We start from the raw sequence: 115,343 nt of genomic DNA, 5'->3' as shown, positions 1-115,343 counted from the left end.
ACAATATGTGTTAATAAGGGTGAATGTTCTGATACCTTAGTTGTTGAGAAATTTTTATTGAATGGTGAAGAAATTATTAAAAATGCTGAATCTTTTCGTTATATCATTCAAAAATAAAATATCGAATTATTCGAATTTGAAACTTGAAACTATAAACTTAAAATATGAATTCCCAACTCACGAATATATTAAAGATGTAAAATGCCCGGTAATCATATTTCACGGGAAGAAGGACAAGGTGGTCAACTACGAAAATAGCGTGAAACTGAATGAGATCCTTCCAAAAGAACAAGTCAATTTTGTAACGGTGCCTATGGGTGGGCATAATCTTGAAAATACACCAATTTACAAGAGAGAGATGATAAAATTACTCAAATAAAAAAGAGTCTGTTTCAGATTATTGAAACAGACTCTTTAAAAAATTAGCTAATACAGATTAATCCCTGTTTGAGCTAAGTTTAGACATTCCTTCAGGTCTTCTTTCAAGCATTGCCCTTTTTTCTTCCATTTGCCTTTGTAGTTCGGCCTTTTTCTCAGCGCGAATTCTTTCAGCCTCCATTTCATTTTTTTCTTTTTGGGCTTTTATGGCCATTTCAAGTTCGGCTTGTTGTCTCTGCTTAATAGCCATTAGCTTTTCTTCATTGGCAGCATTGATATTTACATCGTCCACGACAACATCTTGATTTTGACCCTTTACTGTAGCTTCGCGAAATTCTTGATTTGTTTCATTATTACCTTCTACAATTACGGCACCGGCTTCAGTATTAGTGTCTTTTATTTCTTTAACTTTCACTTCACTACCTTCTTTGGTAACAACCCTCTTTACGGTAGATTCCTGTTTAACGGTTTTGTTTACTTGTGCTTGCACTCCAGCAACAGTACATGTTGCTACTGCAAGACTCATCAATATTTTTTTCATAACTATTGGTTATTAATGTTTTGTGAAGTAAAACTACTAGGATAATAGTTAAGTTCTTGCAAAATTTTATCTAAATAAAACCTAAACTTTTTAAAGAAAGGATGGCGGGAGTTCAGCAAAAGTTTAGTTTGAAGATGTATATTTGCACCCTCAAAAATTAATGTAATGAAAGCAGGAATTGTAGGATTGCCAAATGTTGGAAAGTCAACATTGTTTAATTGTCTCTCAAATGCGAAAGCACAAAGTGCCAATTTCCCATTTTGTACCATAGAACCAAATGTTGGGGTTGTCAACGTTCCGGATAAACGTTTATTGAAATTGGAAGAACTGGTAAAACCCGAACGCGTTATGCCAGCTACTGTTGAGATTGTTGATATCGCTGGATTGGTAAAAGGCGCGAGCAAAGGGGAAGGTTTAGGCAATCAATTTTTGAGTAATATTCGTGAAACCGATGCAATTCTACATGTGTTACGGTGTTTTGACAATGATAATATCGTGCACGTGGATGGTAGTGTTAATCCCATTCGAGATAAAGAGACTATAGATATTGAACTTCAATTGAAGGACTTGGAAACGGTGGACAAAAAACTTGAAAAAGTGAAACGCGCTGCTAGAACTGGCAATAAAGAAGCTCAAAAAGAAGAGGCCGCGCTACTCAAAGTGAAAGCTGGCCTTGAAGCAGGAATTTCAGTTCGAGCTATTGAATTATCTGAAGCCGAACGCGAGGAGTTTATTATCAACTCTCAATTTATTACCGATAAACCCGTTCTCTATGTTTGCAATGTTGATGAGGGTTCTGCCGCAAGCGGAAATGAATATGTTGAAAAAGTGAAGGAAGCGGTAAAAAATGAAAATGCCGAAGTTTTAGTTTTAGCCGTGGGAACTGAAGCTGATATTACAGAATTGGAAACTTTTGAAGAAAGACAAATGTTTCTTGAGGATTTAGGTTTGGACGAGGCAGGTTCTGCCAAATTGATCCGAAGCGCATACAGGCTTCTGGATCTACAAACTTACTTCACTGCAGGCGTTAAGGAAGTCAGGGCGTGGACCATTCCCATTGGTGCAACGGCTCCGCAAGCGGCTGGTGTAATCCACACAGATTTTGAAAAAGGATTTATACGGGCAGAAGTAATAAAATATGATGACTATGTAAATTACGGTAGTGAAAATAAAGTCAAGGAAGCCGGAAAAATGGGCGTGGAAGGAAAAGAATATGTTGTTAACGATGGAGACATAATGCATTTCAGATTTAATGTGTAAAAAAAATCCCGCCATCTGCGGGATTTTTTTTATTCTAAAATCGATAGCTCAACGCCATTCCTCTATAGGGGTCGCCCAAAAATGTGGTTCCGCTACTAGGGTAAATATCAATATTATCGTTTTTCTTTTTGTGCATCTCAGGTATCAAAATTCCAGTAACGCCTCCCAAAGCATAACCTAAAAGTACATCGGTTAAAAAGTGTTGACCAGCTTCCATTCTAAAGACCCCAACAGCCGCCGGTAAAGCAGCAGCCCCTGCCCATACAAATACTTTCCCATTCGCATCCGGATTATAATCACTGTAAACCTTTGCCGCGAAAAAAGTTGCTGTAGCAGTAGCAGCAACGTGACCAGAGTAAAATGAACGTTGGCCATTGTTTTTAAATCTTCTATCTTCTGAAGTATCTCCACTATTGTCATATACGTATGGGCGACTTCGGTTTACCAAACCTGCTGTTATGGTGTAAATGGAAGCCGTGGTTGCCAAACTTTGAATATACATACCAATATATTGTCCCGTATGGTCATTTATTTCATCGTCAAAGAGCAATGCGAAAGGAGCAGCAAAGGAAATTGCAAAAGGGATATCGCTGATGCTGTTCGCATTTTCAGAGTGTTTTCCGGCTACCCACCTATCAAGAAAATTGATGTTGTCAATTTTTTCTTGGAGACTTGCTTCATTTAAAAATGCAGCTCTTTCACTTTCTGGTAGATCGTCTTTATCCTGAATTAGTGTCAAACCAAAATAACTCGCACCCAGTGCCGCACCAGTCCAAATTCCATCACGTACCCATTTCCATTCATACGGAGAATTGCTGCCTTCAATTGTATACGCATCATTTTCATTTTTGAAATTCGCATTTAATGAATTAATTGTTGCTGCATTCACAGAAGTATTTGCGGATGTATTAACCAAAGAAGTCTGATTTGAAAGCGAAGGCGATAGGCCTTTCGATTTTAGTATAGTATCCTTTAAAGTGGGATTTGCGGTGTTGAAATAGTATTGGGATCTAATTGAATCCTGTTGTGCGAATGTAATGGCCGAAACGGCAAACGCCAATATTGTAAAGAGTTTTTTCATAGGGGTTAAAGATATAGAGAAGGCAAATACAGAAATTATGGTTTAACTTTTATTTAAAATATAAGCACCACATTTTGATTTGATTTTATTCATAAAAGTCAAGTTTTTGCTGAAGAAGTTTCATCTTTTTTTCCATCTGTCGAAGCCTTTTCTGCATGCTATCGATAACGTCCAATCCTTCAAAATTGATGGATAAATCCTTATGAAGCCTAAGCATCCTTTCAATTTTTGAAATATCATTCTCATTGATATAACTTTCAGAATCTTTTTTCTCCATTAAAACCAATCCATATTCGTGCAGATTTTCAAGAAAAGCTATCTCCACGTTTGCGTGCTGGCAATACTGTGTTACCAAAATATATTTTTTTGTAGCCATTATCTCAATTTTGAAAGTTCAGTAAACAATTCCTTTTCCTTTTCCGATAGATTCTTGGGAATATTTATGTTATATGTAATATATAAATCTCCGTGTTGTCCATCCTTTTTATATTTGGGCAATCCCTTGCCTTTCAATTTGACCTTCGTCCCGTTTTGGGTCTCCGGTTTCACATTCAATTTAACCTTACCCGTCAATGTTTCGACCGTAATTTCGCCACCCAAAAGCGCGGTATATAAGTTTATTTCTTCGGAAGAATATAAATCGTCGCCAACTCTGGTGAAGCGTGTATTGTTGAAAATTTCAAAGGTTATCAGCAAATCGCCTTTTGGTCCGCCATTCATTCCATCACCGCCATACCCCTTAATTTTTATGGTTTGTCCGTCTTCAACTCCTGCGGGAATTGTGAGTCGAATTTTCTTTTCGCCGATATTTATCGTTTGCTTTTGGTTTTCCAAAATATCGGTCAAATTCAAACGCAACGTGGCACTTAAATCTTGACCCTTAAATTGCGAGGTCTGCCGCCTACTTCCACCACCGCGACTGAAACCGCCGCCGCCGAACATACTTTCAAAAAAATCTGAAAACTGACTTTCATCAAATTGCTGTCCGCCACCAGAATAAGTACGCTGTCCTCCAAAACCGCCGCCAAATCCTTGCGAACCTTGATTTTTACGAGCTTCTTCAAAAGCATCGGCGTGTTGCCAGTCCTTGCCGTATTGATCGTATTTTTTTCGTTTTTCAGGATCGCTCAGCACTTCATTTGCCTCATTAAGCTGTTGGAACTTTTGCTGAGCTTCTTTATCATTTGGGTTTAAATCTGGGTGAAGCTTGCGAGCCAATTTCCTGTAAGCTTTCTTGATATCCGCTTGGGTGGCTTTTTTATCAAGCCCCAGTACTTTGTAATAATCTATAAATTCCATTGGTTTTTTGTTCGTGGTATGAAATTATAAAAAGTATTGGTATTCATTTTTTTAAATGAAAATTCTTCACAAAAATTTAGCAGTCCAGTTTTTATACCTACAGGGTTTTTCAAAACCTTGCGAGTGGTTTTGCCATTCCAGAAACTAACAACTCGCTAAAAGTAAATGGCTTCAAAGGTTGCCAACTTTTTTCCGGAGGCATCTTGTAGCGTGAGCATATCTTTATCAGCCTCGTATGTTTTTGCCTGTCCCAACATTTTGAAAAAATCAGATTCATTGAACATAGGGTTCTCGCAATACATTTTGGTACTGATTATTTCAGAAAAAGAAATAGAATTTCCATCCGCTAACGTATATTTTCCCGAAAATTCATTGCATCCGCCGAAACCGGAGATTCTATTTTCAGCATTCTTCAGCGTGAAATTTACTTCCTTCAGTTGATTTTCACCCATAACAACATCCTTCCCATTGAGGGTTTTCAGTTTCCAATATTTTTCGGTTATCGTGTTTTGCTCCATTGTTTTTTCGGTTTGCTGTGCTGCCCTTTCAGTACTTCCGCTTCCGCAGGATAATAGTGAAAGTGTAAAAATGGATACCGCAATTAATGTAAGTTTCATAATAATTTATTTAAAGGTTTATATTTCTATTAAAATTCAGTTTCAATATTTTTTCTTCTGAAGTCATGCTACTTTTCTAAAAATAAAATGAACTATGAGAATCAACACCGAAAGTATCAAGCCAAGCCCAGAAACACCCAGCCATTTATAATGTTCCCAAGCAAAGGCACCCAACATTGTGCCCAGCGCGCCACCGATAAAAAAAGAAACCATGTAAACGGTGTTCACCCGATTTCTCGCCTCAGGATTTTTGGAAAATATAATGTTTTGATTGGTAATATGTAGTGCCTGCTGTCCCAAATCTACCAGAATTACTCCGGCAACCAGGCCTAAAAGCGAATGTGCGGAAACCATAAAAATGGCGTACGAAAGTATTAACAATCCAATGGAAACCACAATTATTTTATGTTTGCTGTATCTATCGTTCATCTTGCCAACCGCAGCTGCGGCAAGTGCTCCCACAATTCCCAATAATCCAAATAAACCAGCAACTCCGCTTCCATAATTAAAGGAATCTTCCATTAAAAAAACCAATGTAGTCCAAAAAGCACTGAGACCCGCAAAGGAAAGCGCCGCCCGCAGCGATGCTAGACGCAAGGCGGGTTCAGTTTTAAAATAATGGAGAATGGATTTCATAAGGCTTCCGTAACTACCTGAATAGCGGGGATATATTTTGGGGAGCTTATATTTCAGCAGAACAAATAAAAGAACCATCATTACCGCCGCAATGTAATACATAGATCGCCAACCAAACTGTTCGCCCACCAAACCACTTACTACCCGGCTTCCCAAGATGCCTATTAACAGTCCACTCATTACAATACCAATGGCCCGTCCCCTGCCGGCATCATCACTCAATAGTGCTGCCATAGGAACAAAAAGCTGCGGAATGGCAGAGGAAAATCCAATCAAAAAACTGCTAATTATCAAATAAATCAGCGAGGGAGATATGGCCGCAGCCAAAAGCGAAAGAATCATAACCACAAAATCCAACTGCAAAATTTTATGATTGCTAACCTTATCACCAAGTGGAATAATGAAAAGCAAACCGAATGCATAACCCAATTGCGTGGTGAGCGCAACGCTGCTTACTTCACTTTCACTCACTCCATACGCTATTGCAATTTCATGAAGCAATGGCTGATTATAATAGAGATTTGCCACCACAAGTCCAGCAGAAATACTCATTAAATACAATATGGAGTTGGTGAGTTTAGGGGTCATTTTTACAGTGGCTAAAATACTATTTAGCAATTACAACTTTCTAAAAAAGAAATTAAAAAAAGGTTTCGCAAAAGGTTTTGGTCATCAATTTTTAAAGAAATAATGATGTAACAAACATTTCCCAAACACGTCTATAAAAAATACAACTACTCACATTCCTATGAAAAAAATATGCTTCGCCTTCTGCCTACTTTTAGTCGAGTTGGGCTTTTCACAAGATATTTCTGGAAAAATTGTTGATGCCAAAACCTCAGAACCCATTCCTTTTGTTACAATTCAGTATGGAAAAAATGAGGGCGTGGTGAGCAATACGGAAGGAAATTTCAGTTTTTATGCAGCGCAAAGTCAAGGGGATGTGGAGCTGACCACTTCGGCGATGGGTTATTTGAGCCAAACAGTAACATTGAAAAAACTGCGTGAAAAGAATCATATTATTCGCCTCTCTGAAGCCCTGAACCAGCTGAGCACGGTCTACGTGAGCAACCAGCGCCCCAATGCCGATAGTATCATGCAACGCGTTAGGAAAAATTTGCCCAGTAATTATATTAGCGGGAATACAAAGTATAAACTGTTCAAAAGACAGAGTTCGTTTTTTAAACCTTCTTCCGTGGAAATAGAAATTGAAAAATCCACGGGTTTCAATAAATCACAACTGCAACAAAGCAACCAGCAATTGCAGAAATTATCCAATGATGTAACAAACAGGCCGCCCGCACAGCGATATATTGATATGTTGTGCAATCTTTATAATCAAGATTCAGAAAATCAAAAAATTGAAATTATAAAGGCCACCAAACTTCTTGATATCAATAACAAGGTTTCTTTTGAAAATATTCAAAAAAAAGCGTCAACCATAATTCTGCGGCACCTTGATACTACCAAAACGTATAAGTTAAAATCGGGTCTTTTTACTTTGGAAGAAAAAATGTCCCTGACGGAAACCAACCAGATTAAAGAGGAAATTGAAGAAGATCAAAAAATTATTCCAGCAGATGTGAGAAAAAAAATGGCGCAAACCATCCAAGAGTTTATGTTTGATTCCCCTGAAAAAATGGATTTTATCACAGAACCTAAGTATTATGAATACGAACTTGATGAGATTTCAGACTTTAATGGGAATTTAGTGTATGTAGTATCATTTATCCCAGATCGCAGAAAGGCGAAATACGAGGGCAAAATATATATTTCAAATGAGGATTATGCCATTCTGAAAATTGAATATTCCTTTGCCGAAGGAAAGAGCGGCGAAAAATTAAATCTGAAGTTTTTACTGGGGATTAAATATGCTGAAGACATCCAATCTGGAACAATAATCTATACCAAAAATGAAAAGTTGAACAGCTATTTTCCAAAATACATCAACCAAGAATCCGGCTCATACATTTATGTGCACAGGCCCTTAAAATTTATTGAGAATAATGCTTCGGAAAAAAATAAAGTAGCATTTGATTTTATGATCGAAGGACATGTGATGGAGAAGAACGAGTTGTTGCTTTTAGAAACAACTGCACTAGATACTTCAGAATTTCAGGTTTTCTCGGAAGCCCCAACAGATGAATATCAATTATTAAACGCATACGATGCGTCCATCTGGACAAACATCAACACGCTGGAACCGCTAAAAGAAATGCGTGAATTTAAAGTGGAATAAATTTGATAATAAAAGGCAGCTAATTTAAATTTTTACAAAATTTATCTTCAATAGATAAACGTTAAATGCTAATTGCTAATTGTCAACAGTGATTTCCTCCGCAACTTTTTCATTATAAAGGCTTTTTATAATTCCGTCACTTAAACCAATTTTTGGAACATATACATTCTTGGCTTTGCTCCACTTCATTGCCGACAGATAAATTCGTGTTGCTGGAACTACTACATCTGCCCTATCTGGATTCATATCAAGCTCAAAAATACGTTCTTCGTAGGAGAATGATTTTAGGTATTCGTAATAACTGGATAGGTAAAAGTAGCTCAATGGTTTTCCTATTTTCTTGCCACTGCTTTTGTAAATACTATTAATGTTACCGCCGCTCCCTATCATAGAAACCTTGGGGTAGCTTTTGGTCTCCTTTTTTATCCAATCTTCAACATCCTGCCACATACTGTCCTCTACTTGCCCTTCGAGAAGACGGACGGTTCCTAATTTGAAACTTCGGGAAGCCACGGTTTTTCCATTTGCGAAAACTGTAAATTCGGTGCTTCCGCCACCCACATCAACATATAAAAAAACCTTATCATCTTGAATTAAGCTCTTTAAATCTGTAGAAGCTATTATATTGGCTTCATCATTACCATCTATAATATTAATGGTCAGTCCGGTTTCCTTTTTAATCAATTTAGCTATTTCGGCTCCATTTTGCGCTTCCCTCATAGCAGATGTTGCACAAGCCCTAAACCTTTTTATTCCGTGGGTTTTCATTAAAAGGGTAAATGCTTTCATGGCATCAACCATTCTTTTAGCGTTGGCTTCAGAAATTTTTCCTTCAAGGAAAACATCTGCACCCAAACGGATGGGTACGCGCACCAACGAAGTTTTTTTAAAGTGCGTATCCTTTCCCTCCTGTTCAATAACGGTGGCAATAAGCAGCCTAATTGCGTTACTGCCAATATCTACCGCTCCATATTTTTCAATATTCAACAACCTATTTTACTTCTAATTTGTTTAAATAATAATCATACATTTTAAACTGGGAACGGACGGGAGGTTTGTCATTCTTCAAATAGGCATTGTCATTTTTAATGCTTATTACACGTGCTTTCACATTATCGCTCCAGCCTATTTCAAAATTCTCCAAAATCTCCTTTTTTATATCCGCGTTGTAAATAGGGCACGTAATTTCTACCCGGTTATCCAGATTTCTTCCCATAAAATCTGCGGAAGAAATATAAACCTTAATATCGCCCGCGTTTTCAAAGATAAACAATCGCGGATGTTCCAAAAATTTTCCCACAATGCTAATTGCCTCAATATTTTCACTCATTCCCTCCACGCCGGGAATAAGGCAACAAATTCCGCGCACGATCATTTTTATTTTTACCCCAGCCCTGCTCGCTTCGTACAATTTGTCAATCATTTTAAAATCTGAAAGGCTGTTCAATTTTAATTTGATTCCACTGGGCAAGCCTGCTTTTTTGTTTTTTATTTCATTTTCGATTAAATGATAGAGCGCATTGCGCGTGTAGTGTGGCGAAACTATTAAATGCCTATATTTTTTTACTTGATAATTTACTTCGAAGAATTCAAAAACCTTATATATTTCCTTACAAATTCTCTGGTCTGCAGTAAACAGTGTATAATCCGTGTAAATTCGTGCCGTGGATTCATTAAAATTTCCTGTGCTTATTATTCCGTAGCGCATCAATTTATCGTTCTCCAATCTTTCAATCAAACAAACCTTGCTGTGCACCTTTAAACCCTTTACGCCAAATATCAACCGGATGTCCTCGCTCTGTAAAAGTTCGGCGTAGCCAATATTCGCTTCCTCATCAAAACGCGCCCGCAGCTCAATCTGTACGGTTACGTCCTTTCCATTTTTCTTTGCATTTATCAGCGAACTCGCAATGTGCGAAACTTCCGCTAGGCGATAAATGGTAATTCTTATCGATTTCACTTTAGGGTCCAGCGCCGCCTCGCGCAAAAATTTTACCACGTATGAAAATGTTTGATACGGCGTGTGCAGCAAATAATCCTTTTCTGCAATTTTATCAAAAAGGCTACCTTGCAGGCTTAGCCCGGGAATGGGCAACGGCTCCTTTGGCTCATACTGTAAATCTGGCCGTCCCAATCTTGGAAAGCCCATATAATCCCTTCGGTTGTGATAACGGCCTCCGGGAATAATGCTGTCCGTTTTATCAATTCCCATCTTTTTCAGAAGAAATTGAAGCGTAGTTTTATCAATATTTTTATCGTAAACAAAGCGCACGGGATCTCCCACACTTCTATTTTTTACGCTTTTTGAAATTTTATCGATGAAACTTCGGCTTAAGTCGCTATCAATGTCTAATTCCGCATCGCGCGTAATTTTGATCATATGTGCAGAGATACTTTCGTATTTAAAAATACTGAAAATATTGTGCAGGCAATGCCGGATAAGATCGTCAAGGATTATTACATACTGCTTTTCCCCTTCCTGCGGCAGCACAACAAACCTGTTTATGGTACGTGGGATTTCAATAAGGGCGTAATTATGCTTGGCTTCAAAGGTTTCGTCTTCCTTGCTCATTACCATTTTTACCGCAAGATAGGCGGCACTGTCCCGCAAACTTGGGAATTCATCCAGTTCACCAATCATAATGGTCATCATCGCCGGGCTCACGTTCCGCACAAAATATTCTGAAATAAACTTGCTCTGCTCCGGTGAAACTTCCGTTTCATCAATAATGAATATATTCTCCTTTTTAAGTTCTTCCTGAATATCGCTTAGAATGTTCAAACTATGCGCTTGCTGGTCTATCACAGTTTGGGTAATTTCCTCCAAAAGATCTTTTGCCGAAATACCGCCCAAAAAATTTCTGCCCATTTTTCCCGCTTCCACAATGCGTTTTATTGTGGCATAACGCACTTTGAAGAATTCATCAAGATTATTTGAAAAAATCCCCAAAAACCGAAGCCTTTCAATAAGCGGAATTTTTTTGTCATTTGCTTCCTGTAATACGCGCGCATTAAACTGGAGCCAACTTAACTCCCTGTTATTGTATATGTTGCGCTTGCTGGTGTGGGTTTCTATTTTCTCGGTCATTATTTAAGATCCCTGGGGAATACGGTTTTTACGGTTTTTCCCGTAGTTATACTGCTCCATTTTTCCTCTTCAAATTGTAGCATCACAAAGCCACATGTTGGCACATTTTCAATGTATTTGTTCCCCAGCATATTTACTACGGAAGTAAATGCGTGGTTGTGCCCAACGATCATTACTGTGTCAAGATTATCTGGAAGGGATTTTATAATCCGCATTACGTTCTGGCCACTAAAATCGTATAGGTCGTGATTCGTCTCAAAATTTGCATCGTCCACTTTTAACGCTTTTTTGAAAAAATGCGCCGTGGTCAATGCCCGTGTGGCATCACTACTGATTATCTTTTCGGGCTGCTCAATACTTAGGCTCACTTCTTTTGAAACCAATTTTCCATCGCGCTCTCCGCGGCCTTTCAATGGACGTTTATGATCATCAACATCGTATTTCCAAGAAGATTTTGCGTGCCTAACAAAATATAGTGTTTTCATAAGTTTTAAGTTTAATGGATGGCGCAGGATTTCTTTCTTTTTAACGGATTAGGGTGCCAACCTTTCAATTTTCCAAGTACCGCCTTTTTCCAAGGTGTAAAGAATGCGGTCGTGCAACCTATTGCGGCGCCCTTGCCAAAACTCCATAAAGAGCGGTGTAATTTTGTAACCTCCCCATTCCAAGGGTTTGGGAACTTCAACATTCTCATATTTCTTTTCCAGTTCTTTCAATTTTTCTTCTAAAATATCCCTGGATTCCACCACAGAACTTTGCTGGGAGACCGCAGCTCCCAGCTGACTGCCTTTAGGCCTGGAATGGAAATATTCTGAAGAATCCTCTTCTGAAGTTTTTTCGGCTATACCTTTAACGATTACCTGCCGTTCCAGATTTGGCCAAAAAAAAGAGAGTGAGACCTTTGGATTTTCGGCAATGGCCTTGCCTTTTTCACTCCCGTAATTGGTATAAAAATAAAAACCTTCCGCATCAAATTTTTTCAGAAGAACTACGCGTCCTTTTGGAAACCCGTCGATACCCATTGTTGTGAGGGTCATTGCATTTAATTCGTGGATTTCGTCGAGCTCGTTGGTTTTCTTCAATTCTGAAAACCAATGGCTGAACTGATCCATCGGTTTTTCCGCAATTGATTTTTTTGAGAGCTCATCCTTTTCATAAGATTTCCGCACGGAATGAAGGTTTTCAGCCATAATCGATGTTTTCACGCAAGTTACTAGTTTTGCCGAAGCTTTAAAATAGCGGGCTATTAAATATGTATTAAAATTTTAGCGCAATGGATGCGAAACATAAATATGTAAGAAAATCAAATACTTCAACGCTCATTTTTTTGAAAAATCAAAACGCTTTCCATCTTCTGCCAATTCAATTTTGCCCAAAAAAACTTCCTGAGCTTCATTCCTGAAAAATTCCAAATTGCCATACCTCCCTGAATAATGCCCTAAAATGAGTGTTTTTATTTTCGCCTTTTTGGCAATTGCAGCTGCTTCCTTTGCGGTGCTATGCTTAGTTTTTTCAGCCAAATGGTGGTGTTCCTCCAGAAAAGTGGATTCATGATACATAACATCCACCTCTGTAACCTGGTCAACCATTTGTGGATGATATGCGGTATCACTGCAGTAAGCATACGATTTTGGAGCTGGTGGATCAAAGGTGATTTCCTTATTCGGAATTATTTTTCCTTCCTTGTTTTCAACATCAAAACCTTGCTTTATTTTATTGTAATAGCTTAAATCAACATTTGCAGCCCTTGCAGCATCAACGTTGAGCGTGCGATCCGCAGGTTTTTCCCGAAACAAAAATCCGTTGGTATAAACCCTGTGCTCCAAAGGAATAGTCTCCACCGAAACCTTGTCGTCCTCAAAAATGAGCTCGGGAATAGTGGTGTCGAGTTCGTGAAAATATAAGGGATAATTGGTATATGATTTCCCCAATTTTAGAAAAAGCAAAATGGCCTCTTTAATCCCTTTGGGACCGTAAACGTGAAGCTCAGCATTTCTTCCCATAAGCCGAAACGTGGAAATCAATCCCACGAGTCCAAAAAAATGATCGCCGTGTAAATGGGAGATAAAAATACGCCTGATGCGCGAAAATTTAATTTTATACTTTCGTAACTGAACCTGTGTTCCCTCGCCACAATCTATCAAAAATAGATGTCCCTTTATTTCCAAGACCTGTGCGGTTGGGTGGGCAGAAACGGTAGGGGTGGCACTATGGCAGCCTAAAATTGTCAGTTTCAAGTTTCAAGTTTAAGGTTTAGGGTTTAGGGTTTAGGGTTTAAAAATTTAGAATTTTGCAGTTGTGTTCAATATTCATTATTAAACCGCGACTGAAAACTACTTTAAAATCCCAAATCGCGTTCTATTTCTTCCATTTCAATAATGTCCTCAGCTTCTTTGAGGGTTGGCACCGCTATAATTTCGTAGGGAATTTCATCTGGATTAATCGCGTCGTTCACAATTACGAAGGATTGTTTTGTTTTTCGGTGAAGGTTGGAAGTATTCAAAAATAAAAGAAGTTCAGGCAGCACTAACGAATCATATTTTAAAAGGTTGAGCACCACGTTCTGCCCTTTGTATTTTGAAGGAACTTGGGCTTCGATGAAGTTCGCAAAATCTGCGATATCATCTTTTTCATCTTCCAAAACAACAAAATTGTTATGATTTTTAATTTTCATCGTGTTTTATTTTTGAAGCCAATAAATAGATTACCGCCATACGTACCGCAACCCCGTTTTGAACTTGTTCCAATATAATCGATTGCTTACTGTCTGCCACATCACTTGTAATTTCTACCCCGCGATTGATAGGACCCGGATGCATAATAAGAATTTCTTTCCCAAGCGAATCCAGCAATTTTTTATTCAGCCCAAATTGCTGTGTGTATTCGCGTGTAGTTGGAAAATAGCTTATATCCATCCGTTCGTTTTGCACACGCAACATATTTGCAACATCACACCATTCCAGGGCTTTTTTTAGATTTGGTTCAAAACCTACACCAAATTCTTCTATATATTTGGGAATCAATGTTTTTGGACCGCACACTTTTACGGAAGCTCCAAGTTTTTGAAGCGCAAATATATTGGAAAGAGCAACTCTTGAATGTAGAATATCTCCCACAATCACTATTTTTTTGCCAGCTACATCGCCCAATTTTTCCCGAATGGAATAGCAATCCAATAAAGCCTGCGTGGGATGCTCGTGCGCACCATCACCGGCATTTACGATACTTGCATTGATATGTTTTGAAAGAAATACGCCTGCACCGGGATTGGGATGGCGCATCACGACCATATCTACTTTCATCGAGAGAATGTTATTTACGGTATCGATTAAGGTTTCACCTTTGGTCACAGAGGAACTCGATGAAGCAAAATTGATAACATCTGCCGAAAGCCTTTTCTCGGCGAGCTCAAAGGAAAGTTTTGTACGGGTACTATTTTCAAAGAAAAGATTGGCAATGGTTATATCTCGCAGTGAAGGCACTTTTTTTATGGGCCTATTGATAACTTCCTTGAAATGGTCTGCCGTTTCGAAGATGAGTTGGATATCGGCTTCGGTTATATATTTTATTCCCAATAAGTGTTTTACACTTAGTTCCATTTTTTAGTATTCAGTTGTCGGTTATCGGTTGTCTGTTATTGGTTATCGGTTGTTGGCTGTTGGCTGTTGGCTGTTGGCAAAAAATAATTCTTGATTCATAAATCTTAACTCTTAACCAAATAAACAGCATCTTCGCCGTCATTTTCTTTCCAGCAAACCTTTACCTTTTCTCCGTTTATGGCATCCACTTGCCTTCCACGATAATCGGGCTGTATAGGCAAATGCCGACTGAAACGGCGGTCTATTAAGGTCAAGAGTTCAATTTCCAGCGGTCTCCCAAAAGATTGAATGGCAGTCAATGCCGAGCGGATGCTTCTTCCGGTAAATAGCACATCATCTATAAAGACTACTTTTTTATTCTCTACAATAAAATCGATTCTGGTTTTGTTTGCCTCAAGCGGTTTTTCACTTCGCCTAAAATCATCCCTAAAAAACGTGATGTCCAAATACCCAAGTTTTATATCCTTGATTTTATATTCGGTTTCAAGCAGCGATTTTAATCTTTCTGCCAAAAAAACACCCCGCGGTTGAATGCCCACAAGTACGGTCTCCGAAAAATTATGGTGATTTTCTATTAATTGGCAGGCCAAACGGTTAAGCGCAATGTTTATTTCGGTTGCGTTCAATAACACTTTTTGGCTCATAGGAAGTCTGAATATTTATCAGATTTCAAAAATACGGTTTTTTTATTCTTTAGAAATGAAGAAATGCATTTTGATTGAAAATATGATTGTTTCAATTCAAACTAAAAGACTTTCTAAAACGAAGCTGCCAAACGACTGCTTTATTTAGAAAGTCTTAGTTTTTGTTCAGAGATAATTCTGAAAATTATTTCGCGTACGGATTCAAAATAATATTTATACGCTCCCGAAGATCCAACAAATGGATTTTGCTCATTTTATCACTGATTCTTCCAATTGCGTTGCGAATGTCGTTGTCCAAAGTTTTAAGTTCCGCACGCGCCACAGAGCGAATGTCACTCTGGTTTACATCCACTTTTGTGCGGTTTCTCCCCTCCTGTTCTTTTGTCATTAAATATTCCAATCTATCAACATAGGCACGTTGTAGATTTCTTCTGTATGTATCAATTGCCTTTCCATTTTTTAATTCACTGAAAATGCCACTTCTTAAATCATCCATCATTTCCAAAAGCGAATAGCTGTCTTTCCCATTAATGGATTCATTTTCAATGATACGTGCCATTCTACCAAAGTCCAAGACATTTTCCAAGGTTCTTGCTTGCATCTGTCGTACATTTTCAATGCTCCCATCAAATTGAATTTTATTGAAAATTTCCTCGTCGATCAACCATTCTGGTGTCGCAAAAAGTTGGTCCTGTAAAAATTCCATACTTTCCTCTTGCTTGGCTTTTGGTACGTGGGTATATACTGCGCCATTTTGATCATACGTTTTGTAATATTCATAAACCCCGCCAATGTTAGCCGCCACGTGGCCCATATATCTGTTGAATTGCGCCACCACTTGATCATACATTTTTGAAAGATCTTCGTAATCCTTGCCATCCTCGCGTGTATATTCAATTAACTTGGGCATAATCAATTTTAAATTCGAAATCCCATACAAACTCGCTTTCACCGCATCATCACCCAAGTCTTCCGTTTGGCTGCTGGGATCAATTACTCCCCTTTGCTGGCTCCCAAAACGATACATTGGGTCACCGGCGTGTTCCAAAATCCAAGAGTCCAATGTTTTCTTTTCGGCTTCGGCTGAAAGATTTGGAAGTGGCTTGTATCCCCATTTAATTGCGTATTTATCATATACGCCTATATTCGGCATTAAAGCCACATCTCCATCGCCAGGCTGTGCAATGTAGTTGAAACGAGCATAATCCATAATGGATGGTGCGGTTCCGTATTTTTTTGTGAAATCCACTGAACGAAGCGAATCTACGGGATACGCAACACTACTCCCCATATTATGTGGCAGGCCCAGCGTGTGGCCCACCTCGTGGGAAGATACAAAGCGAATCAATCTGCCCATAATTTCATCTTTGAATGCCACACCGCGAGCCTCGGGATTAACCGCCGCAGTCTGTACAAAATACCAGTTGCGCAGAAGCGTCATTACATTATGGTACCAATTGATGTCACTCTCCAAAATTTCGCCGCTTCTAGGATCGCTCACGTGGGGACCATTGGCATTGGGGATAGGTGATGCTAAATAACGCACTACCGAATACCGTACATCTTCCGGTGACCATTCTGGGTCCTCAGCTACCGTAGGAGGATCTTTGGCGATAATGGCTTCCTTAAAACCGGCAGCTTCAAAGGCAACTTGCCAATCCTCAATTCCTTCTTTTATGTATTTTCTCCATTTTACTGGTGTTGCCCTATCAATATAATAAACAATCTGTTTTTTGGGAACTACAAGCTCGCCTCTTTCAAAAGCAGCCATATCTTCATCTCTAACTTCCAATCGCCATCTGTCCAAATATTTCACAGTTTTGCTTTCCTGCCTATCCAGTCCATAATCCGTCTGGCCTCGTGCAAACCAACCCACGCGCTCATCAAAATAGCGACGCTTCATGGGAACCTTTGGGAGCAACACCATGCTGTTATTCATTTCCACCGAAATTGAACCCAAATCTGAATTACTGGGAGGTTCTTTGGCCACATAGGTTTTTACGTGGCGCGATTCAATATTTAGTGGATATGATTTTATACTTTCAATATAGGAACGCTCTTTTTCAAGGCTCGTTATTTTATATTCTTCCCTGTAATCATTTGGCATCCCGAGCGGGCGAACGTCTGTTTCAAAAAGTTTATTTACTTCAATTACAGTTGCCGTAGTATCTTTATTAAATGCGCGGATGTCAAATGAAAATAGAACGGGTTCGAAATTTGAGTTGACCACCGCCTCGTGAATGGGAAGCGAATCAGCTGCAAAAATTTGATGTGAAACCACCCGAAGCAATACCTTGTTGGGCTTTTTTTCCCACCGAAGCACTTGGGTATTTGTTTTTCCGCCACCAAATCCTATGTTGGTAGCCGTTTTGGCGATGCGGGTTACCATCAACATTTCCCTATTGAAAAGGGAATCTGGAATTTCGTAGAAAAAATCGTCCTTGACCGTGTGCACTTTAAAGAGTCCGTCATCCGTTTTGGCATCTTTGGTTATAACCTTATCGTAGGGCTTTATTGCAACTTTGTCTTTGTCTGCACCTTTTTCGGTGGTTTCGGATTTTCCTTTCGATGCTTTTTTTGGGGTTGCGCAGGATAGCGTAATTAAAAGCAGAAGTGGTATGATAAATTTTAGCTTCATAATAAATTTTAAAAAGATTTTGAATTTAATCATTTTTATTTTTATCGAAAGTGATTTTCATTAATTTGATGGTTTTTTATTTTTCAACGATGAAGATTTAAAACAAAAAAAAAGCCCTCCATTAACCGGAAGGCTTTTCATTAATTATAAATGGAGCGATTATTTTTTACCGTCCATTCTATCTTTAAGCTCTTGTAATTTTGCATTGGCATCACCAAGTGTTGGTTTTGCCTCCTCAGCTTCCTGAGCTTGCTTTTTAGCCGCAGCTTTTACAATTTTAGCTTCTTCTTCTTTGTGGATACTCATGTGCGAAGCTACCACTTTCTTGAATTCCTTATTGAATTCAATAATTTGGAATTCTGCCTCATCACCTTTTTTCAACATAGAACCATCTTCTTTTTCAAGGTGACGGCTTGGTACAAATGCTACAATATCATCATTGAATTTGATTGTTGCACCTTTGTCCACTACTTCATCGATAGTTGCAGTGTGCTTAGTGCCTACGGCAAATTCGTTTTCATATTTATCCCAAGGATTTTCCTCGGTCTGTTTGTGGCCCAAGCTTAACTTGCGTCCTTCAACATCTAATTCCAATACAACCACTTCAAGCTCATCACCAATGTTTGTGAATTCACTTGGGTGCTTGATTTTCTTGGTCCAAGAAAGATCACTGATGTAAATAAGACCGTCAATACCTTCTTCAAGTTCAACAAAAACACCAAAGTTGGTGAAGTTACGAACAATACCTTTGTGGCGTGAACCTACAGGGTATTTTTTAGTGATATCTGTCCATGGGTCTGGAGTCATTTGTTTGATACCAAGGCTCATCTTACGTTCTTCCTTATCCATTGTAAGGATTACCGCTTCAACCTCGTCACCAACGTTTACGAAATCCTGTGCGCTGCGCAAGTGCGTGCTCCAAGACATTTCGCTTACGTGGATAAGACCTTCAACACCTTCGGCAACTTCAATGAAGGCACCGTAATCTGCAATTACAACTACCTTACCTTTTACTTTGTCACCAACTTTCAACTCATCACCCAAAGCTTCCCATGGATGTGGGTTTAATTGCTTAAGACCTAACTGGATACGTGTTTTATCTTCATCAAAATCAAGAATAACTACGTTCAATTTTTGATCTAGCTCAACAATCTCGTTCGGGTGGTTGATGCGTGACCAAGAAAGGTCTGTAATGTGAACAAGTCCATCAACGCCACCAAGATCAACAAATACTCCGTATGAAGTAATGTTTTTAACAACACCTTCAAGTACCTGTCCTTTTTCAAGCTGCCCGATGATTTCTTTTTTCTGCTCTTCAATATCTGCTTCAATAAGCGCTTTATGCGAAACAACAACGTTTTTGAACTCGTGATTGATTTTCACCACTTTAAATTCCATTGTCTTACCAACGTAAACATCATAATCACGGATTGGCTTCACATCAATTTGTGAACCTGGCAAGAACGCCTCGATACCAAAAACGTCTACAATCATACCACCTTTTGTGCGGCATTTTACGTAACCGTTTACTATTGTTCCTTTATCGTGGGCAGCATTTACGCGATCCCACGCTTTAATAGTACGGGCTTTACGGTGGCTAAGAATTAATTGACCAGTGCTGTCCTCACGAACATCTATCAAAACTTCTACTTTGTCACCTACTTTTAAATCTGGATTGTAGCGGAATTCGTTCAAGGATACTACACCTTCACTCTTCGCATTGATGTCAATTATAGCATCGCGGTCTGTAATGAAAACTACTTTACCCTCAACAACCTCATCGTCAAGTGTATCAACAAAATTTTCAGCTACCAATTTCTCAAATTCTTCCAACTTGCCATCATCGATAGGGTCAATGCCCTCTTCGTAATTGTGCCAGTTAAATTCCTTTAAGAATTTTTCAGGATCTTTTTCCTTAAGCGAAACCTCAGCTTTAGGCTTGCTGTTTTCTTTTATCTCAAGCTCTTTTGTGTTGGTTTCTTCAGTTGTCATTTCTGCAACCGCTGTTTTTTCTTCTTGTTTTGCAGCTTTTTCTTCAGCTACTTCTTTGTTTGCTTTATCAGCCATTTGTTTGTAAAATTGATTTCTTCAGAATTAATCCTTAAAAACCAATACTTTGTATCCTGTGCTGTTACAAGAATTTTATGCGACCATCCCACAGAAGGGTTTGTTTTAGTTTGTTCTATTTCTCTTATTCTTGACTCGTCGCTAAGAGGGGCGCAAAAATAGGTTTTTTCTTTTGAAAATCAAAAGGTTTGGATATTGAAATTAAAACAGCCTCCCCTGCCCGTCTTCATCTGCAATAGAATCATTCCCGGTATTTTCAGCATTCGTGTTTTCCGAAGCAATATCCTCTTCATCCACAACATCAATTTCCTCTGTTTCAATGGGCGCTGGCGGCTCGTAAGGCAAAGGTTCCATAGTATTTATTTCTAACACTTTTTCCTTGGTAAGCTGGTTGCCCATTGCGGTTATTCCCTTTATTGCAATGAAATCCTCTAGATTCAATTCTAAATTCTCCTCACGCTCCTGCCCTCTTTTTTTGGCAAAAACCACTTCGGCCATCGGGCGATAATCCGTAAAAATCTTTTCGAGATAGGAATTTGAATGCTCCGTAATTATCAAATCTTCTTTGTCCGGATGCTCAATGAGGAAACGTTTTACATAGAAAAGTTCCTTTTCGCCTTCCCAATAAATGGCACTTAATGGCTTTTTTGGATCCCATTTTTCCAATACAATTATGTCATCCTCAAAACGAAGCTGTAAATCTGGGATTACGGTTTTCACAATTCCGGTTTGCTTCACAATAAGCAAGCGATCTTCCTTCCTGAACTCACCCAAAAGCTCTCCACGCTCGTCCACGTTTAACCGCTGAACTGAATCATCAAACCATATTTTTCGGGGTTTTAGCGTTGAAAGACCCTTTTCCTTCAATTCAATTTTTTTGATTGTGTATTTGGTCACAATATTCCCTTTGGAATTTCGACCCTTCACTAATTGATCTGCAAAATCTAGGTCAAATTTTAATTTTTTGATGCTTCCGCTTTGGCGTAAATACACAGTTACCACCTCTGCTTCGCCATTGGGATTCGCCGTAAAATACAAGACTTTGGAACTTTTGGTGCTATTTGTCAAATCATATTCCTTATCGCGGGTAACTGAGGTTACTGCAAAACGCTTTACATAATTTGCACCGCGCGCACCATCTTTATAAATCAAATTGTATATAGTTCGCTTGTCCTTCTTTTTAAAAACGGCGACGTGGATTATCCCTTTGCCCACAAAGGTTTTTGCATCCACTTTGGTCACCATCATCGTTCCATCTTCCGTGAAAACGATAATGTCATCAATATCGCTGCAATCGGTAACGTATTCGTCACGTTTAAGGCTCGTTCCCACAAAGCCTTCCTCGCGGTTTACGTAGAGTTTCGTATTTCGAATTACCACTTTGGTTGCCTCAATATCATCAAAAGTCCTGATTTCGGTTTTTCGCTGTTTACCGCTGCCATAATCCTTCTTCAATCTTTTGAAATAATCAATAGCATATTCAATTAAATGGGTTAAGTGATGCTTTATTTGAGCTATGCTATCTTCCAAAGCATCAATCTTTTGCTGGGCTTTGTCAATATCGAATTTTGAAATCCGTTTGATTCGAATTTCTGTCAACCGAACAATATCTTCCTCGGTCACCGCACGCTTCAAATGTTGAATATGCGGTTGCAAACCTTTGTCGATAGCCGAGATCACGCCTTCCCAGGTTTCTTCTTCCTCAATGTCCCGGTAGATTCTGTTTTCAATAAAAATCCGTTCAAGAGAAGCAAAATGCCACTGTTCTTCCAATTCATTTAATTGAATTTCAAGCTCGCTTTTCAGCAACTCCACGGTGCGGTCCGTGCTTCTACGAAGCATTTCCGAAACTCCAATAAACAACGGTCTGTTATCTTCAATTACGCACCCCAACGGCGAGATGGAACTTTCGCAGGCGGTAAAAGCGTACAGCGCATCAATAGTTTTATCGGGCGAAATGCCGCTGGGCAAATGAATCTGGATTTCCACTTCGGCAGCGGTATTGTCCTCAATTTTTTTGATTTTTATTTTGCCTTTGTCATTTGCCTTTAATATGGAATCGATTAAAGATGAAGTATTTGTTCCGAAGGGAATTTCAGTAATTACCAACGTATTTTTGTCCAATTGGTTAATGCGCGCCCGACTGCGAATTTTACCGGCGCGAAGCCCATCGTTGTAATCGGCAACATCAATCAATCCGCCCGTTGGAAAATCGGGATAGATTTGGAATTTCTTTCCCTGCAAATGTTTGATGGAAGCATCAATGAGTTCCAAAAAGTTATGCGGAAGTATTTTTGTGGAAAGCCCAACCGCAATTCCTTCCCCACCTTGATTTAAAAGCAACGGAAACTTTACCGGAAGATTGATCGGCTCTTTTTTTCTACCATCATAGGAAGCCTGCCACGTGGTAACTTTCGGGTTATAAACCACATCCAATGCAAACTTGGAAAGGCGCGCCTCAATGTATCTCGGAGCCGCTGCGCCGTCGCCCGTCAAAATATTTCCCCAGTTTCCTTGGGTATCGATTAGTAAATCCTTTTGGCCAATTTGTACCATCGCATCGCCGATACTTGCATCGCCGTGCGGATGGTACTGCATCGTGTGCCCAACGATATTCGCAACCTTGTTGTAACGCCCATCGTCCAAATCCTTCATGCTTTGCATAATGCGACGCTGTACGGGCTTAAAACCATCCTCAATGGCGGGCACAGCGCGTTCCAGGATTACGTAGCTGGCATAATCCAAAAACCAATCGCGGTACATACCCGTGACTTTGGTGATGGTTTCCTCGGAAGAAGTTGGTTCTTCGTTTGGGATTAATTCGTCTTCGTTATTGTTGAGTTGGTCACTCATTTATTTTGAAAAGTAAAGAAGTTATTTTATTTAAATAAATTAAAATTTCTTGTTTAGGTTTTAGATTTTAAAAAGCAGATTATATTTAGAAAATTTCATTCTAAAAGATTGATAGGTATTTTTCAATTTGATGTAAATTTTATTATCATTGGACTTTCAAAACTCTATATCAAGTTTAAAATTTAAAATTAGAAAAATTCCAGCTAAATTATCCTCATTTTGTAAAATGAATGAAAACAATCCTACTCCATCCCTCCTATTTTCCTACAATTGAACAGATGGCCTACGTTGCGCAGGCTGACAGCGTAGTTTTTGAAGTTGAGGATAATTACCAAAAACAAACCTACCGTAACCGTACTTTTATTGCGCACAGCAATGGCAAATTGCTTTTGAATATTCCCATAAAACACAGCAAAAGCGGAAAACGGCGAAAAACGAAGGATGTTATTGTAGAAAACGATTTCCCTTGGCAGGAACAACACTGGAAGAGTATTCAAAATGCGTACAGGACCTCTCCCTTTTTTGAATATTACGAGGATGATTTGGAACACCTTTTTACAAAACCTGTGGAGAGTTTACTGGAACACAATCTTACGATTTTCGAAGTACTTTGTGAACTTTTGGGAATGGAAGTGAATGTGAGCAAAACGGTGGCCTATAAAATTGAGCCCGAGGAAATGGATTTTCGGTATCTGGTTGATGCCAAAAAAAGCAGTGACTTCAAGCCCGAAGCCTACACTCAGGTTTTGGAAGAGAATCACGAATTTCTGCCAAATCTCTCGGTTTTGGACTTGCTATTTAACGAAGGGCCCAGCGCACTTATTTATTTAGAAAATCAATTATTGAAAATTTAGAGAGATAATAAATTATTGCTAATTGATCAATGTAAATTGTTTACCACCCCAGCGTCGCACGGATTGCATAGTGGTCTGAAAATGTGTTATTTAACGTTTCAAAGGAAAGTACCTCAAAATCTTCGGAAGCAAAAATATAATCTATCCGCATGGGATATTTTTCAAATTTAAAAGTCGTTCCCAGTCCATTGCCCCTTTCGCGAAAGGCATCCTGCATTCCCTCTTTCAGTTTTCGGTAGCTGTACGAAAATGGCGTATTATTAAAATCGCCACAAACCAGCGTTCTATATTTCACTTTGGATTTGTGCTCCAGGATTTTAAAAACTTGGTTTTGCTGTTTTTCAAAAGCAGTGGAAACGCGCTTTCTCAGTTTTTCATTATCGCTTTCCTGTAAAAAACTAACTCTTGGAATTATACCAAGCGACTGTAAATGAACGCTATAAACACGGATTGTGTCCTTGTTTTTTAAAACATCTGCATACAGGGTGTTGTTATAGGTTTCAGCAAAATCAAACGCTCCAGTTTTAATTAGTGGATATTTTGAAAATATGGCGTGGCCCAGTTTTGCCTTTTCGCTTTTAAAATGAATGTATTTATAGGGATACCCAGTAAATTGAATGGAATTTGGCTTATAGAATTCCTGAATACAGATAACGTCCGGGGCTTGCTCTTTCAATATTTCTGAAATTACCTTTTGGGCATCTTCCTTTGGGTTTTCTTCGTATGCATTGAAAAGCCGGACGTTATAGCTTAAGACCGAAAGCGTGTTTTCATATTCTGAAGCATCACCTTCCGAAGAAATTTCAAAAAAAACATTGAAATAAAAATATGAGACTGCCAAGAGCAGAAATGAAACAAAAAACCTTCTGCGAAACTGGACCGCCCAATATATAGCGAAAATAATATTCACAATTATCAATAGCGAAACTACCAAACTGAGCAGCGAAAGTGTAGGAAAGGTTTTCGGCGGGAGGTACGGCAACACAAAGGAAATCAACAACAAAAGCGCAACAAACAGGTTGCACCAGTACAGCAGATTATTGAATGCCCGTCTTTTTCGCATCAGTCTTCTTTTCCGGCCTTGAACAGGAAATCTTTTTCTTCTTTGGTAAGGCTTTCATAACCGCTTTTTCCAATTTTATCCAGAATGGCATCTACCTTTTTCTGATTGTCAGATTTCGTTTCCTTGTCAAAAGAACGACGTGGAGCCGTGTGTGCTTTTCTGTGAACTGTTTTCAGCGGTTTTTTTGTTCGAGGCTTAAAAATGTTTGCTATCCAGTCCATAAAATTTTCAAACCAGAGACCAATATCTTTGCCTTTGGAAAGCTGCACGGCATAAAAATAACCAAAGATACCTCCGCCCACGTGCGTTATCAAACCTCCCGCATTCCCCGACGTGGGAATCCGCACCAAATCAAGTACAAATAAAAAAGCTGCAATATGCCAAAGTTTTATTCTGAAAGTAAATATTCTGACTTCGGTATTTGGCGTATAAGTGGCGATAAAAACCATAATGGCAGTGACCGCACCGGAAGCGCCAATTAAATAACCTCTACTTTCAGCAAAAACAGGAAATAAATTATATGCCAGCACAAAAAGCAATCCGCCAAAAAGCGCACCCAGCAAATACACGGTAAGCAATCTTTTACCCGTGAAAAGATTTAAAATGAACTGTCCAAACCAATACAGCCAAAGCATATTGAACAATACGTGGAAAAACCCAAAATGCAGAAAACTGTAGGTTATAAGGGACCACGGATGGATTAAAATAGTCGTAAAATTATCGCTGAGTACAAACCAGCGCGTTAAATATTGCGGGCTTACACTGAAAAGAAAAGATGCCAAGCTAACAACTAAGTAGATTGCCGCATTGATGATAATGAGCTTTACCACCACGCTCGACATTTTGTATTGGTATGAAAGATTGGTTGCCATTAATTCCAGCGATGATTGTCAAAACTATTTTTTTTCCAGTACCAAGCCATTATAAACCCAAAAAGTGCGCCGCCCAAATGGGCAAAATGCGCGATTCCCGTAGGCGTTCCGGTGATCCCAAATATTAAATCCATTAAAATAAGCCCTGGGATAAAATATTTTGCTTTAATGGGGATGGGAAGAAAAATAAGCATCAATTCTATATTTGGGAACATAATCCCAAACGCCACCAATACACCATAAACTGCCCCTGAAGCACCCACCGCCGGCGTATTGAACGCATCATACGTTCGCTGTACCACGTCTTGAGATACTGAATCCAATATTCGTGTGTCATACCTACCCGATGTCAAAATCTCCATAATTTGAGATTCTCCCAGTCCAGCATTCATCAAAGCTTCCATCCCGCTGTGAACTTGATAGTAATTAAAAAGTGTATGTATTAGGGCGGCGCCAAGTCCGGCGGAAAAATAGAAGAAAAGAAACTTTTTTTGCCCCCAGCGCATTTCCAAAGGCGACCCAAATGCCCACAACGCATACATATTAAACAAAATATGGAAAAAATTGCCGTGCATAAACATATGCGTAATCGGCTGCCAATATTGAAAGTTCGGATTCTCAAAATAAAATAGCGAAAAGAGCTTATACGCAATTTCGCCAGTAAACTGTGTACCTATAAAAAAAAGTACATTTATTATTAAAAGAAATTTTACTGTATCGGTTATTCTTCCCATAAAGTTTTCCCTTGAAATCAGGGATTATTTTACTCCTTTCAGAGTTATTTTTAAATGAATTTTTTATCAAAATCGGTTACGTCCATCGTTGTGAAAACTGGTCTGTTTGATGGACTTACCGAGGGTTCCTTGCACGCAAATAACTGGTTGATTAAATGTTCCCGTTCTTCTTTGTTCAAAGAAACACCCGTTTTAATGGCCATACTTGCCGCCAATGATTTTGCGAGCATATCATTCTGGCTAAATCCGGAATCTGGCACTTCTTCTTTTATGTCATTTACCACGTGCTGCAACAAATTTACAACATGACTTTCCATAATCAGTACGGGAATGCCGTTTATCTCTACATTTTCCTCCCCAAAACCGGAAAATACAAAACCTGTATTTTCCAGCTGTTCGCGTACTTTTTCAAGAATTTCAATATCCGGTTTTGAAAAATGCAGCTGCAACGGGAATAGCAATTGTTGGCTCACGGCTTCCTTGACCGTAATATTTTTTAAGAATTCTTCATAGAGAATACGCTGGTGGGCAAGGTTTTGGTGCACGACCATAATCCCACTTTTCAGCGGACTAATAATATATTTATTTTGAAGTTGAAACGTAATCTGGCTACTTTCCGCCTCTTTGTTTTCAAAAAGGCTTCCGGTAACTTCATCGCTTTCAAATTCCATTTCCACACTTTCCAATGAAGAACCGGGAGATGCAGGCGAAGTATTAAAGCTACCTTCCAAACCTACGTAAAGCGATTCCCAGGATTGCTTTTGTTCTCTTTTAAAAGGAAATGAAATATTGGCCTGCTTCGGTTTTTCCTTGAACGGATTAAAATCGCGATCTACTTCCACCGAGGGTGCGGTGGGTTGTTTTTTGCTGAATTCATACGGGGTATCAAAACCTTTATCCCTTTCAAAATCAAGTACCGGAGCAATACTGAATTGCCCAAGGCTATGCTTTACCGTGGCACGGAGCATCGCATAAATGGAATGCTCGTCATCAAATTTTATCTCGGTTTTGGTTGGGTGTATGTTGATATCAATGGAATGTGGATCAACTTCCAAAAAAAGAAAATACCCGGGATGGATGCCATCTTTCACCAAACCATCAAAGGCGGATGCTACTGCGTGGTGCAGATACGGGCTTTTTATAAAGCGGTCATTTACAAAAAAGAATTGGTCTCCCCTACTTTTTTTCCCGAATTCAGGTTTCAGCACAAAACCTTCTACTTTCAGAATTTCGGTTTCTTCATTTACGGGAACCAATTTTTCGTTTGTTTTACTTCCGAAGATATTTACGATACGCTGCCGCGAATTGGAAGCAGGTAAATTGAAAACATCGCTGCCATTGTGAAGCATTTGAAAAGCAATTGCGGGATGCGCCAAGGCCACGCGATGGAATTCATCAATAATGTGACGGGTTTCCACAGGATTGCTCTTTAAAAAATTGCGCCGGGCTGGAATATTGTAAAAAAGATTTTTAACTGAAATTGTGGCACCCTTCGGCACAACCGCAGGTTCTTGTGAAATCACCTTGCTCCCTTCAATGGTAAGGTGCGTCCCTATTTCAGAATTATCCGTTTTTGTTTTTAATTCTACATGGGCAATTGCGGCGATGGATGCTAAAGCTTCACCTCGAAAACCTTTGGTGTGCAGATTGAAAAGATCTTCCGCAGCTTTTATTTTTGACGTGGCATGGCGTTCAAAACTCAATCGGGCATCCGTTACGCTCATCCCCATCCCATTATCCGTAACCTGGACAAGCGTTTTTCCCGCATCCTTGATAATAAGCGTAATTGATGTTGCTTTTGCGTCAATGGCATTTTCCAGTAATTCCTTTACAACGGAAGCTGGCCGCTGTACAACTTCTCCAGCCGCAATTTGGTTAGCTACGTGATCCGGTAATAACTGAATGATATCCGCCATTGAATTTATGCGTGGAAAATGGAAAGATCAAACCCTATGATATATAGGAAAAATAAAACAAGCAACCCAATAATGATGAGCAATCTAATATTTGCATTTTTATCTGAAGTCCTTCGCAGGTCTTCCCAAGCCGATTTAAATTTTCCTTTGAGGCCTTTATTATCGCCTACTGTCGTGCGAAACTTGTCAAATTTGTGTTCAATTGCAAAAGGGCTGCTTTCGCCATCGTGCTCAAAATGCCGTGGCTTGTAACTGAATTTTTTGTTTTTACGTTTGCTTATTATTCCCATAATTATTCAGCTTCAAAGTTACTTAAAATACAATCCTTTTTAAAGGATTTTCAAAGCTGTTTTTACAATTACCGTACCGTTGTAAAGAGGTTTAAATGAATGGTGAATATTGAATTATGAATAAATTCAGAAAAGAGATGATCGCATATCTATACGATGACTATAAAAGTAAATCAATTATCGGAAATCGGTTTTCTAAAATTTCGAATCTTTGCGAAGCTGTGCCATTTTTATAGCAGCAATGGCAGCTTCGGTGCCTTTATTTCCGTGCTTTCCACCGCTTCTGTCAATGGATTGTTGCATCGTATTATCTGTAAGCACGCAAAACATAACGGGGATATTTCCTTGAACATTCAAATCTTTTATACCTTGGGAAACCGCCTCGCATACATAATCAAAATGTTTTGTTTCGCCTTGAATTACGCATCCTATTGCAATTATGGCATCGAGCATATCAAAACTTTGTGCCATCCGTTTACAACCGTAAATAAGTTCAAAACTTCCGGGAACGTCCCACCGCACAATATTTTCATTGATGGCACCGCAATCCTTCAAGGCATCAAAAGCGCCCTGAAACATTCCGTTTGTAATATTTGCGTTCCACTCTGAAACAACAATCCCAAACCGAAAGTCCTTCGCGTTTGGGATTGTGTTTTTATCGTAAGCCGATAAATTTGTATTCTTTGTAGCCATTTATTGGTTCATTGCTTCCGCGCGACCTGTGTAAACTTCCGCTTTCGTAGCTTCCGAAGATTTTGGATAGTCGTCAGAAATGGTCTTGAAATGCTTCAAAGCTTTATCGTTATTATTAACCGCAAGTGCTGCAATTCCAGCCTTCAAAAGAAATCGTGGCGTGGTAAAATCATTTGTGCGCATAGTCGCTGCTTCCTCATAATATTTCAAAGCCTCATCGTTTTGGCCCAATTGTGCAAAGGCATCTCCAATGGCGCCTTTGGCCAACGGTGCCAAAATATCATCATCACTGCTGAATTTATCCAGCTGGTCAATAGCTTCTTGGTATTTATTGGTGTTCAAATAAGCCATTCCAGCATAATAATGGGCTAGGTTTGCAGCATTGGTACCGCCGTAATTTTCAATGATTTCAATAAACCCGTATTTTCCTTCGCCCCCTTTGAGCGAAAGGTTATAAAGTGAATCCTTTGCTTCCGCGGTCAATGCTTGTTCCCAATAATTCTGTGCTTGAAACATTTCGTTCATTGCTTCTGCTTCCTTTGGTTTTTGGACATACTCTTGATAAGCAAAAAATCCCAACACACAAACGGCCACGGCACCAATTACCCCAAGGATAACTTTTTGGTTCTTTTCAACCCAAGCCTCCGTTTTTGAAGCGCCTTCGTCCAGCGTGTTAAAAACTTCTGCAGTTGTACTATTTTCTTCAACTACAGTTTCCTTTTCAACTTTCGTTTTCGGTTTGCCTCCGCGTTTATTGTATGTTGCCATAATTTTAGTTTATTGTGGCGCAAAAATAAAATTTTTAATGGAATTTAAAAGGATAAATATTTCTTATTTTTCAATAATTTGCAGCGTTGTATTCTTTCCTGTTTGGGATTTATTCTGAAATACAATTACCTCATTTATATGATTTTACAAAAATTATCGCTCATAAATTATAAAAACTTTGAAGCCGAAACTTTCCAATTTGACCCAAAAATCAATTGCTTTGTTGGGAATAATGGCGTTGGAAAAACCAATATCCTGGACGCCATTTACCATCTATCCTTCGGAAAAAGTTACTTCAATCCCATAACATTACAGAATATAAAGCACGGCGAAGAATTTTTTGTAGTTGAAGGTTTCTACGAAAAGCAAAATTCTTCAGAAAAAATAGTGGTGAGCGCAAAAAAGGGTCAGAAAAAAATCATTAAAAGAAATGGAAAAGCGTACGATAAATTCAGTGAACATATTGGTTTTCTGCCACTTGTAATTATTTCGCCGGCAGATAGGGATTTGATTATTGAGGGTAGTGACACCCGTAGAAAATTTATTGATGGCGTTATTTCGCAACGTGATACGGATTATTTGAACACACTCATAAAATATAATAAAGTGCTCGCCCAGCGTAATTCACTTTTAAAATATTTTGCCGCAAATAACACCTTCAGTCAGGATACCATTGACATTTACAACGAGCAGCTCCATACTTTTGGTACGTCAATTTTCGGCAAGCGCACCGCATTTTTAGCCGAATTTTTACCCATTTTTCTGAAGAGGTACAAATCTATTAGCAGTGGCGAGGAGCAAATCAATCTTACGTATGAGAGTCAATTACAGGAAAATGATCTATTGACGCTACTTGAAAAAAATATCACCAAAGATAAATTCTCACAATACACCAATTTTGGAATACACAAAGACGATCTTATTTTTGAAATTCACGGCCACCCCATCAAGAAATTTGGTTCGCAGGGACAACAAAAATCGTATTTGATTGCACTGAAATTGGCGCAGTTCGATTTTATTAAAAATCATTCGAAGACCAATCCTATTCTGCTACTTGATGATATTTTTGACAAACTGGATGAAACCCGCGTGGAGCATTTAATTTCCTTGGTGGATAATGAAAATTTTGGGCAGCTTTTTATTAGCGATACCCACGCCGAACGTACGGAAGAGGTTATAAAAAAAGTGCACCAAACGTATAAAATGTTTCCGCTTTAATTAAAATTATGAACTATTTCGTCACCATTTTCGCTATTACAATTTTAGCAACAAGCTGTTCAAAACCGAATCCCGAAGTGCAAAAAAACAAGCTCAATGGATACTGGGAGATAAAAACGGTACAAATGCCGGATGGAAAAAAGAAGGAATTTAAAATTAATACCGTCATTGATTTTATGGAAATGAAAGGCGATAGTGGCACGCGCACCAAGGTTTCGCCAAAAATTGATGGCAGTTTTGTGACCAATGGCGCTTCAGAAAAATTTATCCTGAAAATCGAGGATGACAGCCTTCGGCTTTATTACAAAACTCCTTTTGATAGTTGGAAAGAAACGGTTATTGAAGCAAAAGATAGCTTACTTAAAGTAAAAAACAGGGATAATAAAATTTACACCTATTCAAAATTTAGGAAATTTGATTTTTAGATTATTGGATTTTTGGATAGTTGAAAATCGGATTTTTTTGTGTGAGAAATATATTGTAATGCCAAAAATTATACTTGAGACAATAATAAATGCAGACGTAAAAAATGTTTTTGATCTTTCACGAAACATAGATTTGCACAAAATTTCCGCAAAACAAACCAATGAAACTGCAATTGCCGGAAAAACCAAGGGATTAATTGAACTTGGAGAAACTGTAACCTGGAGAGCAAAACATTTGGGATTTTACCAAACTCTTACTTCAAAAATCACTGAATTTGAAGAACCAAATTATTTTGTGGATGAAATGGTGGAGGGAATTTTCGAGAGCTTTAAACATGAGCACCATTTCAAAAATATCGATTGCGGAACTTTAATGGTAGATATTTTTGAATACAAATCGCCTTTCGGAATTTTCGGAAAAATGGCAGATATTTTATTTCTAAAAAATTATTTGACGAAATTTCTAAAAACCCGAAATAAGATTTTAAAACAGATTGCTGAAGCCTAAAATAATTTTTACGAATTTAAAATAGACCCTAATGTTTCCGCACGTTTCACTTTTCCCGTTTCAGTATAGACGAAGTTTTTTATTGTGTAGATTTTCTTTGGTTTTTCGTACGCGGAAAGTATTTTGAACACTTCGGAATAATCCGTATCCTCATTTTCAGATTCCACGACTAAAATTATTCGCTCTCCCAGTGCTACATCTTTTTCTGAAGCAATAAAAAAAGGAAAAATTATATAATCTGATAGCTTCTCCTCCACCGCTTCAGGGAAAATCTTAATGCCACCAGAGTTTATCACATTGTCAATTCTTCCCAAAAATTTAAAAGAAGTGTCCGAAATAAGTTCTACTACATCGTTGGTCACAACGGTTTGTTCATTAATTTCTGGAGCTATAATTTGAAGGCAATCGCGTGAATCCAAACTGAATTTAACTTTGGGCAAGGCGGCATACACCATTGATTTTTCAGGACCATTAATTGGTCTGATGGCGATATGGCTGATAGTTTCGGTCATTCCATACGTGGCGAAAATACGGGTCGGGACTTTTTGAAAACTTGCTTCAAGACTTTTTGGGACCGCGCCACCCCCTACAATCATTTTTTTTATTTTTTTCAAATGGGAGAGCGAATGGAAAGCTTGATAGGGAACCATCGCTGCGAAGTCAAAATGAATATTTAGATTTTTTAATGGTTCTCTTCCCGGTTCAACCGAATATAAATCCCAGCCGGCCAGCATGGCGCGTACCAGCATCATTTTGCCCGCAATAAATTCGGCGGGGAGGCACAACAGTGCGGTTGTATTTTCATATAGATTGAAATAGCCAATTGTGGCGCGGGCACTGTTGGCTACGTTTTTCTTCGGAAGTTCTATCTGCTTCGGAATGCCCGTGGAACCAGAGGTTTTCACAAGAATATATGATTCTTCAGAAAGCCATTCCGCAATAAATTTTCCTATGGCAATTTCAAATTCTTGTTTGGAGAATTGTAGTTTTTCAGCAAAACCGATTAATTCTTCCGCGGATGCGAATGCATTTCCGTTTAATCTAAAATTTTTATGGCGAAGATGTTGCAAAGTTTTGAATTTACAAATGCTCGCCTTTCAGCGCAAGTGGTTCTTCTACCTTTCCAAAAAGTTTTTGGCCCCAATTTTTCCATTTGTAGCGCCAAGCCATTATTGCCAAAAAGATAGGATATAGAATCAATACCGGGGCCAGCACGTCAAATCCCGCCGAGGGTTCAGAAATATCCTTCAAAATGGACGGTGTTTTGAAAACGGTCCAGTCTGCGGTAACGAGCACGGCAGTAATTAAATTATTGCCCGCGTGAAAGCCAAGTGCCAGTTCCATCCCTTCATCCATAAGCGTCATAATGCCCAAGAAAAAACCGGTACCAATGTAATATACCATAATAATATTGCCCAATTTTTCCACCTCAGGGTTCGCAAGATGCAATCCTCCGAAGATCACGGAAGTTATCAACAAAGGCAACCAACGGTTTTTAGCCAATACCCCAATTCCCTGCATAAGATAACCACGGAAAAGATATTCCTCAAAACTGGTCTGCAACGGAATCATCAATAACGAGATTACAGCCAAAATTATAAATGGAACCGCTTGAAATTGAAACACATAATCTTCTGGATTGCTCATATAATCCAAAACTGTGAGTACAACCGTGGTAATGGTTATAAGTCCAAATGCAAAAAACACGCGACCCCAGTCGGTTTTATTTCTGCTTGTTGTGAGCGTTTCAAAAGGTTGTCTGTGCAAATATTTAACTACCAAATAGAGCGCAAATAATCCTATGGCAAAACTCAAAAGCATCAAAAACAAGGTGAGGTTGGCGTCCAAAGCCGTCATTAAAACATTTGGATCATCAATGCCCATAATATCGCCACCATCGTTATATATTTTCATAAAAACGCCTATTAGCAAAGGTATGGAGCCAACTTGGGTAGCCACAAAAATTATGATTAATCCTACCAAATACCGCCACCATTCGTGCAGAAATTTAAATGCCTGTTCTATAAACATATCTGTAAAATAAAATTTTAATAACTAAATCCCAACGCGTCGAGGATCCATTTTTTATTGGGATTATATTTTAATTTTCCATTGGAAACTTCCAGCGGACTTTCAAGGTTATTTGTGTACAAACTCCCTGTTCCCAAACCTTGGGGCAAGGTAGTGTTTTTTGTAAATGAATACTGCGAAATGGCATTTAAGCCAATGTTGCTTTCCAGGGCTGAAGTAATCCACCAGCCTGCTTTGTTCTTATCAACCAACGAAATCCAACTATCGCTTCCGCGAAGACCGCCAATTAATGAAGGTTTTAAAATGATATATTGAGGGTGTATGGTGCTGCATAATTTTTCTCTTTCAACTTCTGAAAAAATTCCAATCAATTCCTCGTCCAATGCGATTGGTAATGGCGAATCTTCACAAAGAAGGGCCATTTCCTGCCATTGGCCCGGTTTTATGGGTTGCTCAATGGAATGCAACTTTAAATCTGAAAGAATTTTCAATTTTTCCAATGCCTCATTTTTTGAAAATGCACCGTTTGCATCTACACGCAATTCAATTTCTGAAGCTGAAAATTCCTTTCGAATGGATTTCAGCAATTCTATTTCAGTTTTAAAATCTATGGCGCCAATTTTCATTTTTATGCAGCTGAAACCTTCTTTCAATTTTTCTGAAATCTGTTGCTTCATAAAAACTTTGTCTCCCATCCAGACCAATCCGTTTATGGAAATGGGGATTTTGCCTCGCGTAAATTCCGAAGGAAATAATTCAAACGGGTTTTTTGATTGCAAAGATTTTAATGCGGTTTCAATTCCAAATTGGATGGATGGAAATTCAACTAAGCTTTCATATAACTTTTCTTCGCCTAAAGAAATATTCTCGCAGGTCCATTTCAGTTTTTCTTCATAATCTGGACGATCGTCAATGCTTAGTCCGCGTAAAATTCCGCATTCGCCAATACCAAATTTTTCCTCATTGCGAAGAATAATAAAATAAGTTTCCTTACTATTCATTATTCCCCGCGAAGTACCGCTGGGACGTTTGAAGTTGAGGATGTATTTTTGGAAAGTTGCAGTCAATTTTGGTGGTTGGATTTTTGGATTTTTGGATTATTTTAAGGTTGATTTAAATTTTGAGGTCATTTTGATTATGGCTTCTAATTTTAAAAGTACTGGATTCAAACTTTCTCCCTTTATAAATCCCAAATCATTTGCTATGAGTAACTGTGTCTCAATTTCGTAACAAGAACCTATCGCTATTTCTAAAAATCTTCCAAAATCCTTATTGGAATTTTGCGACGCACCTTCGGCAATATTCGATGGAACCGAAACACTGGCTCTTCTTAATTGGGAAATCAACCCAAACTTTTCAGCTTCCAGAAATACTGAAGTGATTTCATAAATATCTTTACAAAATGCCCTACTCTGTTTCCAAATTTCTAAATCCTTAAACCTGTGCATTTCAAATTATCCAAAAATCCAACAACCTAGCAATCTAGCAATCCAATAATCTATAATTCTATACTTTCCCCAATTTCCAGCAACATCAAATCTTTGCCGGCATCGTAGAATTTTCGCTTTGCTTCTTCATGGTCTATTTCAATATAACCAAAGGTGTCATAATGCACGCCCAATACTTTATCGCATTCCACGAAATCGCTGGCGGTAATGGCATCATCAATACCCATTGTAAAATTGTCGCCAATCGGCAAAATTGCCAAATCCAACTTTGTTTGCATCGGGATCAATTTCATATCCATCGTCAGCGCTGTGTCCCCAGCAATGTAAATATTCTTGCGCTCCCCTTCCAAAACAAAACCGCCAGGTTGCCCGCCGTAGCTTCCATCCGGAAAAGAACTGGTGTGGATTGCGTTCACGTACTTTAACTTTCCGAAGTCAAATTTCTTGCTTCCACCGTGGTTCATAGGGTGTACGGTAAAACCTTTGTCCTCGTAATGATTGGAAATTTCATAATTGCTGATGATGGTAGCGCCCGTATTCTTGGCAATTTCCTCCGCATCCAGCGTATGGTCCTGGTGCGCGTGCGTGAGTAAGATGTAATCTGCCTTTAAATCCTTTATGTTTATTTTATCCTTTGCGAGATCGTTCCCAGTGATGAATGGGTCCACCAATAGATTGATTCCTTTCAATTCAATACCCAGGCAATTCTGGCCGTAAAATGTAATTTTCATAAATTTTCTTTTTTTATTTCATAAATATACTAAACAAGATTGCAAACAAAAAAGTGGAGAGCGCAATCTTCTTTAATTCTGAATCCAATAACATCGGGACTTTATTTTTGAACACGGTTTTTATATTTAGTAGAAATGGAATAAAAGCGATGATGTAGATGAACTGAAGCGGTTGAACATAATTCAAAAGCGAAAAAACGATGGCGCAGACCATTCCGAAAAGCAGCAAAAATGCGTGGTATCGCTTCGCGCGCCTCGACCCAATTTTCACAACCAGCGTGTTTTTCCCCGCAAGGGTGTCGCTTTCAATATCGCGCATGTTGTTAAGATTAAGAACCGCGGTGCTGAAGCAGCCAATTGCCGTTGCGGGAAGCGACAATTGCCAATGAAGGCTATGCACGTACAGGAAATAACTTCCCAAAACGCTCAAGATTCCGAAGAAAAGAAATACAAAAACATCGCCCAAGCCGGAATATCCGTACGCTTTTTTACCAACCGTATATTTTACGGCGGCGATAATAGAAAGAATTGCGAGGTTGAAAAATATGAAGGAAATGAAAAAGTTAGTATTTCCGAAGGCCAAAAAAATAAGAATGGTCGCTAAAAAGAAAGTGATTATTCCGGTAATGATCATTCCGGTTTTCATCTGTTTTGGTGAAATTATTCCGGAAGCTACCATCCTCTTTTCGCCCGTACGCTTGGCATCGGTCCCACGAATTCCATCGCCGTAATCATTGGCAAAGTTTGAAAGAACTTGAAAGCCAATTGTGACTAGTATTGCGAGCCAGAAAAAAGAACTTTTCCAGAAGGGTATTACACCGCCGCCTACAAAGATATGAAGCGTTGATGGATAAAGTGCAGCATTTCCAAATGAAGCCCCAACAATAATCCCCGAAACTGAAAGTGGTAGCGTTCGTAATCTCGCAGCAGCAATCCAAGCCTTAATTTTTGTCATCCATTTTTTACTTTGGAACAAAAATACGTTTAAATAAAAAAACCCGTCCACAAAATAGGGACGGGTTTTACAGTAAAACAAAAATGAAAATAAACTACTTAACAATAAGTTTTTTAGAAATACCCTCTGTATTTTTTACAATGTAGGTTCCCGTTTTGAGACCATTTATTTTAATTGAGGAACTATTGATTTCAGATTTAACCAATATGCCCAACATATCATACACATTGTAATTGCTTGGTTTGCTAAAGAAAACAACGTCCTGTGCCGGATTTGGGTACATCGCAAATGTATTGTCCGCAAGGTCAAAATCATTTGTGGAGAGCGTTACATTATCAAGCGAGAAAATGCTCAATGTCGCACTTACCTCGTTTGAAAGAATAACTAGCGCGTTGCCGGTTGGGCTATCTGCTGGCTCCACATAAACAATTCCTTCTGGACCCAAATCTCCACTTTCGGGATCACCTGGCACGGTTCCTCTGCTATTCAAATATTGCAGAAAAACAGGATTTGTTGGGTCCGTAACATTGTAGACCATCATTCCACCTATTCTTTCCAAAAGAATAAAAGCGTAAAACTCATTATTGATTTCCTTTACCAAAACGCCTTCCGGTTCTGGTCCTTTGTTATCGCTTCGGTTTTTGAAGTTGTTATTGTCATTGCTCGCGTTGAAAATTCCGCCCAAAGTTGGGTCTGCAGCAGTAATTACTTCAAAATCATTTCCGCTATCATAAACCAAGTTTCCTGTTGCGGCTTCAAAAATGCTGAAGGAGCGACCACCAAAAACGTGCAATTCCTCGTAAAGTCCATCGCCATTGGCATCACCGGAAGCAGCTGTAAAGTTGATATCGCCCAGATTTGTTTCCAAATTAAGAATATCCAGATTTGTAAAAATAGCGGGGTCTGGAAGGAAATCCGCATCACCCAATTTTCTTTCCTCGGCATATCCATCATAATCCCGCGCATCGCCTTCATTTGCTGTTACTATGTAATCCATTCCATTAACTGAATAAAATGAAACTGCATCCGGCATGTACACGCCTTTAACTGGCCAAGAAGCGTTAAAAATAAAATCAGTTTCATCTGAAGTATCCAAAGAATTTTCTGCCAAACTATGGTCTTTTAAACCGAAGGAAATAACATCGGTGATTTCCATAGTTGAAAGATCAACAATTGCATAAGCATTGTTCTCTTGAAGCGTAACGTATGCCATTTGCGAGTCGTTTGAAACGGCAATATATTCTGGTTCCAAATCCTGTGAAACCGAAGCGCCCGGACCAAAAATACGAACTCCCGCAGCAACCAAAGCAGCCTGCTGTGCATCAAAAGCGTTGAAATTTAATGTTGTAACGTTTGCTTGTGTAATTCCGCTCAAACCGCCAGTAACATCAATTACCGAAATTGATCCTTCCGGATCTATTGTATAGTCGTTGCTTGGTTGACCTTCATTTGCAACCAGAAGTTTAGTACCATCTGGCGTAAACGTAAGCATATCTGGAAGCGAGCCAACTTCAACTGAAACCGCGTTATTTCCATCCGTATCCATAAAAACCACCGAACCATTGTCCGTAGGATCATTTGCGGCAATAGCAGCGGCAAGGATTCCGTTACTCACAGCAACGCTCTGCACGCTGTTTCCAAAAGATGTGATATCTAAAGTTTCAATAGAAGAAATATTTTCAGGATCTGAAAAATCCAAAATTTCAACAGCACCAACCGTTGTTACAAATAATCGCTGGGTTGCGGGATCATACGCCGTAATTTCGGCAGTGCCTCCGGCATCTACCAAATAGCTGGTGAGATAATTGGCATCCAATTCTGAAGTATTTGCAACGGGCACTTCAGTATCATCATCCAAAATATAAACCGAAAAAAGATCTTCGCTACCCAATTGAATATTAGTTGCATTTGAAAGACCAAGCACAAAAAAGATGTCGCTACCATCAACTGTATTATCAATAATAGGAATTGTAATAGTCTGCGGTGCAGTGCTACCGGCCACAAAAGTTAGTGTCTGTGTGTTTGCAAATGTGAAATCTGTACCTTCAACAGCAGTTCCTCCAGCTACTAAATTTACATCCACAGTTCCCGCAAGAGCAGGTGCCTGGGTAACTTCTACAGATACAGTAACTGAACCGCCATCTTCAGAAACTGAAGCGTAGGGTGCGCCGTATTGAACAAAAGCTGCAGTAACAGCCGGTCCATTCCCGGGAGAACCAACATTTGGAACATCTGAATTTGTACCGCCCAAAGCGATTGTCTCAACCGCACCATTGGAATTGCCCACGATACTGAATGCAGAAAGTTCTACATCATAAGTTTGTCCGTCATTGGCCGCGGTATCCGGATACGAACCCGAAGCAATGGGCGAAGTAGTTAAAGGATCATTCAACCAAAGCGTAACGGCATCACCGCCTGCACCAAGTCCTGCACCATCGGTAAATCCTATGGCCACACCTGTTAAGTTGATAACTGGGCTCCAAACATTCGTAAAAGTTGTAACATCAGCCGCGTTACCTATTACTAAGATTGCAAATTCGCCTGGCTGTATGGTATTTATTCCATTAATTATGTCCGCTTCAGCACCAGCTGCAGAATCATCATCATAAAACAGGGCTCCATTTACGGCAACATCGTATGCAACCGTTCCTGTATTTTCAATTTCGAACCAATCTGCAGTCAAATCTGCACCTTCCTGGCCTGAGAAAATTTCAGTAATACTCAGTTGTGGAGCTACAACAACACTGCCGTGCTGATAGCTCCCCAAAGCCACAATAGTACTCAATGCCGCGGCACCATAGCACAAACCTTGATTATCCAAAATCTGCAAAGCTCCAAAAGTCCAATTGCTGGCAACAAAATTTCCGGCGTTTGGCGTGGAGAAATTATTTCTCAAATAATAGGAATCTTCGTGTTCCCAAGCGGTCCCTGTTCCGTCCACACCATTTTCACCAAAACGATCAATAACGGCAGCGGTATTATCTATTATCTGGAAGGCGTCATCACCATTGGAACTAATTCCACCATTCACAAGAACATTGGTGGAAATCCCAAATTCGTTGAGAAGAACGGTATCATCATTGGTTAAATAAATAAAGGAATCAGTAATGGTTCCAAATGTTGACAAATCGATATTGGATCCAAATGTACCTCCATTGGATTGACGTTGAACTGCCCAACCCGTTAAGTCTACCGTCCCATCAACATAAATTTCAAGCACCCTTCCGGCAGCGCCACTACAAGGTGAATCTACGTATCCTGTAATCAATGTTTCCTGCGCAAATGCTGCAAGACCAGCAAAAAAGGCTACAATAAATGTAATTTTTTTCATTTTAAAATATCTGTTTTAAAGTTTGCGCTAAAGTATAGCCCCTTAATTTGAATGTCTTTACCTGTAGTTTAAGATTTTCTCGAAAATGAAATGGTTTTATAGCTGAATTTTAAAAAATTGTAAATTGAATGTTACCAAATATTTTAAGCGAAATAATTGTTTATTTTAGAAGAAAATCAATCATTTCATTTATATGAATACTACAAATTACAGTTTAGGCCTCCTGCTTTTAAGAATAGGTTTCGGAATTATGATGTTAACCCACGGCATCCCTAAGCTAATGCAGCTTATTTCAGGAAATTTTGAATTCGGTGATCCCATCGGTCTTGGTGGACCTATTTCATTAATCTTGGCGGTGATTGGTGAAGTTGTTTGCCCAATTTTAGTAATAATTGGATTTAAAGCCCGTTGGGCATCCGTGCCCATAATTATCACGATGGCTGTGGCCGCATTTGTTGTCCACGCAAGCGATCCATTGGGAACAAAGGAATTGGCCATACTTTACTTAGTAGCATTCATTGCGATTGCCCTTTTGGGAAGCGGAAAATATTCCATCGATAGAAAATAATAAAATTTCTGCCGAAATATTTCCGAAAAAATTTAATTGAAAATCTTGACCAGTAACTCCTTCAACAAATCTGCTTGTGAGAGATTGGCCGCACCCACGCCCTTGCTTTTCATATCTATTTCGCGAATATTTCCAATAATGGCGCTCACTTTTTTCATAGGGTAATTGCGCGCCGCGGTTTGATAATCTTTAAGAAAATAAGGATTGACACCCAGTGCCCGGGCGGCTTCAGCTTTATTTGATAACCCGTGGTATTTCAGCAATTTTGAGAAAAAACTGTAAAGCAACGCAACGGTCATTACCAATGGATTGTTCTTGGGATTCTGTGAAAAATATTGAATGATGGCAAACGCTTTTTTTACATTCCTTTCGCCAATTGCATTTTGAAGCTCAAAATTGTTGAAATCCTTGCTTATACCAATATTTTCTTCTATCAATTGTGGGGTAATCTGTTCGCCGGGTTTAATTATAAGCTGTAATTTTTCAAGTTCGTTGTTCACTTTGCTCAAATCATTCCCAAGAAATTCAACCAACATTTGCGCGGCTTTTGGCGTAATGGTGTATCCTTTTCCGGCAAGCACACGCTTTATCCAATCCGGCACTTGGTTTTCGTACAATTTTTTACTTTCAAAAACTACTCCTGTTTTCGCCACCGCTTTGGATAGTTTTTTGCGTTTGTCCAGCGTTTTATATTTATAGCAAAGAACCAAAACCGTTGTGGGCTGTGGGTTTTCAGCATAACCCAGCAAATTTTCAATAGTACGGGAAAGATCTTGAGCCTCTTTCACAATAAGCACCTGTTTTTCAGCCATCATTGGGTAGCGCTTCGCATTGCTCACAATATCCTCTATGGTAATATCACGACCGTAGAGCACCATTTGGTTGAAGCCCTTTTCAGCTTCGGTCAATACGTTTTCCTCAATATATTTTGAAATTCCATCAATATAATAGGGCTCCTCCCCCATCAAAAAATAAATGGGTTTCGTATTTCCGTTTTTAATATCAGCTATAATGGATTTTACTTTGTCTAAAGGCATTTAGAATTTTATGTCTGTTCGAGCGCAGTCGAGAACTACTTAATGACCTATCGACTGCGCTCGAGGGGACATTCAATTTAAATTTTTGGAGATATTCTTTTGAAATTTGTTTCTTTGTTCAATGCAAAAACTCAACTTCCCGGAGTATTCCTTTCGCTTCAAAAGTAGCGAAAATAAAACGTTGGTTTTTGATGAAATCAGAAAAAAATTCGTTGTCCTCACGCCAGAAGAATGGGTGCGATTGCACGTGGTACAATTTCTTCTTAAGGAAAAAAGATTCCCAAAAAGCCTTATCAACGTTGAAAAACAATTGAAACTGAACGGCATTATTAAACGATACGATGTTGTACTTTTTAAAAACGATGGCAGCATATTCTTGATCATTGAATGCAAAGCGCCCTCCGTGCCCATTACCCAACATACGTTTGACCAGATTGCACGCTATAATTTGGCTTTGGAAGCGCAATATTTAATGGTTTCAAACGGATTGCAACACTATTATTGCCAAATGGATTTTGAAAAAGAATGCTATCATTTTTTGAAAGAAATTCCCTCCTATAATAAAGTTTCAAAAAATTAGCAAAAATCTATCTTTGCCATTGTGAATGTAGCCGTAGTTATTTTGAATTGGAATGGAAAGGATTTGCTGGAGCGGTTTCTGCCTTCAGTGATGCTCCATTCCCGGGAAGCTACAGTTTATCTGGCAGATAATGCTTCGACGGATAATTCCGTAGCGTTTGTTGCTGAAAAATTTCCCTCCGTTAAAATCATTCAAAATAAAGTCAATGGCGGGTACGCAAAAGGGTACAATGATGCCCTTGAAAACCTGAAGGAGGATATCTTTGTTTTGCTGAATAGCGATGTGGAAGTTACCGAAAATTGGCTGAAACCCATTATTTCAGAATTTGAAAAAGATGAAGCAGTTGTAGCCGCACAGCCAAAAATTCTGGATTATAAAAACAAGGAGTTTTTTGAATATGCAGGTGCTGCGGGTGGATTTATTGATAAATATGGGTATCCATATTGTAGAGGGCGCATTTTTGACACTTTGGAAAAGGATACTGGCCAATATGATGATATTTCCGAAATATTTTGGGCCTCCGGTGCCTGTCTCTTTGTGCGCAGGGAAGCATTTGTAAAGGCTGGAAAACTTGACGAGGATTATTTTGCGCACCAAGAAGAAATTGATCTTTGTTGGCGTCTAAAGTCCAACGGCGGGCGCGTGCTTTATGTGGGAAGTTCCCGAATTTACCACGTTGGCGGTGCAACTTTGGCCACTTTGAATCCCAAAAAGACATTTTATAATTTCAGAAATTCGTTATTGAATATTTTGAAAAACAGTTCGGGCAACAAAACTTTTGTTGTTATATTTTTCAGAATGGTGCTGGATGGTTTGGCCGCGTTTCAATTTTTGTTTCAAGGAAAACCTAAGCATTTTATAGCAGTGGGCCGAGCACACGCAAGTTTTTATGGCCTGTTTTTTAGGTTTTTTTCAAAAAGAAAAAAATACGCTTCAAAAGAAAGGTATTATTCAGTTAAATCCATTGTATATCAATACTTTATAAAGAAAATAAAAAACTTTTATGAGCTTTAGATTTATTTACTTAAAGTATTGTTAATCGTTTTTTGCCTGTAGCTCATTTTAATAATTTTGGTTTTTAATTTTTAAAGCAGACCTAATCATATTAACATTCAAATAACTCAAAAAATTATGAAAAAACTATTGATTTTAGCGGTGTGTTCAAGCGTGGCTTTCACATCTTGTGTTTCTAAAAAGAAATATGCTGAATTGGAAGCCCAACAAAAGGAAACACAGGATTTATTGAATACGGCAACTGTAAAACTTAATGACTGTTTAGCTGAAAGAGCGGCTTCCACAGCTCGTGCAAAAGAGCTTGAGGAACGTCTTGCGGACATGAAAAAGACGAATGCAGATTTGATTCAAAGTTCAAAAGAGCTTACCATGTTAACTTCAAAAGGAGCTACAAATCTTGAAAAATCCTTGGAAAGCCTTAAAGAAAAAGATCTTAAAATTTCACGTTTGCAGGATGCTTTGACCAAAAAGGATAGTGTTACCCTTGCATTGGTTACCAGCCTAAAAAGAGAAGTGGGCGTAAATGATCCAGACATCGAAGTAAACGTTGAAAAAGGTGTGGTTTACATTTCACTTTCAGACAAAGTAATCTTCAAGAGCGGAAGCTATCAAATTTCTTCCAGAGCGACCGAAATTCTTGGAAAAGTTGCTAAAGTAATCAACGGCAAGCCAGATTTTGAAGCAATGGTTGAAGGACATACAGATAATGTTCCATTCGGTAAAAGAGGCGAACTTCTTGACAACTGGGATCTTAGTGTGAAAAGAGCGACTGCCATTGTAAGAGAATTGCAAGACCTTGGCGTGGCTCCATCAAGATTGGTTGCCGCTGGACGCTCAGAATATGTGCCTTTAGTACCAAACACTACTGCTGAAAATAGAGCTATAAACAGACGTACTCGTATTTTGGTTCTTCCAAAAATTGATCAGTTCTATGACATGATCGAGAAGGAAATGAAAAACCTTGAGACGCAAGGATAGTAACCAATTATAAATTTGAAAGAACCCGGCCCAGTGTCGGGTTTTTTATTTTTGAATTCTAATTTTACTTTAAAAATCATTTTTAAACAACTCAAAATGAAATCCATTTTATACAGTTTATTCATTGCCATTTTTTTCCTTGCTAGTTGTGGTACAACGAAAGAAAAGGCGAACTCCAGTTTACATTCCCACGAAAATCTAAATGCCACGCTCTGGATGCAGACTTCCGTTGAATATAAAATGCTTTGCGAACAGATATACAAACTCGCCACGACACAAATGCTTGAAAACCTGAATGATAAATCAATTTCCGCTGCGTTGGAGCAGTCAGAAAATTTTATAAATCTTCCTCCAGCGGTAATCGTGGACGTAGATGAAACCATTCTGGACAACTCCCCTTTTGAGGCGCGCTCCATAAAAAATGGTGCCGGTTATACTGATACTGCTTGGAAAAGTTGGGTAAACGAAAAAAAGGCGAAACCCATCTCCGGTGCAAAAGATTTTGTGGAAACGGCTAAAGAGAATGGTATTACCGTATTTTATGTTTCAAACAGGGAACTTAAAGATCCAACTTTGGAAAATCTACAAAAAGAAATTGATCCAAATATCTTAGCTGAAAATATTCTTTTAAAAAATGAAAAACCTGAATGGACTTCAGACAAGACATCACGAAGAAAATTAATTTCAGAAAAATACAGAATCATACTTTTAGTGGGCGATGATTATAATGATTTTGTGTTTTTGGGAAAGGAAAATCCCGTACAACGGAAGCAACTCGCAGAAGAACAAATGAAAAACTGGGGAAAAAACTGGATAATTTTGCCAAACCCAACGTATGGAAGTTTTGAGAATGCCCTTTTGGATTACAGACACGATAGAAATGAAGCCGAACAATTCTTTAAAAAATTGGAATATTTGAATACTTCGGAATAATTTCAAAAAATAGAGGCAAAATCATATCTAGATTTCATTTATAATCACAGATTTGACGCCTATTTTTAAGCTATAATTCTAAAATCCTTTTGTATATTAGTTAGCAATTAATTTCACAAAAAAAATGGAAGAATTCACTACCAACTGGTCCCGCGAAGAATTGAAGGCCTACATACTTTTATACTGTGCATACGCAAATTTTACCGAAACGAAAGCGGAAAAGGACTTTATAAAGCAAAAAGTGGGCGATGAAAAATATAAATCGGTCCATAGGGAATTTGACCGTGATAACGATTACCAAAGAATTCAAAAAATACAAGCTGGCATAGAACGCTTTGATTATTCCAAAGATGAAATTGATAGATTGTTCCAAAATATTAAAAAGCTGTTTTTGCAGGATGGAGAAATTGATATTTTGGAAGAAAACATTTACCGCGGTTTGCAGCATTTACTAAAACAGGAATAAACGTGGCACCCCAGATATTTTCAGAAGATAACATTATTGAAAAATTTTATCACGCCTTTGAAAATCTGGATGCCGAACGAATGCTGGAATGGTACCACGACGATGTTACTTTTGAGGATCCGGTTTTTGGCGTACTTCGGGGCGAGGAAGCCAAAAACATGTGGCGGATGCTGTGCCAAACCCAGCAAGGAAAGGACTTCAAGATTGAAACTTCAAATATAGAATACACTCCTGAAGCCGGAAAAGCACGATGGGAGGCATATTATACTTTTTCAAAAACAGGTAAAAAAGTTCACAATATTATCAATGCAACTTTCAAATTTAAGGACGGGAAAATAATAAACCACGTTGATAAATTTAGCCTGTATCGCTGGTCAAGACAGGCATTTGGGGCGAAAGGCTTTTTGGTGGGATGGACTGTATTTTTCAGAAATAAAATGAACAAAACCGCGAGATTGCTCCTCTCAGATTTTCAGAAAAAAAATTCAAAATAGAAATTTCAAATCTCCAAACTTCCCTTCCCTTCCCTTACTACCAAAGGTTCAGGGCCAGTTAAATCAATTACCGTTGATGGAATATTTCCCCCATAACCACCGTCAATTACGAGGTCTACCAAATTATCCCATTTTTCTAAAATAAGCTCGGGGTCTGTGGTATATTCAATAACCTCATCCTCATCTTTTATTGACGTTGACACAATTGGATTTCCAAGTTCATGCACAATAGCTTTGGTAATACTATTGTCCGGAACGCGTATACCTACTTCTTTCTTCTTTTTAAAAACAGTGGGAAGATTGTTGTTGCCCGGAAGAATAAAAGTATAAGGACCCGGCAGCGCCCGCTTTAAGATTTTAAAAGTAGGCGAATCAATCTGCTTAACATAATCGCTTAAATTGCTAAGGTCTTCACACACGAATGAAAAATTCGCTTTTTCAAGCTTAACTCCCCGCAATTGCGCCACTCGTTCCAAAGCCCTATTGTTATTGATGTCGCAGCCCAATGCATAAACCGTATCACTGGGATATATTATAACGCCTCCATCCCGTAGAATTTCCACCACTTTTTTTATTTCTTTTGGATTTGGGTTTTCTTCGTATATCCTAATAAATTCGGCCATGATGTACTATTTTTTAATATGTTTTACTTCATCTTCAAGCTTCAGAACCTTATCGCCATCTTCCTGTTCAATATACAGCGCGCGATTTCCTTTCTCGCCCTTTCGGGTAACTTTATTGCCTTTTATTGTTTTTGAAACTTCTTCGGTATAGGTTTTGATAACTTTGCCCTGGGCGGTTCCATCGCCCCATTTCCAACTTACTTTTGAACCTTTGCGTATCATTAAAAACTATTTTAGTGTAATTAAAATTAAATGAATTTTCCAAAAACTTCTATTCAATAACTAATCCTTAACATAAAACCGAATTATTTCCGTTAATCCCTATCTAAAACCTTCTTATGAAACATATGCTTTTATTCTATATTTTCTTCGGAATATTTTTTCTGAATACTTCCTGTTCCTCAGATTCATCAGAAAATAACGATGGCCCTGAATTACCGCTGGCCGCTGAAACCTTTATGGATGTGCCTTACGGCGATAACGATCAACAGCGGTATGACCTGTACTTACCAGCAAACCGAAGTACAGAATATACTAAGGTAATTATTTTGGTACACGGTGGTGGCTGGACTGAAGGCGATAAGGCAGATATGGACTATATTATTCCATTTTTGAAGAGTAGTCACCCCAACCATGCCATTGTGAATATGAATTATATTTTGGCCAATCTTCAAACGCCCGCTTTTCCAAATCAATTTGAAGATATACAAGCAGTTATTTCAAAACTTTTTAATGAAAGGGTCGAACTTCAAATAAATCCTGAATTTGCTTTGATTGGTGCGAGTGCAGGCGCTCATCTTTCGTTGATGTACGACTCTGTTTACGATGAAGATGACAAAGTGAAAATGGTAGTAGATATTGTGGGCCCAACTGATTTTACCGATCCCTATTATTCGGAAAATCCGAATTTTGGTTTTCTGTTGAGCGCGCTCGTGGATGAAAGCGCTTATCCTACTAATACAGACTATGCGGTGGCAGTAAGTCCAGCGCTACAAATTTCAAATACAACAAGCCCTACCCTTTTATTTTATGGAAATGCAGACCCATTGGTGCCATTGACAAATGGAGAAAGATTGAATACGGCTTTGACAAATGCCAATATTGAACATAATTTTTCAGTATATGAGGGTGGCCATGGAGATAATTGGAGCCAAGCAGATTATCTGGATGTTCAAAACCAGATTAGCTCATATATAAATTCTTATTTAGAAGTCAATACGGAATTATGAAAGCACCTTCAATTTTGCGAAGCGAAGCAATAGTTTTTTGATTCCGCCATTTTCAAAGTCAATTTCAGCTTTTGTATCGGCTCCCACGCCTTCAATCATTAAAATCTTTCCCTTCCCAAAGCGCACGTGCTCTACCATCGTACCTACATCGAGGTTTGCATCCTTTGCACTGAAATTTTTATCGGCTTCACTGGTAACCGGCTTTAACCTTCTTAGTTTTCGCAATTGCTCTTCTGTGGGGCCTTTTGGCGCAGTTCCCGCAACAGGTTTGCGCAAACGTAATTTACTGTGGTCCACTTCATCAAAAATATCAGCATTCAATAGCGGTTTGTATCTATTCTCCGTGATTGGTGTGAGGTATTCCAAAAAACTTTCGTCTATTTCCCCAATAAATCTACTGGGTTCAGCATCAATCAATTTTCCCCAACGGTAACGGGACTGTGTGTAGGTTAAATACGCTTGTTTCTCTGCGCGGGTCAAGGCAACATAAAACAAGCGGCGCTCCTCTTCCAGTTCGCTGCGCGTATTCATACTCATTCCGCTGGGGAAAAGGTCTTCCTCCATCCCAACAATATACACGTACGGAAATTCAAGACCTTTTGCCAAATGAACCGTCATCAGCGCCACGCGATCGCCATCGCCTTTGTCGTTATCCAAATCCGTGGCGAGCGCTACATCTTCCATAAATTCAGAAAGTGAACCGGTGGCATCGGCAATTTCTTTTTGTTCTTCCACAAAATCGCGCATCCCGTTCAGCAATTCCTCAATATTTTCAATTCGGGCAATGCCTTCGGGAGTACCGTCTTTTTTGAGTTCTTGTAGCAAACCTGTCTTTTTGGTAACATGTTCTGAAATTTGAAACGCATCGTAACCATTATTCAACACCTGAAAACTTTCGATCATCGTCACAAAATCCTGCAGTTTTGCCTTCGTTCCGGAATTGATTTTCAAATCAATTTTTTCGATGTTTTTCATCACCTCAAAAATGGATCGGTTATAATGATTAGCGGCAACAATCAAACGTTCAATAGTTGTTTCACCAATACCTCTTGAGGGATAATTAATTACGCGTTTTAATGCTTCTTCATCTTTAGGATTTAAGACCAAGCGTAAATACGCCAACACATCCTTTATTTCCTTTCGCTGATAAAAACTGAGCCCACCGTAGATTCTGTAAGGAATATCCTTTTTCCGAAGGGCATCCTCTATCGCGCGACTTTGCGCATTGGTTCGGTATAAAATCGCAAAATCACCATCGCTCAATTGATGGTTCATTTTATTTTCAAAAATGGAACTTGCAACAAATCGACCTTCATCACCATCGGTCATAGTTCTGTTTACAAGAATTTTTTTGCCTTCATCATTTGCGGTCCACACCACTTTTTCCAGCCTTGTTTTATTCTTTTCGATGATGTTGTTGGCGGCATTCACTATGTTTTTTGTGGAACGATAATTCTGCTCAAGCCGAAAGACTTTTACTTCATCATAATCCTTTTGAAAATTCAGGATATTATTGATATTCGCTCCGCGGAAAGCATAAATACTCTGCGCATCATCGCCCACAACGCATATATTCTGAAATTTATCTGAAAGTGCGCGAACAATCAAATACTGGCTATGGTTGGTATCTTGGTACTCATCCACCAAAATATAGCGAAACCGATTTTGATATTTCGCCAAAACATCCGGAAACCTCGTTAGCAGCTCATTTGTTTTCAGCAAAAGATCGTCAAAATCCATCGCGCCTGCTTTAAAGCATTTATCTACATAGGCTTTGTAAATATCGCCCAAACGTGGCATTTTCGCCATGGCATCGGCTTCCATTAATTCGGGATTGTTGAAATATGCTTTTACGGTAATAAGGCTATTTTTGTACGAAGAAATTCGGGAGTAGACCTGCTTGTATTTATATACATCTTTATCGAGGTTCATTTCCTTGATAACGGCACGAATTACGCTTTGCGAATCCTGCGTGTCATAAATAGTGAAGTTGGAAGGATAGCCCAGTTTATCTGCCTCAAACCGAAGTATTTTCGCGAAAATACTGTGGAAGGTTCCCATCCAAAGATTTTTGGCCTCACTGGCACCGACAATTTTTGAAATTCGGTTTTTCATCTCGCGCGCAGCTTTGTTGGTAAACGTTAGCGCCAAAATATTGAACGCATCCACGCCCTGGCTCATCAAATACGCAATGCGAAAAGTAAGCACCCGTGTTTTCCCCGAACCGGCTCCCGCAATAACAATCATAGCACCGTTCTTTTGCAGCACTGGCGCTCGCTGTGCGTCATTAAGTTGTTCTAAATATTCTTCCAAAACTTCATTTTCTTCAAGCTGTGAAAATAACCAATATGAAACTTTTTTGGGAAGGGTTTTCGGGGAAATTATAAACAAAAGATTGTTCCAAATTTGAAACTTAAATATTTATTTTGAAATTGTAAATTAGAATTCTGTTGAATATATAAAGAAAAAAAATGAAAAATTCAATATTATATTTTTTAGGTGCCTTAATGATTATTTGTTGTAATAATATTCCAAAAAATGATTTTGAAAATAAAGAAGAGAGTACTCAAAATCAAAATAATTTTAAAAATTATAATGGAGCTAAAATTTTGATTGGATATCCAAAAGATTGGAAACTTCAACCATTGAAAGAAAAAGAACTTTTTTTTGCAAAAAATGAATTGGATGAATTTTTTGTTGTATTAAATCATTCAAAGTCAGGAAAAATAAACAATCTAAAATCTTTCATGAAATTAATTTATGCCAGATTAAGGGAAAATTTAAGAAGCTATAAAGGTTATGATTTGTACAAATTAGAGTTAAGTTCAAAGGAAGTATATTTCCTGAAATTATATGAAGAAATTAATGATAAAGAAATAATATATTACATAATTTTCACTGAAAAATCTGATAAAATTTATGATATCACATTTAAAACGATAAATTATAATAGTGTAGAGAAATTTAATACATTTTTAAAAATAGTTACATCCATACGAATTGATAATCAATATTTAATTAACAGCAAGGAAATGGTTCTTGATAAATACCCAATAAAATTTGAAGATATATTTTAAAAATTAATATCCCTAATTATTGTTATTCCATCTAAATGGAAAAATAAACTTAAATGAAAACTATAAATTTTTAAATACCTTTATAAAAAACATTCTATGGATTCATTTCTTGATTTCCTGTCCCAAATCCCTTGGTGGGCGTGGATTCTTTTCGTTCTTCTTTTAATTGCCATTCGAGACGTATTTTTCAACAAACATCACACCATCAGCCATAATTTCCCCGTCATAGGGCATATTCGGTATATGCTTGAGAGCATTGGGCCGGAGTTACGGCAATATATTGTTGCCAACAATCGCGAAGAGCTTCCTTTCAACAGAATTGAGCGTGGATGGATTTATGCTTCCGCCAAAAATGCCAATAATTATGAAGGTTTCGGCACAGACCGGGATATTTATGAACCCAATTATATTTTCATAAATAATTCCCTTCTTCCTTTTAAGGTTGAAAAAGATAATCCAAATTATAAAAATCCATATTTTGTCCCCTGTGCAAAGCTTATGGGCGGTTACCACAAAAGGCGCAGGCCCTATCGTCCCGCTTCGGTAATCAATATCTCGGCGATGAGTTTTGGATCCCTTTCCGCGCGAGCAGTTGAATCATTGAACCGAGGTGCGGAGCTTGCGTACTGTTACCACAATACGGGCGAGGGCGGACTTTCTCCATATCATAAAACGGGAGCTGATGTCATGTTTCATTTTGGGACAGGTTATTTTGGCGTCCGTGATGACAATGGTGAGTTTTCTTTGGAAAAATTGGTAAAACTTGTAAATGATTATCCTCAAATACGCGCGATTGAAGTTAAAATCTCACAAGGTGCAAAACCAGGGAAAGGTGGTGTGCTTCCGGGAGCAAAAATAACAAAGGAAATTTCAGAAATACGCCACGTACCTATGGGCAAAGATGTGCTTTCGCCCCCAAGCCATTCGGCTTTTGAAGGCGTGGATGGTCTAGTGCAATTTGTTGAAAAAATAGCGCAAGCTACAGGTTTGCCCGTGGGAATAAAATCTGCAGTTGGCCGCTTGGGAGAATGGGAGCAGCTCGCCAAAATCATGAAAGAGACCGGTAAGGGACCAGACTTTATCACCATTGACGGTGGCGAAGGAGGCACCGGCGCATCGCCACCTAGTTTTGCGGATCACGTTTCGTTACCGTGGATTTTTGGTTTTGCTGAAATCTATAAAATCTTCAAAAAACATGATTTGTGCGAACATATTGTATTCATTGGTAGTGGAAAATTGGGCTTTCCCGCGAAGACGGTGATGGCTTTTGCCATGGGCGCAGATCTTGTAAATGTTGCGCGTGAGGCTATGTTGTCCATTGGCTGTATTCAAGCGCAAGAGTGCCATACCAATCGCTGTCCCAGTGGCGTGGCTACACAAAATAAATGGCTTCAGCGCGGAATTGATATTCAGGATAAATCTGTGCGGGCGCATTTTTATTTCAAAAATTTCAGAAAGGAATTGTTGGAAATGACCCACGCCTGTGGCTATGAACACCCCTGCCAATTTACGATGGACGATGTGGATATGACGGTAGGCGACAAAAATCTCATCAAAAAAATGTCTGAATCTTTTATGTATAATAAATCCCCGGTTCCTTTTGAAAGTGTAAAAGCGCTATCAAAATGTCCACATTTGGGCGGAAATTATCACGAAAAGGAAGCCAAAAAAGAAGTAAAGGCAATGAAAAGGGAAAATATGGTTCGCTATTGAGCGTTTATGAACTTGGCGTTTCAGAAAAAATTTTGTCGCCATTAAAAAAACAGTTTAAGTTTGTGAACTTTATATCTTAATTAAAATGGAAGAAGCAACCCAAGTTCTAAGTTATTTTGCCTATTTATTGCCAGCGATTGTAGTAGGAGTCGTTGCCTATTATTTTTTCAGCAGCCACACAAAAAATGAAGAGGGACGTAGAAGGTATCTAATCCAAAAAGAAGCACAGAAGCAGATTTTGCCTTTGCGCTTACAGGCTTATGAAAGAATTACCCTTTTTCTGGAACGTATAGACCTCAACAGTCTCTTGGTTCGCGTAAAACCTTTCAGCGATAAAATTGAGGTTTACGAAAATCTTTTGGTAAAAAATATTGAGCAGGAATACGAACACAATCTTACCCAGCAAATTTATCTTACGCCGGAATGCTGGAACCTTGTAAATGCTGCCAAAAATGCTACCATTCACGTAATTAGGCAAGGGGTTATGCACGAGAAAGATGGAAATGTGGACAAAATGCGCCAATATTTATTGCAAAGTTTTATGGAGGAAATTTCTCCTTCACAAAAGGCATTGACCTACGTGAAAAAGGAAGTAAGTGAACTTTTTTAAGATTCCTGCGCTTTTATTTCGTTTACCTCGTTGTTTTTCAATTGGGCGTACTGAAACCCACGCTCCCACCACTGGCTCATTTCGTCTTTATCAAAAATTAGGGAATTGGTAGTCAAAACCGTGGGAGTGTAGTACAGATTTATGATAGCATCCTTATTTGTGGCTACAAATTTTCCAATCCTAATATTCTGTTTTTCAATTCTATCTGCCATATAGGTGTGCATATTTGTGAGCAGCGAAAAAACATTTTTTGAAGGAAGACGGTTGTAATACGTAACTTCCGTTTCCAAGACAATTACATCTACCGTAGTAGCTCCACGGTTAATAGCTTCCTCAATTGGCACCATGCTACCAAAACCGCCATCGGCATACTCGCAACCCTCTTTTTGAACCAAACTCATAAAGGGTGTAAAATTTGAGGAAATCCAGATCCAATCACAAAAATCTTTATATTCAAAATCTTTAATAGACTTGTATTCCACTTGATTGAGCGATAGATTGGAAACAGTAACCACAACGTCCTTTCCCGATGCTTTTAAATTGTTGAATTCAATTTCGGTCAAGGTTTCAGCAATCAATTTTTTCAGATTTAAACTTTCGCCGAATGTTTTTTTTCCCCTAATAAAATTTTTTAGCACCGTAAGATGGTCAATGCCAATTTGCTTTCCGCCAAACTTATCTTTTTTAATGGTGAACGGCCTACTGCTAAAAATGCTGTCTTGGTTCACGGAAGTAAAAACGCCTTTAATTTTTTCGACTTTGTTTAGCGCCAGATGCGATATGAGCAAACTGCCCGTAGAAGTACCCACAAGGAGATTGTAGTCGTGGTGCAGCTCCTCCATTAAATATTGCGCTACGCCTCCAGCAAATGCGCCCTTGCTTCCGCCACCAGAAATAACCAACGCCCTCATTCTTGAAGAATTTTATTTAGATAACGAGATGCTTCGGGTGAAATTTCCGTTTTCAGATTCTGAAATTGTCGCCAATAATTCTCATTTTGAAGTAGTTGTTTCAACATTTCCTTGGAAGATTTTGAAAAACGCCAAGTAGGGTGCACCGCAGCTTCCGCAAGGTTTTTAAGTGATTCCTCGTTCCAGAGTTGAAGTTCATTCACAAATTCAAAAGCTTTCTCACGAATTTCAAAACTCCATTTTGTGGAGGCATAATTTTGTAATTCAGCCAGATACTTTTCCTTTTCTGAATTTTCAAATCCATCCGTAAGCAGCGCCAAAGCCAGCCACAATTGCCGAATGTTTTTATTCTGAAATCCTTCAAATTCCTTTGTTTTTTTTAGATATTCAGCCCTATTTTCTGGAAACTGCAACCAAAGTTGGTACAATGCCGCTTCCATCGTTACATACGATTCATCATTCAAAAGGCTCTCATATTCCTTTTGAAGTTCCTTCGGAATGGTTTGCAGTGAAAGCGCTACCGCTTGCCGCACGTATAGATTGTTGCTTTCAAAAGCATTTTTATAGAGGGGAAGCGTTTCTGAAACTGGCTCATCAACCAATTGAAAAACAGCTTCCTGCCCAATGAAATCATTCGGAAAAGTAAGCGCGGTTTTCAACTGGATTTTTTTTTCTGAAATAGGAAGCCCACGAAGCGCGGAAATTTCAAAATATTTTTGAATAAATGACGATTTTAACAAAGATTGGTATGCTTCCTCGCTTTGAAATGCGCTTTGTTTTAGCCAATTATTTTCAAAATCCGCAATTTCCATTTGTGAAACGGCTTTAACTTCATTCAAAAAATCTTGGGTAGATACGTTCTTGAATTTGTATTCTTCCAAATAATTTTTAATTGCTGCTTTAAATGCTTCATCCCCTATTTTCTCACGCAAAATATGAAGCGCCCACGCTCCTTTTTGATAAAAAGTAAGCGAACTCGCTTTTGGATCCAATAGCGATTCGCCTTTGCCATCATCGCTCGCAGCCTTTAATTGCTCGGCGGTTTGGTAGAGTTGCCAATAAAAATAATCTTCGCCAAAAATTTCCTTTTCTGCCAATAACGCATAATAAGTGGCGAAACCTTCCTGCAGCCAATGGTCCTCATTCGCGGTCTCGGTAACCAAATTCCCAAACCACTGGTGGGCCAGCTCGTGCGCATTTACATTTACATAATTCCTATCATTAAACCCTGTAGAATCCACCACAAACGCTTCAGAAAAAAAGGTCGCCGTTGTATTTTCCATTCCCGCATAAAGGAAATCACGGACGGGAGCTTGCTTGTAATTTTGCCACGGAAAAGGCAGACCGATTTCGGTTTCCAAAAAGTCGAAAATCTTTTTGCTGTAGCGGTACGTGGGTTCTACTTTTAGGGAATCTGATGGTTTATAATACAATTCGATTGGAATTCCGGATTTTGAAATGAGTTCTTTTTTGTCGAAATTGCCGATTGCGAAAGCTACCAAATAACTGGACATAGATTCTTTCATATCAAATTGCCAACTATTTACTTCGGCATTGGTGGCGATTTTTAAAAGCTTTCCGTTGGAAATTACTTTTTTTTCATTTGGGGCTAAAATGGTTAAATCGAATTCAATTTTATCATTTACATCGTCGATGCTTGGCAACCAATGCGAAGTATATTTACCCTGACCCTGCGTCCAAATTTGATCCTCAAAAAAATAGACTGTTTGCTTTGGAAAAACTTGATATGAAATATCTACGCTATATTTTTTGCCTTCTTCAAAATTTGATACCAACCATATTTTGTTTTCGCTTTCTGAAATTTTAATACCATTTTCGTTACTCTTAAATAATTCAAAATTTACCGCATCGAGAAAAACGGAATCTACGTTTTTCAACATTTTAAAATCGATTTTCACGCTTCCTTCCACTTTTTTTTCAACAAAAGAAGGCTCTACAATTGCGGAAATCTTTTGAAAATCCACCACATCTGTCTGTTGTGAAAAAACTGGAAAGCTTGAAAAGAAAAGCGCAATGAGGAATTTATTCATTTTAATGAAGAGCAATTTTTATGAGTCAGCAAATTACAAATTTTCAGGCAATGGGATTTCCCGCAATCGTGGGAATTAGTATTTTCGTTTTATGAATGCCAATTTCCTGCAAACTCCCATAGATTACCTGAAAGGCGTTGGTCCCAATCGGGCAGATTTGCTGAAAAAGGAACTTGGAATCCACACGTTTCAGGATTTGCTGAATCTTTTTCCTAATAGATATTTAGATCGGACGCAGTATTATAAAATCGCGCAATTGCAGCAAACCAATGCCGAAGTCCAAATTATAGGAAAAATCACGCACATAAAAACCGTTGAACAAAAACGTGGAAAGCGACTCGTGGCAACGTTCGTTGATGAAACTGGCTCGATGGAATTGGTTTGGTTCCGAGGGCAAAAATGGATTCGCGAAAATTTAAAAATTAACGTTCCGTATGTCATTTTCGGGAAAACGAATTTTTTCAATGACACTTTTAGCATGCCACATCCCGAGATGGAATTGCTTGAAACGCACGAAAAAAGCATTCGTTCAGCGATGCAGCCCGTGTACCCTTCCACCGAAAAGTTAACGAATAGTGGTATTACGAACAGAGTGATAAATTCCTTAATGCAGCAACTTTTCATTGAAAGTAAAAATGCATTTTCAGAATCGTTATCGAAAACGATTTTAAACGAATTAAAATTGGTTTCGAAAAAAGAAGCACTTTTTAATATTCATTTTCCCAAAAGTCATGCGCACCTGGCACGTGCGCAATATCGATTGAAATTTGAGGAATTATTTTACATACAGTTGCAATTGATCCGAAAAAATCTGATCCATAAATCCAAAATTAAGGGATATACTTTCGAGAAAATTGGACATAATTTCAACACTTTTTTTTCGGAACATTTACCATTCAATTTAACAGAAGCACAGAAGCGCGTAATTAAAGAAATTCGGAATGATTTGGGAAGCAATGCCCAGATGAACCGATTATTGCAGGGTGATGTGGGTTCAGGCAAGACCATTGTAGCGTTGATGTCAATGTTAATAGCACTTGACAACGGTTTTCAAGCTTGTTTAATGGCTCCAACTGAAATTTTGTCAGTTCAGCATTATCAAGGTCTTACCAAATTATGTAAAAAACTGAATACCAGCATTGAATTACTTACTGGTTCAACAAAAACTTCAAAAAGAAGAGAAATTCATAAAAAGCTTGAAAATGGTGAGTTAAACATTTTGATAGGAACCCATGCCCTGCTTGAGGACAAGGTAAAATTTAAAAATTTAGGGCTGGCAATCGTTGACGAACAGCATCGATTTGGCGTAGCACAACGCAGTAAATTATGGCATAAAAATGAATACCCACCACACGTTCTGGTGATGACCGCCACCCCTATTCCCCGCACCCTCGCGATGAGCGTTTATGGAGATTTGGATATTAGCGTAATTGACGAACTTCCGCCGGGCAGAAAGGACATTAAAACAGTGCATCGATTTGACTCAAATAGACTCAAGGTATTTCGGTTTATCAAGGATGAAATAAGCAAGGGAAGACAAGTGTACATTGTCTATCCGCTAATTCAGGAAAGCGAAACGATGGATTACAAAGATTTGATGGATGGTTACGAAAGTATTGTTCGGGAATTTCCACCCCACGGTCCGGGCCCCAATTATCAAGTATCCATAGTGCACGGCCAAATGAAACCCGCAGATAAAGATTATGAAATGAGCCGGTTTGTTAATGGTGAAACGCAAATAATGGTAGCGACCACAGTTATTGAAGTGGGCGTAAATGTTCCAAACGCAAGCGTCATGGTCATTGAGAGTGCAGAGCGTTTCGGGTTGTCGCAACTGCACCAATTACGCGGCCGTGTGGGTAGGGGCGCAGAACAAAGCTATTGTATATTAATGACCGGCCACAAACTTTCGGCAGATGCAAAAACGAGACTTGAAACTATGGTGCGAACGAGTGACGGCTTTGAGATTGCGGAAGTAGATTTAAAACTTCGTGGACCAGGAGATATAATGGGCACACAGCAAAGCGGGGTGTTGAATCTTCGGATTGCAGATATTGTAAAGGATTCAGAGATTTTGAAAATTGCTAGAAGTTATGCCTCGCAAACATTGAAAGCCGATCCAAATCTTTCTTCCGAAGAGAATATTCCTCTTAAGGAAGCATACTCGCAGCTCGTGAAGTATCGAAATATTTGGAACTATATTTCGTAAACATTTCAAAAGAATACTTTAAAGGTAAAGGAAATCTTTACTTTCTTAAAAGTGCTTCCACGTAATTGTGTGTAGTTAGATACTCAACGCGCATTTTCCGAAGAAATTTCAAGACATTTTCACGTGATTTAAATTCTGGCGCAAGACAATCCTCAAATTTATCATTGGAGACCGTAACGCCAATGTACCAGTTTCCTTTTCTATAAAAATATTGGTCTTCTAGCATTGGGCCCACATCATTTGATTCCAATGTTGCATCTATAAACATAGGAAGTAAATTAATGGTTTTGGTAGAAATCTCTGTCTCATAAAAAGTAAAAAAGAAATCTTCGCCGTTTACACTAAACGGGACATTAAACTCCACATCCAAATGCTGCAGTTGGTATTTCGTATTTATATAATTGTAAAATTCATCCGCTTCTTTTGGATCCTCAAAAACGAAAACATATTTTTTGGGAAATTGCCTTTTAATTTTTTTTCCTTTTACAACTTTATCGGTTTCAATCTTTGGCGCAATGCGAATTGGGATGCAGCTTGATAACGCTAATAAGGACGACATTAAAATGATATGTAATAATAGTTTCACATACAAAAATTAGAAACCAAAGTTACTGATTTGATTTTTTAATCAAAAAATCAAATACATCAATAATACGAGCTTTCCAATAGAAGGATTTTCACATTCATCACTTTTCCTTTTTGCGTGGATTTCCATCCTCATCGTGTTGCTTTATATCCTTGGCGTCCATTCCTGGTCGTGCCGCGTTTTCTTGCTGTTCTTTTTTGGACTCTTCCCAAACACGCTGAATTTGTTGCTCCTTGGGGTCGCTTGTGCGCTCACCCGGTTTTACGTCCCAACGCTTTTGTGGTTTTGGAGCATTTTCATTTTTTTCCTTTTCTGAATTTCCTTTGGTTTTCATAATACTTAAATATTTGAATGATACAAACGAATGTAAGCGCAATGTTTGTTAATTTGACTTAAGAAATTGCAAGTGATGGTTAAATGTTTTTGAAAAAGGTATATCTGTTATAGTTTATCAAAAGTTTCAAATATTTTAAACATTAGAGAGAAAACCTTTTCACTACTTTTGATTCCGCAAATATCAAATTATTTACGAATAGAATCCGCGAAAATTTTAGTAAGAAAATGAAGAAAATAGGCATTGTTGGTGGTGGGTTTTCTGGTACCATGCTCGCGGTTCATCTTATTGAAAAATCCAATTGTGCTGTTGAAATATTTATTTTTGACAATAGCGAATCTCCCAATCGTGGAATTGCATACCAACCCTACTCAAATGCTCATTTGCTGAATGTTTCGGCTCAAAAAATGAGCGCATTTCCCAGCAAACCAGATCATTTTGTTAATTGGGTAATGCTTCGAAGAGATTTTTCCGAAAAAAATAGGCAAACCGTGGCACATTCTTTCCTACCAAGAAAAATTTACGGAGACTATTTGCAATCTATTTGGAACAACGCAATAAAAATTGCTGCCGAAAAGCAGATTATCATAAAAAACGTTGACGAAACTGTTACAGAACTTTCCGTTGCAAACAATCATATTTCTTTAAAAACCAACGGCAAAACCGTTGCAAATATTGATTGCTGCATTCTCGCTACCGGAAACAATGAGCCCAGAAATCCACAAATTGGAAATATGGATTTTTACCAAAGCAACAACTATTTCAGAAATCCTTGGAAACTTTCTTCCGTTAAGGGGCTTAATTCAAATTTACCCGTTTTGATTATTGGTAACGGTTTAACTATGGTCGATACCGTTTTTGGTCTCAGGGAGCAAAATTTCAATGGTCAAATTTATAGTATATCACCCAATGGCTTCGGAATTTTACCGCATACAGAACTTGAAAATTATACAAGAATCATTGAAGAACTTCCCCAGAAAATCTCGCTTCATAATCTTTTCAGTTTTGTAAATAAACATTTAAAAATCGCCCGAAAAAATGGTTATCCTCCCGAATCCGTCATTGATGCTCTTCGCCCTCATCTGCAAAAGTTTTGGCAGTCTTTTTCAGAGTATGAAAAACAACTCTTTATGCGAAGATTCAGACATCTGTGGGGCAGTATCCGCCACCGAATACCAATGGATTCGCATAAAAAAATTCAAGAATTATGCGATGACGGCATTCTCCACATAATATCTGGCACACTTCTCAATATGAACGAATTTCCAGAACATATTTGTGTGAGATATTTTGACAAAAAGAAATCCACCGAGCAGGAAATAATTGTTTCAAGAGTGATTAATTGTACTGGACCAGAAACAGACCTCCTTCGCTTGGAGGGAAATTTCTTGACCCAATGTTTAAATAAAGACCTTTTGAAGCAGGACGCTCTGAAATTGGGAATAAGTACGAACACCGAAAATTTTAAAATAATAGACCGCGAAAACAAACCACAGGATCGACTTTACACATTGGGGCCCAACTTAAAAGGTGAATTATGGGAAAGCACCGCCGTAAATGAAATACGCACACAGGCAGAGAAACTTTCAGAAATTATTTTGAGGGAAATTGCGTCTCAACCTTAATTATTAGCTCCCTATACATACTCACGCTCGGCATTAATTTTGTTGCTTATTAATATTCTTATCAGTACATTTAGTTTATGACAGAAGCCGCATTAGAAAAAGAAAACAAGGAGCTTACCAAACAGTACAAACAGTTGCTGAAAATCAGTTACCGTACGTTGAGTGCGGAAGACAAAAAATTGATTAGAAGCGCTTTTGATCTTGCCGTGGAAGCACACAAGGACCAACGCCGAAAAAGCGGGGAAGCCTATATATTTCATCCCATAGCTGTAGCAAAAATTGTGGCTTCAGAAATTGGCCTGGATGCCACATCCATTGCGGCTGCACTGCTTCACGATGTCGTGGAAGACACCAAATATACACTGGAGGATATTGAGCAAAGTTTCGGCACCACTGTTGCCAGAATTGTAGATGGACTCACAAAAATTGCGCACATTTCCATGTCTGAAGACGTTTCCATGCAAGCGGAAAACTTCAGAAAAATGCTTTTGACGCTTAATGAAGATATTCGCGTAATCATTATAAAAATTGCGGATAGGCTGCACAATATGCAGACTATGGACAGCATGCCAGCCCACAAACAACAGAAAATCGCTTCAGAAACGCTCTATATCTACGCACCGCTTGCCCACAGAATTGGACTTTACAATGTGAAGACCGAACTTGAGGATTTAGGATTAAAATTTACCGAGCCGGATGTATATGCAGATATTTTGGGCCGAATAAAGGAAAGTAAGGAAGAGCAGGACGCTTATATTGAAGCATTCAATAAAGTGATAAAAGATTCGCTGGATGCCGAAGCACTTGATTATGAAATAAAAGGGCGGCCAAAATCCATTTTTTCCATTCGCCGAAAAATGATGGCGCAAAACGTGAGCTTCGACGAAGTTTATGATAAGTTTGCTGTACGCATAATTTACAAAAGCACGCCTGAAAATGAAAAATTTCTGGCGTGGAAAATATATTCCATAGTTACCGATCATTTTAGACCGAATCCCATACGGCTTCGTGATTGGATTTCTTCACCAAAATCTACAGGTTATGAAGCACTTCACATTACGGTCATGGGGCCAAAAGGGCGATGGGTTGAAGTGCAGATTCGCAGTGAGCGCATGAATGAAATTGCCGAGAAAGGTTTTGCCGCACACTATAAATACAAAAACAAGGAAAAAGATGACGGCGGCCTTGAAAGCTGGCTGAACAAACTTCAGGATACCTTGGAAAATTCTGAGATAAGCGCGGTCGACTTCGTTGAAGAATTCAAATTGAACCTTTATGCAAAGGAAATTTTTGTATTCACGCCAAAGGGTGATCTTTATTCGCTTCCCAAAGGTGCCACGGCTTTAGACTTCGCATTTCACATCCATACAGAAATAGGGATGCATACACGCGGAACAAAAGTGAATGGAAAACTGGTACCGCTGAGCCACGAACTTAAAAGTGGTGATCAAGTAGAAATTATAACTTCAGATAATGCCAAGCCTACTGCCAACTGGCTCAATTACGCCACAACAGGACGCGCTCGTTCAAAAATAAAATCATCGCTAAAGGAAGAAAAGAAAGAAATTGCCGAAGAAGGAAAAATGGTCCTGGCTCGAAAATTAAAGTCCTTAAAGTTGAATTTGGACGAAAATTTAATAAACCAATTGGTTATTTATTTCAAAGTTAAAACCAGTTTGGATCTATATTACCGCGTGGGCGCTGGAATTATTGATAACCAAAAATTGAAGGATTTTGCGGCATCCCGAAGCAATGCATTTATTTCGTTCTTCAAAAATAGAATCCGAAAACCAGAAAAACCGGAAGATGTAAACAAGGAAGAGATTACTGAAAAGTTTGACCAATTGGTTTTTGGCCGGGACGAGGAAAAACTGGATTATAAAATGGCAAATTGCTGCAATCCCATTCCGGGAGATGATGTTTTTGGGTTTGTAACGGTTAACGAGGGTATAAAAGTCCATAAAACAAACTGTCCAAATGCGCTTCAACTGCAAAGCAATTACAGTTATAGAATTATGCCCGCCAAATGGATAGACAGTACGCAGCGTGAATTTAAAGCGGTACTCAACATCACGGGAATTGATACCATAGGATTGGTAAATGGCGTTACCAAGGTAATTTCAAATAACCTTCATATTGATATGAAAAGTGTCCATTTTGACAGTAATGATGGGGTATTCACTGGGAAAATCGTTGTGATTGTAAAAAACAAAAACATTCTCAACAATCTTGTTGAAAACATCAAAAAAATAAACGGAATTGATAAAGTTACCAGAGTATAAAATTTAAGTAACTTTGCAACCTTGAAAATATGAGTACAAAAACAGACATACACAATCAAGCAATAGTAAAGAATGTTTTTACCTCTTTTTTAGAGGAAAAGGGGCATCGTAAAACGCCGGAACGTTACGCTATTCTTCAGGAAATTTATGACCACGATGATCATTTTGATATAGAATCATTGTACATAAATATGAAGAATAAAAATTATCGCGTGAGCCGTGCTACTCTATATAATACTATTGAATTGTTGCTAGAATGCGGTCTGGTGCGCAAACATCAATTTGGACAAAATCAAGCTCACTACGAAAAATCATATTTTGACAGAAACCACGACCACGTGATATTGGCAGATGGTGATGTGATAGAATTTTGTGACCCGCGCATACAAAGCATAAAAAAAACGATTGAAGAAGTTTTTAATATTGAAATTACCAACCATTCACTTTATTTCTACGGAAATAGAAAACCATCCGCGCACGCTGAGGCGGAAAACCAATAATATATTATGGCAGTAGACTTACTACTTGGATTACAATGGGGCGATGAAGGCAAGGGAAAAATTGTCGACGTTCTCACAAAAAACTATGATATTATCGCACGTTTCCAAGGCGGACCAAATGCGGGTCACACTTTGGAATTTGATGGACACAAGCATGTGCTGCACACCATTCCCAGTGGAATTTTCCATGACGGCACCATAAATTTAGTGGGGAACGGAGTAGTTATTGATCCTGTTATTTTCAAAAGGGAATTGGACAATCTTGAAAAATTTAATATAGATTTCAAAAAAAACCTTCTTATTTCGCGCAAGGCCCATCTTATTTTACCCACACATCGTTTGCTTGATGCCGCTTCTGAGGCTTCAAAAGGAAAGGCAAAAATTGGTTCTACGTTAAAAGGTATCGGTCCCACCTATATGGATAAAACAGGCCGAAATGGAATTCGCGTCGGCGATTTGGAAATGGATAACTGGCAGGAAAAATATCGTTCCTTGGCGGATAAGCACGAAGCAATGATCGATTTTTACAATGCTGAAATCCAATATGATCTCTCTGAACTTGAAGCAGAATTTTTTAGAGCAGTTGAAGTTCTGAAAACCCTTACGTTCATTGATAGTGAGGAATATCTGCACAAAGCACAACAAGAAGGCAAATCGATTTTAGCGGAAGGCGCCCAAGGTTCATTGCTGGATATTGATTTTGGCACCTATCCTTTCGTTACCTCTTCAAACACTACGGCTGCCGGCGCTTGCACCGGTTTGGGCGTAGCACCGGGTAAGATAAAGGAAGTTTATGGTATATTCAAAGCATACACCACTCGTGTGGGCAGCGGACCCTTCCCTACCGAGCTGTTTGATGAGGACGGAGCTACAATGGGTCGTGTGGGTAATGAGTTCGGAGCAACCACAGGGCGTCCGCGTCGCTGCGGATGGTTGGATCTTGTGGCATTGCGATACGCTGTGCAAGTGAATGGCGTTACACAACTTATAATGATGAAGGGGGATGTTTTGAGCGGATTTGAAAAGTTGAAAGTTTGCACTGCCTATAATTATAAAGGCGAAACCATTCAGCATTTTCCATATAACATTGAAGCTGAAAATGTAACTCCTGTTTATACTGAAATGAAAGGTTGGGAAGCAGATTTAACTAAAATGACCGAAGCTTCACAAATGCCGAAAGCGCTAAACGATTACATTGATTATCTTGAAAAGGAACTGAATGTACCCATCAAAATAGTTTCTGTGGGACCTGACAGAAAGCAGACTATCATTAGATAATCATTTTTTTCAGATATTTTCGTTTATATAATGACAAACAATTTTTAGTTGAAAATATCATTTTTCATATTTATACTTCTATTTTTTTTCTTCGGAATACATATTTCCGCCCAAGAGAAGCAAAAGGTTGATATTCAATCTGGTTATTTGGAACTTAAACCAGAATTCCCAAATGCGGCTATTTATACCAAAGATGAAACGGGACAAGTATACATTATCCACGAAGGCGTGGAAATGTGGTGTGATCAGGCATTTGTGTATTTGAAAAATAATTTTGTAAAAGCTTATGGGAAAGTCAGGATTACGCAGGGCGATACTGTTTCAATGGACAGCCAATACGCTGAATATAATGGAAATACGCAATTTGCATTCGCAAGTGGAAATGTAATCTTGACAGAACCAAAAACAACACTGGCTACAGATACACTCTATTTCGACAGAATTAAACAGCAAGCATATTACCGCACGGGAGGTACCGTTCGCGATACCGCAAGCGTGCTCACCAGCAAATCTGGAAGGTATTTTGCGGAGAGCAAAAAATATCAATTTTTACAGGATGTGAAAATTGTAAATCCCAAATACACGGTAAATAGCAACCAACTCGATTTTTTTTCTGAAACTGGAGCCGCATATCTGTACGGTCCCTCCACTATTGTAAGTGAGACCAGCACGGTTTACTGCGAGCGGGGTTATTATGATACGCGTGGAGATACTGGATATTTCGTAAAAAATTCAAAAGTTGATTATGAAAACCGAACGCTGTATGGCGACAGTATCTACTTTGACAGAAATAAAAGTTTTGCATCTGCCACCAATAATATCAAGGTTCTGGATACGGCAAATCAGAGCATCATTCGCGGTCATTACGCAGAGGTTTTTCGGGAAAAAGATTCTGTTTTTATAACAAAGCGGGCAGTTGCGGTAACCGTTCGGGATAATGATTCCATCTACGTGCACGCGGATACGCTTCAAGTAACGGGAAAACCAGAATTGCGCGTTATAAAAGGATTTTATAGGGCACGACTTTTCAAACCCGGAAAATTGGGTGACGAACCTACCAGCGGTAAATGTGATTCCATCTATGTTTATGAAAAAACCGGAATTACCAAATTGCTCCGAAATCCTGTTCTCTGGAGCGGTGAAAACCAAATGACGGGCGACACAATCCATATTTTATCCGATACCATTACAGATCAATTGGATACGCTTAAAGTTTTCAACAATGCATTTTTAATTCAAAAGGACAGCTTGAGTACCGGTTTCAATCAGGTTAAGGGCGAACGGCTTATTGGCCTCTTCACAAATAACGAGCTCGATACCGTAAACATAAACAGGAATGCTGAAGTAATCTACTATTCGCGGAACGATGCTGGGGAATTGGTGGGGATAAACAACACGCTATCAAGTTCCATCCAAATGTATCTGGAAGAACAACAAGTGGCGGGAATCCGTTTTATAAAAAAAGCGACCGGAAAAGTATATCCACCATCAATGCTGCCGGAAAATGCGAGAATCTTACCCGGTTTTGGTTGGCGCGGCGAAGAGCGATTATATTCGGTTGAAGATCTATTTAAAGGAAAACCGGCTCCCGTGCTCCCAAAAATTACTGGAATTCCTTTGCCGAAGGATGAAGGTGAATTTTTTGAGGATATTCCTGAAGAGGATATCGAACTTCCACAGGAATCAAAATTAAGCCCAAAAGATTTATTGAACAGACCCGATGATCCCAAGCCAGAGACCTTGGAAAGCGAGGCTATTCGTGATTCAATACAAAAAGTGAATGATTTTATTCCGAAGGACACACAATAATTTTTCGTTTGAGCGAAATTTATCTTTTTTAAAAAACTATCCTTAAATTTCATTCAAAGCACATTTCAATTAAATGAAAGAAGATTTCTTCAAATATCAAGCACAGACCACTCCGCATCCGTTAGCACTGGAAATCTCGCACGCAGTGGGAAGTTATATTTATGATACTTCGGGAAATAAACATTTGGATTTTGTGGCGGGAGTTTCTGCGTGTACACTAGGTCACTGCCATCCGCGCGTGGTTTCGGCAATAAAAATGCAAGCTGAAAAATATTTGCATGTAATGGTTTATGGCGAATATATTCAACAGCCCGCGGTGGAACTAGCCAGATTACTTTCAGAAAATCTTCCGAAGAATTTAGACACCACATATTTGGTGAACAGTGGCACCGAAGCTATTGAAGGCGCATTGAAGCTGGCGCGGCGCGCAACCGGGAGAACCCAACTTCTATACGCAAATAACGCCTACCACGGAAATACGATGGGCTCGATGAGTGTGATGGGTTTTGAGGCGCGCAAAACTGCCTTTGAACCTTTGGTACAGGACTGTTATCCCATAACCTTCAATAAGGATGTGGATCTGCAAAAGATAACATCGCAGACCGCTGCCATTATTTTGGAAACTATTCAGGGTGGAGCGGGATTTATTCAACCGGAAAATGATTACTTAAAAAAAGTAAGGGCTCGCTGCAATGAAACAGGAACGTTATTGATTCTTGACGAAATACAGCCGGGATTTGGCCGCACCGGTAAACTTTTCGCATTTGAACATTTTGAGATTGTTCCAGATATTTTGGTTATGGGAAAAGGAATGGGCGGCGGCTTGCCAATTGGAGCTTTCACAGCTTCACATACAGTTATGGCTTTGCTCCAGGACAACCCAAAACTTGGCCACATAACCACTTTTGGCGGTAATCCCGTGATTGCGGCTGCCGCTTTGGCAACGCTTCAAGAGTTGACGGAAACGGATATTGTGCAACAAACGCTTCAGAAAGAAGAATTATTCCGAAAATTGCTGAAACACCCACTAATCACTGAAGTTAGGGGAAGAGGATTGATGCTGGCAGCAATGCTGGAAACTGACGAATTGGCTACCAAAGTAATACTTGAATGCAAAAACCAAGGGCTTATTCTTTTCTGGCTTCTTTTTGAAGGCCGCGCACTCCGTATAACACCTCCATTAACCATAAGTCCTGCGGAGATTGAGGAAGGATGTAATATTCTAATAAATGTTTTAAATAAATTTCAATAACGAACACTTTACTCAATACATTTGTTAATAGGAGTTTATCCTCTACATTTCTGTTGATAAGTTCGTTAACAATAAACGCGGCATAACTATTGAACTTATATTTACATTATTATCTTTAAAATAGAAGAAACCGTTAAACCGTGCGTATGCAATTAAGTTCAAACGAGCACAACAACTTTTCTCTCGCCAGATTTGAGTCAATGCTTAAGACCAATAGTGTTCTTTTCTTTGACTCTGAGGAATTTGAGGAAATAGTGCAACACTACTTAGAAAACGGAAAAATGGCACTGGCCAAAAAAGCTACCAAACTGGGGCTGGAACAACATCCAACTTCTACAAATTTGAAGCTTTTCCAAATTGAAATGTACATTTTTGAAAACCAACTGGACGTTGCGGACGAACTGTTGGATGCGCTCTATCTCCTTGAACAGAGCAACGAGGAAATTTACATTCAAAAAGCAAATATTTTTTCCCGCCGTGACAAGCACAAAGAGGCTATAACCCTTTTGGAACAGGCGCTCGCCATTACGGATGATGAAGCGGATGTACTGTCATTGCTGGGTATGGAATATCTTTTTATGGAGGATTATGAAAATGCCAAGCATTATTTTATGAAATGTTTGGAACAGGATGAAGAAGATTATTCTGCACTGTACAATATTATTTACTGTTTCGAATATTTGGAAGAATACGAAGCAGCGATAGATTATTTGAACGATTTTCTAAATAAAAATCCATACAGCGAAGTTGCTTGGCACCAAGTGGGCAAGCAATATTTTGAGCTAAAGGATTTTAAAAAAGCACTTGCCGCATTTGAATTCGCCATTATTAGTGACGACAGTTTCATAGGAGCGTATCTAGAAAAAGGAAAGGTTCTGGAAAAACTAAAAAAATATGAAGAAGCCATTGAAAGCTACTCTATTACGCTGGGGCTTGATGATCCAACTTCGTATGCTTTGTTACGTATTGGGAAATGCTATGAAAAATTGGGAAATTCTGAAATGGCGCTTCAATTTTTTACCAAATGCGTGGAAGAGGATTCATTGTTGGACAAAGGTTGGATAGCGATCACTGACTTTTACTTCAAAAGCAAGCAATACCAAAAAGCACTTTATTACATAGAGAAGGCCATTAATATTGATGGCGAAAATGTGCTTTACTGGAAGCGTTACGCCAAAATAAACAATAGATTGAGCCTCTTTGAAGAAGCTGAAGTGGGTTACAGAAAAGCTTTGGAATTGGGTAATTACGAGTTAGAATCGTGGATTACACGCGGCGATATCCTTATAAATTTAGGGGAATATGATGCTGCCATAAACAACTTCAATCAATCCCTTGAATTTTATCCAGAGCATCCAGAGGTGGAATATCGCTTGGCAGGCCTTTATTTCACACTGAATCAAAATGAAAGAGGAGTTTTCCATTTGAAGAATGCATTAAAAGCTGAACCCGATTATATTATGATTATAGAGGAACTTTTTCCCTCCGTTTTTGAAATGAAAATCGTAAAGGAAATAATAGATAAGCACGAAAATCCTTCCCTTTAATTTATGTACTTTTGGGGTGTAGCTTAACAAAAAACTATGCCTCAACGCAACGCACTTCAATATTTATTGGTAACTGCCAAAGGCCTCGCAATGGGCGCCGCAGATGTTGTTCCGGGAGTTTCCGGAGGAACCATTGCATTTATTTCTGGCATATATGAAGAATTGATTGAAACAATCCACAATTTGGACTTTGGCTTTTTTAAAAGCTGGAAAAAAGAAGGTTTTAAGCTTGCTTGGAGAGCGTACAATCTTTCATTTTTATTGGCTCTTTTCAGTGGAGTTTTCATCAGTATTATTTCTCTTGCCAAATTGATAACGTATTTATTGGATGAACATCCCATTTTGGTTTGGTCCTTCTTTTTTGGGTTGGTAATAGCAAGCATTGTCTATGTAGGCAATCAGATTTCAAAATGGAACGCAATTGTTGTAGTTGCTTTAATTTTAGCTTCAATTCTATCTTACTTTATCACAATTGCAGAGCCAGTCGGTTCACCGGAAAGCACTTGGTTTCTATTTCTGGCTGGATTTGTTGCTATAATTGCGATGATTTTGCCCGGGATTTCTGGAGCATTTATTTTGCTGTTGCTGGGTGCCTATACCACCGTAATCGGGATTATAACGCAATTAAGTGAGGGAATTACATCATTAAACAGTACGCTCATCCTCGGTGCCCTTGGCAAACTTGCCGTGTTTGGCATCGGCGCAATTTTTGGGCTCAAAATGTTTTCGCGCGTACTCAACTGGATGTTCAAACACTATAAGGATATTACGCTTTCCGTGCTCACAGGATTTATGGTTGGGGCTTTAAACAAAATCTGGCCCTGGAAAGAAGTACTTGAATATCGAACAAACCACGCTGGAGAAGAAATTCCATTTCTTGAAAGAAGTATTTTACCCGGAAATTTTGTGGGAGATCCACAAATACTCTATGCCGTTATTTTTGCGATCATCGGTTTTTTGACCATATTTTTATTGGAAAGAATTGCCGTAAAAAAACAGGTTAAGCAATTGTAATATGTACGAAAATCGTTCATTTTCAGACAAAGTCTGGTTGGTCCTCAAAGGACTGGGAATGGGCGCTGCCAATAAAGTACCGGGCGTTTCGGGTGGAGTGGTTGCCTTTGTCGCGGGATTTTATGAAGAATTCATTTATTCACTTCAAAAAATAAATAGAAAAGCATTCAAATTACTTTTGGGCAAACGCTTTAAAAGTTTTTATAAATATACCAACGGCCAATTTCTAAGCCTCTTGATTTTGGGAATGGTAATCAGCTATTTCAGCATTTCAAAAATTCTGGATTATTTAATTGACCATTACGAACTCTACGTTTGGAGCGCTTTTTTTGGAATGATTATTGGCTCCATTTATTTTATTGCCAAGGATTTTGGCGATTGGAACCGAAAATATGCAGCCTATTTATTGTGTGGTGTAATTGCGGGCGTTGCCATTAGTTTTTTGGAGCCCGCAAAGGAAAACAGCAATTTATTTTTTGTCTTTTTCTGCGGAATTATAAGCGTTTCTGGGATGACATTGCCAGGACTTTCGGGCTCATTTATTTTAATACTTTTGGGAAATTACGTATTGCTATTGGTGGATTCCGTAAATGCGTTGTTTGATACTTTTGCGAATGTTTTCCAAGGTGATTTCAGCTGGATAAACAATCCCGAGCGCATTGAACTTTTGAAGGTGTTGGCCGTATTTTCGCTCGGTTCACTCGTTGGCCTCGTTTCACTTTCGCATTTGCTTGCTTATGTACTAAAACGTTTCAAAAAAGCCACCTATGCCGTAATCATCGGTTTTATTGCAGGTTCCTTGGGCGTAGTTTGGCCTTGGAAAGAAAAAAAATATGATCTCGATTCTTTAGGTCAAGTTCGATATGATGCCAATGGGCGCGAGATTATTCGTGGATATGATCGCTATTTTCCATCAGAATTTAATACGGAAACGATGTTGGCAATTTTCTTTGTAATCGTTGGAATTTTATTGGTTTTAAGTTTAGATTGGTACGATAATTATAAAAAAGGTCAGCGTGTCTAAATTTGGTTTGATAGGAAAAAACATCAGCTATTCTTTTTCAAAAAAATACTTTTCTGAAAAATTCCAAAAGGAAAAATTACCGCATTCCTATGAAAATTTTGACATAGCACAGATAGATTATTTCCCACAGATTCTTTCCGAAAACACTAATATTAAGGGTTTGAATGTTACCATTCCGTATAAGGAAAAAATTATTCAATACTTAGATGGCGTTGATGAAATTGCAAAAAAAATTGGTGCGGTAAATACCATTAAAATAACTGAAACCAGAAAATTGATAGGTTACAATACCGATTATTTTGGGTTTCAAAAATCGCTTGAGGAATTTCTTCCGCTTCAGAAAAAAACGGCATTTATTTTAGGAACCGGCGGCGCTTCAAAAGCGATTGCCTTTGCGCTTGAAAATTTAGGCTTCAGCTTTACGTACGTCAGCAGAAATGCTGGATCGGAAAGTTTGGCTTATTCAGATTTGAGCAAAAATATTATTGAAAATAATCTACTGATAATTAACTGTACGCCATTGGGTACGTTCCCTAAAATTGAAGAATTCCCTCCCATTCCGTATCAATTTCTTACTGAAAATCATTTGCTTTTCGATTTGGTTTATAACCCTTCTGAAACGGCATTTCTAAAAAAAGGAAAAGAAAATGGCGCAAGGACGAGCAACGGACTCAAAATGCTTCAATTGCAAGCAGAAAAAGCTTGGGAAATTTGGAATTCCTAATTTTCGACCCCAAAGCACCAAAAATCCGTTGTATTCTTTGCCATTTCGGGAGTTGTTAGTATCTTGACCCTTCAAGAAATACGAACCTAACATTGAAAAAGATGTCTGACGAAAAATTGCCACAAGATCCTTCAAACCCGCACCACGATCAAAATTCCGAAAAAGAAAATTCTTCAAAGGAAATTACTTCCAAAGCAAAGATGGATGCAGAAAAATCTGAAAATGAGAATGATGCAAAAGATATTTCAGAAGAAATAGATATTTCTGAAAATTCTTCGGAAACGGATTTATCAGAAAAAAAATCTGAAGAAGCCTCCATCGAAGAGGCGATGGTTGAAGAAAAGTCTGCCGTGGAAACGGCACCAACAGAGGAAAATCTCACCGATGCAGAGCACACGGATGGCAATTCTTTGCAAGCTGATACGGATGATGAGGATGAAGTTGCCTCATCGGACGATGAAGAGGATGACGAGAAAGAGGAAAAAGCGCAGAAAGATTACAGTAAGCTCAGCGATAGGGAATTGATTGGCGAATTGGACAAACTTTTAAAAAATCATAAAATTCAGGACATAAAGCACGATGTTGAAGAAATTCGTTCAGAATTTAATTCAAAATTTAACGAAGAGCTTGAGCATAAAAAAGAGGAGTTTTTGGCCGATGGCGGTAATATTATTGACTTCCACTACACTACTCCGCTAAAAAAGGAATTCAATTCGCTTTATTTTGATTACAAAGAAAAGCGAAACAACCATTATAAAAATCTAAAGAAAGATTTACAGGGCAATCTCGATAAACGCTGGGAATTGATTGAAGAGCTTAAAGGTTTATTGAATACGGAGGAAAACATCAACACCACTTACAAGCATTTTAAGGAAATTCAGGAAAAATGGCATGTTGCGGGAGCCATTCCACGTGATAAATACAATACCGTCTGGAATACCTACCACCATCACGTTGAGAATTTTTATGATTTTTTACATCTCAACCGCGAATTTCGAGATCTTGACTTTAAGCATAATCTGGACAGTAAGTTGAAATTGATTACAAGAGCTGAGGAATTGGCACAAGAGGAAGATGTGAATAAGGCCTTCCGCGAACTGCAGATGCTCCACAAAATGTGGAAGGAAGAAGTTGGCCCTGTTGCGAAGGAATACCGTGATGAAGTTTGGGATAAATTTAGTGATGCCACAAAGGTTATTCACGATAAGCGTCAAGAACAACAACAAGAGCTTGAAAAAGAATTTGAAAATAATTTTGAAAAGAAAAGGCAGTTAATTGAAGATATAAAAAAGGTTACCGAAGAAACAAAACAGAGTCACCAAGGCTGGCAGCATTCAATTAAAAAAATTCAGGAACTTCGGGATTCTTATTTCAATACTGGGCGTGTTCCACGTGCCAATAATAAGGAAATCTGGAAATCGTTCAAAGATGCCACGGGCGATTTCAACCATCAAAAAAATAGTTTTTATAAAAACCAAAAAAAGGAGCAGTTCGCGAATCTGGAAAAGAAACGAGAACTGGTTAAAATTGCCGAGGACAACAAGGAAAGTGAAGATTTTGAAACCACAACCGCATTAATGAAAAAAATCCAGGATGACTGGAAGAATATAGGGCACGTTCCGAGGAAGGATAGCGATAAAATCTGGAAACAATTTAAAAAAGCCTGTAATTTCTATTTTGATCGTTTGCACGCACAAAAAAATGAAGCCAACAAAGAGGAATTGGAAAATTTTGAAAACAAGCAAAAGATGCTCGAGGAACTAAATTCATTTGAGCTTACTGGCGATCATAAAAATGACTTAAAAGCAATAAAAGAACGGATTTTCCAATGGAAAAATGTGGGGCGTGTTCCTTATAACAAACGTAATATTGAGCAAAAATTCAATAAAACGCTCGATGGAATTTTTGGAAAATTGGATATGGGCAAAAAAGAAAGCGAACTCATCAAATTTGATAACAAACTAAATTCTCTGGTAAACCAAGATGATGAACGTAAGCTGCGTAATGAGCATTTCTTTATTTCGAAAAAAATTGAGGAAACCCGTGATGAAATCCGGCAGTTGGAAAACAATTTAGGGTTTTTTCACCACGTGGATGAAAACAATCCATTGGTGCAAGAAGTCCATAAAAATATAGCAAAACACAAGGAACAGTTAGAAGTCTGGAAAGCAAAGCTTTCAAAAATAAAGCAAGTACGTGAAGATTGAAGGATCTTAATTAATGATTTTTAGATTAAGGAGTTTAAACTGCGGACTGAAACTGAATACTGATTATTGCTTTTTAGCCTCGTTCCAAAAAACATCCATTTCGGCCAGTGTCATATCCTTTAATGATTTGTTCATCTGTTTCGCTTTGTTTTCCAAATACTGAAAGCGTTTTATGAATTTTTTATTGGTCCTTTCAAGCGCGTTTTCAGGATTTACGTTTAAAAAGCGCGCATAATTTATCATTGAAAAGAGCACATCACCAAATTCAGACTCTATATTCTGTTGATTGCTTTCCCCTATTTCGTGTTGAAGTTCCTGCAATTCCTCCTGTACTTTTTCGAAAACCTGTTCCGGTTTTTCCCAATCAAAACCCACTCCCGCAACTTTATCTTGAATCCTGCTAGCCTTTACTAGCGCGGGCAAGGAGTTTGGAACGCCTTCCAAAACACTTTTTTTTCCTTCTTTCAATTTTAAATTTTCCCAGTTGCGTTTCACCTCTTTTTCATCTGCAACCTTTATATCTCCATAAATATGAGGATGGCGCGCAATTAACTTTTCACTAATGGTATTGCAGACATCCGCGATATCAAAATCGCCGGTTTCGCTTCCTATTTTTGCATAAAAAACGATGTGTAGCAAAACATCCCCCAGTTCTTTTTTAACTTCATCCAAATCATTTTCAAGAATAGCATCGCCCAATTCATACGTTTCCTCAATGGTGAGATGACGCAGGGTTTCCATTGTCTGTTTTTTATCCCACGGGCATTGCTCGCGCAACTCGTCCATTATGGTCAACAATCTGTCAAAAGCTTTTAATTGGTTTTCGCGTGAAGTTTTCATTCTCAAATTTTAAATGATAGGAATTTAATTCCGAAATCTAAACAACAAAAAAATCCCTCGAGTCTTTAGCCTTTGGGATTTTTGTACCGTTCAATAACGATTTTATTTTAGGTCTTACGGGAAGCAGCACTTTTTGTAGTGCCACCTTTTTTATTGGAAGAAGCTTTTGGCGCAGCCGTTTTCGGCGGAGCATTTTTAGGCGCTGCAGTCTTTTTGGGCTTTTCGGTTTTTGTAGTCTTTAGCTTTTCAGAATCAACATTTTCTTCTTCTTTAGCCTCGGCTTTTTCCTCATCCTTTTCCTGTGAAAAATCAGTAATACCATTTTTCACTAATAGATTATACCACTGCACCACTTTTTTTATGTCGCTTGCGTACACTCTATCCTCATCGTAATCTGGCAATATTCCGAAAAAATATTCTTCCAGTTCATCTTTTGAAGCTTTATGGCTTATGGCTTCCTTTCCGTTTTCCTTTTCAGAAATTTTACTGAATACTTTTCGAAGCGGGACTTCTTCGGTCAATGTGTAAATTGCAATTTCCGAAAGCAGGCTCACGTTATGGCGGCCGCTCACGTTTATGGTTTTACCGTCCAAAAGCGATTCAGCTAAAAAACCGGAACGCGTTTGGGTTTTAAGTTTATATAATCCAGGTTTTCCAGATATGGAAAGCACTTTTTCTAAGCTCATAAAATACTTTTTATTTTTTAAGGGTTACAAATATCTTTGGTTTGGCGAATATAAACAAACAAGTTAACGTTTCTTTTTTGCGTTCGGAAATTTCATACGGTAGTCTACGCTTACCTTTCCTTTTGAAATATTTGCCAATTTATTTTTTATAAGTCGCTTCTTTAGTGGTGAGAGTTTATCCGTAAATAGAATACCCTCAATATGGTCATATTCATGCTGAATGATTCGAGCGGCAATCCCTTTGAACGTTTCTTTGTGCTTCCGAAGATTTTCATCTAAATATTCAATCACAATTTCTGGCTGTCGAAAAACATCTTCCCGAACATCGGGAATACTAAGGCATCCCTCATTGAAAGCCCACTCATCCCCCGATTCTTCAAGGATTTTTGGATTTATAAAAGTTTTTTTGAATGCGGCCAATTGCGTTTGCTCTTCATCTGAAAGCTCATCATCATCCCCAAACGGAGAGGCATCAACAACAAATAGCCGGATGGGCAGCCCAATTTGTGGTGCGGCGAGACCTACCCCACGAGCATCGTACATAGTTTCAAACATATTGGCAATAAGCTCAGCCAGATTTGGATATTCACTAGATATTTCTTCCGTTTCCTTTCTCAATACGGGGTCACCGTATGCAACTATGGGTAGTATCATCAATTATTTTTTATATAAATATTGTTGTAGAAGTATGGTGGCACTTATTTCATCAATCAACGCTTTGTTTTGCCGCTGTTTCTTTTTTAATCCGCTGTCTATCATCGATTGAAACGCCATTTTACTGGTGTATCGCTCATCTACGCGAAGAATTTTCAACGCTGGAAATTCTTCAGAAAAACTTTTCAGAAATTTTTGAATTTCAGTTTCAATGGAAGAATGCGTGCCATCCTTCTGCTTTGGTTCGCCCACTAAAATCAGTTCCACGTTTTCCTCTTCAATATATGTTTTCAAAAAACCCATTAACGCTGGCGTATTTACTGTGGTAAGTCCAGAAGCTATGAGCTGTAATTCATCGGTAACGGCCAGTCCCGTACGCTTGCTTCCATAATCTATCGCCAAAATTCTCGCCATATCCTGCAAAAGTAGGAGTTTATGGAATAGTATGCTAAAAATGTTCCCCAATTTGCGCGCGAGGGTTTATATTTGTGAAATAAAGCTGGACGCTGATATTTTCAAAAAACGAAGTCGTAAAATTAAAAGAAAAACTACATAAAGAAATAATACTATAATGAACGAACTTAAACAAATCATTGAAAAAGCCTGGGAAGACAGAACCCTATCGATAGAAACAGAAACAATAGTAGCCATTCGTGAAGTGGTAAATTTATGTGATGAAGGGAAATTGCGCTGCGCGGAACCTACTGAAAATGGCTGGCAAGTAAATGAATGGGTGAAAAAGGCAATCGTTCTTTATTTCCCTATCCAAAAAATGAAAACCTTGGAAGCGGGCATTTTTGAATATCACGATAAAATCCCATTGAAATCTGGCTACGAGGCCAAAGGAATTCGTGTTGTGCCGCATGCGGTTGCACGTCACGGCGCCTATATTTCAAAAGGTGTTATTTTGATGCCAAGCTATGTAAACATTGGCGCCTACGTAGATGAAGGGACCATGGTAGATACCTGGGCAACTGTGGGCAGCTGTGCGCAAATTGGCAAACACGTACATTTAAGTGGCGGTGTGGGCATTGGCGGCGTACTTGAACCATTACAGGCAGCCCCCGTGATTATAGAGGATAATGCTTTTATCGGCTCTCGTTGCATTGTGGTAGAAGGAGTTCGTGTGGGCAGGGAAGCTGTACTTGGCGCAAACGTAGTGTTGACCGCTTCCACAAAAATTATTGACGTTACTGGCGATACCCCAATTGAAACAAAAGGCGTGGTTCCGGCGCGCTCAGTGGTTATTCCGGGTAGTTATACCAAAAAATTTGCTGCTGGGGAATTTCAAGTTCCGTGCGCGTTGATAATTGGCAAAAGGAAAGAAAGTACCAATCTTAAAACGTCACTGAATGACGCACTTCGTGAGTATGATGTAGCCGTTTAATAAAGTTTTCAATAACGGATGGTTATTTACTTGGAAAGATTTTAATTTTCATTTCCTCCTCCTCAGTTTTTTACTATTCACCTTCTTCTGGAATGCACGGCTGTGCTTCAGCATATTGGTATGGATTTCTTTAAAGGATTTATGGGAAAGGACCGCGTATTCTTTCGCCATAGTTTTTATCATTGTTTTTGAAAGCCAAAGCCTGCGGAAGTTGCGCATTCTCTTTTCAAAATCCATCGTTTCAAAACGCATCCTGTTCAAATCAATCAAATAAAAATCATATTGGTCCTCTCCCCTTTTTACAATCAACGTATTACCGGGGGAATGGTCCAGAAAATTGATTCCGTTTTCGTGAAGTTGAAAAGTGAATTTTGTGAACTGCCTAAGTATTTCGTTACGGTTCGGAAATTTTGGATTGTGGATAAGTTCGCGGAAATCAAAATCGTAATCCACGTGTTGGCTTATGTAAAAACTTTCCTTCAAGCCGCTAGAAAATGCTTCATAATATGCTACCGGAAATGGTGTTTTTATCTCGAAATCCCTCAATTTTGAAGCATATTCAAAAGAACGTTTCGCCTTACTTTTCCGAAGATATTGATATACGAGAGATTGTATGGCGTTCGGCGTTTTGAACTTTTTCACATTAAAGATTTTGCCGTCGATTTCAAATTTCTTTATAACGTTTCGATCGCCCTTGGTCACATATTCACCATTTTCAGTAAAATGACGCAAATTTTGCATTAGCATTTTAGCTAACTGCGAAAATTGGGGATGCACGTTAAAATTCTCCTTCATTTTTAAAAAATATACATTCAAAAAAAGTATTTTGCGAAGGTAAACTTTATGAAGAAAATACTTGTAATACAGAACAAAAGAATTGGCGATGTGCTCATAAGCTCAGTGATTGCCAATAATATAAAGAAAGTTTTCCCGCAGAGCGAGGTTACCTATTTTGTTTATGATTACACGGCCGGAGTACTGGAAAACAATCCAAATATTGACAGGATTATTTCGGTTAAGGAAAAGAAATTGAAAAAATTCAGCAATCTTTTGGCAACTGTTGCGAAAATTAGAAAGGAGAAATATGATATTATTTTTGATCCGTATTCAAAATTCCAAAGCAGATTGATTTGTCTTTTTTCTGGGGCCAAATATAGAATTGGGCTAAAGCGCGCCCATAAAGAATTAAAATTTCCTTTCTACACACATCCCATCAGTTTTTTGGAACACCGAAGCAAAAATTGCGGAAAAGCAATTGAGGACAGAATAAATATGATTGCCTTAGTTTTTCAACTGGAAGATGCAGGATATGCACCCAAAATATTTTTGACGGAAAAAGAAAAGAATTACCCAAAAATTGAAAAAATCCAGAGACCCATTATTATGCTGGGCATTTTGGGAAGCACGCCCCAAAAATCCATGCCATATCATTATATGGTTGAAATTATCGATTTTATTACATCAAACTACAACGGAACTATACTTTTCAACTATGCGCCGCACCAAAAACCGGAAGCGCAAAAAATTTATGAAATGTGCAAAAATAAAGACCGTATAAATCTGGATATATACGAGAATTCAATTCGCGGTTTTATACAGTTGATGAACAAATGTGATATGTTGGTGAGCAATGAGGGCGGTAGCGTGCACATTACAAAAGCACTGGACCGGCCTACGTTCACAATTTATTCGCCTTACGTAAATAAGGAACATTGGTGCAGTTTTGAAGATGGGGATAGGCACGATTCTATCCACCTTTTGGAAGAAAAACCTGATCTTTTCAATAGTTTCACATTAGAGGAAAGACGAAAAATAGAGGAAGATCCCCAGTTTTTGTACCAACAATTGACCCCAGAAATGATATTTCAAAAATTAAAACCATTTTTAGACCACCATTTAAATTCCACTATAAATAAATATGAACATTCTCGATAAATTCCATAATTGGCGGCGCAAAAGACGCTGGAACAAACAATATAAAACCGGCCGTTGGGATAGCCTAAAGAGTGAAATAGAATCGAAACGCTATTACCAGATAATCGATTTTATGAAAAAGTATGCAGTTGAAAATCCTAGGATTTTGGATTTGGGCTGTGGAGATGGCGTTTTAAACAAAAGAATGGATAAGTTCAATTTTGAAAATTTCGTAGGTGTTGATTATTCAGATGTTTCCATAAAAAAAGCAAAAGCGGAAAATTTTCCTAAATCAGAATTCTTGGTATCAGACATCGTGAAATATCAACCAGAGCAAATTTTTGATGTGGTGGTGTTTAATGAAGTTTTTTATTATATACACGAGAACGAAAAGAGGAATGTTCTAAACAGAATTTGTAAAAATTTATCAGATAAAGCAATTATCATAGTATCCATTTACAGAGAAGGACTTGGAGTATGGGAATATTTTAAAGAAAATCCCAAATTGAAAGAAATTGATTTTAAAAGAGTAACTACCGAAATTGAAAAAACATACTGGAAAATTGCTGTGTACAAACAAAGTTAAATTTTCCCTTCCATTTATGAAGTATGCAATAAATTCATCTGCTGCTCAATTCCATAATTAGTCCAAACCCGTTTTTCTTTTTTGGTTATTTTCCGGATGGCTCTATTTTTAACAATCATTTCTTTTTTCACGTAGCCGCGCTCGTGGTCAAGATGCAATGTGACCGTACTATATCTTATTTGTAATGGTTTAATTCCATAATTCATTAGCCGCTCCCCCATTTCTCGATCCTCGCCGCCATACTGCATGCGTTCGTCAAAACCGTTGATAGCGAGTATGTCCTTTCGCCAACCCGAGGCGTTGTTTCCGTCCCACGTTGCGCTTGTGGTTGTAAATGTATTCAGGAAATCCTCTTTTAAGCCAGAAGAAGTCAATTTGTTGAGCTTAAATGTTTTCTTTTGGCCATTTTCCAGCAACCACGCCGCATCAAAGCAACGTTGCGAAATTACATCGTCTTCAGTTATTTTTTTGGAGAGTTCCAGTGAAAGCTTAAAATAACCAGCCGATAGGAAACAGCCCGGTCTGCTCTGCCCAAAATGTGTAGAAACCAGATCGTTTCGGGGAATACAGTCCCCATCGGTAAAAATCATATATTCCCCTTTGGCTGCTTTTATGGCTTTGTTTAAAATCTTTGTTTTTTGAAAACCATGATCCTCCTGCCAAACGTGAGTAATTTTCAGTTTTGAATTTTCTTGAAATTCACGAATCAAAGCCGCGGTTTCTTCCCCCGAACCATCATCAGCAATGATAATCTCAAAATTTTTCTCCAATTGATTTTCAAAACCCCAAAGTGCTTTTCTAAGCCATTGGGGTTGGTTGAATGTGCTTACAATTACCGAGGCCGAAGGCGTACGGTCCCCACTTTTATTGATTCCAAAGGGCGTCCATTTTTTTCCTTGATTTCGGGTCTGCTTCCGTATAGCAAGATTTTTATTAATACTATCCTGATTTTTGTACCCACGCGGGTGGTCAAGATGCAGCACAACGGCATTATAACGAATTTGCTTGCTCTTAATTCCCAAATTTATCAAACGCTCGCCCAGCTCCCTATCCTGTCCGCCATATTGCATGCGCTCGTCAAAGCCATTAATGGCTAAAATATCTTTCTTCCAGCCCGAAGCGTTATGGCCGTTCCAACTGGCATTTGTAGGAGTAAATGCGTTTAAAAGCGAGGCCTTTATTGGGCCGGAATACAGTTTGTTGTTTTTGAATGAGGATTCAAGTCCGTGCTTTTTGAGCCATTTTACTTGAAAGCATTTTTCTGAATAAATATCTTCCTTCGATATTTCTTCAGAAATATTCATCGGTAGCATAAAATAACCACCCGAAAGAAAATACCCTTCTTCCCTATATTTCACGTGCTGTTCCACAAAATCCTTCCGTGGAATGCAATCGCCATCGCTCATAATAATATATTCCGTACTACATTTAAGCAGGGCTTTGTTCAATATCTGTGATTTTTGAAATCCCATATCCTCATGCCAAACATGAACAATTGGATAAAAAACCGCTGCTCGCATTTTTTCCAATAGCTGTAAAGTTTCGTCGGTAGAACCATCATCGGCGATAACAATTTCGAACTGACGGTACGTTTGATTGTTGTAACCATATAGAACCTTTTCCAGCCAAAGGTGGGAATTATAGGTGCTAATAACTATGGAAGTATCAAGCTGCTTCATTGTTGCAAAGATAAAGTTATTTATGAAGTGGGCTCAGAAATTGAAATTATTGTAATTTAGAAAAAAAATAAAAAATGATTACCAAGAGCGCACTGAAGAAGCAAATTGAAAAATTTCCCGAAGAATTTACTATAGATGAATTGGTTGAGCGAATAATATTTATTGAAAAATTAGAAAGTAGAATTCAAAAATCTTCAGATAATGATACAATATCGGAAGAGCAACTAGATGAGGAAATACAGAAATGGTTTAGATAAAATGGTTAAATGACGCTAAATTTGATCTCAAGGAAATCTACGAATATATTTCTCATGATTCCAAAATATATGCCCGCTTACAAATAGAAAAAATAAAAAAAGCTAGCCAAAAACTTAAAACATTTCCAGAAATCGGAAAAAATGTTGAGGAAATTTCAAATCAAAATATTTGAGAAATAGTTGAAGGTAATTATCGAATTATTTATGAAATAATAGACAATAAAACAATTCATATCTTAATGATCCATCACGGTGCTAGGGATTTACAAAATAGATTTAAATAATATCAATTTCTCATATATTAAATGCCAAAACTCACCATTATAATTCCCACGTTCAACGAAGAAGCCTATATTGAAGATGCACTCCATTCAGCATCTTTTGCAGATGAAATTATTGTAATAGACTCTTTCAGTACAGATTCAACACCAACAATTGCCAAGAAATTTGCCACAAAATTTTTACAGCGAAAATTCGATAATTTTTCGAACCAGAAAAATTTTGCCTTAGAACAAGCCTCCGGAGATTGGATTTTGTTTTTGGACGCAGATGAGCGTATTACGCATTCGCTCGAGGAAGAAATAAAACAGACCGTTGAAAAACCAAAACACGGCGGCTACAAGATAAATTTCCCACATTTTTACATGAATCGGTTTTTATACCATCACAGCGATAACGTATTGCGATTGGTAAAACGTGAGGGCGCGCATTTTACGGGCACTGTCCACGAAAAATTGCACTGCAACGGAAGCGTGGGGAAATTAAAAAATAAAATGCTACATTTTACCTACAAAGGTTTGGAAAATTACATCACCAAAAAAGAGGAATACGCCTGGTTTCAAGCTGAACAGCAATTTAAAAAAGGTAAAAAAGTAACTTGGTTCCACCTATTTTTTAAACCTAGCTATCGATTTTTTCGATCCTATATTTTGAAAGGTGGTTTTCGTGATGGTATTGCAGGCCTATCGGTTGCAACTGTTAATGCCTACGGTGTTTTCGAGCGTTATGTGAAGTTACATCTTCTACAAAAGGGGATGCGCTGAGTTTACATCAAAATAATTTACCAAATCTTAATTTCCGTTTGAATTTTTCAAGTGAAAATTCGCCTTTTACATCAATCCGTTGAATTTCAAATGGTTTTTTAAATGGAAAAGAATTTAACCTATTGCCTATTCGCAAACCATAAGTTATTCCATTATTTTTCAAGGTGCTTTTAAAAATTTCGTTTTCTTTCCCATCTTTCGGAAATTTGCCATAGGGATAAGCCAAGACCGCTGAAAAATCCAGCCCGTTTTCAGAAATAAATTCGATGCTACGGCGTGTGTCTGCTTCCGTTTCGGCGTTGGAAAGTTCATTGTATTTTTTATGGTAAAAGGAATGGTAACCCAATTCAATAATTTCAGGCGGCAGCGAATTCAATTGCGAAACCGTCATTATTTCCAGGGAATTTGTATTCCATCCGTCTTTCTTTCCCAAAAAATTCAATGGAATAAAAAAAGTGGCTTTCAAATTATATTTCTTCAGCAATGGCAATGCGAATTTCATTTGGCTCACATAACCATCATCAAATGTGATGATTGCACTTTTCCCCTTTGGAAGGGATTTCATTTTCTGCAATTCCTTAAAATGAAAGGTTTTAAAATTGTTTTCCTTTAAATAAGCAAATTGGGCTTCCAGTTTTTCATAAGAAAAGGTCAATCCATTACTTTCGTTGGGACTTATGTGATGATACATTAAAATGGGAAGCTTTGCCATTGCAGAAAAATTGTACCCGTAAAATTATTACTTTTACGCCAAAGACCAACCGTTTTTGGAAAACCCCGTCAAAATATCCGCACTTGCCATTACACTCAATGAAGCGCAAAATCTGGAACGCTACTTGAAAAGTCTGGATTTTGCAGATGAGATAATTATTGTGGATTCCTTTAGTACTGATGATACTGTGGAAATAGCCAGACAAAACGAAAAGGTTACGGTGTACCAACGCAAATTCGATAATTTTTCAGCACAGAAAAATTTTGCTATAGCACAGGCGACGCACAATTGGGTCACATTTTTTGACCCGGACGAAGAAATTACCTCTGCCATTTCAGAAGAAATAAAAAAGATTTCAGAAAATCCTGTGGTTGCGGCTTATTCCATAAAACGGGATTTTTATTTTATGGGAAAACGGATAAAATACAGTGGCCTGCAAAACGATTACGTGGTGCGGTTCTTCAACAAAAACCATTGCCGCTATAATAAGAATCTGGTCCACGAAACGCTTGAAGTGAATGGAGATATTGAAAAATTAAAAAGCAATCTGCCGCACCATACCTATAAAACTTTTGACGATTATACTGCAAAAGCCCATAGATACAGTAAATTGCAAGCGGAAATGCTTTATAATAAAGGCAAAAAACCTACCTATTATCATTTTTTATTTCGGCCATTTTACAGATTTTGGAACCAATTTATTTTCCGTTTGGGAATTTTGGATGGAAAGGAAGGTTTTATTTTGGCATATGTTAGCGCATTTTCAGTTTTTAAAAGATATTTGAACCTTTGGCTTTTGTACCGAAACATTGAATAGGATCTTATAGATATTGATCGATACCTTTTGCGCACCATTTTTTATTCTCAGCTATGGTTTTTTCTTGAATTTGGTCATTAATTTCAAACCTATCAAGACCCATTATTTTGTGCCAGATATGATATACTATCGCTTTGTAGCGTAACCTTCTTCCTTGCACACCGTTATTCATCATCCGGATAATTATTTCAGAATCTTCCCGGCCCCACCCCTCAAAATCTTCATCATATCCATTTACTGCAATGACATCATCTCGCCAAAATGAGACATTGCAGCCTCGCATTTTGTGGGACATTTCCTTTCTTGGCTTGGAGCGATCACTCAAGAAGGGGATACGAAGATTTCTGGTTCTTTTTTTTATCCCACGATGAAAAAAGCCAAAAGATATTTTCTGGGAAGAAAATAGCTTAGGTACAAACTCTTTTTTTATATTGACCCTGCTTCCGAAAAGATAAGTATTGTGTTTTGCCAGAGACAAGTGGTCCTCAATAAAATTTGCGTGCATTATACAGTCTCCATCGACCTGTATTATATAGTCACCGTGTGCCGCACTAATTGCTTTGTTTAAGATGATGCTTTTTCTAAAGCCCAAGTCTTCGTGCCAAAAATGATATATGGGTATGTTCAATTTTTTCTTAAATCTTTCTATCATTTGTTTTGTATCCTCCCTAGAACCATCATCTGCTATAAGAATTTCATCAGGCAGTTGGGTTTGATTAACAACACTCAATAAAACCAATTGCAGTGCTTCCGGCCAATTGTACGTTGAAATTAAAAGTGAAACAATCATATTTATTATTTTTTGGCCACTTCGGTATATAATTCAAGCATTTTTTGTGCAGTTATGTTTGCATTATATTCCTTCATAAATAATTCATACGATTTGTCGCTGAATTCATTCTTCAAATCTTGATTGCCTAACAACGCTTTTATTTCTTCGGCAAGTTTCACATAATCCCCTACTTCTGCCAGATAACCATTTTCACCATGAGAAATAACTTCTGGAATTCCACCAGCTTTAGTACTTACTACTGGTACCTTTTTGTAAAAAGCCTCATAAATAGTTAAAGGGAGACCTTCACGTTCAGAACTCATAACATATATTTCAAATTGTGGTAAAAAATCTGTGGCATTTTTCTGAAAATCTGTAAAGGTTACGTGATCGGTAAGTTTTAGTTTCTCTTGAAGCTCCTTTAACTCGGCGGTTAGACCACTAAATTCACCAATTTGAACCAAATGCACATTTGGCATATTGAGCTTATAAATAAGATGGTGCATTGCTTTGAGCAGTGTGGGTAAATCCTTGGCAGCTGTATGGTTGGCAATATTGCCGATTACAACTTTTTCTTCTTTTATTTTAAATAATGTTTTTATCTTTTCCTGCCTTAAAGGTTTAAGCCTTTCAGTGTTTATCCCATCATAAATAACAACCAGTTTTTTCTTATTTTTCTCCTTCATCACATCTCTTTCCATAAAAAATTTGACCGCTTTTGACACACAAATAATTCGGTTTATATTTTTATAGTTGTATTTAAAAATGCTCAAAAAACTCATGTTGCTTCCCATACCTTTTTTTGAGAAAACAGTTGGAGTCTTTAATCTGTACAAAATATCCGCAATTGTAAACAGTGTAACGGAATCGCTGGAGTGTAAATGCAAAACAGTTGGTTTTACTAATTTTACGATTTCCTTTAGGTAAGGATAATTGGGTTTTTTGCTCAATTTTCCCTTCTTAGCTTCTATAAATGGGATATTATTTTTTTTACAATATTCGTAGAGTGGCGCATTCGGTCTTCCCATAACCATACTTTTTACGCCAAGTTTTTCCAATTCCGGAATTAAATCTGCAAGTTGTTGTTCGTTCCCGCCCCAACTTCCAGAACCGTTAATATGTAGAATTGTCATGATTGTAAAATCGCTTTATTTTCACAAATATATAGTAATTTAGCTGGCAAATACTTTAGATGCACATATTAATCGTTGATCGTTCCGGCCCAATACCAGCTCCAAAATACGGCGGAACAGAGCGAGTAATCTGGGGTCTTGGAAAATGCTTAAACTTACTTGGGCATAAAGTAACCTATTTAGTCCCCGGTGGATTTAAGGGAGATTTTGCTGAGTGCTTATATCTCGATCAAAGCAAGGATTTAAATATTCAAATTCCAAATTATATTGATGTAGTGCATATTAATTACAATCCCTTGCAATCCATAAATAAGCCCTATCTTATAACCATGCACGGAAATCCGGGAGCTATGGACTCCATTGACAAAAACACAGTTTTTATTTCCAAAAATCAAGCAGAACGATATAATTCTGAAGTATATATACATAATGGTCTTTATTGGGAAGATTACAATACACCCAATCTCAACAAAAAACGCGATTATTTTCATTTTTTGGGGAAGGCCTCGTGGAGGGTCAAAAATGTTTTTGGGGCTGCAAAAATTGTGAGAAAAGCCAACGGAGTTCTCAAAATTGGCGGGGGAAGTCGTTGGTGTAAACGAAATTTTTTCCGTGGATTTAAATATATTCTGGACCCAAAAATTCAATTTCTGGGAATGGTAAATGATGAAGATAAAATTAAAATGATGGAAAAATCCAAAGCTTTGGTTACTCCTGTGCTGTGGCATGAGCCTTTTGGCCTTGCCATTATTGAAAGTCTATATGCGGGATGTGCCGTTTTTGGCACTTCAAACGGATCACTTCCAGAACTAATATCGCCCAGAGTGGGGCTAATTTCAAATGAATATGATACATTGGCAAAAGCGCTCAACACTTTTGAGTATGACCCCCAATATTGTCACGAATATGCAAAAAGGAATTTCAATGCTGAAAAAATGACCTTGGCATACCTAAAATTATATGAAAAGGTTATTTCCGGTAAAAAATTACATCAGCAAAATCCAGAGTTTTCAAAGGAAAAGAATAAAATAAATCAATTAACGTGATAGAACAAATTGAACAAGCCTTTACGGTCTTAAAACGCGGCGGCATCATCCTTTACCCAACGGATACTGTTTGGGGAATAGGCTGCGACGCCACCAACTTTGAAGCCGTTGAAAAAATTTTCAAGTTAAAACAGCGCGCCGAAAGCAAATCAATGATTTGCTTGGTCCAAGATTTTAAAATGTTGAACCAATATATTGAAGAGGTGCCCGAAGTGGCATACGATATCTTAAAATTTGCGCGGAAGCCAACTACTATTATCTACGATCGCCCGTTGCACGTTTCAGAAAACCTGATAGCCGAGGACAATACTCTTGCCGTGCGGGTAACAAAAGATGAATTCTGCAAAAAACTTATTCAGAAATTACGAAAACCACTTGTTTCCACTTCAGCAAATGTGAGCGGCTCAAAAACACCGCAATCCTACGCTGAAATAGATCCTGTAATTTTGGAGGGCGTGGACTATGTTGTAAATTTGCACCGCGAGAAAAAATCAGCAAAACCATCGGCGATCATTAAGCTTGGCAATGATGGCGGCGTAAAAGTGATTCGATCATAAAATGGGTTAATGGAAATTAAATGAAATTAACCACGAATACACAAACATACCTTTTTTTGAATGTCAAATATAATTTACAAACAGGAAAGCTACGAAATAGTTGGATGCCTTTACGAAGTATTTAATAATTTAGGAAATGGGTTATCTGAAATTGTTTATAAAGATGCTTTGGAATATGAATTTAACCTGAGAAATATTTTATTCGTAAGAGAAAAGGAGTTCTCCATAAATTATAAGGATATTATCCTGAAGCATAAGTTTTACGCAGATTTTGTGATTTTTGACAAAATAATTTTAGAAGTAAAGACGGTAGAATTACTGACTGATATGCATTTAGGTCAATGCATTAATTATTTGAAAATTTCTAAAAATAAATTGGCGATTCTGGCAAATTTCAAGGGTGAAGGTCTAGAATACAAAAGAATAGTTCTATAAAAATATTCGTGAATTCGTGGTAAAATAACAACATTTCGGAAAAATAAAACGTGTCAAAAAAAACCTACACATCCGCTTTAGAAAATCCCATTTTTAGGAAAATTTCAAAAGCTTCAGAAAATCTTAAATTGGAAAGCTATGTCATTGGCGGATTTGTACGCGATTATATTTTAAAACGCGGTGATGCCAAGGATATCGATGTTGTCGCAGTGGGCAGCGGGATTGAACTTGCGGAGGAAGTTTCAAAATTACTTCCCGGAAAACCACAGGTCTCCATTTTCAAGAATTATGGAACCGCAATGCTGAAAAGTGGGGGGATAGAGCTCGAATTTGTAGGTGCCAGAAAGGAATCGTACACCGCTGAAAGTCGAAATCCGAACGTAAAAGCCGGAACGCTTGCAGACGACCAAAATAGACGCGATTTTACCATAAATGCGCTCGCTTTAAGTTTAAATGAAGCTAACTTTGGTGAGCTTTTGGACCCCTTCAACGGAATAGAGGATCTTCAAAATAAATTAATACGAACACCTCTAGACCCAGATGTTACGTATAGTGATGATCCGTTGCGGATGCTTAGAGCCATTCGGTTTGCTTCCCAATTAAATTTTAAGATTGAGGATGCCTCATTGGAATCCATTACCAAAAATGCAGATAGAATAAAAATTATTTCCAAAGAACGCGTGGTGGACGAAATCCATAAAATTTTGCTTTCCGATACGCCTTCCAAAGGATTTGCGCTACTTCATAAAACGGGACTGTTACCGCATATTTTACCAGAATTGGTAGCGTTACAAGGAATCGATGAAAAGGAAGGCCAAACACATAAAGACAATTTTTGGCATACGCTGGAAGTAGTGGACAATATTTCCGAAACGACGAACGACTTATGGTTGCGCTGGGCGGCTCTCCTGCACGATATTGGCAAAGCGCCCACGAAAAAGTTTGATAAAAAATTGGGATGGACTTTCCACGCGCACGAATTTGTGGGTTCAAAAATGGTTTACAAACTTTTCAAAAGGCTGAAAATGCCATTGAACGACAAAATGAAGTTTGTACAAAAAATGGTTTTGATGAGTTCACGACCCGTTGGGCTGGCTTCGGAAGAAGTAACGGACAGCGCCGTGCGTAGATTAATTTTTGATGCCGGGGAATACGTAGATGATTTGATGACCCTCTGCGAAGCTGATATCACGACTAAAAACCCGAAGAAATTTAGAAAATACCACGCTAATTTTCAATTGGTTCGTGATAAAATTGCTGAAGTTGAAGAACGTGACCAAATCAGAAATTTTCAGCCACCCGTAACTGGCGAGGAAATTATGGAAACTTTCAATCTGAAACCATCGCGGGAAATCGGGATTATTAAGGATGCCATAAAAGAAGCAATTCTGGAAGGGGAAATTCCAAATGAATATGAAGCCGCAAAAGCTTTTATGCTCAAAAAAGGAGTGGCAATCGGTTTAAAACCAATGAACAATTAGTAATGCGTGATGTGTGGTGTGTGATGTGTGGTGTGTGATGTGTGATGTGTGATGTGTGATGTGTGATGTGTGATGTGTGATATGATGAATTTAAGGTTAAAGATTTAAAATTCAAAGTTTGATACTTAAAAGTGAATATTCATAATTCATAATTCATAATTCATAATTCATAATTCATAATTCATAATTCATAATTCATAATTCATAATTCATAATTCATAATTCATAATTCAAAATTCAAAAAAGGTTTCTGGATTAATAATGTATAGAAGATTCGTAAAAATTTCACTTGTTCTTGTTTACCTTGTCATCATAGCCGGGGCGATGGTACGGATGACGGGTTCAGGAATGGGCTGTCCCGATTGGCCCAAATGTTTTGGATATTACATTCCGCCTACAACCGCCACTGAACTGGAATGGGAACCGGGAAGGAATTTTAAAAAAGGGCAAGTAATAATTCACGAGCAGGCGCTGCAAGTAGCAAAAACTGATTTTAAAACCTCCCAATCCTATAACCCTTCAAATTGGCAACCCTACACCAAACACGATTATGCAACATTCAATGTTTGGCATACATGGATAGAATATATTAATAGATTGTTTGGTGCGCTGGCGGGGGTTGCCATCTTCATAATGGCGCTATTTTCAATTAAAAAGTGGAGAACAAGCAATCGGGTAACCCTACTTTCTTGGCTCAGCGTTTTTCTTCTCGGCTTTCAAGCTTGGCTTGGTGCCACTGTGGTGTACTCCGTGCTTGACCCGATAAAAATCACCATTCACATGGTTATGGCCTTGGTTATCGTGGCTGTTCTTTTGTATCTATTGTATTTTTCAAAAGAGCATCACGAGATTTATTTCGCTTCAACAAAATTTAAAATACTGCTTTTAGTCGCTTTAATACTTACGCTAATTCAGGTAGTTTTGGGAACGCAAGTGCGTGAATTTGTAGATACACAAATAGATATTATAGGGTACACGGCTCGTTCGCTATGGCTTGAAAATCCCACGCTGGAATTTTACCTGCACCGTTCTTTTTCGGTAATTGTGGTATTGATTAATTTATTGCTTTGGTATTTAAACAGAAATAAAAAATTCGGTTTCCGGAAATTGAATCTCCTAATCTTATTATTATTTGCAGAGGCATTCACTGGGATTGCCATGTATTATTTTGATTTTCCGTTTCTTTCGCAACCTTTGCATTTAATTCTTGCATCCTTATTCTTCGGTCTTCAATTTTATATTTTATTGGAAGCATTCCAATCACACAATCCTAATGGCACTCGGGAGCCCAAAAGTTTGTAACTTTGCCCTCAAATTTTAAAAGAATGATTTACCGTTTCAGAATTATACTTGACACGCACGAAGATGTTTTTCGCGATATAGAGATTGAGGCAGACAACAATCTGGAGGATCTCCACAACGCAATTACCCAAGCTTTTGGGTTTGATGGGCAGGAGATGGCCTCATTTTATGTAAGTAATGATTTATGGGAAGAAGGCGAGGAAATTTCCCTATTTGATGTTAGCGATGAGCCCGGTGGCGTAAAAATTATGGGGGAAACCATCCTTGAAGACGTGCTGGATGAGGAAAACACGAGGCTGCTGTATGTTTATGATTTTTTGAGCATGTGGACTTTTATGGTAGAGCTGGCCGATATTGGCGAACGTGAGGAAGGTAGAATGTACCCTAATTTGATGTTCGCGCACGGTGAAATTCCAGAAGAAGCGCCGGAGAAAGAATTTATTTCTGAAGAAATTGAAACCGAGGATGATTTTGAGGAAGATTTTGACCTAGACCCTGAAGATTACGACAACCTCGATTTCGATGAGAACTGGAATTAATTTTTAGATTGCAGTCTTCAGTTGCAGTTTTCAGTATATTCCTTTACATATTCACCTACTTATATTTTAAAGAATGATCAATTTATTTTCCACACATATCGCATCGCTTTCCATTCATAGGGTTGGTAATAAGAGCCGGAATGAGGCTCTGTTTCTTTCTGAAAAACCTTATAAAATGGATGATGAGATTACCCCATTGCTAAAGGAATTTTTTTTGAAGCCATTTCGGGATAAGGAGGAGAATTATTTTCAGTTTGCACACGAAGCAGATTTGGAGTTTCACGAGCTTTTCACCATTGTTTCCGAAGTTTTTGGAAACCCGCAGGAGATACACGAGAAGAGTAGGAAAATTGCATCACGCTTGTACAATCAATCCGAGCATCCGCATATTAAGAGTGGGGAGGTTTACGTGGCGTATCTGGAAAATGTGCAGTTGGATAATGTAAAAATGGATGCCATCGGTATTTTTAAGAGCGAATTGAAGCAAGATTTTCTTCAGTTTTCTGAGGAAGAAAACCAGCTGGAGGCGATGCTGCAACAAGGGGTAAATTTGAACAAACTCGATAAAGGCTGTATTATTTTCAATTCAAAAAAAGAGGAGGGGTACAAAATTCTTTCGGTGGATAGCAATAGATACGATACGCGGTATTGGCTGGAAAGTTTCCTTGGTGTTGAGGCCTTTGCGGATGATAATTTTTATACCAAAAAGTATTTGAAATTCTGCCAGGATTTTGCGAAGGATGTGGTTTTGCCCGCTGAGGACAAAAAACAAGAGGTTATGTTTATGAACCGAGCGGTGAACCATTTTGCAAAGAATGATAGTTTTGAGGAAACCGCTTTTGTGAATGAAGTAATTGACAACCCAGATTTGATTCCGGAGTTTAGGCATTATAAAAGTGAGAAGGCGCCCAAATACAGTATCGAGGACTTAACCACCTTCCCAATTGCCAATACCGCGGTTACCGCGGCGCGGAAGAAGATAAAGAACATCATTAACCTTGATACAAATATTCAGATAAAGATGGATTTCATTAATCCGGAAAGTGCTGAAAAGTTTGTGGAAAAGGGCTGGGATGAGGAGAAACAGATGTATTACTACTTGGTGTATTTTAATAAAGAGCAGAAGAGTTAAAAGATGAGTAATTAGTAATGAGTAATGAATATATACAATTTACTAATTGTTAATTGCTAATTGCTAATTGTTAATCGCTAATTACCCACTTCACTGATGAATTTAATTCGGTATAACCGTAATTCTTCTTCATCATAATCGCCATCAAATTCTTCCAAGGCTTCTTCAATTTTATCTGTTTTGGCCTCCAGAAAATAGTCGTGGATTTCTTCTTGTTGGTCTTCATCAAGCACTTCATCAATCCAATAATTGATATTCAGCTTGGTACCGCTGTAGACTATGGCTTCCATTTCCTTAATGAATTCAGGCATTTCGAGCCCCTTGGCCCCGGCAATATCTGGCAGGGAGAGTTTGCGGTCCACACTTTGGATTATGTAAAGTTTTAAAGAACTATTAGTCCCTGTAGATTTTACTACGAAGTCCTCTGGGCGGATGATGTCGTTTTCCTCCACATACCGCTGGATCAATTTCACGAATGATTTTCCGTACTTTTTTGCCTTGCCCTCGCCCACTCCGTGAACATTGGAAAGCTCCTCTAAGGTAACTGGATATTTAAGCGCCATATCTTCCAGGGATGGTTCCTGAAAAATAACGAATGGAGGCAAATCCAGATCGTGCGCTACTTTTTTCAGTTCCGCTTTTAGCAATTTGAACAGATTCTCATCTGCCGTGTCCCCCCCCTTCTGGACGGATACAATGGCATCATCATTCGCATCCTTGAAGGAATGGTCTTCCGCCATCATGAAAGAGACCGGATTTTTTATAAACGCCTTCCCCTGGTCCGTAATCTTGATTATTCCGTAGGTTTCAATATCCTTTTTAAGATATCCGGCTACCAAGAGCTGCCGCAACAGGGCCATCCAGTAGGAGGAATCGTGCGCCTGACCCGTACCGAAATAAGTTTGGGAATCTGTACGGTGGGATTTTATGAGTGCGTTTACCTTGCCCACCAGTACGTTTACAATTTCCTTGCTTTTGTACTGTTGGTTGGTCTTTTGGACAATTTCCAGCAGCAATTTGGCATCGTCCTGCGCTTCGTGCTTGTTTTTTGGGTGGCGCATGTTGTCGTCCATCATTCCGCCCTCGCCCGTTGCATTGTCAAATTCCTCACCGAAATAATGGAGGATAAATTTTCTACGTGAAATGGAAGTTTCGGCGAAACCAACGATTTCCTGCAATAGGGCGTGGCCAATTTCCTGTTCTGCCACGGGCTTGCCGCTCATAAATTTCTCTAATTTTTCAACATCCTTATAGCTGTAAAAGGCGAGGCAATGGCCTTCTCCCCCATCCCTACCGGCACGACCAGTCTCTTGGTAGTAGCTTTCAATACTTTTTGGGATGTCGTTATGTATTACGAAACGCACATCTGGCTTATCAATGCCCATCCCGAATGCAATGGTTGCCACCACCACATCCACGTCTTCCATCAAGAACATATCTTGATGCTTAACGCGTGTCTTGCCATCTAGCCCAGCGTGATACGGAACGGCCTTGACGCCGTTTACCTGAAGGGTCTGTGCCAATTCCTCTACTCTTTTTCGGCTTAGGCAATAGATAATCCCGCTCTTGCCCTCGTTCTGTTTTACGAAGCGGATGATGTCTGAATCGACATTTTTTGTTTTTGGCCTAATTTCATAATACAGATTGGGCCTGTTGAAGGACGCTTTGAAGGTATTGGCATCCTGCATCCCTAAATTTTTAAGAATATCTTCCTGCACCTTGGGGGTGGCGGTTGCCGTAAGGCCAATAATGGGAATATCATTGCCGATGCGCTGAATAATGGTGCGGAGATTACGATATTCCGGTCTAAAGTCGTGCCCCCATTCGCTGATGCAATGCGCTTCATCAATAGCCACGAAGGATATTTTTACCGATTGAAGAAATTCAACATATTCGTCTTTGGTCAGGGATTCCGGGGCTACGTATAGAAGTTTGGTAATACCGTTGACGATATCGCTCTTCACTTGCTTTACTTCGGTTTTATTGAGGGAAGAATTTAAGACGTGCGCGATGCCTTCTTCCGAAGAAAGGGAACGCAGCGCATCCACTTGGTTTTTCATAAGAGCAATGAGCGGTGAAACCACAATGGCTGTGCCTTCCTGCATAAGTGCCGGCAACTGGTAACAGAGTGACTTCCCACCTCCGGTAGGCATAATCACGAATGTATTTTGCCTATTTAAAATACTCTTTACAACTTCTTCTTGTAAACCTTTGAAACGGGTGAATCCGAAATATTTCTTTAGGGCTGCATAAATGTCAGTTTCTGCCACGCTATGTAGATTTTTAGGGGTGATAATCAGTTTTAATCAACAATAAATTGTTTTACAACCTAACAATCGTAATTTTGCAACTTTATTGTATAGATTGCACTTTAAAATAAAGTATAGAGATTTAGAACGTCTAATTTTTATTATTCTATTCTAAATATACTAATTTCTGAAAGAGTTACAAATTATCAAACGCGTTAAAGTTTTGACCCATAAAGACAAGATCATCTCCGTTGCCCGCGAAACTATTGAAATAGAAAGCAAAGCCATTGCGAATTTAGTTCCGTTAGTAAATGATGAATTTGCTGGTGCGGTGGAATATATTTACCAGAGTAAAGGGCGGGTCATTGTAACAGGAATAGGGAAAAGTGCAAATATTGCCACAAAAATTGTAGCAACGCTTAATTCTACTGGTACGCCCGCGATCTTTATGCACGCTGCAGATGCCATTCACGGCGATTTGGGAACCATCCAAGAAAATGATACGGTAATATGTATTTCGAAAAGCGGCAATACGCCAGAAATAAAGGTACTGGTTCCTTTAATACAAGCTGCTGAAAATAAATTGATAGCCATAACTGGCAATACAGATTCCTTTCTTGCGAAAGAAGCAGATTACGTTTTGAACGCCTATGTGGAAAAGGAGGCGTGCCCGAACAACCTCGCCCCCACAACCAGTACCACGGCACAGCTGGTAATTGGTGACGCGCTCGCTATGTGCTTGCTGGACCTACGCGGATTTTCAAGCAAGGATTTTGCGAAATACCATCCCGGTGGAGCCTTGGGCAAAAAACTATATCTTAGGGTAAGCAATCTTACATCGCTCAACGAGAAACCACAGGTAAGTCCTGATACCGATGTGAAAAAAGTTATTGTGGAGATTTCAGAGAAAATGCTGGGAGTTACTGCAGTGGTGGAAGATGAAAAAATTGTGGGTATTATCACCGATGGCGATCTAAGGCGCATGTTAACAAAGGCCGATAGTTTTAATGGCCTTACCGCAAAGGATATTATGACGGAAAACCCGAAGAAAATAGCAAACAACGCAATGGCCGTGGAAGCGATGGACATGATGGAAAAATACGGTATTACGCAGATTTTGGCAGAGGAAAAAGGGAGATACAGCGGCGTGGTGCACATACATAATCTTACAAAAGAGGGAATTATTTAATGAAAAACGAAAAAACAAACCCATCTCCCGAAAAAGAGATGTCCTTTCTGGATCATTTAGAGGAATTGCGCTGGCATTTAATCCGGTCAACCATAGCAGTAGTTATTCTGGCGGTTGTAGCCTTTATAATGAAGGATTTTATTTTTGACACCCTTATATTTGGCCCTAAGCAAGCAGATTTCCCCACCTATAAATTATTGTGTCGAGCCGCGCAGGAAATTGGGATGAATAGTTTCTGTTTTACTGAACTACCCTTTACCATACAGAGTAGAACGATGGGTGGACAGTTTTCCGTACATATATGGACGGCGATTCTTGCGGGTGTAATAGTAGCCTTTCCTTATATTTTATACGAATTCTGGAAATTCATCAGTCCGGGGTTAAAGGAAGAAGAGCGCAACTCCAGCCGTGGATTTATTCTAATTGCCTCTTTGCTGTTCTTTTTGGGGGTACTTTTTGGGTACTATATTATTACGCCGCTTTCCATCAATTTCTTGGGAACATATCAAGTAAGTGAACAGGTTTTGAACGAATTTGATGTGGACAGTTATATTTCATTGGTGAGATCATCGGTAATTGCGAGCGGACTCATTTTTGAATTGCCCATCCTTATGTACATATTCACCAAAATAGGATTGGTAACACCTGAAATTCTTCGGAAATATCGAAAATTCGCGTTGATAATAGTACTTATAGTTTCGGCAGTAATTACCCCACCGGACATTGCGAGCCAGGTTATTGTAACCATCCCAATACTTATACTTTATGAGGTAAGTATCTATATTTCAAAAGTTGTTCTTAGAAACCAAAAAAGAAAGGAAATACGAGATGCCAAACGTAGTTGAGGAATTTAATGCATACCGTTCAAAAATGAACGAAAAAATGCTGGAGGATAACAATAAAATTCTCAAGCGAATTTTTAATCTGGATACAAACGCCTATATGGAAGGTGTGCTCCCAAAGAAAACCAAAGAGCTCTTGGGTCTTGGCAATTCGCTGGTGTTGCGCTGTGATGATTGCGTGCGCTATCATTTGGAGGAATGCTATAAGTTAGGTATTTCAAAAGAAGAGGTAGTTGAGGGAATGAGCATCTCTTTGCTAATTGGTGGAACGATTGTAATACCACACCTACGCCGCGCTTTTGAATATTGGGAAGCGCTGGAAGAGCAGGATAACTAATCTTTGGTATAAAATTAGCAGCCGCGTTTCAAAATTTGGGTATCGGTCAAAAACGAATCCAGATGACAAAAAACATTTTTTATGAAGCTAAAAGCCGATTCTTTAATAAAATCATATAAAGGCCGAAAGGTTGTAAAAGGGATAACCGTAGAGGTTAACCAGGGCGAAATTGTGGGGCTGCTGGGGCCAAACGGTGCTGGTAAGACCACTTCGTTCTATATGATTGTGGGCCTTATAAAACCCAATGGCGGCACCATCCATCTGGAAGGGACGGATATTACCAAATACCCCATGTACAAACGCGCGCAAAACGGAATTGGTTATTTGGCGCAAGAGGCTTCGGTTTTTAGAAAGTTGAGCGTGGAGGATAATATTTTGAGCGTTTTGCAGCTCACAAAACTTTCAAAGAAAGAACAACGGGCAAAAATGGAATCATTGATTGAGGAATTTGGCCTTGGGCACATTCGAACCAACCGCGGCGATCTTTTGAGCGGTGGCGAACGCAGAAGGACCGAAATTGCCCGCGCCCTTGCCACAGATCCCCATTTTATTTTACTTGATGAGCCCTTTGCTGGCGTGGATCCAGTAGCCGTGGAAGATATTCAGCGTATTGTGGCACAACTCAAAAATAAAAATATCGGTATTCTTATCACCGATCACAATGTACAGGAAACTTTGGCCATTACGGATAGAACGTACCTTATGTTTGAAGGAAGTATTTTGAAGCACGGTATCCCCGAAGAACTTGCCGCAGATGAAATGGTGCGCAAGGTTTATCTAGGCCAGAATTTTGAATTGCGTACCAAGAAATTATTTCAATAGGAATTTTTTGGTTTTTCCTTCCAAAAAAGCGACAGAAGAATGTAAAGCACAATTATAAGCGGGATTGCAACGTATTTCAGAAGAACTATAAGTAGCACGCTTAGCAAAATGAAAATGTATCGCAACGCATTGTTCTTGAAATCCCAAGTTTTAAATTTCAACGCAAAGAGCGGTACTTCGGCATTTAATAAGAAACAGCTTATTCCGGTAAGAACAAACAAAAACCATTTGTTCAAGATTATGGTTTCAGCAATTTCAGAATATTGAAATTGAAGAATAAGGGGCAAACTTAAAATGAGTATTGCATTTGCCGGGGTTGGAAGCCCAATAAAACTGGATGTCTGCCGTGTATCTACATTGAATTTTGCCAATCGGTACGCAGAGGCTACAATTACGAGCAACCCAATTAACGGCAAATAATTTTTGAATCCCAGATTCCAACCCTCCGTTGAAAATGTTTCGGTCAAGGTCTGCATACTCCCAAAGATTGAGAGATTCAGCAATTGGAAAAGTACTACGCCCGGGGCCACGCCACTGGTGATGACATCGGCAAGGGAATCCAACTGTAAGCCAATTTCGCTTTGCGCTTTTAACAATCGAGCCGCCAATCCATCAAAGAAATCAAAGAATATACCTGAAAAAACAAAAAATGAAGCCGTAATCAAATCGCCTGAAACTGCAAACAGCACGGCCACGCAGCCACAAAGGATATTCAGAGAAGTTATAATGTTGGGGATCTGCTTTTTCATTTTAATGAGTTGATTAGTTTTTTCACTTGTGAATTAAAGAAAATTCAAGTGAAATGTAAAAATAGAAAGTATTTTCGACTAAACGCTTATTGACACAATATGTATATAAATTTAAAGTTTAGTATTCTGTAAAATAATGCCATATTTGTCCAAATTTTTAAGCTTGAAAAGAAATCTTTTTATCCTTTTTTTACTCTCTACCTTGGTTTCCGGCGCACAGACCGTGCGTAAATATTCCAATGAATTTATGAATATTGGTGTAGATGCAGCCTCCTTTGGTATGGGAAATGCCGTGGTTGCTTCTTCCAAAGATGTAAATTCTGGCTATTGGAATCCAGCGGGTTTGGTAAATCTTGAGGACAAGCAGATTTCGCTGATGCACGCTTCGTATTTTGCAAATATTGCAAATTACGATTACGGAGCCTTTGCTATGCCTCTTGATGATAAAAGTGCGGTAGGACTTTCGGTTATTCGATTTGGGGTTGATGATATTTTAAATACCACACAACTTATTGATGAGCAGGGAAATATTGACTACAATAATATCAGCTTATTTTCTACTGCAGATTATGGATTTACATTTTCCTACGCACGAGAATTGCCGCTGGATGGTTTAAATGTGGGCGTCAACGCGAAGGTAATCCGCAGGATTATTGGTGACTTTGCTTCTTCATGGGGTTTTGGGCTCGACGCGGGGCTTCAATTTACTAGGGGAAATTGGAATTTTGGTTTAATGGCGCGCGATATTACGACCACCTTCAATGCGTGGAGTATTGATGAGGATAAGTTTGCAGAAATTCAAGGTGCCGTGGAAGGACAGAACCAAGAATTGCCGGAAAGTACGGAGATTACCATTCCAAAATTACAACTGGGGGTAGCCCGCCAATTCATATTTCACTACGATTATTCATTGTTGGCAGAAGTGGATCTCAATTTTAGATTTGCTGAAACCAATGATGTTATTTCCTCTTCCTTGGCGAGTATTACACCTTCGGCGGGACTGGAATTTGGTTATATAGATTTGGTTTATGTACGTGCCGGCGTGGGTAATTTCCAAAATATACAACAGCTAGACGGGAGCGATTCCGTAGGTTTTCAACCAAATATAGGCGTTGGCTTTAAATATAAAGGAATTCAGGTGGACTATGCGCTTACCGACATTGGCGACCAAAGCGCGGCACTTTATTCAAATATATTTTCGTTGAAATTGGATTGGAGCATTTTCAGATAATCTTTAATGATCTGCCAAGTACGCTGAAATTGTAATATTTTAGCGCTGAAATCAATTTCAAAATGATCAGAAATTTCTTCCTACTTTTTCTTGCAATAATACTTACGTCATCGGCAAAAGCTCAATTTGAGCCACTTTCACAAAAAGCTGAAATAAGTATCCTAACTATTGGTCCCGGTGCTGAGCTATACGATAAATTTGGCCACAGCGCTTTCAGGATTCAAGATCCGGATACGGGTGTGGACGTAGTTTTCAATTACGGAACGTACGATTTTGACACGCCAAATTTCTACACAAAATTTGCACAAGGAAAATTGCTTTATGAGCTTTCGGTAGAATATTATACTTCGTTTTACAACCGATATGTTTCACAAAATCGATGGATAAAATCCCAGATTTTAAATTTGAATGCTGCGGAAAAACAAGCGGTGTCAGATTTTCTTTGGAACAATTATCGCCCGGAAAATAAAAAATACAAATACGATTTCTTTTATGACAATTGCGCCACCAAGATTCGGGACGTATTGATTGAGGTTTTGGGGAATAAATTGGAATATAAGGAAGATCACATAACAGAATCCTATACGTTTCGGGATTTGATACAACAGCGATTACAGGCAAACTCTTGGGGAAGTTTGGGAATTGATGTTGCATTGGGGGCTGTAATCGATAAACAAGCAAAGCCAATTGAATATCAATTTTTGCCCGATTATATTTTTGAAGGCGCAGAAAATGCGGTAATACATAGAAATGGAACTGATGAAAAGTTAGTAAAAACAACTGAAATTCTCTTTGAAAATAAGCCTGTAGCAAATTCAGGAGGTTTCATATTCAGTCCATTATTTGTATTCGGCATTTTGGGCTTATTGCTGATATACGTTACCATAAAAGATTATAAAGCTGAGCGCAGAAGCCGATTTTTGGATGGTGTGATATTTTTTGTTACGGGATTAATTGGTGTGTTTTTATTGTTATTATGGTTTGCAACGGACCACACCGCTACGGCAAATAACTACAATTTGTTATGGGCCTTTCCTATTTCCATTTTGATGGTGATTGCTATAAGCAAAAGAAATTTTTCGCAGAATTTAAGCAAGTACCTATTTCTTCTTTTGCTGCTTCTTTCCCTTTTAGCGATACACTGGATTACGGGTGTACAAATTTTTGCAATAGGATTATTGCCATTACTGATTGGGTTGGCAGTCCGGTATATCTTTTTGTTTGGTTATTTTAGAAAGAAATAATTTTTATATTTTATTGCTTTTGAAACTTTTGGCCAAAAAAGCTATGGGGATGACTTATTAATAGAATTCATACATTCTTCATACACTATGCATACTTTGACTTATAGTATCGAAGGAATATCAAACCTCCTGAAATTGCTATACCCAATCTTGAAATATCATTGTAAGTTAATAATTATTCTCATTTTGAAAATAATTTCATTTTATTAGACTTTCAAAACAACAATAAACAGTTCAAAATTTATTTTTAAATATTAAGCTTGTCAACAAATAATTTGCTGATAGTAATACAGGATGCATAACCTCACTTTTCTAAATATTTCTTAATTCCTTGTTGTGCCTTCCAAAGTATTGTAAATTTAAATATCAAAAATTATAAAAACCAATCTAAAAACAATGATTATGAAAAGATTAAGTTTATTATGTACGTTTTTTGCTATGACCGTATTTGTAGGTTGCAAAAATGAAAAAAAGGATATGGACGAAAATATGAATTCGTCTGACACTACTGAAATGAATATGCAAGAAGAAACTATTAAAGCAAATGTCTTATCCGTTCCATTGGAATCAAAAAGTGGAAGTACCGCGAAAGGAGAAGTTGTATTTACTGAAAAAGATGGAACCGTTATGATGGAGGCTAAATTGAGTGGTCTAAAGCCAGGCTCGCACGCAATCCATCTTCACGAAAAAGCAGATTGTAGCGCCGATGATGGTTCATCTGCTGGTGGACATTGGAACCCCACAAATGAGAAGCACGGAAAATGGGGTGATAGCGAAGGATATCATAAAGGAGACATAGGAAATTTTGAGGCTGATGAAAATGGCAACGGAAGTGTAGCAATGCAAACGGATGAATGGTGCATTGGTTGCGGAGATGCGAGTAAAGATATTACCGGTAAAGGAGTAATTGTACATGAAGGAACTGATGATTTTGTATCTCAGCCAAGTGGAGATGCCGGCAGCAGAGTAAGTTGTGGCGGAATTATTAAAAGATAATATTTCATTACATACAATAAAAAAGCCGATGAAATTCTCATCGGCTTTTGATTTTTTATTACTTTTTAATTTAGACGTGCAGAGCTCTATCCTCTGTAGCGGAAAGGGCGGCTTCCTTAACTGCTTCGGCGTATGTAGGATGCGCATGGCTCATTCTGGCAATATCTTCAGCGCTTGCGCGATATTCCATGGCAACCACGGCTTCGGCAATTAAATCTGCCACTCGGGCGCCAACCATATGTACGCCAAGTACTTCATCCGTATTTTTATCGGATAAAATTTTCACAAATCCATCGGTATCTCCACTGGCCCTGCTTCTTCCCAAAGCGCGCATTGGGAATTGTCCGCTTTTATATTCTACTTTTGCTTCCTTCAATTGCTCTTCCGTTTTGCCAACAGAAGCTACTTCAGGCCAAGTATAGACCACACCGGGAATTAAATTGTAATCGATATGCGGTTTTTGACCTGCAATAATTTCAGCTACCAGAGTTCCTTCTTCAGAAGCTTTATGTGCAAGCATTGCCCCTCGTACCACATCGCCTATCGCGTAGATATTTTTAATATTCGTTTGAAGATGATCATTAACATCTATCATCCCTCGTTCGGTTATTTTTACCCCTGCGTTTTCGGCCTTCAAACCATCGGTAAATGGCTTTCTTCCTACCGAAACAAGGCAATAATCACCTTCAAATGAAACTTCTTTACCATTTTTATCCGTAGCTGTTACGGTAATCTTTTTTCCCTTTTTTGAGACTGCCGAAACCTTATGCGAAACATAAAATTTTACACCTTGCTTTTTCATAACTTTCATTAATTCCTTGCTTTGCGCCCCATCCATTGTGGGGATAATTCTGTCCATAAATTCCACCACAGAAACTTCGGCGCCCAGACGGCGGTACACTTGTCCCAATTCCAGACCTATTACCCCTCCCCCAATTACAATTAAATGTTTTGGAATTTCTTTTAGGCTCAATGCTTCGGTTGAAGTTATGATTCTATCCTTATCCAATTTTATGAATGGCAATGAGGCGGGCTTACTTCCCGTAGCAATAATGGTATTTTTTGCTTCAATCGTCTGATTCTTTTCGCCGGAAATATCAATGTGCGTGGCGTCCTTAAAAGCTCCCGTTCCGGTATAGACATCAATTTTGTTTTTATCCATCAAAAATGCAATTCCTTTAGTAGTTTGCTCGACTACGGATGCTTTTCGATCAATCATTTTTTTAAAATTCAATTTTATATCGCCTGGAATTTCAATTCCATGCTCCTCAAAATGCTTAAGTGCATCCTCGTAATGGTGCGAAGAATCCAAGAGTGCCTTACTGGGAATGCAACCCACATTTAAGCATGTGCCACCCAATACGCTATATTTTTCAATGATTGCGGTTTTTAGACCCAACTGCGCGCAACGGATTGCCGCTACATATCCTCCAGGCCCAGAACCTATTACTGCTACATCATATTTGCTCATAAAATAAGAATTTTTAAAAATGGAATTACAAAGGTACAATACTGCATAGGAGTTTAAAAGTTTATTTCTTTGAAGTTGGATGCTATATAAAACAGCTGTTATTAGGATAAATGAAACCAATTATTATTTTACTCTTCCTTTTAATTTTTGCATTTTTGCCGAAAACCAGAAAACTTAAAAAATGGCTTATAAACCAGCAGACAAAATTCAGGATTTACAATATTTTGGGGAATTTGGAGGCGTGAATCCTTCCATTTCAGATTCCTCTACGTATACTTTTCTTTCAGCCAAAACCATGTTCGACACATTTGAGGGTAATGCGGATGGCTGCTATCTGTACTCTCGCCACTCCACACCATCTAATTTATACTTAGGCCAAGCCTTGGCAGCAATGGAAGGCACCGAGACTGCAAATGTTGCGGCCAGCGGTATGGGAGCCATAACCCCTGCAATTTTACAACTCTGCAAGGCTGGGGAACACATTGTTAGCAGCAGGACGATTTATGGTGGAACCTATGCTTTTCTAAAGAATTTTGCCCCAAGGTTGAACATTGAAACCTCCTTTGTAGATATTACCAATCTTCAAAGCGTGGAGGAAGCAATTTCAGAAAAAACCAAAATTATTTATTGCGAAACAGTAAGCAATCCGCTTCTTGAAGTTGCGGATATTGAAGGCTTGTCCCAAATTGCCAAAAAACACAACCTGCAACTCTTGGTAGACAATACATTTTCTCCCCTCAGCATTTCGCCAGCAACCCTGGGGGCAGATGTTGTTTTGCATAGTTTGACAAAATTCATAAACGGAAGTAGCGACACCATGGGCGGCGTGACCTGCGGGACCCAAGAATTTATTGATACGTTGCGGAATGTAAACGACGGAGCCAATATGCTTTTGGGCCCTGCAATGGACAGCCTGCGGGCGGCTTCCATTCTCAAAAATTTACGAACGCTTCACATCAGAATAAAGCAGCATAGCGAAAATGCACTTTATCTGGCTGAAAAGTTTGAGGCTGATGGATTAAAAACCGCATATCCCGGCTTGCCCTCACATAGCGGACATCAATTATTTAAACGAATGATGAATGAAGAATATGGATTTGGCGGAATGCTAACCATCGATGTGGGTGGTATTGATAAAGCAAATGAATTGATGGAGTTGATGCAGGAACGAAATTTGGGTTATCTGGCGGTAAGCCTTGGATTTTATAAAACGCTGTTCAGTGCGCCGGGTTCGTCAACGTCATCAGAAATTCCCGAAGAGGAACAAAAGGAAATGGGCTTAAGCGATGGATTGATACGCTTCAGTATAGGGTTAGACAACGATATTGCGCGTACTTACAGAATGATGCGTGAATGTATGGAAGAGGTTGGGGTTTTTGTATAATTAATATATTTTCCTAAAATTACATTCCTTAAATATTTTTTTCCCCTGAGAGTTATATTGAAATAATTATATTAATAAAAAAGCCGATAATATGAATTATCGGCTTTTTTTATTGTAATTAATTTTTTTTAATTCTTAACGAATTGTTTTACTGTTACATTATTTTGCGAAGTTATTCTAGCAAAATAATTTCCGGCACTCAATCCAGATGTATTTAACTGGACTTTGTTTGAGCCACCGGCATTTACCATAAGCGTTTGGCCTAAAACATTTGTAATTTCTACTGAATCAATTACAGTTCTTGCCTCAACATTTAAAACTGAACTAGTTGGGTTTGGATATAGTGCAAGCCCTTCAATAGTATTTTTATTGGTTCCTAAAGTAAAATCTGAAATACCTGTCACAATCATTGAAAATGTTTGTGCACCTGTGGTCAAAGAACCTTTATGGCCTACAGTTACAATATATTCGCCACTGGCTTCGGGAATTTCAATTTTTTCAATATTGTCTAAAAAGTTATCTCCTGTAGTGGCAGGTGCAGATGGGTTAGTACCATCTAATATCCAAGGAAAGAATGTTTCTCCCCCATCGACTGATATCCTCAAATCAAGATCATTTACGAGCATGGGAGTATCCTCATCAATTATTCCAGGTTCTGGACTTACCCCAGCTAAATCGGTCCATGTTATAGAAACCATCAAAGTGTTAATACCGTCAGCTGTGATGGTCATTGTATATACCTCATCCTGTTCCAATTCCTCTTCAATAATTAAGGAAGTATCTCCATTATTTGTAATTACCTCAGCAGCTTTTTCAGTATTCATAAGTCCCCAACCAAATCGATAATCTGGCCCTGGAGAAGTCCCTGCCTCATCAGCTGTATGTAGAGCTAAACCTCTGAGAGTAGAATTTAACATGAAGGTTTGGTTAAGATTATTATAATGCTGTTGTAATAAAATAAGACTCCCAGAAATATTTGGTGTTGACATCGAAGTACCACTTAAGTTTGCAAATGAATTATCTGAAACGGCTGTAGAAGAATAAGTATTAACACCTTTACCAGTAAGATCTGGTTTTATACGACCATCATCCGTTGGTCCCCAACTACTAAATGATGACATAACTACACTAGATGGACCTGTATAATTAAGCACTTCAAAAGATGCCGCACATACTATAACATTTTTGGCAACTCCCTTATCTGTAAGATAATCATACCCCCCATCTACTGGGTTTTGACCCGATTGGCGGTCATTACCTGCAGAAACTACCGGTAGATAATATGGTGAATTATAAGTTACCAGATCAATACTTCTTGAATTTGAATCGTAATAACCTATTTGCCAAAGTGCCAAAGTTTCAATTCTTAAACCATAAGAATGGTTTGAAACCAATAATCCATCTGCAGCTTCCCCAAACATTTCAGCAGTATCATTGCTGAAATCAAAAGCTCTCAAATTGGCAGCAGGTGCCATACCTTTAGCCAAACCATTTATTACATCGCCAGTACCAATCATAGTTCCAGATACGTGTGTGGCATGATCACTTAAATCATTAGGATTATCTATTTGCACTACGCGCCCACTGAAAAGATTATGTGTAGAACGTACAATACCCCCATCCCACACTCCAAGTGTCATACCTTCTCCGTTTAAATCTAAACCTGCAGCTCCTCCTGTCTGAACCCTATCAGTACGTGTGGTAATTCCAGCCTCTCTATTGTGCGTTTGATAATATTTGGGAGTACCATCAGGAAATACTCCCACCAAGACAGCTATTCCGCCTTCTGGAAGTTCAATTATTTCTTCCCATCCATTAATAGCTGCGAGGCGTAAAGCTTCGGCTTTTTCAGCGTGGAATTCATCGGAATATTGTTGCTCTAATTGTCTTAACTTCTGAAGATCGTAATTACGAGTTATTTGAGCCCTTTGAGCTTCTGTTTGAGCAACAACTGCAGTAGCGGAGAACAAGAGGGAACAAATAAATAATAGGGAATTTTTTTTCATTTAAATTAATTTGAATTTTTTAAAACGCCCCAAGATATATAAAAATATTGTGGGTACGAATTTATTGAGTGTTAATAATAAGGATAATATACGTTTTTTAAACCGTATTTTAAAATTTTTATTGCCCTCTGTAAAAAACAATTGTACTCAGCGTTTTGATTATTATAGTGATGTCCAAAAATAAACTTCGGTGTTTTATGTAATAGAGGTCATATTGCAGTTTTTCCAATGAATCCTCTTGGGACGAACCGTACCTGGCATTCACTTGAGCCCAGCCCGTTACACCGGGTTTTACCAAATGGCGCACCTCATAGAATGGTATTTCTTTTGAAAGACTCTCCACAAAAATTGGACGTTCCGGCCGTGGGCCTATCAGGCTCATCTCTCCTTTAATCACATTTACAAATTGGGGTATTTCATCTAGTCGGGATTTTCGCAAGAATTTTCCAAATTTGGTCACCCGGACATCGTGCACTTCAGCGAAACGGGCGCCGTCTGCCTCTGCGTTTCTTATCATACTCCGAAGCTTGTAAATATTAAAGATATGTCCGTTTTTGCCAACACGCTTTTGGCTATAAAAAATAGGGCCGCGGTTGCCGTAAAGATTTCCTATTAAAATAAGGGGCGAAAGAATGATTCCAATGGAAAGCCCAAAAAGGGAAATCAGCACATCAAAAATTCTGTTGAAGAAGAGATAAAGCTTATTTTGGTTGCTTCGGCTAAAAGGGAAATATTTGTAAAAATCCTTCTCCACGTGCTGTACAGGTATCCTATAGGTCAATTCTTCATAAACCTGTGTATATTCCCGGATGGGAATTCCTTTTTCCAATAGATAAATTAGCTGATTGTTCAGTTCTACTGTCATTCCTTCGGAAAGTGGTGTGCCCACTACAATTTCAGAAATGGAAAGTTCTTCGGTAATCAACCCAATATCCTTTATGCTGTACGCATCTATTTCAAGGCTGTTGATGGTTATTTCTTCAGAAATATTGGTGTTGAAGTAGCCTACGACGCGGTAATTGGGATCCGATTTTTGAAGGGACGCAATAATACTTTCAATATCCGCCGAATCTGCCACAAGCAACACCCTCTTGAAAAAACGTGGTGTGGAAATTAATGTGATATAGGCATAGCGCCAAGCCAATAATGCCACATTCATAGAGATGAAAAAATATACTATCTGAAGCCTATTTGTAGGAAGCGTTGGCGTGTAAAAAGGTGTTAGCAAATATATTAAAACAGTAAGCGAAGAAGTTAAAATCACATTTTTAACCACAGATTCAAACCTACTTGCCTTTTGAAGATTATAAAGCTCAAATATGGTGGCAAAGACGGTAAGATAGGTAGCCAGCACGATGGACCACATCCAGTGCTCGGAATTTATTTTGAAGTAATCAAAATTAAACGCTTGCCCCACCAAATATAAAAGACCAAGAACACAGACAATATCCAGAATTCGAAGAAGTACCTTGCGCTCAGAAATATCAAAATGGATACTGGATTTCGCGGCCATTGGGGGAGTTATGGTTTGGGGTTATAAAAATAGAGAAATTAAACGTTTTGTAAAAGGCTCACCCACTTTCCTTTTACACGCTGCCAATCATAATCCTCTACTTTTTCTCTGGCTTTAAGTGCTAGATTTTCAGCTTTTAGTGGATTGCTGAGCAAATCTTTTATCGCCGCAATAAATAAATCCGCATCATCCGGCAGTACCAAAAGCCCTTCTTCCCCATTCTTGATAAGATGTGGCATCCCGCCCACATTTGTTGAAATTATAGGCAATCCCAGCGCCATTCCTTCCATTACGCTTACGGGCATATTGTCGAAGTTGGTCGTATTTATAAAAATGTCGAAGTTTTCAGAAAGGGCAATCCATTCGCTTTTTTCCAATTTCCCCTTAAATTCGACAGAGAGATTTAACTGCTCTGCCAATTTTTTACAGCGCGCAAGCGAACCATCTTTGTCCGGCCCCACCATACAAAGCGTGGTATTTGGAAATTCAGGTTTCATTTTTTCCAAAATTTGAAGCGCAAGTATGGGATTGTAAATTTCAGCAAAGGAGCGTACCCATAATAATCTTGACTTCAATGTTTCACGAAATTTAAAGGGATAGTTTTTTAATTCAATAGTATTTGGAATAAATTCAAGATTGGTATACCCTTGGGCTTCAAAAGCTTCTTTTAAATATTGCGACGGCACCACATTTACGTTCGCTTTTCCGAAAAGACCCGCACATAAACGCGGATTATTTTTAAGTCGGTTGGGCAGATTTCCACCGCGCAAAATGGGAATATAGGGCAACTTGAAAAATCGGCAAAAAAATGCCACAATTACGGCGTAATAGAAATTCTGCGTGCTATAGGTATCGATTAAGACAACGTTTACTTTATTTCTAAATGTAATAGTTTTCAAAACCATATCGAATAGCCGCAAGAATTTATTTCTGTAGGAAGAAGCCGAAAAAACCTGAAAACCTTCAGCTTCAAGGAAAGCGCCCAAAGTTTCCACGGAAGTAACCGTATTGCCCTTTTTGGAATGTTTATTTCCTATGTAAAGTATGCTTCCTTTTTGCATTTACTATTGAAATTAGACCAAGACCATAGATAAAGGCTGGCGCTGCGATTCGCATGGACGAGTGATTTATGGTCAAAAACCAAAACGCCAAAAACGAAAACAGATAAAGGTTGCTTCTATTTTTAAGGCGCAAAAGCAAGGGCGCAAAAAATAAAATAAGCAATGAAAAAATCCCGAAAAGACCGTGCTCGGAAAGCATCCGGCTTATTTCATTGTGCGTGGCAGAAACCTCGCCGGTGGTTTCTTCCCTGTATTCCTTCATTTTTCCCACTCCAAGACCAGTTATTGGGTTATCGTAAAATGCATTTATTTCAGTTTCTATCAGCTCTACCCTACCCGTACTTATGTCGTCTTTTATATTTCCGGCGGCATCCTCGTTTGAATATCTTTTGTCGATCAATCCCATAGTGGCAATGGAAGTAACGAGCCATATCAACACTGAAAATCCTGCAATCAACCCCATTTTTGGCACTAGTACTTTTCTTTCCTTTGTGCCGCTTTTCAAGTAATATATCCCCAAGAATAAGATGGCACAAACTATTGCCGTTAAAATTCCGCCGCGCGAGAAAGTTACAATTCCGCGATAGGAAATAAATGCCAAAAGCACCAAATCCACTAAGTTGATGAATCTGTTTTTTATAAGCAAAAGCCTGCTGAATAAGATAAACATTCCCAATCCCAGTACGGTCGCAACCTGATTGGGACCGTATCCTCCAGAGGCTTCAAAGTTTGATGCCGTTCCCTGCAGCGTATCGCGGATGCTAGGCGTGTAGAAGTATAAATATACCGTGGTGGTTATCAACGGAAGCAGTACCGCCAAAAGTATTTGTTGCAATCTCGCTGCTGGCATTTTGCGATTGTAACAATACAATGCTGAAATCCCCAAACAAATGGGCCCGCTTAAGTTGAAGCCAATCGCATTGCCCACATTGGTGTCGTATTCCAGATTGACGGCGGAAAAGAAAATTCCCGGCATCAAGAAAACGAGATAGAACAAATAGGGCCAGGAAGAACGTGTAAATCCGCGGTAGAACATTCCCAGCACCAAAAATCCCACGACAGCATATTTTGCGAATTCATAGGAAAATGTGCCACCCGTCATCCGTGAGAAAACCTCATATCCGGTGATATAACCCGCCGCCAGCAAAACCTCATCTTTCCTATTATTATTGCTGAGAATTCTGTACAGAAAATAACCGATAATAAGCAGAAGCAAATATTTGGAAATCCCTTGAAACAGATAAACAAGCAGTCCCATTGCGGCGTGCAGCAATATGAGTTGGAGATATGTTACCTTTTTCGGGTTCAAGCTTTTTATAGGTTTTGATAGATTTCCAATAGCTTCGGAACGATAGCTTTTTCAGAATAAATTTTCAAAATATGTTCGTGATATTGCCTTGCGTGTTTATTTCGAAGTTTTTCATTTTCAATATAGTCAAGCAAAGCCGAAGCCAAGGCCTCGGGGTTGTTGCTGGGAACCACTTTGCCGTATTCCTGAATTACCGTTGCGCATTGCCCCACATTTGTGGCCACAACTGCTAACTTCCCTATTCCGTATTCAAGAAGGGACATTGGCAAGCCTTCACTTTCAGAGGCCAATACACCTATGGAAGCAATTTTTAAATGATTGTTTACCGTATTGCTTGATCCAAAAATTTTAACAGTTTTATTTAAATTATTATCTGAAATAAATTCCTTTATCTCTCTGGAATATAAATCATTATAATCCCTTCCTACCAAATGCAATTGCCAATCTTTATAAGCTGAATTTACAATTTTAAATGCCTTCAGCAAATTAAGATGGTTTTTGGGATTTCTGAGATTTGCCAAACAAAGAATAACCTTTTCCTTTATGGAAATATCTGAAATTTCCGTTGAAACGAAATTTGGAACATACTTTACACTTTTACAAAATAAGTGTTTTGCTGACCAGTTTTCCAATTCTTGGTTTACTGCCAATATTTGATTGAAAAAATAGGAACAAACAAATAGTGATTTATTGTTTTTTAATTGTTGATTAACGCGATTGCCATTATGATCGTGCCAAACCAATCTAATTTTTGGATAACATATTTTTAATAAGGTAGCGAAAAAGAAAGACGTTCCGTGGGCGTGGACTATTTCAATTTTGTGCTGCTTTACCAATTTCCGCAATCTGGAGAGTGCATAAAAATCCAAGGCATTCTTTTTATTCAAAAACAGGTAACCAACCTCTGTGTTAATCCCACTTTTTAGAATTCCTTCGCCTCGCGTGGCACATAAATAACTGTGCTGTCCTGCCTTTGCCAGCGCATTGGCAAGGTTCACTGCCATACGCTCCGCACCGCCACCTTCCAAGGAATCTATAAGTTGGAGAATTTTCATTTCAAAAGTTTTTGGATTTCCGCATCAAAATATTCCAGCGTATATTTTCGGGACCAACTTTTTCCGTTTGCTGAAAGACGATCCATTTCGTTTTTATTTTCTAATACAGATTTTATATTACCCAAATCGTTTTCAAAATTAGCTTCCAAAAGAATTCCCCGCTCCCCATTATCCAGCATCCACGGCACACAGGAAATGGCCGTGGCAATTGGTACAACGCCCCAATACATAGCTTCGGCAACCACTTTGGGCCAACCTTCACTTTTTGAGGGCAACAGTAAAAAATCACTTTGTTGATAGGCCTGTTTTATAGTTTCGGAATTTTGATTTCCAAACAGTAGAATGCTTTTATCCAAATTATTTTCGAAAATATAGTGTTCAATAATTTCTCTTTCTGGCCCTTCCCCATAAATTTTCAACTCGCAATCAATTCCTTTTTTCTGAAGATTTTCCAACAATTTCACCGCGTAAAGTGGTTGTTTTCCTGCCGAAAGCATTCCCACAAACATAAATTGAAAAGGAGTTTTAAACCTTCTTTCAGCTTTGGTTTCAGTTTCGTCCCGATAGCTATCGGGATCGCTTTTAGGATAGGTTGCCGTAAAAAATGGTTTGACGTTTTTGGATTGGTTTGGCCAATTGCCGTATACCAAAACCTGCATATTCTTAGTTAAAAACGTATTGGAAAGTATCCATTTCTGAAATCTATAGCTCAAGGGTTGTTTAGCCTTTGGATCCCAATTTCCGGCATATTTTGCGGTTTTTGTTTTCTTCGGAAAAAAAAGTTGTGCAAGGCAGCCGATTAAACCAATATTCCCTGGGCAGCGCAAATGGATATGATCAGCCCTTTTCATAGCGGAAATTATTGAAATGAAAATAGCGGGAAGTTTTACAATAGTCCTTAAAATTTCTGAAATGGAAACGAGCGAGATGGCGGCTATTTCAGAAAAATCAATTTGCTGATTTTTATAGGCCTGCATTATTTCTGAAGGATTTTTATCGAAAATCGGTGCTACGATTTCAACTGATTGCGCGTGCTTCATCCAAAGATCCATTTCCCTCACGTAGGGGGCATAAGCGAAAAGTTTTCCCTCGCATAAAATATGTACGGTATGTGTAACAATTAAAAGTCTCAACGGATTTTTGGTTTGTTGAAAAGCAGACTAAACCAACCTACGGCACGGCCTAACGCTTCCTTAAAAGCAGTTTTTTTATCTGAAGAAGTAATTGCATTGCTCAACCGAACGGCCGTAAGTAGAAATGCGGTGGCATTCCATTTAAAACGAGCTTTAATTGATGGTTTTGGATTTTTTACCCGCCATACATACCAGCCGTTTCGCACTACCATTTTTCCATATTTGAAGTGATCCGGACGCCCCGATGTTTCGTGGTAATGGTACAATTGTGCCGCAGTATTTACGTACAGCTGTCCTTTTTTGGAAAGCCGAAGCGTGAAATCGGCAT

General features: G+C 38.5%; 109 protein-coding genes and 3 pseudogenes (2 of these 112 cut by a window edge). 53 read left to right on the top strand and 59 right to left on the bottom strand.

Translation table 11 applies throughout. From position 1 onward, the window contains the following. Both KIV10_RS10325 and KIV10_RS10320 read left to right on the top strand, forming a co-directional pair. Nucleotides 1-117, top strand: partial view of a hypothetical protein gene (locus KIV10_RS10325; RefSeq protein ID WP_214113434.1) — the final stretch only. It extends 315 nt beyond the left edge of the window; the window shows 117 of its 432 coding nt (coding positions 316-432); the start codon falls outside the window, past its left edge; it ends in the stop codon at nt 115-117. A gap of 19 nt (nt 118-136) precedes the next feature. After that, nucleotides 137-379, top strand: coding sequence for an alpha/beta hydrolase family protein (locus KIV10_RS10320; RefSeq protein WP_214113433.1), 243 nt, complete (start codon nt 137-139; stop codon nt 377-379). A gap of 57 nt (nt 380-436) precedes the next feature. On the opposite strand, the gene KIV10_RS10315 is transcribed toward KIV10_RS10320, so the two are convergent. Further along, nucleotides 437-919 carry a hypothetical protein gene (locus tag KIV10_RS10315; RefSeq protein ID WP_214113432.1) on the bottom strand — a complete coding sequence of 161 codons (483 nt, stop codon included), beginning with the start codon at nt 917-919 and terminating at the stop codon, nt 437-439. 165 nt (nt 920-1,084) lie between these two features. On the opposite strand from KIV10_RS10315, the gene ychF reads away from it, so the two are divergent. Continuing rightward, on the top strand, nt 1,085-2,179 hold the full coding sequence (ychF, locus tag KIV10_RS10310) for a redox-regulated ATPase YchF (RefSeq protein ID WP_214113431.1): 1,095 nt from the start codon (nt 1,085-1,087) through the stop codon (nt 2,177-2,179). 34 nt (nt 2,180-2,213) lie between these two features. Here ychF and KIV10_RS10305 read toward each other — a convergent pair whose 3' ends face one another. The 5 genes from KIV10_RS10305 to KIV10_RS10285 form a co-directional block, all read right to left on the bottom strand. Then, complete coding sequence (locus KIV10_RS10305; protein WP_214113430.1) at nt 2,214-3,260, bottom strand: phosphatase PAP2 family protein; 1,047 nt, start codon at nt 3,258-3,260, stop codon at nt 2,214-2,216. An 85-nt stretch (nt 3,261-3,345) separates the two neighbouring features. Next, entirely contained in the window at nt 3,346-3,636 is a 291-nt protein-coding gene (locus KIV10_RS10300; RefSeq protein WP_214113429.1) for a chaperone modulator CbpM, read from the bottom strand. Next, the gene (locus KIV10_RS10295; protein ID WP_214113428.1) at nt 3,636-4,559 is read right to left on the bottom strand and encodes a J domain-containing protein; all 924 of its coding nucleotides are present in this window, start codon (nt 4,557-4,559) and stop codon (nt 3,636-3,638) included. The genes KIV10_RS10300 and KIV10_RS10295 overlap by 1 nt, the downstream gene beginning before the upstream one ends. Before the next feature lie 155 nt (nt 4,560-4,714). Further along, nucleotides 4,715-5,176: an META domain-containing protein gene (locus KIV10_RS10290; protein WP_214113427.1), complete on the bottom strand. Its 462-nt coding sequence runs from the start codon at nt 5,174-5,176 to the stop codon at nt 4,715-4,717. Nucleotides 5,177-5,239: 63 nt separating this feature from the next. Then, complete coding sequence (locus KIV10_RS10285) at nt 5,240-6,400, bottom strand: MFS transporter (protein ID WP_214113426.1); 1,161 nt, start codon at nt 6,398-6,400, stop codon at nt 5,240-5,242. A 160-nt stretch (nt 6,401-6,560) separates the two neighbouring features. Between KIV10_RS10285 and KIV10_RS10280 the strand changes: the two genes are divergently transcribed. Next, nucleotides 6,561-8,051, top strand: a complete 1,491-nt coding sequence (locus tag KIV10_RS10280; RefSeq protein ID WP_214113425.1) for a carboxypeptidase-like regulatory domain-containing protein — start codon at nt 6,561-6,563, stop codon at nt 8,049-8,051. Nucleotides 8,052-8,126: 75 nt separating this feature from the next. Here the strand turns inward: KIV10_RS10280 and KIV10_RS10275 are convergent, their stop codons facing one another. The 11 genes from KIV10_RS10275 to KIV10_RS10225 all read right to left on the bottom strand — a co-directional run bounded on the left by KIV10_RS10275 (nt 8,127) and on the right by KIV10_RS10225 (nt 22,940). Beyond that, entirely contained in the window at nt 8,127-9,041 is a 915-nt protein-coding gene (locus KIV10_RS10275) for a Ppx/GppA phosphatase family protein (protein WP_214113424.1), read from the bottom strand. A 1-nt stretch (nt 9,042) separates the two neighbouring features. Further along, the gene (gene ppk1 / locus KIV10_RS10270) at nt 9,043-11,139 is read right to left on the bottom strand and encodes a polyphosphate kinase 1 (protein ID WP_214113423.1); all 2,097 of its coding nucleotides are present in this window, start codon (nt 11,137-11,139) and stop codon (nt 9,043-9,045) included. Beyond that, nucleotides 11,139-11,624: a SixA phosphatase family protein gene (locus KIV10_RS10265; protein WP_214113422.1), complete on the bottom strand. Its 486-nt coding sequence runs from the start codon at nt 11,622-11,624 to the stop codon at nt 11,139-11,141. Before KIV10_RS10265 ends, ppk1 begins: the two co-directional genes overlap by 1 nt. 48 nt (nt 11,625-11,672) lie before the next feature. Next, nucleotides 11,673-12,329, bottom strand: coding sequence for a pyridoxamine 5'-phosphate oxidase (gene pdxH, locus KIV10_RS10260; protein WP_214113421.1), 657 nt, complete (start codon nt 12,327-12,329; stop codon nt 11,673-11,675). A 129-nt stretch (nt 12,330-12,458) separates the two neighbouring features. Next, nucleotides 12,459-13,376, bottom strand: a complete 918-nt coding sequence (locus KIV10_RS10255; RefSeq protein WP_214113420.1) for a ribonuclease Z — start codon at nt 13,374-13,376, stop codon at nt 12,459-12,461. Nucleotides 13,377-13,477: 101 nt separating this feature from the next. Beyond that, nucleotides 13,478-13,813, bottom strand: a complete 336-nt coding sequence (locus KIV10_RS10250) for a ribonuclease Z (protein WP_214113419.1) — start codon at nt 13,811-13,813, stop codon at nt 13,478-13,480. Next, the gene (locus KIV10_RS10245) at nt 13,803-14,738 is read right to left on the bottom strand and encodes an aspartate carbamoyltransferase catalytic subunit (RefSeq protein WP_214113418.1); all 936 of its coding nucleotides are present in this window, start codon (nt 14,736-14,738) and stop codon (nt 13,803-13,805) included. Before KIV10_RS10245 ends, KIV10_RS10250 begins: the two co-directional genes overlap by 11 nt. A gap of 104 nt (nt 14,739-14,842) precedes the next feature. Then, entirely contained in the window at nt 14,843-15,382 is a 540-nt protein-coding gene (gene pyrR / locus KIV10_RS10240; protein ID WP_214113417.1) for a bifunctional pyr operon transcriptional regulator/uracil phosphoribosyltransferase PyrR, read from the bottom strand. 184 nt (nt 15,383-15,566) lie between these two features. Further along, on the bottom strand, nt 15,567-18,020 hold the full coding sequence (locus tag KIV10_RS10235; RefSeq protein ID WP_214113416.1) for a zinc-dependent metalloprotease: 2,454 nt from the start codon (nt 18,018-18,020) through the stop codon (nt 15,567-15,569). Nucleotides 18,021-18,179: 159 nt separating this feature from the next. Next, a complete protein-coding gene (rpsA, locus tag KIV10_RS10230; protein ID WP_214113415.1) occupies nt 18,180-20,087 on the bottom strand; it encodes a 30S ribosomal protein S1 in 1,908 nt (635 codons plus the stop codon). Between the two features lie 201 nt (nt 20,088-20,288). Next, the gene (locus KIV10_RS10225; protein WP_214113414.1) at nt 20,289-22,940 is read right to left on the bottom strand and encodes a DNA gyrase/topoisomerase IV subunit A; all 2,652 of its coding nucleotides are present in this window, start codon (nt 22,938-22,940) and stop codon (nt 20,289-20,291) included. A 230-nt stretch (nt 22,941-23,170) separates the two neighbouring features. On the opposite strand from KIV10_RS10225, the gene KIV10_RS10220 reads away from it, so the two are divergent. Continuing rightward, the gene (locus KIV10_RS10220) at nt 23,171-23,794 is read left to right on the top strand and encodes a WbqC family protein (RefSeq protein WP_214113413.1); all 624 of its coding nucleotides are present in this window, start codon (nt 23,171-23,173) and stop codon (nt 23,792-23,794) included. A gap of 40 nt (nt 23,795-23,834) precedes the next feature. Here the strand turns inward: KIV10_RS10220 and KIV10_RS10215 are convergent, their stop codons facing one another. From KIV10_RS10215 to KIV10_RS10185, 7 genes are all read right to left on the bottom strand, one after another. Then, on the bottom strand, nt 23,835-24,857 hold the full coding sequence (locus KIV10_RS10215; protein WP_214113412.1) for an endonuclease/exonuclease/phosphatase family protein: 1,023 nt from the start codon (nt 24,855-24,857) through the stop codon (nt 23,835-23,837). After that, nucleotides 24,857-25,729, bottom strand: a complete 873-nt coding sequence (locus tag KIV10_RS10210; RefSeq protein ID WP_214113411.1) for a rhomboid family intramembrane serine protease — start codon at nt 25,727-25,729, stop codon at nt 24,857-24,859. The genes KIV10_RS10215 and KIV10_RS10210 overlap by 1 nt, the downstream gene beginning before the upstream one ends. Next, the gene (locus tag KIV10_RS10205; RefSeq protein WP_214113410.1) at nt 25,729-26,463 is read right to left on the bottom strand and encodes a rhomboid family intramembrane serine protease; all 735 of its coding nucleotides are present in this window, start codon (nt 26,461-26,463) and stop codon (nt 25,729-25,731) included. The genes KIV10_RS10210 and KIV10_RS10205 overlap by 1 nt, the downstream gene beginning before the upstream one ends. 50 nt (nt 26,464-26,513) lie before the next feature. Then, nucleotides 26,514-28,379, bottom strand: coding sequence for a DNA mismatch repair endonuclease MutL (gene mutL / locus KIV10_RS10200; protein WP_214113409.1), 1,866 nt, complete (start codon nt 28,377-28,379; stop codon nt 26,514-26,516). A 5-nt stretch (nt 28,380-28,384) separates the two neighbouring features. Then, on the bottom strand, nt 28,385-28,669 hold the full coding sequence (locus KIV10_RS10195) for a riboflavin synthase subunit beta (RefSeq protein WP_214113408.1): 285 nt from the start codon (nt 28,667-28,669) through the stop codon (nt 28,385-28,387). A 195-nt stretch (nt 28,670-28,864) separates the two neighbouring features. After that, complete coding sequence (ribH, locus tag KIV10_RS10190) at nt 28,865-29,362, bottom strand: 6,7-dimethyl-8-ribityllumazine synthase (RefSeq protein WP_214113407.1); 498 nt, start codon at nt 29,360-29,362, stop codon at nt 28,865-28,867. Beyond that, on the bottom strand, nt 29,363-30,130 hold the full coding sequence (locus KIV10_RS10185) for a tetratricopeptide repeat protein (RefSeq protein WP_214113406.1): 768 nt from the start codon (nt 30,128-30,130) through the stop codon (nt 29,363-29,365). A 138-nt stretch (nt 30,131-30,268) separates the two neighbouring features. Here KIV10_RS10185 and recF point away from each other — a divergent pair, with 138 nt between their 5' ends. From recF to KIV10_RS10170, 3 genes are read left to right on the top strand one after another with little or no spacing between them, the layout of a single operon-like run. Beyond that, nucleotides 30,269-31,348, top strand: a complete 1,080-nt coding sequence (recF, locus tag KIV10_RS10180; protein ID WP_214113799.1) for a DNA replication/repair protein RecF — start codon at nt 30,269-30,271, stop codon at nt 31,346-31,348. A gap of 8 nt (nt 31,349-31,356) precedes the next feature. Then, nucleotides 31,357-31,773 (top strand): lipocalin family protein, encoded by a 417-nt coding sequence (locus KIV10_RS10175; protein ID WP_214113405.1) that lies wholly within the window; start codon nt 31,357-31,359, stop codon nt 31,771-31,773. A 58-nt stretch (nt 31,774-31,831) separates the two neighbouring features. Continuing rightward, nucleotides 31,832-32,281: an SRPBCC family protein gene (locus KIV10_RS10170; protein WP_214113404.1), complete on the top strand. Its 450-nt coding sequence runs from the start codon at nt 31,832-31,834 to the stop codon at nt 32,279-32,281. Between the two features lie 8 nt (nt 32,282-32,289). On the opposite strand, the gene KIV10_RS10165 is transcribed toward KIV10_RS10170, so the two are convergent. The 7 genes from KIV10_RS10165 to KIV10_RS10135 form a co-directional block, all read right to left on the bottom strand. Next, the gene (locus KIV10_RS10165) at nt 32,290-33,351 is read right to left on the bottom strand and encodes an AMP-binding protein (protein WP_214113403.1); all 1,062 of its coding nucleotides are present in this window, start codon (nt 33,349-33,351) and stop codon (nt 32,290-32,292) included. Nucleotides 33,352-33,361: 10 nt separating this feature from the next. Further along, nucleotides 33,362-34,312, bottom strand: coding sequence for a CPBP family intramembrane glutamic endopeptidase (locus tag KIV10_RS10160; RefSeq protein ID WP_214113402.1), 951 nt, complete (start codon nt 34,310-34,312; stop codon nt 33,362-33,364). A 17-nt stretch (nt 34,313-34,329) separates the two neighbouring features. Further along, entirely contained in the window at nt 34,330-35,379 is a 1,050-nt protein-coding gene (locus KIV10_RS10155) for an o-succinylbenzoate synthase (RefSeq protein ID WP_214113401.1), read from the bottom strand. A 30-nt stretch (nt 35,380-35,409) separates the two neighbouring features. Then, nucleotides 35,410-35,760, bottom strand: a complete 351-nt coding sequence (locus KIV10_RS10150; protein WP_214113400.1) for a four helix bundle protein — start codon at nt 35,758-35,760, stop codon at nt 35,410-35,412. A gap of 50 nt (nt 35,761-35,810) precedes the next feature. Continuing rightward, entirely contained in the window at nt 35,811-36,491 is a 681-nt protein-coding gene (locus KIV10_RS10145; protein ID WP_214113399.1) for a metal-dependent hydrolase, read from the bottom strand. A 13-nt stretch (nt 36,492-36,504) separates the two neighbouring features. Continuing rightward, complete coding sequence (menA, locus tag KIV10_RS10140; RefSeq protein ID WP_214113398.1) at nt 36,505-37,446, bottom strand: 1,4-dihydroxy-2-naphthoate octaprenyltransferase; 942 nt, start codon at nt 37,444-37,446, stop codon at nt 36,505-36,507. Nucleotides 37,447-37,540: 94 nt separating this feature from the next. Then, nucleotides 37,541-40,777 carry a choice-of-anchor I family protein gene (locus KIV10_RS10135; RefSeq protein ID WP_214113397.1) on the bottom strand — a complete coding sequence of 1,079 codons (3,237 nt, stop codon included), beginning with the start codon at nt 40,775-40,777 and terminating at the stop codon, nt 37,541-37,543. 193 nt (nt 40,778-40,970) lie between these two features. Here KIV10_RS10135 and KIV10_RS10130 point away from each other — a divergent pair, with 193 nt between their 5' ends. Further along, nucleotides 40,971-41,345, top strand: coding sequence for a DoxX family protein (locus KIV10_RS10130; RefSeq protein WP_214113396.1), 375 nt, complete (start codon nt 40,971-40,973; stop codon nt 41,343-41,345). Nucleotides 41,346-41,377: 32 nt separating this feature from the next. Here the strand turns inward: KIV10_RS10130 and holA are convergent, their stop codons facing one another. After that, nucleotides 41,378-42,382 (bottom strand): DNA polymerase III subunit delta, encoded by a 1,005-nt coding sequence (gene holA, locus KIV10_RS10125; RefSeq protein WP_214113395.1) that lies wholly within the window; start codon nt 42,380-42,382, stop codon nt 41,378-41,380. 121 nt (nt 42,383-42,503) lie between these two features. Here holA and KIV10_RS10120 point away from each other — a divergent pair, with 121 nt between their 5' ends. The 6 genes from KIV10_RS10120 (at nt 42,504) to KIV10_RS10095 (ending at nt 46,847) form a co-directional block, all read left to right on the top strand. Beyond that, entirely contained in the window at nt 42,504-42,962 is a 459-nt protein-coding gene (locus tag KIV10_RS10120; RefSeq protein ID WP_214113394.1) for a type I restriction enzyme HsdR N-terminal domain-containing protein, read from the top strand. 21 nt (nt 42,963-42,983) lie between these two features. Continuing rightward, a complete protein-coding gene (locus KIV10_RS10115; RefSeq protein ID WP_214113393.1) occupies nt 42,984-43,976 on the top strand; it encodes a glycosyltransferase family 2 protein in 993 nt (330 codons plus the stop codon). A gap of 117 nt (nt 43,977-44,093) precedes the next feature. After that, nucleotides 44,094-44,954 (top strand): OmpA family protein, encoded by an 861-nt coding sequence (locus tag KIV10_RS10110; RefSeq protein WP_214113392.1) that lies wholly within the window; start codon nt 44,094-44,096, stop codon nt 44,952-44,954. 96 nt (nt 44,955-45,050) lie between these two features. Beyond that, a complete protein-coding gene (locus KIV10_RS10105; protein ID WP_214113391.1) occupies nt 45,051-45,887 on the top strand; it encodes a 5'-nucleotidase, lipoprotein e(P4) family in 837 nt (278 codons plus the stop codon). Between the two features lie 124 nt (nt 45,888-46,011). Continuing rightward, nucleotides 46,012-46,353 carry a hypothetical protein gene (locus KIV10_RS10100; RefSeq protein WP_214113390.1) on the top strand — a complete coding sequence of 114 codons (342 nt, stop codon included), beginning with the start codon at nt 46,012-46,014 and terminating at the stop codon, nt 46,351-46,353. A 2-nt stretch (nt 46,354-46,355) separates the two neighbouring features. Further along, nucleotides 46,356-46,847 carry a nuclear transport factor 2 family protein gene (locus KIV10_RS10095; RefSeq protein WP_317194721.1) on the top strand — a complete coding sequence of 164 codons (492 nt, stop codon included), beginning with the start codon at nt 46,356-46,358 and terminating at the stop codon, nt 46,845-46,847. A 5-nt stretch (nt 46,848-46,852) separates the two neighbouring features. Here KIV10_RS10095 and KIV10_RS10090 read toward each other — a convergent pair whose 3' ends face one another. Beyond that, a complete protein-coding gene (locus tag KIV10_RS10090) occupies nt 46,853-47,470 on the bottom strand; it encodes an L-threonylcarbamoyladenylate synthase (RefSeq protein ID WP_214113389.1) in 618 nt (205 codons plus the stop codon). Nucleotides 47,471-47,476: 6 nt separating this feature from the next. Next, complete coding sequence (locus KIV10_RS10085; protein WP_214113388.1) at nt 47,477-47,692, bottom strand: hypervirulence associated TUDOR domain-containing protein; 216 nt, start codon at nt 47,690-47,692, stop codon at nt 47,477-47,479. Nucleotides 47,693-47,808: 116 nt separating this feature from the next. Here KIV10_RS10085 and KIV10_RS10080 point away from each other — a divergent pair, with 116 nt between their 5' ends. Beyond that, entirely contained in the window at nt 47,809-48,699 is an 891-nt protein-coding gene (locus KIV10_RS10080) for an alpha/beta hydrolase (RefSeq protein WP_214113387.1), read from the top strand. Here the strand turns inward: KIV10_RS10080 and KIV10_RS10075 are convergent. Further along, the gene (locus KIV10_RS10075) at nt 48,694-51,012 is read right to left on the bottom strand and encodes an ATP-dependent helicase (RefSeq protein WP_214113795.1); all 2,319 of its coding nucleotides are present in this window, start codon (nt 51,010-51,012) and stop codon (nt 48,694-48,696) included. The genes KIV10_RS10080 and KIV10_RS10075 overlap by 6 nt on opposite strands. Before the next feature lie 158 nt (nt 51,013-51,170). Here KIV10_RS10075 and KIV10_RS10070 point away from each other — a divergent pair, with 158 nt between their 5' ends. From KIV10_RS10070 to KIV10_RS10060, 3 genes are all read left to right on the top strand, one after another. Then, nucleotides 51,171-51,776, top strand: a complete 606-nt coding sequence (locus KIV10_RS10070; protein WP_214113386.1) for a hypothetical protein — start codon at nt 51,171-51,173, stop codon at nt 51,774-51,776. 96 nt (nt 51,777-51,872) lie between these two features. After that, nucleotides 51,873-53,489 carry an FMN-binding glutamate synthase family protein gene (locus tag KIV10_RS10065; RefSeq protein ID WP_214113385.1) on the top strand — a complete coding sequence of 539 codons (1,617 nt, stop codon included), beginning with the start codon at nt 51,873-51,875 and terminating at the stop codon, nt 53,487-53,489. A gap of 85 nt (nt 53,490-53,574) precedes the next feature. Then, nucleotides 53,575-54,099, top strand: coding sequence for a DUF7935 family protein (locus KIV10_RS10060; RefSeq protein ID WP_214113384.1), 525 nt, complete (start codon nt 53,575-53,577; stop codon nt 54,097-54,099). Here KIV10_RS10060 and KIV10_RS10055 read toward each other — a convergent pair. Further along, entirely contained in the window at nt 54,096-55,010 is a 915-nt protein-coding gene (locus KIV10_RS10055) for a patatin-like phospholipase family protein (RefSeq protein ID WP_214113383.1), read from the bottom strand. The two genes, KIV10_RS10060 and KIV10_RS10055, sit on opposite strands and share 4 nt — an antisense overlap. Then, nucleotides 55,007-57,061 (bottom strand): M1 family metallopeptidase, encoded by a 2,055-nt coding sequence (locus KIV10_RS10050; RefSeq protein WP_214113382.1) that lies wholly within the window; start codon nt 57,059-57,061, stop codon nt 55,007-55,009. The genes KIV10_RS10055 and KIV10_RS10050 overlap by 4 nt, the downstream gene beginning before the upstream one ends. Nucleotides 57,062-57,152: 91 nt before the next feature. Here KIV10_RS10050 and recG point away from each other — a divergent pair, with 91 nt between their 5' ends. Continuing rightward, complete coding sequence (gene recG, locus KIV10_RS10045) at nt 57,153-59,270, top strand: ATP-dependent DNA helicase RecG (protein ID WP_214113381.1); 2,118 nt, start codon at nt 57,153-57,155, stop codon at nt 59,268-59,270. A gap of 37 nt (nt 59,271-59,307) precedes the next feature. Here recG and KIV10_RS10040 read toward each other — a convergent pair whose 3' ends face one another. After that, nucleotides 59,308-59,856, bottom strand: a complete 549-nt coding sequence (locus KIV10_RS10040) for a hypothetical protein (protein ID WP_214113380.1) — start codon at nt 59,854-59,856, stop codon at nt 59,308-59,310. 100 nt (nt 59,857-59,956) lie between these two features. Then, entirely contained in the window at nt 59,957-60,190 is a 234-nt protein-coding gene (locus tag KIV10_RS10035; RefSeq protein ID WP_214113379.1) for a hypothetical protein, read from the bottom strand. Nucleotides 60,191-60,417: 227 nt separating this feature from the next. On the opposite strand from KIV10_RS10035, the gene KIV10_RS10030 reads away from it, so the two are divergent. The 11 genes from KIV10_RS10030 (at nt 60,418) to KIV10_RS09980 (ending at nt 75,452) form a co-directional block, all read left to right on the top strand. Next, nucleotides 60,418-61,815 carry an FAD/NAD(P)-binding protein gene (locus KIV10_RS10030; RefSeq protein ID WP_214113378.1) on the top strand — a complete coding sequence of 466 codons (1,398 nt, stop codon included), beginning with the start codon at nt 60,418-60,420 and terminating at the stop codon, nt 61,813-61,815. Nucleotides 61,816-61,892: 77 nt separating this feature from the next. Beyond that, entirely contained in the window at nt 61,893-64,097 is a 2,205-nt protein-coding gene (locus KIV10_RS10025; RefSeq protein ID WP_214113377.1) for a RelA/SpoT family protein, read from the top strand. Nucleotides 64,098-64,126: 29 nt separating this feature from the next. Continuing rightward, nucleotides 64,127-64,597, top strand: coding sequence for a Fur family transcriptional regulator (locus KIV10_RS10020; RefSeq protein WP_214113376.1), 471 nt, complete (start codon nt 64,127-64,129; stop codon nt 64,595-64,597). Nucleotides 64,598-64,603: 6 nt separating this feature from the next. Further along, nucleotides 64,604-65,875: an adenylosuccinate synthase gene (locus KIV10_RS10015; protein ID WP_214113375.1), complete on the top strand. Its 1,272-nt coding sequence runs from the start codon at nt 64,604-64,606 to the stop codon at nt 65,873-65,875. A gap of 54 nt (nt 65,876-65,929) precedes the next feature. Continuing rightward, the gene (locus tag KIV10_RS10010; RefSeq protein WP_214113794.1) at nt 65,930-67,684 is read left to right on the top strand and encodes an OstA-like protein; all 1,755 of its coding nucleotides are present in this window, start codon (nt 65,930-65,932) and stop codon (nt 67,682-67,684) included. A 73-nt stretch (nt 67,685-67,757) separates the two neighbouring features. Further along, the gene (locus tag KIV10_RS10005) at nt 67,758-68,936 is read left to right on the top strand and encodes an aspartate aminotransferase family protein (RefSeq protein ID WP_214113374.1); all 1,179 of its coding nucleotides are present in this window, start codon (nt 67,758-67,760) and stop codon (nt 68,934-68,936) included. Between the two features lie 146 nt (nt 68,937-69,082). Beyond that, nucleotides 69,083-70,483 (top strand): tetratricopeptide repeat protein, encoded by a 1,401-nt coding sequence (locus tag KIV10_RS10000; RefSeq protein WP_214113373.1) that lies wholly within the window; start codon nt 69,083-69,085, stop codon nt 70,481-70,483. Nucleotides 70,484-70,519: 36 nt separating this feature from the next. Further along, a complete protein-coding gene (locus tag KIV10_RS09995; protein WP_214113372.1) occupies nt 70,520-71,497 on the top strand; it encodes a DUF368 domain-containing protein in 978 nt (325 codons plus the stop codon). A 1-nt stretch (nt 71,498) separates the two neighbouring features. After that, the gene (locus tag KIV10_RS09990) at nt 71,499-72,521 is read left to right on the top strand and encodes a DUF368 domain-containing protein (protein WP_214113371.1); all 1,023 of its coding nucleotides are present in this window, start codon (nt 71,499-71,501) and stop codon (nt 72,519-72,521) included. Beyond that, the gene (locus KIV10_RS09985) at nt 72,514-73,245 is read left to right on the top strand and encodes a shikimate dehydrogenase family protein (protein WP_214113370.1); all 732 of its coding nucleotides are present in this window, start codon (nt 72,514-72,516) and stop codon (nt 73,243-73,245) included. Before KIV10_RS09990 ends, KIV10_RS09985 begins: the two co-directional genes overlap by 8 nt. A 101-nt stretch (nt 73,246-73,346) precedes the next feature. Continuing rightward, nucleotides 73,347-75,452, top strand: a complete 2,106-nt coding sequence (locus KIV10_RS09980) for a DUF349 domain-containing protein (RefSeq protein ID WP_214113369.1) — start codon at nt 73,347-73,349, stop codon at nt 75,450-75,452. Between the two features lie 63 nt (nt 75,453-75,515). Here the strand turns inward: KIV10_RS09980 and mazG are convergent, their stop codons facing one another. From mazG to ruvX, 4 genes and pseudogenes are all read right to left on the bottom strand, one after another. Further along, on the bottom strand, nt 75,516-76,292 hold the full coding sequence (gene mazG / locus KIV10_RS09975) for a nucleoside triphosphate pyrophosphohydrolase (protein ID WP_214113368.1): 777 nt from the start codon (nt 76,290-76,292) through the stop codon (nt 75,516-75,518). Between the two features lie 260 nt (nt 76,293-76,552). Beyond that, nucleotides 76,553-76,978: pseudogene (locus KIV10_RS09970) on the bottom strand (DUF5606 family protein); the annotation flags it as partial. Between the two features lie 63 nt (nt 76,979-77,041). Next, nucleotides 77,042-77,632, bottom strand: a complete 591-nt coding sequence (def, locus tag KIV10_RS09965; protein ID WP_214113366.1) for a peptide deformylase — start codon at nt 77,630-77,632, stop codon at nt 77,042-77,044. 3 nt (nt 77,633-77,635) lie between these two features. After that, nucleotides 77,636-78,046 carry a Holliday junction resolvase RuvX gene (ruvX, locus tag KIV10_RS09960; protein ID WP_214113365.1) on the bottom strand — a complete coding sequence of 137 codons (411 nt, stop codon included), beginning with the start codon at nt 78,044-78,046 and terminating at the stop codon, nt 77,636-77,638. A 157-nt stretch (nt 78,047-78,203) separates the two neighbouring features. Between ruvX and KIV10_RS09955 the strand changes: the two genes are divergently transcribed. Beyond that, nucleotides 78,204-79,019, top strand: coding sequence for a 2,3,4,5-tetrahydropyridine-2,6-dicarboxylate N-succinyltransferase (locus KIV10_RS09955; protein WP_214113364.1), 816 nt, complete (start codon nt 78,204-78,206; stop codon nt 79,017-79,019). 48 nt (nt 79,020-79,067) lie between these two features. Here KIV10_RS09955 and KIV10_RS09950 read toward each other — a convergent pair whose 3' ends face one another. Further along, entirely contained in the window at nt 79,068-79,814 is a 747-nt protein-coding gene (locus KIV10_RS09950; protein ID WP_214113363.1) for a lipopolysaccharide kinase InaA family protein, read from the bottom strand. A 48-nt stretch (nt 79,815-79,862) separates the two neighbouring features. On the opposite strand from KIV10_RS09950, the gene KIV10_RS09945 reads away from it, so the two are divergent. After that, complete coding sequence (locus tag KIV10_RS09945; protein WP_214113362.1) at nt 79,863-80,954, top strand: glycosyltransferase family 9 protein; 1,092 nt, start codon at nt 79,863-79,865, stop codon at nt 80,952-80,954. Then, complete coding sequence (locus tag KIV10_RS09940) at nt 80,938-81,519, top strand: class I SAM-dependent methyltransferase (protein ID WP_214113361.1); 582 nt, start codon at nt 80,938-80,940, stop codon at nt 81,517-81,519. The genes KIV10_RS09945 and KIV10_RS09940 overlap by 17 nt, the downstream gene beginning before the upstream one ends. Before the next feature lie 14 nt (nt 81,520-81,533). Here KIV10_RS09940 and KIV10_RS14085 read toward each other — a convergent pair whose 3' ends face one another. Both KIV10_RS14085 and KIV10_RS14080 read right to left on the bottom strand, forming a co-directional pair. Further along, nucleotides 81,534-82,352, bottom strand: a complete 819-nt coding sequence (locus KIV10_RS14085; protein WP_407650189.1) for a glycosyltransferase family 2 protein — start codon at nt 82,350-82,352, stop codon at nt 81,534-81,536. 30 nt (nt 82,353-82,382) lie between these two features. Next, nucleotides 82,383-83,198 (bottom strand): annotated as a pseudogene (locus KIV10_RS14080) (glycosyltransferase family 2 protein); the annotation flags it as partial. Nucleotides 83,199-83,272: 74 nt separating this feature from the next. On the opposite strand from KIV10_RS14080, the gene KIV10_RS09925 reads away from it, so the two are divergent. The 3 genes and pseudogenes from KIV10_RS09925 to KIV10_RS09915 all read left to right on the top strand — a co-directional run bounded on the left by KIV10_RS09925 (nt 83,273) and on the right by KIV10_RS09915 (nt 84,498). Beyond that, nucleotides 83,273-83,455, top strand: coding sequence for a hypothetical protein (locus KIV10_RS09925; protein ID WP_214113360.1), 183 nt, complete (start codon nt 83,273-83,275; stop codon nt 83,453-83,455). Next, nucleotides 83,452-83,739, top strand: a pseudogene (locus KIV10_RS14075) (type II toxin-antitoxin system RelE/ParE family toxin). Before KIV10_RS09925 ends, KIV10_RS14075 begins: the two are co-directional and overlap by 4 nt. 21 nt (nt 83,740-83,760) lie before the next feature. Further along, nucleotides 83,761-84,498, top strand: a complete 738-nt coding sequence (locus KIV10_RS09915) for a glycosyltransferase family 2 protein (protein ID WP_214113359.1) — start codon at nt 83,761-83,763, stop codon at nt 84,496-84,498. A 7-nt stretch (nt 84,499-84,505) separates the two neighbouring features. On the opposite strand, the gene KIV10_RS09910 is transcribed toward KIV10_RS09915, so the two are convergent. Continuing rightward, nucleotides 84,506-85,210, bottom strand: a complete 705-nt coding sequence (locus KIV10_RS09910; RefSeq protein ID WP_214113358.1) for a polysaccharide deacetylase family protein — start codon at nt 85,208-85,210, stop codon at nt 84,506-84,508. A gap of 55 nt (nt 85,211-85,265) precedes the next feature. Between KIV10_RS09910 and KIV10_RS09905 the strand changes: the two genes are divergently transcribed. Next, nucleotides 85,266-86,027, top strand: coding sequence for a glycosyltransferase family 2 protein (locus KIV10_RS09905; protein WP_214113357.1), 762 nt, complete (start codon nt 85,266-85,268; stop codon nt 86,025-86,027). A gap of 4 nt (nt 86,028-86,031) precedes the next feature. Here KIV10_RS09905 and KIV10_RS09900 read toward each other — a convergent pair whose 3' ends face one another. After that, complete coding sequence (locus tag KIV10_RS09900) at nt 86,032-86,817, bottom strand: glycosyltransferase family 2 protein (RefSeq protein ID WP_214113356.1); 786 nt, start codon at nt 86,815-86,817, stop codon at nt 86,032-86,034. A 5-nt stretch (nt 86,818-86,822) separates the two neighbouring features. Then, nucleotides 86,823-87,932, bottom strand: a complete 1,110-nt coding sequence (locus KIV10_RS09895) for a glycosyltransferase (RefSeq protein WP_214113355.1) — start codon at nt 87,930-87,932, stop codon at nt 86,823-86,825. Between the two features lie 59 nt (nt 87,933-87,991). Between KIV10_RS09895 and KIV10_RS09890 the strand changes: the two genes are divergently transcribed. The 7 genes from KIV10_RS09890 to KIV10_RS09860 all read left to right on the top strand — a co-directional run bounded on the left by KIV10_RS09890 (nt 87,992) and on the right by KIV10_RS09860 (nt 94,424). Beyond that, nucleotides 87,992-88,978 carry a glycosyltransferase gene (locus KIV10_RS09890; RefSeq protein WP_214113354.1) on the top strand — a complete coding sequence of 329 codons (987 nt, stop codon included), beginning with the start codon at nt 87,992-87,994 and terminating at the stop codon, nt 88,976-88,978. Further along, nucleotides 88,975-89,535 carry an L-threonylcarbamoyladenylate synthase gene (locus KIV10_RS09885; protein WP_214113353.1) on the top strand — a complete coding sequence of 187 codons (561 nt, stop codon included), beginning with the start codon at nt 88,975-88,977 and terminating at the stop codon, nt 89,533-89,535. The genes KIV10_RS09890 and KIV10_RS09885 overlap by 4 nt, the downstream gene beginning before the upstream one ends. Nucleotides 89,536-89,595: 60 nt before the next feature. Beyond that, nucleotides 89,596-89,970, top strand: coding sequence for a GxxExxY protein (locus KIV10_RS09880; RefSeq protein ID WP_214113352.1), 375 nt, complete (start codon nt 89,596-89,598; stop codon nt 89,968-89,970). Between the two features lie 50 nt (nt 89,971-90,020). Next, nucleotides 90,021-91,451 (top strand): CCA tRNA nucleotidyltransferase, encoded by a 1,431-nt coding sequence (locus KIV10_RS09875; protein WP_214113351.1) that lies wholly within the window; start codon nt 90,021-90,023, stop codon nt 91,449-91,451. A gap of 261 nt (nt 91,452-91,712) precedes the next feature. Further along, a complete protein-coding gene (locus KIV10_RS09870) occupies nt 91,713-92,753 on the top strand; it encodes a COX15/CtaA family protein (RefSeq protein ID WP_214113350.1) in 1,041 nt (346 codons plus the stop codon). Between the two features lie 23 nt (nt 92,754-92,776). Further along, nucleotides 92,777-93,292, top strand: a complete 516-nt coding sequence (locus KIV10_RS09865; RefSeq protein ID WP_214113349.1) for an IS1096 element passenger TnpR family protein — start codon at nt 92,777-92,779, stop codon at nt 93,290-93,292. A gap of 73 nt (nt 93,293-93,365) precedes the next feature. Beyond that, nucleotides 93,366-94,424 carry a nucleoid-associated protein gene (locus KIV10_RS09860; RefSeq protein WP_214113348.1) on the top strand — a complete coding sequence of 353 codons (1,059 nt, stop codon included), beginning with the start codon at nt 93,366-93,368 and terminating at the stop codon, nt 94,422-94,424. 77 nt (nt 94,425-94,501) lie between these two features. Here KIV10_RS09860 and KIV10_RS09855 read toward each other — a convergent pair whose 3' ends face one another. Then, nucleotides 94,502-96,694 carry a RecQ family ATP-dependent DNA helicase gene (locus tag KIV10_RS09855; protein WP_214113347.1) on the bottom strand — a complete coding sequence of 731 codons (2,193 nt, stop codon included), beginning with the start codon at nt 96,692-96,694 and terminating at the stop codon, nt 94,502-94,504. Between the two features lie 202 nt (nt 96,695-96,896). Here KIV10_RS09855 and KIV10_RS09850 point away from each other — a divergent pair, with 202 nt between their 5' ends. The 4 genes from KIV10_RS09850 (at nt 96,897) to lptB (ending at nt 99,863) form a co-directional block, all read left to right on the top strand. Continuing rightward, nucleotides 96,897-97,862, top strand: a complete 966-nt coding sequence (locus KIV10_RS09850) for a KpsF/GutQ family sugar-phosphate isomerase (RefSeq protein ID WP_214113346.1) — start codon at nt 96,897-96,899, stop codon at nt 97,860-97,862. Then, nucleotides 97,862-98,707, top strand: coding sequence for a twin-arginine translocase subunit TatC (gene tatC, locus KIV10_RS09845; RefSeq protein ID WP_214113345.1), 846 nt, complete (start codon nt 97,862-97,864; stop codon nt 98,705-98,707). Before KIV10_RS09850 ends, tatC begins: the two co-directional genes overlap by 1 nt. Beyond that, nucleotides 98,691-99,041: a carboxymuconolactone decarboxylase family protein gene (locus KIV10_RS09840; protein ID WP_214113344.1), complete on the top strand. Its 351-nt coding sequence runs from the start codon at nt 98,691-98,693 to the stop codon at nt 99,039-99,041. The genes tatC and KIV10_RS09840 overlap by 17 nt, the downstream gene beginning before the upstream one ends. Before the next feature lie 81 nt (nt 99,042-99,122). Further along, the gene (gene lptB, locus KIV10_RS09835) at nt 99,123-99,863 is read left to right on the top strand and encodes an LPS export ABC transporter ATP-binding protein (protein WP_214113343.1); all 741 of its coding nucleotides are present in this window, start codon (nt 99,123-99,125) and stop codon (nt 99,861-99,863) included. On the opposite strand, the gene KIV10_RS09830 is transcribed toward lptB, so the two are convergent. Continuing rightward, nucleotides 99,857-100,612, bottom strand: coding sequence for a CDP-alcohol phosphatidyltransferase family protein (locus tag KIV10_RS09830; protein WP_214113342.1), 756 nt, complete (start codon nt 100,610-100,612; stop codon nt 99,857-99,859). The genes lptB and KIV10_RS09830 overlap by 7 nt on opposite strands. Before the next feature lie 163 nt (nt 100,613-100,775). Between KIV10_RS09830 and KIV10_RS09825 the strand changes: the two genes are divergently transcribed. The 3 genes from KIV10_RS09825 (at nt 100,776) to KIV10_RS09815 (ending at nt 104,083) form a co-directional block, all read left to right on the top strand. Next, the gene (locus KIV10_RS09825; protein ID WP_246516264.1) at nt 100,776-101,843 is read left to right on the top strand and encodes a putative type IX sorting system protein PorV2; all 1,068 of its coding nucleotides are present in this window, start codon (nt 100,776-100,778) and stop codon (nt 101,841-101,843) included. Between the two features lie 62 nt (nt 101,844-101,905). Then, nucleotides 101,906-103,087, top strand: coding sequence for a lipoprotein N-acyltransferase Lnb domain-containing protein (locus tag KIV10_RS09820; protein WP_214113340.1), 1,182 nt, complete (start codon nt 101,906-101,908; stop codon nt 103,085-103,087). Between the two features lie 402 nt (nt 103,088-103,489). Further along, nucleotides 103,490-104,083: a superoxide dismutase family protein gene (locus tag KIV10_RS09815; RefSeq protein ID WP_214113339.1), complete on the top strand. Its 594-nt coding sequence runs from the start codon at nt 103,490-103,492 to the stop codon at nt 104,081-104,083. Nucleotides 104,084-104,153: 70 nt separating this feature from the next. Here the strand turns inward: KIV10_RS09815 and lpdA are convergent, their stop codons facing one another. Continuing rightward, entirely contained in the window at nt 104,154-105,554 is a 1,401-nt protein-coding gene (gene lpdA / locus KIV10_RS09810; protein WP_214113338.1) for a dihydrolipoyl dehydrogenase, read from the bottom strand. A gap of 181 nt (nt 105,555-105,735) precedes the next feature. On the opposite strand from lpdA, the gene KIV10_RS09805 reads away from it, so the two are divergent. Beyond that, nucleotides 105,736-106,938, top strand: coding sequence for an aminotransferase class I/II-fold pyridoxal phosphate-dependent enzyme (locus KIV10_RS09805; protein ID WP_214113337.1), 1,203 nt, complete (start codon nt 105,736-105,738; stop codon nt 106,936-106,938). 128 nt (nt 106,939-107,066) lie between these two features. Here the strand turns inward: KIV10_RS09805 and KIV10_RS09800 are convergent, their stop codons facing one another. From KIV10_RS09800 to KIV10_RS09770, 7 genes are all read right to left on the bottom strand, one after another. Continuing rightward, nucleotides 107,067-108,944, bottom strand: coding sequence for a S8 family serine peptidase (locus KIV10_RS09800; protein ID WP_214113336.1), 1,878 nt, complete (start codon nt 108,942-108,944; stop codon nt 107,067-107,069). 118 nt (nt 108,945-109,062) lie between these two features. Next, nucleotides 109,063-110,457: a sugar transferase gene (locus KIV10_RS09795; RefSeq protein ID WP_214113335.1), complete on the bottom strand. Its 1,395-nt coding sequence runs from the start codon at nt 110,455-110,457 to the stop codon at nt 109,063-109,065. 38 nt (nt 110,458-110,495) lie between these two features. Further along, on the bottom strand, nt 110,496-111,518 hold the full coding sequence (locus KIV10_RS09790) for a glycosyltransferase family 4 protein (protein WP_214113334.1): 1,023 nt from the start codon (nt 111,516-111,518) through the stop codon (nt 110,496-110,498). Continuing rightward, nucleotides 111,484-112,827, bottom strand: a complete 1,344-nt coding sequence (locus KIV10_RS09785) for an O-antigen ligase family protein (protein ID WP_246516263.1) — start codon at nt 112,825-112,827, stop codon at nt 111,484-111,486. The genes KIV10_RS09790 and KIV10_RS09785 overlap by 35 nt, the downstream gene beginning before the upstream one ends. A gap of 5 nt (nt 112,828-112,832) precedes the next feature. Next, complete coding sequence (locus KIV10_RS09780; RefSeq protein ID WP_214113333.1) at nt 112,833-113,882, bottom strand: glycosyltransferase family 4 protein; 1,050 nt, start codon at nt 113,880-113,882, stop codon at nt 112,833-112,835. Further along, nucleotides 113,879-115,015 (bottom strand): glycosyltransferase family 4 protein, encoded by a 1,137-nt coding sequence (locus KIV10_RS09775; protein ID WP_214113332.1) that lies wholly within the window; start codon nt 115,013-115,015, stop codon nt 113,879-113,881. Before KIV10_RS09775 ends, KIV10_RS09780 begins: the two co-directional genes overlap by 4 nt. Then, on the bottom strand, nt 115,012-115,343 hold the end of the coding sequence (locus tag KIV10_RS09770) for a glycosyltransferase family 2 protein (RefSeq protein ID WP_214113331.1). Its footprint extends 661 nt past the window's final position; only the last 332 of its 993 coding nucleotides appear in the window; its start codon lies beyond the right edge, outside the window — the gene reads right to left on this strand; the stop codon is at nt 115,012-115,014. The genes KIV10_RS09775 and KIV10_RS09770 overlap by 4 nt, the downstream gene beginning before the upstream one ends.

Origin of the sequence: Aequorivita echinoideorum (genome assembly GCF_018476645.1) — a bacterium.
GTDB lineage: Bacteria > Bacteroidota > Bacteroidia > Flavobacteriales > Flavobacteriaceae > Aequorivita > Aequorivita echinoideorum.
Note: the sequence above shows the minus strand (reverse complement) of the source record. Positions and strands in the feature narration are given on the sequence as shown.

Bases quoted from the DNA above. Each gene is read 5' to 3' on its own strand.
- KIV10_RS10080 (WP_214113387.1), top strand. From the start codon at position 47,809: ATGAAACATATGCTTTTATTCTATATTTTCTTCGGAATATTTTTTCTG.
- holA (WP_214113395.1), bottom strand. From the start codon at position 42,382: ATGCCTTTAGACAAAGTAAAATCCATTATAGCTGATATTAAAAACGGA.
- pyrR (WP_214113417.1), bottom strand. From the start codon at position 15,382: ATGAGCCAAAAAGTGTTATTGAACGCAACCGAAATAAACATTGCGCTT.
- KIV10_RS09880 (WP_214113352.1), top strand. From the start codon at position 89,596: ATGTCAAATATAATTTACAAACAGGAAAGCTACGAAATAGTTGGATGC.
- lpdA (WP_214113338.1), bottom strand. From the start codon at position 105,554: ATGAGCAAATATGATGTAGCAGTAATAGGTTCTGGGCCTGGAGGATAT.
- KIV10_RS10005 (WP_214113374.1), top strand. From the start codon at position 67,758: ATGAAAGAAGATTTCTTCAAATATCAAGCACAGACCACTCCGCATCCG.
- KIV10_RS09995 (WP_214113372.1), top strand. From the start codon at position 70,520: ATGCCTCAACGCAACGCACTTCAATATTTATTGGTAACTGCCAAAGGC.
- KIV10_RS09940 (WP_214113361.1), top strand. From the start codon at position 80,938: ATGAACATTCTCGATAAATTCCATAATTGGCGGCGCAAAAGACGCTGG.
- KIV10_RS10130 (WP_214113396.1), top strand. From the start codon at position 40,971: ATGAATACTACAAATTACAGTTTAGGCCTCCTGCTTTTAAGAATAGGT.
- rpsA (WP_214113415.1), bottom strand. From the start codon at position 20,087: ATGGCTGATAAAGCAAACAAAGAAGTAGCTGAAGAAAAAGCTGCAAAA.
- KIV10_RS10110 (WP_214113392.1), top strand. From the start codon at position 44,094: ATGAAAAAACTATTGATTTTAGCGGTGTGTTCAAGCGTGGCTTTCACA.
- KIV10_RS09815 (WP_214113339.1), top strand. From the start codon at position 103,490: ATGAAAAGATTAAGTTTATTATGTACGTTTTTTGCTATGACCGTATTT.
- KIV10_RS09945 (WP_214113362.1), top strand. From the start codon at position 79,863: ATGAAGAAAATACTTGTAATACAGAACAAAAGAATTGGCGATGTGCTC.
- KIV10_RS09805 (WP_214113337.1), top strand. From the start codon at position 105,736: ATGGCTTATAAACCAGCAGACAAAATTCAGGATTTACAATATTTTGGG.
- KIV10_RS10175 (WP_214113405.1), top strand. From the start codon at position 31,357: ATGAACTATTTCGTCACCATTTTCGCTATTACAATTTTAGCAACAAGC.
- KIV10_RS10250 (WP_214113419.1), bottom strand. From the start codon at position 13,813: ATGAAAATTAAAAATCATAACAATTTTGTTGTTTTGGAAGATGAAAAA.
- KIV10_RS09830 (WP_214113342.1), bottom strand. From the start codon at position 100,612: ATGAAAAAGCAGATCCCCAACATTATAACTTCTCTGAATATCCTTTGT.
- KIV10_RS09925 (WP_214113360.1), top strand. From the start codon at position 83,273: ATGATTACCAAGAGCGCACTGAAGAAGCAAATTGAAAAATTTCCCGAA.
- KIV10_RS10135 (WP_214113397.1), bottom strand. From the start codon at position 40,777: ATGAAAAAAATTACATTTATTGTAGCCTTTTTTGCTGGTCTTGCAGCA.
- KIV10_RS10020 (WP_214113376.1), top strand. From the start codon at position 64,127: ATGAGTACAAAAACAGACATACACAATCAAGCAATAGTAAAGAATGTT.
- KIV10_RS10315 (WP_214113432.1), bottom strand. From the start codon at position 919: ATGAAAAAAATATTGATGAGTCTTGCAGTAGCAACATGTACTGTTGCT.
- KIV10_RS10280 (WP_214113425.1), top strand. From the start codon at position 6,561: ATGAAAAAAATATGCTTCGCCTTCTGCCTACTTTTAGTCGAGTTGGGC.
- KIV10_RS10120 (WP_214113394.1), top strand. From the start codon at position 42,504: ATGCAAAAACTCAACTTCCCGGAGTATTCCTTTCGCTTCAAAAGTAGC.
- KIV10_RS10035 (WP_214113379.1), bottom strand. From the start codon at position 60,190: ATGAAAACCAAAGGAAATTCAGAAAAGGAAAAAAATGAAAATGCTCCA.
- KIV10_RS09860 (WP_214113348.1), top strand. From the start codon at position 93,366: ATGATCAATTTATTTTCCACACATATCGCATCGCTTTCCATTCATAGG.
- KIV10_RS09870 (WP_214113350.1), top strand. From the start codon at position 91,713: ATGTATAGAAGATTCGTAAAAATTTCACTTGTTCTTGTTTACCTTGTC.
- KIV10_RS09980 (WP_214113369.1), top strand. From the start codon at position 73,347: ATGTCTGACGAAAAATTGCCACAAGATCCTTCAAACCCGCACCACGAT.
- KIV10_RS10055 (WP_214113383.1), bottom strand. From the start codon at position 55,010: ATGAGGGCGTTGGTTATTTCTGGTGGCGGAAGCAAGGGCGCATTTGCT.
- KIV10_RS10060 (WP_214113384.1), top strand. From the start codon at position 53,575: ATGGAAGAAGCAACCCAAGTTCTAAGTTATTTTGCCTATTTATTGCCA.
- KIV10_RS10100 (WP_214113390.1), top strand. From the start codon at position 46,012: ATGGAAGAATTCACTACCAACTGGTCCCGCGAAGAATTGAAGGCCTAC.
- KIV10_RS09790 (WP_214113334.1), bottom strand. From the start codon at position 111,518: ATGCAAAAAGGAAGCATACTTTACATAGGAAATAAACATTCCAAAAAG.
- KIV10_RS10205 (WP_214113410.1), bottom strand. From the start codon at position 26,463: ATGGGAAGAATAACCGATACAGTAAAATTTCTTTTAATAATAAATGTA.
- KIV10_RS09890 (WP_214113354.1), top strand. From the start codon at position 87,992: ATGCACATATTAATCGTTGATCGTTCCGGCCCAATACCAGCTCCAAAA.
- KIV10_RS10015 (WP_214113375.1), top strand. From the start codon at position 64,604: ATGGCAGTAGACTTACTACTTGGATTACAATGGGGCGATGAAGGCAAG.
- tatC (WP_214113345.1), top strand. From the start codon at position 97,862: ATGAAAAACGAAAAAACAAACCCATCTCCCGAAAAAGAGATGTCCTTT.
- mutL (WP_214113409.1), bottom strand. From the start codon at position 28,379: ATGGCGGATATCATTCAGTTATTACCGGATCACGTAGCTAACCAAATT.
- KIV10_RS10145 (WP_214113399.1), bottom strand. From the start codon at position 36,491: ATGAAAATTACATTTTACGGCCAGAATTGCCTGGGTATTGAATTGAAA.
- KIV10_RS10050 (WP_214113382.1), bottom strand. From the start codon at position 57,061: ATGAATAAATTCCTCATTGCGCTTTTCTTTTCAAGCTTTCCAGTTTTT.
- KIV10_RS10210 (WP_214113411.1), bottom strand. From the start codon at position 25,729: ATGGCAACCAATCTTTCATACCAATACAAAATGTCGAGCGTGGTGGTA.
- ppk1 (WP_214113423.1), bottom strand. From the start codon at position 11,139: ATGACCGAGAAAATAGAAACCCACACCAGCAAGCGCAACATATACAAT.
- KIV10_RS10285 (WP_214113426.1), bottom strand. From the start codon at position 6,400: ATGACCCCTAAACTCACCAACTCCATATTGTATTTAATGAGTATTTCT.
- KIV10_RS10030 (WP_214113378.1), top strand. From the start codon at position 60,418: ATGAAGAAAATAGGCATTGTTGGTGGTGGGTTTTCTGGTACCATGCTC.
- KIV10_RS10235 (WP_214113416.1), bottom strand. From the start codon at position 18,020: ATGAAGCTAAAATTTATCATACCACTTCTGCTTTTAATTACGCTATCC.
- KIV10_RS09910 (WP_214113358.1), bottom strand. From the start codon at position 85,210: ATGGCAAAGCTTCCCATTTTAATGTATCATCACATAAGTCCCAACGAA.
- KIV10_RS10150 (WP_214113400.1), bottom strand. From the start codon at position 35,760: ATGCACAGGTTTAAGGATTTAGAAATTTGGAAACAGAGTAGGGCATTT.
- KIV10_RS10290 (WP_214113427.1), bottom strand. From the start codon at position 5,176: ATGAAACTTACATTAATTGCGGTATCCATTTTTACACTTTCACTATTA.
- KIV10_RS10085 (WP_214113388.1), bottom strand. From the start codon at position 47,692: ATGATACGCAAAGGTTCAAAAGTAAGTTGGAAATGGGGCGATGGAACC.
- ychF (WP_214113431.1), top strand. From the start codon at position 1,085: ATGAAAGCAGGAATTGTAGGATTGCCAAATGTTGGAAAGTCAACATTG.
- ribH (WP_214113407.1), bottom strand. From the start codon at position 29,362: ATGGCTACAAAGAATACAAATTTATCGGCTTACGATAAAAACACAATC.
- KIV10_RS09915 (WP_214113359.1), top strand. From the start codon at position 83,761: ATGCCAAAACTCACCATTATAATTCCCACGTTCAACGAAGAAGCCTAT.
- KIV10_RS10070 (WP_214113386.1), top strand. From the start codon at position 51,171: ATGAAAAATTCAATATTATATTTTTTAGGTGCCTTAATGATTATTTGT.
- recG (WP_214113381.1), top strand. From the start codon at position 57,153: ATGAATGCCAATTTCCTGCAAACTCCCATAGATTACCTGAAAGGCGTT.
- recF (WP_214113799.1), top strand. From the start codon at position 30,269: ATGATTTTACAAAAATTATCGCTCATAAATTATAAAAACTTTGAAGCC.
- KIV10_RS09840 (WP_214113344.1), top strand. From the start codon at position 98,691: ATGCCAAACGTAGTTGAGGAATTTAATGCATACCGTTCAAAAATGAAC.
- lptB (WP_214113343.1), top strand. From the start codon at position 99,123: ATGAAGCTAAAAGCCGATTCTTTAATAAAATCATATAAAGGCCGAAAG.
- KIV10_RS09820 (WP_214113340.1), top strand. From the start codon at position 101,906: ATGATCAGAAATTTCTTCCTACTTTTTCTTGCAATAATACTTACGTCA.
- KIV10_RS10105 (WP_214113391.1), top strand. From the start codon at position 45,051: ATGAAATCCATTTTATACAGTTTATTCATTGCCATTTTTTTCCTTGCT.
- KIV10_RS10025 (WP_214113377.1), top strand. From the start codon at position 61,893: ATGACAGAAGCCGCATTAGAAAAAGAAAACAAGGAGCTTACCAAACAG.
- menA (WP_214113398.1), bottom strand. From the start codon at position 37,446: ATGACAAAAATTAAGGCTTGGATTGCTGCTGCGAGATTACGAACGCTA.
- KIV10_RS09780 (WP_214113333.1), bottom strand. From the start codon at position 113,882: ATGAAAATTCTCCAACTTATAGATTCCTTGGAAGGTGGCGGTGCGGAG.
- pdxH (WP_214113421.1), bottom strand. From the start codon at position 12,329: ATGGCTGAAAACCTTCATTCCGTGCGGAAATCTTATGAAAAGGATGAG.
- KIV10_RS10000 (WP_214113373.1), top strand. From the start codon at position 69,083: ATGCAATTAAGTTCAAACGAGCACAACAACTTTTCTCTCGCCAGATTT.
- KIV10_RS10185 (WP_214113406.1), bottom strand. From the start codon at position 30,130: ATGGCAACATACAATAAACGCGGAGGCAAACCGAAAACGAAAGTTGAA.
- KIV10_RS10090 (WP_214113389.1), bottom strand. From the start codon at position 47,470: ATGGCCGAATTTATTAGGATATACGAAGAAAACCCAAATCCAAAAGAA.
- KIV10_RS10065 (WP_214113385.1), top strand. From the start codon at position 51,873: ATGGATTCATTTCTTGATTTCCTGTCCCAAATCCCTTGGTGGGCGTGG.
- KIV10_RS10225 (WP_214113414.1), bottom strand. From the start codon at position 22,940: ATGAGTGACCAACTCAACAATAACGAAGACGAATTAATCCCAAACGAA.
- mazG (WP_214113368.1), bottom strand. From the start codon at position 76,292: ATGAAAACTTCACGCGAAAACCAATTAAAAGCTTTTGACAGATTGTTG.
- KIV10_RS10265 (WP_214113422.1), bottom strand. From the start codon at position 11,624: ATGAAAACACTATATTTTGTTAGGCACGCAAAATCTTCTTGGAAATAC.
- KIV10_RS10245 (WP_214113418.1), bottom strand. From the start codon at position 14,738: ATGGAACTAAGTGTAAAACACTTATTGGGAATAAAATATATAACCGAA.
- KIV10_RS10170 (WP_214113404.1), top strand. From the start codon at position 31,832: ATGCCAAAAATTATACTTGAGACAATAATAAATGCAGACGTAAAAAAT.
- KIV10_RS10295 (WP_214113428.1), bottom strand. From the start codon at position 4,559: ATGGAATTTATAGATTATTACAAAGTACTGGGGCTTGATAAAAAAGCC.
- KIV10_RS10220 (WP_214113413.1), top strand. From the start codon at position 23,171: ATGAAAACAATCCTACTCCATCCCTCCTATTTTCCTACAATTGAACAG.
- def (WP_214113366.1), bottom strand. From the start codon at position 77,632: ATGATACTACCCATAGTTGCATACGGTGACCCCGTATTGAGAAAGGAA.
- KIV10_RS09795 (WP_214113335.1), bottom strand. From the start codon at position 110,457: ATGGCCGCGAAATCCAGTATCCATTTTGATATTTCTGAGCGCAAGGTA.
- KIV10_RS10305 (WP_214113430.1), bottom strand. From the start codon at position 3,260: ATGAAAAAACTCTTTACAATATTGGCGTTTGCCGTTTCGGCCATTACA.
- KIV10_RS09895 (WP_214113355.1), bottom strand. From the start codon at position 87,932: ATGACAATTCTACATATTAACGGTTCTGGAAGTTGGGGCGGGAACGAA.
- KIV10_RS09955 (WP_214113364.1), top strand. From the start codon at position 78,204: ATGAACGAACTTAAACAAATCATTGAAAAAGCCTGGGAAGACAGAACC.
- KIV10_RS10160 (WP_214113402.1), bottom strand. From the start codon at position 34,312: ATGTTTATAGAACAGGCATTTAAATTTCTGCACGAATGGTGGCGGTAT.
- ruvX (WP_214113365.1), bottom strand. From the start codon at position 78,046: ATGGCGAGAATTTTGGCGATAGATTATGGAAGCAAGCGTACGGGACTG.
- KIV10_RS10215 (WP_214113412.1), bottom strand. From the start codon at position 24,857: ATGCGAAAAAGACGGGCATTCAATAATCTGCTGTACTGGTGCAACCTG.
- KIV10_RS09950 (WP_214113363.1), bottom strand. From the start codon at position 79,814: ATGAAGGAGAATTTTAACGTGCATCCCCAATTTTCGCAGTTAGCTAAA.
- KIV10_RS09865 (WP_214113349.1), top strand. From the start codon at position 92,777: ATGATTTACCGTTTCAGAATTATACTTGACACGCACGAAGATGTTTTT.
- KIV10_RS09800 (WP_214113336.1), bottom strand. From the start codon at position 108,944: ATGAAAAAAAATTCCCTATTATTTATTTGTTCCCTCTTGTTCTCCGCT.
- KIV10_RS09900 (WP_214113356.1), bottom strand. From the start codon at position 86,817: ATGATTGTTTCACTTTTAATTTCAACGTACAATTGGCCGGAAGCACTG.
- KIV10_RS10195 (WP_214113408.1), bottom strand. From the start codon at position 28,669: ATGGGAATAATAAGCAAACGTAAAAACAAAAAATTCAGTTACAAGCCA.
- KIV10_RS09990 (WP_214113371.1), top strand. From the start codon at position 71,499: ATGTACGAAAATCGTTCATTTTCAGACAAAGTCTGGTTGGTCCTCAAA.
- KIV10_RS10300 (WP_214113429.1), bottom strand. From the start codon at position 3,636: ATGGCTACAAAAAAATATATTTTGGTAACACAGTATTGCCAGCACGCA.